112 protein-coding genes, 2 pseudogenes and 1 riboswitch (2 of these 115 cut by a window edge) are annotated in these 113,842 nt (G+C 59.3%); of the genes and pseudogenes, 33 read left to right on the forward strand and 81 right to left on the reverse strand.

The features are described 5' to 3' along the window. The 32 genes from gpJ to HB780_RS06085 form a co-directional block, all read right to left on the reverse strand. Nucleotides 1-1,053: the 5' portion of a TipJ family phage tail tip protein gene (gpJ, locus tag HB780_RS05930; protein ID WP_286202982.1), read on the reverse strand. Its footprint begins 2,283 nt before the window's first position; the window shows 1,053 of its 3,336 coding nt (coding positions 1-1,053); the start codon lies at nt 1,051-1,053; its stop codon lies beyond the left edge, outside the window. After that, entirely contained in the window at nt 1,050-1,472 is a 423-nt protein-coding gene (locus tag HB780_RS05935; protein WP_183689111.1) for a C40 family peptidase, read from the reverse strand. The genes gpJ and HB780_RS05935 overlap by 4 nt, the downstream gene beginning before the upstream one ends. After that, nucleotides 1,469-1,993, reverse strand: a complete 525-nt coding sequence (locus tag HB780_RS05940; RefSeq protein WP_183689112.1) for a hypothetical protein — start codon at nt 1,991-1,993, stop codon at nt 1,469-1,471. The genes HB780_RS05935 and HB780_RS05940 overlap by 4 nt, the downstream gene beginning before the upstream one ends. Further along, nucleotides 1,990-2,412, reverse strand: a complete 423-nt coding sequence (locus HB780_RS05945) for a hypothetical protein (protein ID WP_183689113.1) — start codon at nt 2,410-2,412, stop codon at nt 1,990-1,992. Before HB780_RS05945 ends, HB780_RS05940 begins: the two co-directional genes overlap by 4 nt. Nucleotides 2,413-2,641: 229 nt before the next feature. After that, nucleotides 2,642-3,982, reverse strand: coding sequence for a hypothetical protein (locus HB780_RS33345; RefSeq protein ID WP_183689114.1), 1,341 nt, complete (start codon nt 3,980-3,982; stop codon nt 2,642-2,644). Then, nucleotides 3,979-6,639, reverse strand: coding sequence for a phage tail length tape measure family protein (locus HB780_RS05955; RefSeq protein WP_183689115.1), 2,661 nt, complete (start codon nt 6,637-6,639; stop codon nt 3,979-3,981). The genes HB780_RS33345 and HB780_RS05955 overlap by 4 nt, the downstream gene beginning before the upstream one ends. Continuing rightward, the gene (locus HB780_RS05960) at nt 6,639-6,986 is read right to left on the reverse strand and encodes a DUF1799 domain-containing protein (protein WP_183689116.1); all 348 of its coding nucleotides are present in this window, start codon (nt 6,984-6,986) and stop codon (nt 6,639-6,641) included. The genes HB780_RS05955 and HB780_RS05960 overlap by 1 nt, the downstream gene beginning before the upstream one ends. A 14-nt stretch (nt 6,987-7,000) precedes the next feature. Then, nucleotides 7,001-7,447 (reverse strand): hypothetical protein, encoded by a 447-nt coding sequence (locus HB780_RS05965; protein ID WP_183689117.1) that lies wholly within the window; start codon nt 7,445-7,447, stop codon nt 7,001-7,003. Nucleotides 7,448-7,467: 20 nt separating this feature from the next. Then, the gene (locus tag HB780_RS05970; protein ID WP_183689118.1) at nt 7,468-8,400 is read right to left on the reverse strand and encodes a phage tail tube protein; all 933 of its coding nucleotides are present in this window, start codon (nt 8,398-8,400) and stop codon (nt 7,468-7,470) included. A 3-nt stretch (nt 8,401-8,403) separates the two neighbouring features. Next, nucleotides 8,404-8,598 carry a hypothetical protein gene (locus HB780_RS05975; RefSeq protein WP_183689119.1) on the reverse strand — a complete coding sequence of 65 codons (195 nt, stop codon included), beginning with the start codon at nt 8,596-8,598 and terminating at the stop codon, nt 8,404-8,406. Continuing rightward, the gene (locus tag HB780_RS05980) at nt 8,595-9,017 is read right to left on the reverse strand and encodes a phage tail terminator protein (RefSeq protein WP_183689120.1); all 423 of its coding nucleotides are present in this window, start codon (nt 9,015-9,017) and stop codon (nt 8,595-8,597) included. The genes HB780_RS05975 and HB780_RS05980 overlap by 4 nt, the downstream gene beginning before the upstream one ends. Next, the gene (locus HB780_RS05985; protein WP_183689121.1) at nt 9,014-9,427 is read right to left on the reverse strand and encodes a gp436 family protein; all 414 of its coding nucleotides are present in this window, start codon (nt 9,425-9,427) and stop codon (nt 9,014-9,016) included. The genes HB780_RS05980 and HB780_RS05985 overlap by 4 nt, the downstream gene beginning before the upstream one ends. A 2-nt stretch (nt 9,428-9,429) precedes the next feature. After that, nucleotides 9,430-9,630 carry a hypothetical protein gene (locus HB780_RS05990; protein ID WP_183689122.1) on the reverse strand — a complete coding sequence of 67 codons (201 nt, stop codon included), beginning with the start codon at nt 9,628-9,630 and terminating at the stop codon, nt 9,430-9,432. Nucleotides 9,631-9,745: 115 nt separating this feature from the next. Beyond that, complete coding sequence (locus HB780_RS05995) at nt 9,746-10,684, reverse strand: major capsid protein (RefSeq protein WP_183689123.1); 939 nt, start codon at nt 10,682-10,684, stop codon at nt 9,746-9,748. Between the two features lie 27 nt (nt 10,685-10,711). Next, nucleotides 10,712-11,083, reverse strand: a complete 372-nt coding sequence (locus tag HB780_RS06000; protein WP_183689124.1) for a hypothetical protein — start codon at nt 11,081-11,083, stop codon at nt 10,712-10,714. A gap of 18 nt (nt 11,084-11,101) precedes the next feature. Beyond that, nucleotides 11,102-12,223 carry a peptidase gene (locus HB780_RS06005; RefSeq protein WP_286202983.1) on the reverse strand — a complete coding sequence of 374 codons (1,122 nt, stop codon included), beginning with the start codon at nt 12,221-12,223 and terminating at the stop codon, nt 11,102-11,104. A gap of 191 nt (nt 12,224-12,414) precedes the next feature. Then, on the reverse strand, nt 12,415-12,927 hold the full coding sequence (locus HB780_RS06010; protein WP_183689125.1) for a phage virion morphogenesis protein: 513 nt from the start codon (nt 12,925-12,927) through the stop codon (nt 12,415-12,417). Nucleotides 12,928-13,044: 117 nt separating this feature from the next. Then, entirely contained in the window at nt 13,045-14,283 is a 1,239-nt protein-coding gene (locus HB780_RS06015) for a PBECR2 nuclease fold domain-containing protein (RefSeq protein ID WP_183689126.1), read from the reverse strand. Next, nucleotides 14,276-15,748 (reverse strand): DUF935 domain-containing protein, encoded by a 1,473-nt coding sequence (locus HB780_RS06020; RefSeq protein WP_183689127.1) that lies wholly within the window; start codon nt 15,746-15,748, stop codon nt 14,276-14,278. The genes HB780_RS06015 and HB780_RS06020 overlap by 8 nt, the downstream gene beginning before the upstream one ends. A 48-nt stretch (nt 15,749-15,796) precedes the next feature. Next, nucleotides 15,797-17,383: a terminase large subunit domain-containing protein gene (locus HB780_RS06025; protein ID WP_286202984.1), complete on the reverse strand. Its 1,587-nt coding sequence runs from the start codon at nt 17,381-17,383 to the stop codon at nt 15,797-15,799. Further along, nucleotides 17,380-17,964, reverse strand: a complete 585-nt coding sequence (locus HB780_RS06030; protein ID WP_183689128.1) for a DUF3486 family protein — start codon at nt 17,962-17,964, stop codon at nt 17,380-17,382. Before HB780_RS06030 ends, HB780_RS06025 begins: the two co-directional genes overlap by 4 nt. A 1-nt stretch (nt 17,965) precedes the next feature. Continuing rightward, on the reverse strand, nt 17,966-18,280 hold the full coding sequence (locus HB780_RS06035; protein WP_183689129.1) for a VpaChn25_0724 family phage protein: 315 nt from the start codon (nt 18,278-18,280) through the stop codon (nt 17,966-17,968). After that, nucleotides 18,277-18,660: a DUF2730 family protein gene (locus tag HB780_RS06040; protein ID WP_183689130.1), complete on the reverse strand. Its 384-nt coding sequence runs from the start codon at nt 18,658-18,660 to the stop codon at nt 18,277-18,279. Before HB780_RS06040 ends, HB780_RS06035 begins: the two co-directional genes overlap by 4 nt. Continuing rightward, complete coding sequence (locus HB780_RS06045) at nt 18,657-18,875, reverse strand: TraR/DksA C4-type zinc finger protein (RefSeq protein WP_183689131.1); 219 nt, start codon at nt 18,873-18,875, stop codon at nt 18,657-18,659. The genes HB780_RS06040 and HB780_RS06045 overlap by 4 nt, the downstream gene beginning before the upstream one ends. Nucleotides 18,876-19,066: 191 nt before the next feature. Next, on the reverse strand, nt 19,067-19,420 hold the full coding sequence (locus tag HB780_RS06050; protein WP_183689132.1) for a hypothetical protein: 354 nt from the start codon (nt 19,418-19,420) through the stop codon (nt 19,067-19,069). Further along, a complete protein-coding gene (locus HB780_RS06055; protein ID WP_183689133.1) occupies nt 19,417-19,674 on the reverse strand; it encodes an NAD(P)+ transhydrogenase beta chain in 258 nt (85 codons plus the stop codon). Before HB780_RS06055 ends, HB780_RS06050 begins: the two co-directional genes overlap by 4 nt. Further along, complete coding sequence (locus HB780_RS06060; protein ID WP_183689134.1) at nt 19,668-19,832, reverse strand: hypothetical protein; 165 nt, start codon at nt 19,830-19,832, stop codon at nt 19,668-19,670. Before HB780_RS06060 ends, HB780_RS06055 begins: the two co-directional genes overlap by 7 nt. A 1-nt stretch (nt 19,833) precedes the next feature. Next, complete coding sequence (locus tag HB780_RS06065; protein ID WP_183689135.1) at nt 19,834-20,340, reverse strand: M15 family metallopeptidase; 507 nt, start codon at nt 20,338-20,340, stop codon at nt 19,834-19,836. Between the two features lie 103 nt (nt 20,341-20,443). Further along, nucleotides 20,444-20,803, reverse strand: coding sequence for a hypothetical protein (locus tag HB780_RS06070; RefSeq protein WP_183689136.1), 360 nt, complete (start codon nt 20,801-20,803; stop codon nt 20,444-20,446). Then, a complete protein-coding gene (locus HB780_RS06075; protein ID WP_183689137.1) occupies nt 20,796-20,987 on the reverse strand; it encodes a hypothetical protein in 192 nt (63 codons plus the stop codon). Before HB780_RS06075 ends, HB780_RS06070 begins: the two co-directional genes overlap by 8 nt. A 2-nt stretch (nt 20,988-20,989) precedes the next feature. Then, the gene (locus HB780_RS06080; RefSeq protein ID WP_183689625.1) at nt 20,990-21,427 is read right to left on the reverse strand and encodes an ASCH domain-containing protein; all 438 of its coding nucleotides are present in this window, start codon (nt 21,425-21,427) and stop codon (nt 20,990-20,992) included. Then, a complete protein-coding gene (locus tag HB780_RS06085; protein WP_183689138.1) occupies nt 21,427-22,077 on the reverse strand; it encodes a regulatory protein GemA in 651 nt (216 codons plus the stop codon). The genes HB780_RS06080 and HB780_RS06085 overlap by 1 nt, the downstream gene beginning before the upstream one ends. Before the next feature lie 77 nt (nt 22,078-22,154). On the opposite strand from HB780_RS06085, the gene HB780_RS06090 reads away from it, so the two are divergent. Continuing rightward, the gene (locus HB780_RS06090; RefSeq protein ID WP_183689139.1) at nt 22,155-22,979 is read left to right on the forward strand and encodes a hypothetical protein; all 825 of its coding nucleotides are present in this window, start codon (nt 22,155-22,157) and stop codon (nt 22,977-22,979) included. Continuing rightward, nucleotides 22,940-23,713: a hypothetical protein gene (locus HB780_RS06095; protein ID WP_183689140.1), complete on the forward strand. Its 774-nt coding sequence runs from the start codon at nt 22,940-22,942 to the stop codon at nt 23,711-23,713. The genes HB780_RS06090 and HB780_RS06095 overlap by 40 nt, the downstream gene beginning before the upstream one ends. A gap of 30 nt (nt 23,714-23,743) precedes the next feature. On the opposite strand, the gene HB780_RS06100 is transcribed toward HB780_RS06095, so the two are convergent. Genes HB780_RS06100 through HB780_RS06155 form a run of 12 tightly spaced genes read right to left on the reverse strand, consistent with a single transcriptional unit; the run spans nt 23,744 to nt 31,589 of the window. Then, on the reverse strand, nt 23,744-24,397 hold the full coding sequence (locus HB780_RS06100) for a DUF3164 family protein (RefSeq protein WP_183689141.1): 654 nt from the start codon (nt 24,395-24,397) through the stop codon (nt 23,744-23,746). A gap of 2 nt (nt 24,398-24,399) precedes the next feature. Continuing rightward, nucleotides 24,400-25,146 carry a helix-turn-helix domain-containing protein gene (locus tag HB780_RS06105; protein WP_183689142.1) on the reverse strand — a complete coding sequence of 249 codons (747 nt, stop codon included), beginning with the start codon at nt 25,144-25,146 and terminating at the stop codon, nt 24,400-24,402. Next, on the reverse strand, nt 25,143-25,448 hold the full coding sequence (locus tag HB780_RS06110) for a hypothetical protein (protein WP_183689143.1): 306 nt from the start codon (nt 25,446-25,448) through the stop codon (nt 25,143-25,145). The genes HB780_RS06105 and HB780_RS06110 overlap by 4 nt, the downstream gene beginning before the upstream one ends. Further along, entirely contained in the window at nt 25,435-25,680 is a 246-nt protein-coding gene (locus HB780_RS06115; RefSeq protein WP_183689144.1) for a hypothetical protein, read from the reverse strand. Before HB780_RS06115 ends, HB780_RS06110 begins: the two co-directional genes overlap by 14 nt. Further along, entirely contained in the window at nt 25,670-25,882 is a 213-nt protein-coding gene (locus tag HB780_RS06120; protein ID WP_183689145.1) for a hypothetical protein, read from the reverse strand. The genes HB780_RS06115 and HB780_RS06120 overlap by 11 nt, the downstream gene beginning before the upstream one ends. Continuing rightward, complete coding sequence (locus HB780_RS06125) at nt 25,872-26,291, reverse strand: helix-turn-helix domain-containing protein (protein WP_183689146.1); 420 nt, start codon at nt 26,289-26,291, stop codon at nt 25,872-25,874. Before HB780_RS06125 ends, HB780_RS06120 begins: the two co-directional genes overlap by 11 nt. Next, nucleotides 26,288-26,899, reverse strand: coding sequence for a hypothetical protein (locus HB780_RS06130; RefSeq protein ID WP_183689147.1), 612 nt, complete (start codon nt 26,897-26,899; stop codon nt 26,288-26,290). Before HB780_RS06130 ends, HB780_RS06125 begins: the two co-directional genes overlap by 4 nt. Nucleotides 26,900-26,901: 2 nt before the next feature. Further along, a complete protein-coding gene (locus HB780_RS06135; RefSeq protein ID WP_183689148.1) occupies nt 26,902-27,651 on the reverse strand; it encodes an AAA family ATPase in 750 nt (249 codons plus the stop codon). Nucleotides 27,652-27,710: 59 nt separating this feature from the next. Continuing rightward, the gene (locus HB780_RS06140) at nt 27,711-29,906 is read right to left on the reverse strand and encodes a DDE-type integrase/transposase/recombinase (RefSeq protein WP_183689149.1); all 2,196 of its coding nucleotides are present in this window, start codon (nt 29,904-29,906) and stop codon (nt 27,711-27,713) included. Nucleotides 29,907-29,923: 17 nt separating this feature from the next. Further along, complete coding sequence (locus tag HB780_RS06145) at nt 29,924-30,379, reverse strand: phage regulatory CII family protein (protein ID WP_183689150.1); 456 nt, start codon at nt 30,377-30,379, stop codon at nt 29,924-29,926. Further along, nucleotides 30,379-31,287 (reverse strand): ParB/RepB/Spo0J family partition protein, encoded by a 909-nt coding sequence (locus HB780_RS06150; protein ID WP_183689151.1) that lies wholly within the window; start codon nt 31,285-31,287, stop codon nt 30,379-30,381. Before HB780_RS06150 ends, HB780_RS06145 begins: the two co-directional genes overlap by 1 nt. Further along, nucleotides 31,284-31,589: a helix-turn-helix domain-containing protein gene (locus HB780_RS06155; RefSeq protein WP_183689152.1), complete on the reverse strand. Its 306-nt coding sequence runs from the start codon at nt 31,587-31,589 to the stop codon at nt 31,284-31,286. The genes HB780_RS06150 and HB780_RS06155 overlap by 4 nt, the downstream gene beginning before the upstream one ends. 243 nt (nt 31,590-31,832) lie before the next feature. On the opposite strand from HB780_RS06155, the gene HB780_RS06160 reads away from it, so the two are divergent. Together HB780_RS06160 and HB780_RS06165 are read left to right on the forward strand one after the other, a co-directional pair. Continuing rightward, nucleotides 31,833-32,516, forward strand: coding sequence for a LexA family transcriptional regulator (locus HB780_RS06160; RefSeq protein WP_183689153.1), 684 nt, complete (start codon nt 31,833-31,835; stop codon nt 32,514-32,516). Between the two features lie 287 nt (nt 32,517-32,803). Continuing rightward, a complete protein-coding gene (locus HB780_RS06165; RefSeq protein ID WP_183689154.1) occupies nt 32,804-33,661 on the forward strand; it encodes a glycerophosphodiester phosphodiesterase in 858 nt (285 codons plus the stop codon). Between the two features lie 129 nt (nt 33,662-33,790). On the opposite strand, the gene HB780_RS06170 is transcribed toward HB780_RS06165, so the two are convergent. Beyond that, nucleotides 33,791-37,834 (reverse strand): Pls/PosA family non-ribosomal peptide synthetase, encoded by a 4,044-nt coding sequence (locus HB780_RS06170; RefSeq protein WP_183689155.1) that lies wholly within the window; start codon nt 37,832-37,834, stop codon nt 33,791-33,793. Nucleotides 37,835-38,005: 171 nt separating this feature from the next. Here HB780_RS06170 and HB780_RS06175 point away from each other — a divergent pair, with 171 nt between their 5' ends. From HB780_RS06175 to HB780_RS06185, 3 genes are read left to right on the forward strand one after another with little or no spacing between them, the layout of a single operon-like run. After that, complete coding sequence (locus tag HB780_RS06175) at nt 38,006-38,329, forward strand: PepSY domain-containing protein (RefSeq protein WP_183689156.1); 324 nt, start codon at nt 38,006-38,008, stop codon at nt 38,327-38,329. Nucleotides 38,330-38,331: 2 nt separating this feature from the next. Continuing rightward, nucleotides 38,332-39,003 (forward strand): response regulator transcription factor, encoded by a 672-nt coding sequence (locus HB780_RS06180; RefSeq protein ID WP_183689157.1) that lies wholly within the window; start codon nt 38,332-38,334, stop codon nt 39,001-39,003. Continuing rightward, a complete protein-coding gene (locus tag HB780_RS06185) occupies nt 39,000-40,397 on the forward strand; it encodes a sensor histidine kinase (RefSeq protein ID WP_183689158.1) in 1,398 nt (465 codons plus the stop codon). Before HB780_RS06180 ends, HB780_RS06185 begins: the two co-directional genes overlap by 4 nt. A gap of 14 nt (nt 40,398-40,411) precedes the next feature. On the opposite strand, the gene HB780_RS06190 is transcribed toward HB780_RS06185, so the two are convergent. Then, the gene (locus tag HB780_RS06190) at nt 40,412-40,834 is read right to left on the reverse strand and encodes a helix-turn-helix domain-containing protein (protein WP_183689159.1); all 423 of its coding nucleotides are present in this window, start codon (nt 40,832-40,834) and stop codon (nt 40,412-40,414) included. A gap of 370 nt (nt 40,835-41,204) precedes the next feature. Here HB780_RS06190 and HB780_RS06195 point away from each other — a divergent pair, with 370 nt between their 5' ends. Next, the gene (locus tag HB780_RS06195) at nt 41,205-41,744 is read left to right on the forward strand and encodes a hypothetical protein (protein WP_183689160.1); all 540 of its coding nucleotides are present in this window, start codon (nt 41,205-41,207) and stop codon (nt 41,742-41,744) included. A 430-nt stretch (nt 41,745-42,174) separates the two neighbouring features. Here the strand turns inward: HB780_RS06195 and HB780_RS06200 are convergent, their stop codons facing one another. Continuing rightward, complete coding sequence (locus HB780_RS06200; protein ID WP_183689161.1) at nt 42,175-42,483, reverse strand: hypothetical protein; 309 nt, start codon at nt 42,481-42,483, stop codon at nt 42,175-42,177. Between the two features lie 136 nt (nt 42,484-42,619). Next, on the reverse strand, nt 42,620-43,639 hold the full coding sequence (locus tag HB780_RS06205) for a sensor histidine kinase (RefSeq protein ID WP_183689162.1): 1,020 nt from the start codon (nt 43,637-43,639) through the stop codon (nt 42,620-42,622). A gap of 319 nt (nt 43,640-43,958) precedes the next feature. On the opposite strand from HB780_RS06205, the gene HB780_RS06210 reads away from it, so the two are divergent. After that, nucleotides 43,959-44,330, forward strand: coding sequence for a COG4315 family predicted lipoprotein (locus HB780_RS06210; protein WP_183689163.1), 372 nt, complete (start codon nt 43,959-43,961; stop codon nt 44,328-44,330). A gap of 245 nt (nt 44,331-44,575) precedes the next feature. On the opposite strand, the gene HB780_RS06215 is transcribed toward HB780_RS06210, so the two are convergent. The 4 genes and pseudogenes from HB780_RS06215 to HB780_RS06230 form a co-directional block, all read right to left on the reverse strand. Then, nucleotides 44,576-44,956: a hypothetical protein gene (locus HB780_RS06215; protein WP_183689164.1), complete on the reverse strand. Its 381-nt coding sequence runs from the start codon at nt 44,954-44,956 to the stop codon at nt 44,576-44,578. 288 nt (nt 44,957-45,244) lie between these two features. Continuing rightward, nucleotides 45,245-46,597, reverse strand: coding sequence for a polysaccharide biosynthesis/export family protein (locus HB780_RS06220; RefSeq protein ID WP_183689165.1), 1,353 nt, complete (start codon nt 46,595-46,597; stop codon nt 45,245-45,247). A gap of 36 nt (nt 46,598-46,633) precedes the next feature. Next, nucleotides 46,634-47,744, reverse strand: a pseudogene (locus HB780_RS06225) (glycosyltransferase). A gap of 89 nt (nt 47,745-47,833) precedes the next feature. Beyond that, nucleotides 47,834-48,946 (reverse strand): IS630 family transposase, encoded by a 1,113-nt coding sequence (locus HB780_RS06230; protein ID WP_183689626.1) that lies wholly within the window; start codon nt 48,944-48,946, stop codon nt 47,834-47,836. A gap of 284 nt (nt 48,947-49,230) precedes the next feature. Here HB780_RS06230 and HB780_RS06235 point away from each other — a divergent pair, with 284 nt between their 5' ends. The 6 genes from HB780_RS06235 to HB780_RS06260 all read left to right on the forward strand — a co-directional run bounded on the left by HB780_RS06235 (nt 49,231) and on the right by HB780_RS06260 (nt 57,112). Beyond that, on the forward strand, nt 49,231-49,956 hold the full coding sequence (locus tag HB780_RS06235) for a sugar transferase (protein ID WP_183689167.1): 726 nt from the start codon (nt 49,231-49,233) through the stop codon (nt 49,954-49,956). Between the two features lie 161 nt (nt 49,957-50,117). Further along, nucleotides 50,118-50,810 (forward strand): class I SAM-dependent methyltransferase, encoded by a 693-nt coding sequence (locus tag HB780_RS06240; RefSeq protein WP_183689168.1) that lies wholly within the window; start codon nt 50,118-50,120, stop codon nt 50,808-50,810. 125 nt (nt 50,811-50,935) lie between these two features. Continuing rightward, a complete protein-coding gene (locus HB780_RS06245) occupies nt 50,936-52,336 on the forward strand; it encodes a hypothetical protein (protein ID WP_183689169.1) in 1,401 nt (466 codons plus the stop codon). Further along, nucleotides 52,333-54,372, forward strand: a complete 2,040-nt coding sequence (locus HB780_RS06250) for a glycosyltransferase (protein WP_183689170.1) — start codon at nt 52,333-52,335, stop codon at nt 54,370-54,372. Before HB780_RS06245 ends, HB780_RS06250 begins: the two co-directional genes overlap by 4 nt. Further along, nucleotides 54,369-56,105: a Wzz/FepE/Etk N-terminal domain-containing protein gene (locus HB780_RS06255; RefSeq protein WP_183689171.1), complete on the forward strand. Its 1,737-nt coding sequence runs from the start codon at nt 54,369-54,371 to the stop codon at nt 56,103-56,105. Before HB780_RS06250 ends, HB780_RS06255 begins: the two co-directional genes overlap by 4 nt. Nucleotides 56,106-56,110: 5 nt before the next feature. After that, on the forward strand, nt 56,111-57,112 hold the full coding sequence (locus HB780_RS06260) for a glycosyltransferase family 2 protein (RefSeq protein ID WP_183689172.1): 1,002 nt from the start codon (nt 56,111-56,113) through the stop codon (nt 57,110-57,112). Nucleotides 57,113-57,149: 37 nt separating this feature from the next. On the opposite strand, the gene HB780_RS06265 is transcribed toward HB780_RS06260, so the two are convergent. Both HB780_RS06265 and HB780_RS06270 read right to left on the reverse strand, forming a co-directional pair. After that, the gene (locus HB780_RS06265; protein ID WP_183689173.1) at nt 57,150-58,592 is read right to left on the reverse strand and encodes a lipopolysaccharide biosynthesis protein; all 1,443 of its coding nucleotides are present in this window, start codon (nt 58,590-58,592) and stop codon (nt 57,150-57,152) included. Between the two features lie 136 nt (nt 58,593-58,728). Further along, nucleotides 58,729-60,696, reverse strand: a complete 1,968-nt coding sequence (locus HB780_RS06270; protein WP_183689174.1) for a hydrolase — start codon at nt 60,694-60,696, stop codon at nt 58,729-58,731. Between the two features lie 309 nt (nt 60,697-61,005). On the opposite strand from HB780_RS06270, the gene HB780_RS06275 reads away from it, so the two are divergent. The 3 genes from HB780_RS06275 (at nt 61,006) to HB780_RS06285 (ending at nt 64,585) form a co-directional block, all read left to right on the forward strand. After that, the gene (locus tag HB780_RS06275; protein WP_183689175.1) at nt 61,006-62,346 is read left to right on the forward strand and encodes an FAD-dependent oxidoreductase; all 1,341 of its coding nucleotides are present in this window, start codon (nt 61,006-61,008) and stop codon (nt 62,344-62,346) included. A 174-nt stretch (nt 62,347-62,520) separates the two neighbouring features. Beyond that, nucleotides 62,521-63,603: a glycosyltransferase family 4 protein gene (locus tag HB780_RS06280; protein ID WP_183689176.1), complete on the forward strand. Its 1,083-nt coding sequence runs from the start codon at nt 62,521-62,523 to the stop codon at nt 63,601-63,603. Nucleotides 63,604-63,652: 49 nt separating this feature from the next. Beyond that, nucleotides 63,653-64,585 carry a LamG domain-containing protein gene (locus tag HB780_RS06285; protein ID WP_183689177.1) on the forward strand — a complete coding sequence of 311 codons (933 nt, stop codon included), beginning with the start codon at nt 63,653-63,655 and terminating at the stop codon, nt 64,583-64,585. A 42-nt stretch (nt 64,586-64,627) separates the two neighbouring features. Here the strand turns inward: HB780_RS06285 and HB780_RS06290 are convergent, their stop codons facing one another. Further along, nucleotides 64,628-65,584 (reverse strand): threonine ammonia-lyase, encoded by a 957-nt coding sequence (locus HB780_RS06290; RefSeq protein WP_183689178.1) that lies wholly within the window; start codon nt 65,582-65,584, stop codon nt 64,628-64,630. A 22-nt stretch (nt 65,585-65,606) separates the two neighbouring features. Continuing rightward, a riboswitch (ZMP/ZTP riboswitch) is annotated at nt 65,607-65,687 on the reverse strand. A gap of 78 nt (nt 65,688-65,765) precedes the next feature. Continuing rightward, a complete protein-coding gene (locus HB780_RS06295; protein WP_183689179.1) occupies nt 65,766-66,950 on the reverse strand; it encodes a glycosyltransferase in 1,185 nt (394 codons plus the stop codon). 372 nt (nt 66,951-67,322) lie between these two features. Between HB780_RS06295 and HB780_RS06300 the strand changes: the two genes are divergently transcribed. Continuing rightward, nucleotides 67,323-68,399: an alpha/beta hydrolase gene (locus tag HB780_RS06300; protein WP_435693879.1), complete on the forward strand. Its 1,077-nt coding sequence runs from the start codon at nt 67,323-67,325 to the stop codon at nt 68,397-68,399. A gap of 67 nt (nt 68,400-68,466) precedes the next feature. Here the strand turns inward: HB780_RS06300 and katG are convergent, their stop codons facing one another. Next, entirely contained in the window at nt 68,467-70,665 is a 2,199-nt protein-coding gene (gene katG / locus HB780_RS06305) for a catalase/peroxidase HPI (protein WP_183689180.1), read from the reverse strand. 241 nt (nt 70,666-70,906) lie between these two features. Here katG and HB780_RS06310 point away from each other — a divergent pair, with 241 nt between their 5' ends. The 4 genes from HB780_RS06310 (at nt 70,907) to HB780_RS06325 (ending at nt 74,537) form a co-directional block, all read left to right on the forward strand. After that, nucleotides 70,907-71,884: a hydrogen peroxide-inducible genes activator gene (locus tag HB780_RS06310; RefSeq protein ID WP_183689181.1), complete on the forward strand. Its 978-nt coding sequence runs from the start codon at nt 70,907-70,909 to the stop codon at nt 71,882-71,884. Nucleotides 71,885-72,118: 234 nt separating this feature from the next. Then, nucleotides 72,119-73,435, forward strand: coding sequence for a TadE/TadG family type IV pilus assembly protein (locus tag HB780_RS06315; RefSeq protein WP_183689182.1), 1,317 nt, complete (start codon nt 72,119-72,121; stop codon nt 73,433-73,435). After that, nucleotides 73,432-73,962: a TadE/TadG family type IV pilus assembly protein gene (locus tag HB780_RS06320; RefSeq protein WP_183689183.1), complete on the forward strand. Its 531-nt coding sequence runs from the start codon at nt 73,432-73,434 to the stop codon at nt 73,960-73,962. The genes HB780_RS06315 and HB780_RS06320 overlap by 4 nt, the downstream gene beginning before the upstream one ends. Then, on the forward strand, nt 73,962-74,537 hold the full coding sequence (locus HB780_RS06325; protein WP_183689184.1) for a TadE/TadG family type IV pilus assembly protein: 576 nt from the start codon (nt 73,962-73,964) through the stop codon (nt 74,535-74,537). The genes HB780_RS06320 and HB780_RS06325 overlap by 1 nt, the downstream gene beginning before the upstream one ends. A 58-nt stretch (nt 74,538-74,595) precedes the next feature. On the opposite strand, the gene HB780_RS06330 is transcribed toward HB780_RS06325, so the two are convergent. Beyond that, the gene (locus tag HB780_RS06330) at nt 74,596-75,759 is read right to left on the reverse strand and encodes a M20 aminoacylase family protein (protein ID WP_183689185.1); all 1,164 of its coding nucleotides are present in this window, start codon (nt 75,757-75,759) and stop codon (nt 74,596-74,598) included. A gap of 614 nt (nt 75,760-76,373) precedes the next feature. Between HB780_RS06330 and HB780_RS06335 the strand changes: the two genes are divergently transcribed. From HB780_RS06335 to HB780_RS06345, 3 genes are all read left to right on the forward strand, one after another. Further along, the gene (locus HB780_RS06335; RefSeq protein ID WP_183689186.1) at nt 76,374-78,080 is read left to right on the forward strand and encodes a peptide ABC transporter substrate-binding protein; all 1,707 of its coding nucleotides are present in this window, start codon (nt 76,374-76,376) and stop codon (nt 78,078-78,080) included. 74 nt (nt 78,081-78,154) lie between these two features. After that, on the forward strand, nt 78,155-79,165 hold the full coding sequence (locus HB780_RS06340) for an ABC transporter permease (protein WP_183689187.1): 1,011 nt from the start codon (nt 78,155-78,157) through the stop codon (nt 79,163-79,165). Then, on the forward strand, nt 79,158-80,078 hold the full coding sequence (locus tag HB780_RS06345) for an ABC transporter permease (protein WP_183689188.1): 921 nt from the start codon (nt 79,158-79,160) through the stop codon (nt 80,076-80,078). Before HB780_RS06340 ends, HB780_RS06345 begins: the two co-directional genes overlap by 8 nt. Nucleotides 80,079-80,117: 39 nt before the next feature. Here HB780_RS06345 and HB780_RS06350 read toward each other — a convergent pair whose 3' ends face one another. The 15 genes and pseudogenes from HB780_RS06350 to ugpB form a co-directional block, all read right to left on the reverse strand. Further along, entirely contained in the window at nt 80,118-80,864 is a 747-nt protein-coding gene (locus HB780_RS06350; protein ID WP_183689189.1) for a GntR family transcriptional regulator, read from the reverse strand. A 57-nt stretch (nt 80,865-80,921) separates the two neighbouring features. Continuing rightward, entirely contained in the window at nt 80,922-82,271 is a 1,350-nt protein-coding gene (locus tag HB780_RS06355; protein ID WP_435693869.1) for an aspartate aminotransferase family protein, read from the reverse strand. Further along, the gene (locus tag HB780_RS06360; RefSeq protein ID WP_183689190.1) at nt 82,268-83,344 is read right to left on the reverse strand and encodes a phosphotransferase; all 1,077 of its coding nucleotides are present in this window, start codon (nt 83,342-83,344) and stop codon (nt 82,268-82,270) included. Before HB780_RS06360 ends, HB780_RS06355 begins: the two co-directional genes overlap by 4 nt. Before the next feature lie 113 nt (nt 83,345-83,457). After that, nucleotides 83,458-84,885, reverse strand: a complete 1,428-nt coding sequence (locus tag HB780_RS06365; RefSeq protein ID WP_183689191.1) for an amidase — start codon at nt 84,883-84,885, stop codon at nt 83,458-83,460. Nucleotides 84,886-84,901: 16 nt separating this feature from the next. Then, a complete protein-coding gene (locus HB780_RS06370; protein WP_183689192.1) occupies nt 84,902-86,254 on the reverse strand; it encodes an aspartate aminotransferase family protein in 1,353 nt (450 codons plus the stop codon). Between the two features lie 40 nt (nt 86,255-86,294). Then, complete coding sequence (locus tag HB780_RS06375; RefSeq protein ID WP_435693870.1) at nt 86,295-87,974, reverse strand: ABC transporter ATP-binding protein; 1,680 nt, start codon at nt 87,972-87,974, stop codon at nt 86,295-86,297. A gap of 6 nt (nt 87,975-87,980) precedes the next feature. After that, entirely contained in the window at nt 87,981-88,820 is an 840-nt protein-coding gene (locus HB780_RS06380; RefSeq protein WP_183689193.1) for an ABC transporter permease, read from the reverse strand. Beyond that, nucleotides 88,817-89,789: pseudogene (locus tag HB780_RS06385) on the reverse strand (ABC transporter permease). Before HB780_RS06385 ends, HB780_RS06380 begins: the two are co-directional and overlap by 4 nt. Nucleotides 89,790-89,856: 67 nt before the next feature. Further along, nucleotides 89,857-91,410: an ABC transporter substrate-binding protein gene (locus tag HB780_RS06390; protein ID WP_183689194.1), complete on the reverse strand. Its 1,554-nt coding sequence runs from the start codon at nt 91,408-91,410 to the stop codon at nt 89,857-89,859. A gap of 429 nt (nt 91,411-91,839) precedes the next feature. Further along, nucleotides 91,840-92,844, reverse strand: coding sequence for an inorganic phosphate transporter (locus HB780_RS06395; RefSeq protein WP_183689195.1), 1,005 nt, complete (start codon nt 92,842-92,844; stop codon nt 91,840-91,842). Beyond that, the gene (locus HB780_RS06400) at nt 92,844-93,461 is read right to left on the reverse strand and encodes a DUF47 family protein (RefSeq protein WP_286203026.1); all 618 of its coding nucleotides are present in this window, start codon (nt 93,459-93,461) and stop codon (nt 92,844-92,846) included. The genes HB780_RS06395 and HB780_RS06400 overlap by 1 nt, the downstream gene beginning before the upstream one ends. Before the next feature lie 142 nt (nt 93,462-93,603). Then, a complete protein-coding gene (locus HB780_RS06405; RefSeq protein ID WP_183689197.1) occupies nt 93,604-94,656 on the reverse strand; it encodes a sn-glycerol-3-phosphate import ATP-binding protein UgpC in 1,053 nt (350 codons plus the stop codon). Then, nucleotides 94,656-95,504 carry a sn-glycerol-3-phosphate ABC transporter permease UgpE gene (gene ugpE, locus HB780_RS06410; protein ID WP_183689198.1) on the reverse strand — a complete coding sequence of 283 codons (849 nt, stop codon included), beginning with the start codon at nt 95,502-95,504 and terminating at the stop codon, nt 94,656-94,658. The genes HB780_RS06405 and ugpE overlap by 1 nt, the downstream gene beginning before the upstream one ends. Nucleotides 95,505-95,513: 9 nt before the next feature. Continuing rightward, nucleotides 95,514-96,395 (reverse strand): sn-glycerol-3-phosphate ABC transporter permease UgpA, encoded by an 882-nt coding sequence (gene ugpA, locus HB780_RS06415; protein ID WP_183689199.1) that lies wholly within the window; start codon nt 96,393-96,395, stop codon nt 95,514-95,516. Between the two features lie 67 nt (nt 96,396-96,462). Further along, nucleotides 96,463-97,773 (reverse strand): sn-glycerol-3-phosphate ABC transporter substrate-binding protein UgpB, encoded by a 1,311-nt coding sequence (ugpB, locus tag HB780_RS06420; RefSeq protein WP_183689200.1) that lies wholly within the window; start codon nt 97,771-97,773, stop codon nt 96,463-96,465. A 513-nt stretch (nt 97,774-98,286) separates the two neighbouring features. Here ugpB and HB780_RS06425 point away from each other — a divergent pair. The 7 genes from HB780_RS06425 (at nt 98,287) to HB780_RS06455 (ending at nt 106,164) form a co-directional block, all read left to right on the forward strand. After that, nucleotides 98,287-98,877 carry a GNAT family N-acetyltransferase gene (locus HB780_RS06425; protein WP_183689201.1) on the forward strand — a complete coding sequence of 197 codons (591 nt, stop codon included), beginning with the start codon at nt 98,287-98,289 and terminating at the stop codon, nt 98,875-98,877. A gap of 93 nt (nt 98,878-98,970) precedes the next feature. Continuing rightward, the gene (locus HB780_RS06430; RefSeq protein WP_183689630.1) at nt 98,971-99,177 is read left to right on the forward strand and encodes a KTSC domain-containing protein; all 207 of its coding nucleotides are present in this window, start codon (nt 98,971-98,973) and stop codon (nt 99,175-99,177) included. 208 nt (nt 99,178-99,385) lie between these two features. Continuing rightward, on the forward strand, nt 99,386-101,011 hold the full coding sequence (locus HB780_RS06435) for an ABC transporter substrate-binding protein (RefSeq protein WP_183689202.1): 1,626 nt from the start codon (nt 99,386-99,388) through the stop codon (nt 101,009-101,011). After that, nucleotides 100,989-101,942, forward strand: a complete 954-nt coding sequence (locus HB780_RS06440; RefSeq protein WP_183689203.1) for an ABC transporter permease — start codon at nt 100,989-100,991, stop codon at nt 101,940-101,942. Before HB780_RS06435 ends, HB780_RS06440 begins: the two co-directional genes overlap by 23 nt. Then, nucleotides 101,939-102,814: an ABC transporter permease gene (locus tag HB780_RS06445; RefSeq protein WP_183689204.1), complete on the forward strand. Its 876-nt coding sequence runs from the start codon at nt 101,939-101,941 to the stop codon at nt 102,812-102,814. Before HB780_RS06440 ends, HB780_RS06445 begins: the two co-directional genes overlap by 4 nt. Then, nucleotides 102,811-104,508: a dipeptide ABC transporter ATP-binding protein gene (locus HB780_RS06450; protein WP_183689205.1), complete on the forward strand. Its 1,698-nt coding sequence runs from the start codon at nt 102,811-102,813 to the stop codon at nt 104,506-104,508. The genes HB780_RS06445 and HB780_RS06450 overlap by 4 nt, the downstream gene beginning before the upstream one ends. A 348-nt stretch (nt 104,509-104,856) precedes the next feature. Beyond that, nucleotides 104,857-106,164, forward strand: coding sequence for an MFS transporter (locus HB780_RS06455; protein ID WP_183689206.1), 1,308 nt, complete (start codon nt 104,857-104,859; stop codon nt 106,162-106,164). A 77-nt stretch (nt 106,165-106,241) separates the two neighbouring features. On the opposite strand, the gene HB780_RS06460 is transcribed toward HB780_RS06455, so the two are convergent. The 8 genes from HB780_RS06460 to HB780_RS06495 form a co-directional block, all read right to left on the reverse strand. After that, nucleotides 106,242-107,540, reverse strand: a complete 1,299-nt coding sequence (locus HB780_RS06460; RefSeq protein ID WP_183689207.1) for an LLM class flavin-dependent oxidoreductase — start codon at nt 107,538-107,540, stop codon at nt 106,242-106,244. Nucleotides 107,541-107,569: 29 nt separating this feature from the next. Beyond that, a complete protein-coding gene (locus HB780_RS06465; protein ID WP_183689208.1) occupies nt 107,570-108,910 on the reverse strand; it encodes an MmgE/PrpD family protein in 1,341 nt (446 codons plus the stop codon). 12 nt (nt 108,911-108,922) lie between these two features. Further along, nucleotides 108,923-109,711 (reverse strand): amino acid ABC transporter ATP-binding protein, encoded by a 789-nt coding sequence (locus HB780_RS06470; RefSeq protein ID WP_183689209.1) that lies wholly within the window; start codon nt 109,709-109,711, stop codon nt 108,923-108,925. Between the two features lie 10 nt (nt 109,712-109,721). Continuing rightward, nucleotides 109,722-110,495, reverse strand: a complete 774-nt coding sequence (locus tag HB780_RS06475) for an amino acid ABC transporter permease (protein ID WP_183689210.1) — start codon at nt 110,493-110,495, stop codon at nt 109,722-109,724. Further along, entirely contained in the window at nt 110,492-111,241 is a 750-nt protein-coding gene (locus HB780_RS06480) for an amino acid ABC transporter permease (protein WP_183689211.1), read from the reverse strand. Before HB780_RS06480 ends, HB780_RS06475 begins: the two co-directional genes overlap by 4 nt. A gap of 30 nt (nt 111,242-111,271) precedes the next feature. Continuing rightward, on the reverse strand, nt 111,272-112,114 hold the full coding sequence (locus HB780_RS06485) for a transporter substrate-binding domain-containing protein (RefSeq protein ID WP_183689212.1): 843 nt from the start codon (nt 112,112-112,114) through the stop codon (nt 111,272-111,274). A gap of 130 nt (nt 112,115-112,244) precedes the next feature. Beyond that, nucleotides 112,245-113,138, reverse strand: coding sequence for a MurR/RpiR family transcriptional regulator (locus HB780_RS06490; protein ID WP_183689213.1), 894 nt, complete (start codon nt 113,136-113,138; stop codon nt 112,245-112,247). Nucleotides 113,139-113,222: 84 nt separating this feature from the next. Next, nucleotides 113,223-113,842: the 3' portion of an ABC transporter substrate-binding protein gene (locus HB780_RS06495; protein WP_183689214.1), read on the reverse strand. The gene runs 349 nt beyond the window's last position; 620 of the gene's 969 nt are visible here — the last part of the coding sequence; the start codon falls outside the window, past its right edge; the stop codon is at nt 113,223-113,225.

Below are 113,842 nucleotides of genomic sequence, written 5' to 3' on the forward strand. Positions count from 1 at the left end.
CTGGCGATAAAAGCCCTCGAACTTCTTGGCGGTAAAATCGAGCGTTACGACATCGCTCCAGGTCTCGGTTCCGGCCGGGCGCTGGCGGATGCGGATTGAGACGGTGACCGACTTCTGCTTGCCCTTTTCATCGACCCTGCCGAGGCCGGCCGGGAAACCGGTGATGACCGACGCGCCGGATGCGTCGAAACCGGTCGTACGAATGATAGGGGTCTCGATGCCTGGGCCATCGATCTCGTCACCCTGGTCGTCGCGTTGCTCCGGCCGGGCCAGCTCGGCTCCAACGCTCTCTTCGTAGATCTGTGTCGGATAGAGCGTAACCGGCTCGTCCGTTGACAGACCTTCGCGGACCTCCTGCTCGATCTCGTCATAGTCGGAGAACGCCGTGTCGCCGATCCGGAATTCCGAGAGGGCAAGTCTCCCATAGCCGAAGCAGAAGAGCGCGCGGACATACTGCAGATCCCCGACGATCTCGGTATAGGAAGTCGCTGCGAATGGCGGCGCATAGCGGACCTTGCCCAGAATGAGCGGAACGACGCCATCCGGATCGAGCTTGTTGCGCCAGCCACTGATCTGGTAGCTCGTCTTCTTGTCGTTGTCGGTCGAGACTGGCGGGATCAAGGCATTGAGCAGCAGATTGCCAAGTACCGTCGCGCCGAGACCGATGATGCCAGCTGCAAACTGCGTGCTGATTCCGAGTGTGCTAGCAAGAGCCGGTGCCCAGACCTGACCGAGCGCTATTGCGGCTATCGAGACAACGACAGAGAGGATCGATCGCAGCGCATCGCGACCCGGCACGATCCGGATGACAACACGGACGCCAGCATGAGGATAGACACGAGACCAATATTCCCGCTCGATTACCGCGCTGCCTCGATCAGAAACAAGCACAACGCGCGCTTGGGAGAGTTCGTGCTCCGTCAGCCGAGGCAAGGCGACGGCAACAATCTCGGCGATCGACAGACCGGCATGCAGTTCCAGATCCACCCGGCCGGTTCCCGGATCAAAAAATGGAGCTGCGAGAACAGGTACAATGCCTTTTTGAACGGTCATTGAGCCGCCCTCAAAGGCATGCTGAAATGCCGATAAATGCCCGTGAGGCGATGTGCCCAACGGCCGGAGTTATAGTGCTCCAGGCGAGAATGATCGTCGGCCGATGTATGCAGCATCAGGCCGGGCGAAACCACAATACCGACATGTGCCTCCATATGACCGCGCCGGAAGACGACAATGTCGAAGCTTGCCGCCTGGACGGTTCTCGTCCACGTCTCACCCACGGCAACCGCGCTGATCAACGCGTCCAGCTCCCGGCGTTCTTCCGGCGAAGTGTATTGCTCGATATAGCTCGGCAGTTCGATGCCGAGAGCTTCCCCGTACACCAGCTTGGCAAGGCCCCAGCAATCGACGCCGGCGCGATCGCGACCGAACTCGACGTAAGGCAGGCCAATGTAATCGTTGGTCCAGTGGCTCATCGGTGCACCCCCGGAAACCTGTTCTTGGTCATCAGGCCGGAAGGAACCTTCTCGTCCTCGATACTTTCGCGGCTGATGGTGAGGGCGACTTCGCCGGCATTGATCTGAGCGCTCATCAGCTTCAGCCCGTGCCATTCCGCTTCAATCAGATCGGGGGAGCTGGCGAGAACGCAGGCGATGTTGACCGTCGCGAAATCGGTGAACGACCGCAGAAGCTTGGCGATATCGTTATCGACGTTCTCCAGGACGAGGCTGGTGTCTGTCGCGACGTCATCGATGTCGGAAGGAACGGTGGCAGAGGCCAGCACGAACAGGTAAGGATCGGTGACCGGATTGACGTCCATCCAGGTCGAGCGCGTGCAATACATCAACGGATCGTCCTGGAGCCTTTCCGTTGGGTCCGTGGACAGCAGGATCGGCTTATCGAGCGAGGAATGCTCGATGTAAAACAGCACGGCATAGATCTCGCTGGTGTTCTGGGCATCCTGCGCCAGGCGCGCGGTCAGGGACATACGCCTCATGGCATCACCCACACGGAGAAGGATTTTCGGAATTCAACGCCGACGATCGCTTCGGCCGGCATAGTGTCGCCGAACATGCAGAGCCACCGTGCCGATAGAAGGATCTGACGGCCAGCCGCCGTCAGAAGCGGCCGGCCATCGGCCGCGTAAAGCTTCCATCCGTCTGTCGTGGGGTCGGGCATATAGAACGGCTTCGAACCGCGCGAAGTCGTGCTGCGATGGAAGCGGTCAAAAATGGCTTTGCCGTTCCGGTCAACCAGGATGGACAGGCTGACCTGATCGGCGACCGAGGAAAAGCGTGAGCGATAGCTGGGAGGGCCGGCTTCGTTATTTCGTTTGAGACGGCTTTCCTGCGGCGAGCTTTGCCAACTCTCCCGCTCCGGCTTCGGCAATTCGATCGGCCAGGTCGCGACAGTCATAGGCGGCCATCCCGGCCGCGTCCGACCGATGGATAAGACTTGCCTGAATGTGCGTTGCGGAGTGCCATGACCAACCAAAGAAAAGGCCGGGAAGACCCGGCTGGATTGGCTCGATCATGGCCCGAGCTGGGCATGGCAAAACAGCCGCAAGGGCTTGTGGGTAAGGTGGCGAGGTGTCTGGAGGGTGAAAAACCCTTACACTTTTTCGGGGCGGTTCGCTAGCACCTGGTCAGCGGGAAATACCCCGTCGCTTGACGCCGAAGGTCCGATTGAGCGTCTTTGACGCGCCGCCGCCCTTGGTGCCCATGGCATCGCCGACCGTGTCGGAAATCACGAACTTCGTCTGGCGAGCGCCCCGTTCATCGGTCGTCTGCTCGGCCTGGACGTTTGCGCCGGAATAATTGTGGAACTCGATCTTGCCGAATGGATCGCCGCCCGACGGATTGACGACCGTCTGACCGCCGCCAACGACGCCACCGCGATCGTAGCCGCGATAGCCGAGGCGCATTCCTTCAACCACGGCAGCGCCGCCGGCACGTCGAACATCGTCCTGGCTCCAGATAACCTCGCCCTTGTGGGCGATGCCGGCCGGCTGCAACCTTCCGCCATCGCCGGTATAGCCGCCACCATCAAAACCCTTGGTCAGGAACGAAGAATACGTCGTATTCGGCTTCCAGAAGACGCTCGACGGATCGGAGACGCTACCCCCAAACAGCGAGGTGAAGAAGTTGGACGTGCCGCCGATCAGCGAACCGAACAGGCCACCTGTCGCCCCGGTTGCTCCATTGGTTCCAGCGCCAGTAACCATGCCGCCAAGGTTCTGACCGAACTGCCCGAGGCCGCTCCCAAAGACACCGAGGTTTTGCGTCGCCCCTTGCGAGCCAGCCGCCAATTTGGTGAGCGCCTGCGCTGCCTGGTTGCCAGACGATTGAATGTCTGGCCAAACGGCGGTTTGAGCTGAGGTCGAACCGCTCATCCCGCCCTTGTTTATGCCATCCCAGTTGCCGATGCCTGTCCTTGCCGCGCCGTACCACGACCCCCAACCGTTTCGTTTGGCATAATCGAGCGCGAAATCGACTCCGGCCGGCCCATTCGCGGCGAGCCGAGGATCAAGGCCGGTCTTGCTTTGGAAAGCGTTGCCGAGGCCGCCGCCCGTGTAGAGCTGAAACGGGCCGAAGGACGGCTCCTGCACGCCGTTCTTGAATACGCCGGATTGCATATTCCAGCTATTAAGGCCGCCTTCCGATTTCGCAACGTTAAGCGCGACGTTCGGATCGATGCCGCGCTTCAAGGCCGCCTGGGTAATGTAAGAGGCAATGGAGCCGTTTGCCGCTGCGCCGTTGTTGTTGGCGGCAGTCAAGGCGGAAGCCTGATTGGAACCGCCCGTCAGGAGATTGCCGACGCCGGCCGAGACGCCGCCATTGATCATGACGGTTCCCGCCGTCACGGCCATGGAGGCAACCGACTGCCCGCCGCCAACCATCTGCTTGAACGCACCGCTCAGTCCGCCAGCGTCAGCAATTGTGCCGTAGTTCGAGCCGGTCAACGCATTCTTCAGAGGGTTCGTCACGCCCAGCTGAAGGAGCGTCTTTTTGCATCGGTGGCAACGCTATCCAGAGCGCCTTTCACATCGCCCGAACTGAGCTTATCGACAGCGCCGTCTATGGCGTCTTCCTCGGCTTTTCGAATCGTGTTCCAGGCATCGGTCGTGCGAGAGAGCTGCTGGTTCCATTTCTCCGTTTCGACGGCGGCGGCGCGGATGCCCTTGGCAATGCCGCCGTTGGGATCGGTGCCCATCTGCTTGATCTTCGCTTCGGCGTCGTACTGCGCGAGAAGCATCGACTGATCGGTCGTTCCTCGGCCGGCGATCGACGTCTGAAACCGCAGGCGGTCGATGTTGCGCTGTTGATCGCTGAGATAGGACGCCGCATTGGCATTGCGCTGCGCCTCTGCCACGCCGTCATAGGCGGCGCGCAACTTCGTGATCGTATCGAGCAGCGCTGCTTTTTCCGCGCCCTCCAACTTCGCCGCAGCCAGGACCAGCGGCCGAAGTTGCAGCTCCGTCTGCAGAGCCGTAGCCGCCTGATCGGCCGTGATCGTACCGGCGGCAACCTGCGCAGTCAGCTTGGCCCGGATCTCGGTCTCGGTCTGCATGTCGGTCGCCTGCGTTTGCGCAGTCGCGATCGTCTCCTGAATGACCTTGTTGCGTTCACGGGCAACGCTCGCCTCAAGCTCGGTCGAGCCGATCTCCTGCGCTCCCAGCTGCAACCTTGCGCGCCGCGCTTCCAGTTCGGCCCGGATCGCCGGATTGCGCTCGTTCTGGATCTGGATATCGATCCGATCCAGCTCGCTCGCCCTGGCTTGCTTGTTGATCAACGCATCGAGCGCGCGGGTTTGGGCGTCGATCGCCGCCGTGATCCGCTCGCGCTGGGTATCGTCAATGCCTGTGACGTTCAGGCCGGACTGCATCGCTGCGATGCTGTTGCGATAGGATTCGATCCGCTGGGAATCGCTGTTGGCGGGCGACGCATCGGCGGCGCTGACCGCCGCCTGACTCAGCCTGATATCGTTCGCAGCTTTCTGGCGGGCGGCGGCTTCGTCGTCGCGCTTTTTTATCTGGGCATCAAGTCCGTCAACCTGCGCTTGAGCCGAACCGGTTCCCCAGCCGAAGGGCATGCTCTGCGCATTCTGAAGTCGAACCCGCGCCATGGCCCGCTGATCTTCCAGCGAGGGACCGTTGACGACATTGTCCGTGAATCGACCAACAGCATCCCACGAATTGCTTGCGTTCCTCGACACGAAATCCCATGCCCGGCCGAAAGCCGTCGTCGCTTCAGTGGCGCTGGCGAGCTTCCTCGGAAGCGCATCGAGAAGAACAGCTTGAGCCTCGGACTGCCGATTTGAGCGCGCAAGGTTCGTGGCCTGCCGCGCCGTGGCAGCGTCGATCAGGCCGTATTGCTGATAGAGTGCCTGCGCCGCTTTTTCCGGATCGGCGAACATCTGCGCCAACGCCTGGCCGGCTGCGTCGCTGTCCGTGCCGATAGTCGCGCCAAAATCCTTGCTGATCGAGATCAGCTTCTCGAAGTTCTCAGAACCGATCTTGCCGGTGCGCAGGAACGCCGCTTCCATCGAGCGAGCCGACGAAACCGAAATACCGGCATTGGAAGCACCGGCCTGGGCCGAGGCTTCCATGCTGGCTTGCGTGCCGGTCACTGCTCGGCCGAGGCCGGAAGCAGCGGTCTCGACTTCCTTGGTCGATGCCAGATAATCGCCCCACGCCTTGCCGCCGAGGGCGAGCGCCGCAGCGAGTGCACCGACGCCGACGGTAACAGGCGTAATGAACTTCGCCGCTCCGGACGCAAGCGTGCTGAAATCCTTCAGCGCGGCATTGACGCCACCCTGGCCAGCATAGAGCTGCAGGATCTGCGGACCCTGTTGAATGGCGACCATGCCGAGCGGCATGCCTCCGCCGATCCCCTGACCAACGTCGAACAGCTGATAGGTCAGGTTCTGACGACGAAACTGAGAGTTCCGGTCGCTGCCACCGTTGCTGCCATTGCCCTTGATCGCATCGATCGAACCCAACGCGGCCCGGCGCTGGCGGGTGAGCGCAGCCGTCATTTCGTCGGCCGAGATCGCGCCGACCTTGTGTGCCTCGCGGATATCGGCGACGGCGGATTTGTAGTTGGTAACGACAGCAAAGAGCGGATTGTATTTCGCGCGCAGCTGGTCGAGCTGCTGACCATAGGCGGTGATATCGGCTCCGCGATCGGGCGTGATCGTCACCCGATCGACAGCCGCCTGGGCAAAGGCCTTGTTGGCGGCAGCGGCGCTGGCGATCGACGAGGCAAGCGCATTGTAGGCGTTCGTCTCGCGGATCCTGAGATCGATCGCCTGCGACGCGGAGATAGCACCGACGCTCTGCGCCTGGTTGATCTGCTGAAGGGACGTCTGCAGTCTCTGTTGCGCGGCAATGAGCGGATCGAATTTCGCGGCGAGACGATCCAGTTCCTGACCGTAGGCGGCGATATCGGCGGCGCGGGAGTTCGTGTTCGCGGCCGGCTGCGCGATCCGCAGCTGGGCGTCGACCAGCTTCTGGATCTGGACGGCGGTGGTCTCAGCCGCCGTGCCAATACTGGAAAACGCCTGCTTGGTTGTCTGAACGCCAGCGCCGACCTGGCTGGTATCGAGCGTGACGACGGCGGCAAGTCTAAGAGGCGAAGCCATCAATCATCTCCACTATTGAGGACTGGCAGCGCCGCTTCCTCCATAACCCGTACGTCATCCCAAAGGTCGTCGGCGAAACGGCTCCTGCGGAAGACGATGTCACATGCCGTATAATCGAGACCAATCCAGACCAGACCCGCCATCCCGATGCCACTGACGCGCCATTGGGTATCGCAGGCAAGGAAGGCCATGAGGCTATCCCAATTGCAGTCCGCGACCGGATCGAAGTCTTCTTCCTCTGTGGTTCCCGGCGTGGGGATCTTCGCGCCCATCTGAGCAAACTCGCTGCGGAAGGTCGCGTTCATCGCGACAGGCCGGCTCCGGTCGATCCGGCCTGTTCTGTTCAATGCCCAGCTCTTGGCTAGGCTTTCGAGTTTCCCACGCGCGCCTTGTCGTTCGAGACGGCTTCCTCAAAGGCCTTGTTGAGGGCAGCGCGGATGCGATCATGATTGAGGGCCATATCGAGTGCAGCCGCCGTGAATGGGAGGGGATTCCCATGCTCGTCGAGGATACCGCGCCAGTTCTTGATGCTCAGATGATCCATCTTCCGATCATGAGCCTCGATCTTTGCGCCGATCTTTTCCCCTTTTGCTGTAGCGGCCGCATGGTCGCTCAGAAAATCATCGCCACTTGGCAGCTGTTTGACCAGGGCTTTGCGCTCGTCCTGGTTGACCTTCAGTTCATTGCGGCCACGAATGACGAACTCGACCTCGAAGGTCTCTTCCTTCAATGTCCCGGGATTGTCATTGTCCGGTTCAAGGACGGTTACCGGCCACCATGCGGTCAGGTTCGAAACGATTTTGAACATGTTTAAAAGCCCTTTGAAACTTACTTGATGGTGACGAAAAATTCGTCGTTGCCCACAGTCGGCAACGCCATCAGTGGAAGCTGGTTGTTGATGATCTTCTGGTTTTCCGTGTAGGTCGCGCGGCCGAGTTGGAAATTCGCGCCGTCGAAGCCGACGATATTGCCGGCCACGGTGCCGTGCTGCGCAGCCATCACACCAGTCTCATGCGCGCTGGCCATACCGAACCAGTCTATCGTTGCAAGCGAGGCCGCCGCCATGGTCGTCTGACCGGTCATCTGTCGATCAACCGACTCGATGCTTTCGGCGTTGATGAGCAGACGCGGCTGGATGTCCGCGCCAAGATCGAAGGAGAAAGCCTCGCACGCGCCGGCATAGCCGAAGAGCGAGAACGTGGTATTCGCCTTCGAAACCGGAACCGGCTTGATGAACTTCGTAAGATCCATGCCGACCGGCATCGTTGGCGAATCCGAGATGACGCCAAGCAGACCGGTGATAGTGAATGACCAGCGCGCAATCTGCGATGGCTGAAAGTCCAGCTTCCAGGTGCCACGGCAACCAAGCATGATGTGCTTGATGGCACCGTTGACAAAATAGATCGTGGCCGACTCGAAGTTGCTGGAGATCGGATTGTACTTGACGTCCGTATCGACGGTGATGACTTCGGCCATCTGGGAGGCGCGAAGCAAAGGTCCATAGGCGGGCGGCGTGCCCGGATCTCCTGAACCAGCCACTTCGACGTCGAAGGCGATCCGGGCATAGTTACCGGTCAGGATCACACCCTGGTGGCCCATATACGGCAGGATCAGATCACGGCTGACGTCCTGACCAACAGACGGCTCGAAGTTGAAGTTGGATGCCTGGATAGCGTTCAAGGCACCGGTTGGTGTCGGATCGGTGCCGTAAGCGGTCTCGATCTTTACCAGCAGGGCTTTGTTTCTTGCGTATATCGTCATGGATCAGGCCTTTCCCTTTTTGCCGCCGGTCTCTTCTTCGGCTGGGGTTTCAACGACGGCCGGCTGTCCGGCTTGGAGTTCTGTCGCGGTCGATGCCTCGGCCGACGTTTCGGGTGTAACGTCGGCCGGCGCGGCGATCGGCGTCAGGCTTCCGTTCTTTTCGCGGCGATAGGAGCCGCCAGTTTGCGGGTGCGTCATGTGCTCTCCAAAGTTCGAGTGGTTTTCCAGGTCTGGACGAACACGGTTGCTCCTTTGCCGAGCGCCGAACTCGACTGGCTGGCAACCAGCTCGAACAGTTCCTCGCTTTCGTCCCATGCCCAGCCGGCCAGCGCGCCTTCGATCTCGTCACGGATCTGCTCGTATTCGGTGAGCCGATCGCTGCCCTTGGCGTCGTCGTAGCGTCGGATGAAGAAGGCGATGATGATCCAGACTTCGATCGACTGACGAAAACCGCCGGACGAGAACTGATTGGGCTCGGCGTTCTCCCGGAAAGGCAGAACGAAGACAGTGCGGGTCCTTGGCATGACGCCATTCGAAAGCGCTTCCAGATCCTCGGCCGCCAGGACATCGGCCAGCGTCGTTTCCGCCTTAAGGCGCGCTATGACGGCCGAGATCATAGGAAGCCCTCATAATTGCAGTTCGGCTTCACCAGGATGACGCGACCAGCGCCGTCACTCGGCTTCTGGCTGGCATCGTCAAACGGTAGATTGATCTTTCCGGTCGCCACGTCTTTCAGCGCATCCATGGCAGCTTTCCAGTCGCGGACCACATGGTCCGGAGCGCCGTTCAGATGCAGATGGTAGCGGGCAATCGACACCGCCCAGGTGCGAACCAGTTCGGGAATAGCCGGAAGCGGGAGGCCATAGCGAGTACCGATATAGCCGTCGATCTCGCTGCCTGCCGTGGCGATCGCCTTGTCGATGACATCCGCGTCCGCAACGCCGTCACGATCGCGGTCGGCGACCTGGAGGATTTCGTCCTCGCCAGCACGCTCAATGAGATCGGACAGCGTCGCATAAACGGCCATGACTACACCTGCTGTTCGGATTCGGCAGCTTCTTTGGCGCGCGGCTCGACGGCCTCGGCATCTTCAAGCTGCTCAAGCACCGTGGCGGAGACATCGACAATCTCATCCGGCATGCGCTTGACACCGTCGATACGTGCAGGTTTCAGCAGTACGACGCTGAACTTCTCCACCTGATCGGCGGCATCGCCTTTTTTCGCGGCCATGGTCTTTCCTTTTCAAAGGTTGTTGATGAACTGCCGCTGTTGGCTGGCGCATGACGCCAGCCGGGCTAAGGACATTGTCCTCGCGACGCTCCCGCTCGAAATCCACCCGAAGGCGTCAGAGGACGTCTTCCAAAAGATATCCAAGCTCCGGAGCCGCCACGACTTCCTTGACGCTTTCGCCGGAGCGGACACGGACGGACCCCTTGAGACCGATCTTCGGTTCGTCCATCGATCCGGAGACGCGTTCGCCATGCTGTGCAGTCCAGGCAAAGGTCGGCGTCGCATCTATCGAGCTGGCGAGAGGTGCCTTGAAGAACAGCAACGCATTGCCGCTCCAGGCGCGCTGCATGCTGACGGCCTGCCCCTTCTTCGAGCTGTTGATCCAGCCTTCGCCGATGATGATGTCATCCAGCTCCAACAGATCAGCCACGGCGCGCTTGTTCGCCATGCCCTTGTCGGATCCGGATACTGTAAGCGCCTGAAGCACAGTCGGGTTGGTGCGTAAGCCGGTCCATTCGACGCGGCCCAGCACCATGTTGTTCGGGCGCATGACCATGGTGTCGGCGGCTTCGCTGATCAGCCGGATCGGATTGCTGGCGGCATCCGACCACTTGTCCGTGCCGGTCAGTGTTTCCTTGTTGCTGGCAGGATAGAGACTTCCGTCGAACGCCTTGTTGGCGACGCGGACTTCGCGATCCAGAAGCACCAGATCGATGAGCTTCTGCGCGGAGAACGCGCGCGGATCGTAGCCGGCCGGCGCATTGTTGATGTCATCGAGCGGAATGACGTCGTCGAGACCGTAATCGTCGGTCTTGTCTTCGTGCTCGTCACCCTGAAACTCGACTTCATTGGGCGAGGACTTACGGCCGACTTTCGTGTCCTGGACGGTGATGAACTGACCGAACGCGAACGACCACCAGGTGAACTTCTTCTTCGGCAGGTTCGGCGTCAGGCGCGGCATCACCAGGTCGGCGATCAGCGTATTGTTCTTGTAGGCGTTGATGATACCGGTCAGCACCGGATCGACGGGGAACGGCGTGCCGCTCGTGCTCATGTTGACTCCTTAGAAAGTTGAGGGCGATCAGCCCTGGATCTGGCCGGGGGTTACGAGGACACGGGCGATGTCACCAGAGACAGCGCCGATGGTGAGGATGCCGCCTGTTCGCGCGTTGGCGGCGGCGGCGGGAGCTGCGGCGACGGCCTTGCCGCCAGCACCGGCCGTGAAGAACGAGCCGAAGGTGACAGTGCCGCCAACCTGGACTTCGGTTTCGCCAAACAGAACGACATCGATGCGCTCGCCGGCCGCAGCACCGCCCGGATAATCGGTGACACCGATGATCTTGTCGGCGGGCGCGGTCGCAAGATCGACCTGACCGTCAGATGCGCCAGCCTTGACCAGCACCTGGTGACCGATGGCCGCGACAGCGACGAAAGACTTGATAAGCTTGCTCATGCTGGACCCTTTCTGGCCTTAGCGTTTGGTGAGGCGCATGGCCGCTTCAGCCGGCGAGATTGTCTCGCCACGCCCGCGCGCCGCTTCGATTTCGGTATTGATCGCGTCCTTGACATGGGCCGGATCGGAGAAGTCGGGACCGTCGCCGGCAGCGACCTCGCCCGTTGCCACGGGAACTGGCAGCTTGCCGAGCAACTGGCGGAAGCCCTCGCGAGCGGACAGCGACTTGCTTTCGCCATCTTCCGAGAACGAAAGAACGCCATTGTCCAGGTCAGCGAAGATCGCCGTCACCAACGGCTTCAGCCCGACAGGGAGACGGCCGGCCGAAACAACTCCGTTGACGAACACTTCGTCTTCGGCAGTGCGGGCGGCGCGCGCAGTCTCTTCGTTCTTGCGGGCCTTTTCCGCAAAGCTCGTTTCACGCTCCGCGATCTCACGCTCACGGCGTTCCAGTTCGGCAATTTTGGCTGCGTCCATGACATCCTCTTTTTCGGTGTAGGTGGTGAACGGTGCTGCGGGCTCCGGATCGCGGATCAGCTGTGCAGCCTCGGTGATGGTGTCGATGCGCCAGGACGGAACGACCGCGTCGGCCGCTTCGATGCCCTTGTCGGCGATGATCGATTCCCGGAAAGTACGAAACAGGCCGGCGATCGTGTCGAAGACCCACGCCGTCCGAACGATGGCCGCATCATCGAACTGGACAACATCGGCGTCGTCGGCGAACTCGATCGACTTCAATCCCTTCACGGCGGGCGCTGCCGCGCCCAGGAAGCCGACGTGCTTCAGGTAATATTTCCCTGGCGTCGGGTTGTTCGGATGATTGGGCGGATAGAAGCTCGAAGAGACCTTGCTGAACCGACGATCCTTCACCAGCTCGGCAAACTGCGGCTCGACGTTTTGCGGCTCGGCAACAAGATGACCGTCCCTGAACGAAACGGACTTGATCCAGCCATAGGCCGGTGCATCCTGTTTCGGATGCCCGACGACGATCGGCGCTTCATGCAGCGCCGTATCGTATTGCGTGGCGATCGCCTGCAGGTCGTCATCCGTGAAGGAAAACGGCCGGCCTTGGCTATCGGTGTGGTTGCCAGTGCGGAAAATATCGATCGGTTTCATGCCGGGCAGATTGGCCCAGGGCATTTCGGCAAAACAGCCGCAAGGGTTTGTGGGAAACCGGCGATCGGAAGCGATTAGCCTGTCAGAGACATATCACACCCGCCCCCAGGGGCAAGGCTTCGCCGTTAAAGTGGTTTCTAAGGCCGTAGACGGCGATTGAGGCGTCGCCTGCGGCAATCTCCCGTCCGGAGCCCCTGAGCGCGTTTCTGGGGCCGCTATTTCGATCCGGCCGTATTCTCGATCGCATCCAGGAAGTGATCCTCAATGATCTCCTGAATACGGACCTGGTCCTCGCTGCTGAAGCCGAGAAATTGACGCCGGGGGATTGTGACCTTTTTCACCATGAAGGTCTGCCCGCCCATGGAGAACATCAGCGCGGCGGCGTTCTTCGGAACGATGGTTGCGCCCTCGTTGTGGGCACGGGCGTAGATCACATTGGAGCCGATCTCCACCCCGCTCGATGCGAGCTGCCAGATGATGCTGGACAGATCGCGCGTCGCGCCGACAAGGATCGAAGCGCCCTTCTTCGTGAGGGCATAGAGATCGTTGAGCTTCTGCCAGGCATTGCCGTCCGGATCCTGCTGGGTGCGAAACCGCTCCTTGGTCGCCTCGGCCTCATACTCGCCGATGTTCTTGTAAACGGGCGTCAGGGTGCCGGCCGCAGCCAGCAGGCGATCGAGGGCGTCAATGATTTCCTTGTCGTCGATCGTCAGTGTTGCTGCGCTCATTTTGGCCTCCATTGTTTTGCGCGGCCACGCGTAGTATATTTGAGGCATGGCAGATCGAGGCTTTCCGGAGCCCTCCGTAGATCTGTCTGCCCGAGGCGCGCACCGGAATGCGCGCCTTTATTTTTTGCGGTAGAGCAACGCACCTTTCCTGAACCCCTGAATGTAGCTATCGGTGGTGTCGAAACCGGTGATGGCGGTCCAGCCGGCCTTCGTCCATTCGAAGCGAAGGAAGAGGCTCTTTCCGTCCGGCAACAGGACGCGTTTCAAATAGGCCCTTCGCAGCACGATGCCTGACTTGACGCTGGCCCAGTCAACCCAGATCTCGTCGGGCTCCCTGATGGCATCCGCCAGGAGAGCAGCATATTGACCGCGTCCGCGCTTGCCGCTCTTGAGACCAACGACAGTGCCGTCAGGCATGCGTTGCTCGAAGAGTGCCTTGCTGATGGCAATGATGCCGCCCGATGGGTCCCGGTAATAGCCTTTCTCGTCGCCTTGCAAGCCGAACCGCGACAGAAAGGCCGACGCATATTCGTCAGGCCCCCGATCGGCGGGAAGAACTTCTGTCGGATCCGCCTTCGTCTCTGGCGGCAATGGAGGCAGTGATCGCTGCTGCGGCACGGCATCTGCAGGGGCGAGCGGCTGGCGCAGCTCCGTGGGCACGATGCCAGAAAGCCATTCCTCGCCGACATTGTAGTCCCAGCCGCGATCGATGCCGGGATAACGCAGCTCCGGATAGCCGGTGCGTGGATCCACGCTCTCATATGGCGTCAGGTCCGGAGCCTCATCGGGACCGGATTTTCCAAGCCGCTTCAAATCCCGTTCAGAGAGGGCTTTGACATCGCAACCACAGCCCCAGCCGTTTGGCGGAAACATGTATCTCCAGGCAGGGTCGATCGTAGCGAGAACAAGGCCATCCCAATGTAGATGCAGCAAACGGGGATGCAGTGCACGTGAATGGACATACTGGAGATAGGGCCGGTATTTCAGAACGTCCGGATCGGTCAGCTGCTTCCAGCGCCCAGCCATATAGGATGTGCGCATGTTCGTCCTGTAGATGATCCCGGCGCGCCATTCGTGGCGCTCCTCGTCAGTGCCGCCCTTGGCATTAAACTTCCAGCCGGTGCGATCGACGATCTCGTCAAAGGTCTTTCGAAACTCGTTAAAGCCCGTGCCGGCAGTGCGAGCCGTCAGCAGTGCCGCCATGAAATCCGAGAGCATATCGTCGCGGGCGATGCCGGCCACGGTGAAGCCGCGCACCTGGCCCTGCCGCATGACATCGTCCCAGCGCTTGGTCGGCAGGTTGACCTTGTTGCGCAGAAAGTCGATCGCTTCCTGGAAAGGGAGTTGATCAGCCATTGCCGGATGCTTGCCCTTCCAGGTCCGCCGCCACAGTCGCCTGCGCCATTAGCTGTGCGAGATCGTCGATCGACATGTCGCCGGACAATCGCGCCAGGCGCTCGGCCAGATCGTCATAGGATGTCGCCTCGCTAAAGGCTGCCTCGATATCGGCGATCATGGTGTCGATCGCCGGCCGGCCGAGGGTGGCCAGTTGGTCCGAAAGATCCGCGACGGTTTTCTCGGACTGCGTTTCCGGACGCTCCGGATCGGCGAAGGCAAGACCTGCGGCGGCACTCGGCTGCTGGTCGGCTGGGTTTGGTTCGGCAATCTTCTGCTGCTCTACCCACTCGCCGCCATAGGTATCGTTGATGTAGTCCACCGAGGCTGGCTTATAGCCCATGCCGTAAATGGTCTCGTCGCGCTTGACCTTTTCGTCCAGATCTTCGGCCTCGGAGAAGTCGCGCCATACGTCCGGAACCGCTTCGCCCGGATAGTTTAGATCCACGTACCACTGAACCGCTGTTTCCTTGATGGTCTGGCAAGTCAAATCCGCATCGGCCTTCGCGATCGCGATACGGACTTCGTTGTGGATTTCGCCCAGGGACCGAGCACCGCGTTCACCGGAATTGGTGCTCAAGGTCTCACCCAATACCGCTTCGCTCATTAGCTCGTCGAGATAGCGCGAAAGTGTCGCGAATTGATCGCCCTGGGTCTTGGCTTCGAGCAGCTCGACCTTCACGTTCTCGGGAAAGATGAGGCTGTCGGATCCCTGCATGGACGCAAACACACCCGCCAGCTGATCTTGTTTCAGCTGATCGAAGCCACCCTGATACTGTCCAAGCGTCGTCGGCGACGCATGCTTGCGGGTGGCCTGTAGCCAGTTTGCCAAAACCTGGCGCTTGAACCAGGCGGGCCAGAACAGCACCGAACCGAGGCCGACGCCGTAGGGGTCGTCATCGTCGTCATCGACGGAATGGCGATGGATAACAAACTTACGATCTGGCACCGCAATGCCGTCGACCGGTGAAGATCGGGTCAGGACGCGCAGGTTTCCATCCATATCGAACCGGAAGCGCCGCTGTTTCTTGACCTTGATCGAAGAGGGCTTCCAGACACCTTCGTCGTTGATCCACATGATCTCGCCGACAGCAAAGCCCTTCAGCACAGCACCCAGCAGCCCTTTGGTCAGGCGGTCAAAATTGACCGCCTTCAGCCATAGTTCAACCTCGGCCGCGATCCGCTTGTCGATCCGGCGATCGGAAGCCTCGAACACCTTCCATTCCCGGCTGACCACTTCGAGCTTGCGCTTCTGCAGGATGGCAAAGGCATGTGGATCGCGTCGGATCTCGTCATAGACCTTGTAGGCCGACGCGCCGCCACGCGACACTAGTACCTCGTCCGTCGGCTGCATAACCGTCTGGAAGAACGGCACAAACGGGTCCGACTGTATGGTTGCGATTTCCGTGGTGACCGGATTTGCCATGTTACATCCTCAAGAAGTTGGTCAGGGTTGCAACCAGCGTATTGCCGCTTACGGCCTGCAGGAATTCAGCCATCTGGCTGCTCGTTTCCTTGTTCTCGCCCACGGCTCCCCGCCGATCGGGCCGCTGTCCTGGTTGGACGCGAAATATGCGAGCGCTCCGGCAATAGCGCTGTCGCCGTGCCGCTTGTGTCCATCGGCACCGATGGTGTGAACATTCTCCGGGATCTTGGCCACGCCGCGCGTCATCTGCAGGAGGCGATAATCGCCCATGGTGTCATCGTCGCGCGGGAGATCGATATAGCCGTTCTCGAAGGCATCCTTCAGTTTCGGCATATTCAGCATGTACCAGTCCTGGCTGAACTTGATCTCCGAGACGAGCGAAGGTCCCAACTTCTGACGCGTGGCTTCGGCCAGATATGCGCCGTTGCCACCGGCATCGAGGGCGGCATGAAAGAACCGCGGCAAACGGTCGATGATGTAGAAAAGGATCTGCTCTTGCGTCGTGAAAGGAACGTCACGCAACTCCAGAATGAACGGAGTGCGGCGCATCAGGTTGCCCGTCACCAGCATGGGGTGAATGACCGACAAGTCCTGCGATCGCGCGAAGTCCTGGCCAAGGCACGAACGCCAGGAGCGCTCGATCTTGTCGAGCAAGGGTTTCAGCTTCTCCTCGCAAAATGCCTTGGCCTCGGCCTCGCGGACATGCTTTTGCCAGTCGACGAAGCCCTTCGGCGGCGTCCAGCGGATGACCGGGATTTCCGGGTCCATCCGAGCGTCGATCAACGCACGCGACAGATAGGCACCGCCCGATTGCGAGGGAATGCAGAACAGCTCTTCGTCAGCGCCGGCCGCATAGAACTTGATGATCTTCTCGCGCCATTCGGCTTCCGCCTCGGGAGACCACTCCTTGCGGGTGACAAAGCAGATGCGCTCGTAAAGACCATCCTGCAGGGCGCTGTCGAGGTCGATCTTCACATGGGCGTAAGGCAGCTTGCCCGCATGGACATCCTGAATCTGCTGGTTGAAGACGTTTTCGAAACCGTTGTGCGTGGAGCAGACGATAACCTTGCCGCCCCACATGAGGAACGCCAACGCCGCCTTTAGAAGCTCGGCCAGGTTATCGACGAACGCGGCCTCGTCGATCATCACGATGCCCTGCTTACCGCGCAGCGTGCGCGGCGCTGACGAAAGGGCGATGATCTCGAAGCCAGAGGCAAAGCGGATCCGGAACGCCTGGATCGACTTATCGCCATCGGGCGACTTGTCGTCGAACAGGAATTCCTCGGCTTCCATGGCCGCAAGCGAATAGGCGCGTGCCCACATAGCGCAGGCGTCGATGAATTCGCGGGTCATGTCCTGGGCATAGGAGATGTACATTACATCCATGCCGCCAGCGGCTTTCTCGCGTGCGGCCTTCAGCGCTGCATAAGCGGCGAAGCCCCAGGTGAGACCGATACGGCGGGACTTCTCGACAAACAGAACTTCGACGGCTGTCGATTCCATGAGCGAGATGACGCGGCCTTGATAGGCCAGCAGCGCCTTTGGGAGACCGACTTTATCGACGACGTCCTGCATGGCGTCAGTTGATAGACGCCTGATCCTTGCCCATTCCTCTTTCGAAAGCGGTCCGCTCATTGCTTCTCCACTCCGAGGATCTGCGACAGGATATCCTGCGCGGTTTCGGCGCTAAGGCCCCTGGACTTGGTGACACTGTTGACGGCCTTCGCGGCCTTGTCGGCGAAGTCTGCCTCAACCTTCTGACGGCGGGCTGTGGAAACCGTCTGCGCCTGGGCGGCAGCGCGCAGCGCATTGGCAAGCGACATGGCACCCTTCGGATCAATGCCGCTTTCGCCCTTGCTGGTCAGCAGCTCAAATATCAGCGTCTTGATCGCCTCGGCCGCGATCAGCGTCAGGTCATCGCTCGCCTGGGCATCGAACTTGCCAGCGATCGCCGTAGCTATCTCACGGGTTTCGTCGAGCCGGCGCGTCATGGTGGCGAGCTTGAGGGAATAGCGGTTGAAGGCGCTGAAGCTGGGGACCTTGATCTCCAGCTCGCCACGATATTCCTTGTCGAGTGCTTGCAGCTTGGCTGCAAACTCCTCGTAGATTTCGGTCTGGGTGCGGTCACGGTCCTGCAGCTGCTCGACCGCCCACGCGACAACCGGAGCGCAGGGCTCCGGCAGCAGCTCAATCTGATTTAGCCGGCCGCGCCCCATCTTAGTCACCCCTTCGGCTGGGGCGCTTCACGCCTTCGATGATCGTATCGCGATCGAGGTGACGACGGCCGAGATTGGTGAGCGTGCCGATTTTGACGGAGCCGGCATCATGCAGGGTGATAGCGCCCATATCCCGCAAGTAGACCATCTGCTGGTGGATCCACGGCCGTTCCTGACGGATGGCGAACTGCGGCAGGATCTCTTCGATCATGCTGGAGGAAAGCGTTTCGTTGTCCTGCGCGCCCAATGCCTTCAGGATCGTCAGCCGAGCCTCTTCGCGGAGAATGCGTTGCAGGTCAGTGGATAGATCACTCATTTTCTCGCCTGCTCCATCAAAAGGTCGTGGAGCCGCTCGCCTGTCGCGGCGATCGGCCTAAGTTTTTCTTCCAGCGTGGCAAAGCGACCATTCAGTGTTGCCAGCTGCAATTCCATCCGATGTTGGGATTCACGATCGGGCAGATACTTGATCTCGCTCTCGGCCGCCTGGATCCTTCGATCATGCTCAATGAGCTTCTTCTCGTTAGCTTCCATTTCCTTGTTCAGCGCCACGACAAACTCGGTCAGCTTGTCGGTGAGCGCCATGACGTCTTCCGCGAGCTTCTTTTCTCCCGAGGAAAAATAGCCCTTCGCGTGGCCCAGGAGAGCAAGCCCGGACAGCACCAGATTGAGGTAGAGCAAGATCTCTGGAAGCGTCATCGGCAGTATACTTCCCGTTCAAAATCGGTCTGGCATTCGGCGCAGCGCGTGGCGGCTGGATAGACCTGGCGGCGGGCGAGCGAGATGGTGCAGCCGCAGTCGACGCATTCGAGCGTGCCGGCGCGGGTGAGTTTCGCGCGCACTTCACCGACTCGAGCATCGCGCTCCTGCTCGACGCGGGCTTCGCCGACTTCGCGATCGAAATCACTGTACATTCGTGCCTCCCGCGCCGGCAGCACGCCGGGTTTCGCAGGTGCGCAAGCTCGTGCGGTCGATACCCCAATAGGAGCCGGTCTCCTCATCGCTAAGCTTCCGATCCGGCAAAGGGACAGGCGGCGCGCACGGGATCTTCGCGGCGGGCGGAACTTCCCGTTCGACATAGACCGTCTTCACGACAGGCAGCGACTTATCGCTTGTTGAGCAGGCGGACGCGCTCGCGGCTAAGACCGCCAGTGCCATCATCTGGAAGCGCTGCATTTTCCTTCTCCAAGTTTGCGGCTCGTTGTTCGGCGGTTGCGATCTGATCGCGGGCCGCGTCCTGCACTGCCATGGTTTCCTTGAGCGCCTGGGCAATCTTGGCGTTTGCCTCGGCATTGGATTTCTCGATCTGGCCGGTCCAGTAGGCATCGCGCTCCTGACGGACAGAGGCCGTAGCCTTGTCGATCATGTCGTCGATCCTGGTGATGGTGAGAAGGCAGAGGCCGGCGATGATGGCGATCGCCGCAAGGCCGGCCAGGGCAATGATTAAATAGCGATTCATGGTCTCTCCTCGGGCGGATCTCGGTGCGATCCGCGCATTGCCAGGCGCATGTCGTAGGATCCGAAGCCGCGATGGACGCCGAGCAGTCCGACGATGATCATCACCATGGACGGCACGGCGATCGAGCCGAAGGCGACGGCCTGTTCCGAGCCGAGGCATGCGCCTACGGTCAGCGACAGGATCACGAGCCATGCCAGGGCCGAAGACAGCCAGAGCGCCTTCTTCGATGTTCGATAGGCGGGTTTCGCTACCATTCGAATACGATCCCTGCGATCAGCGAGGCGAGCGCCGCGACAACAACCATGGCAACCGCAATCACAAGGTCACGGTCGCCGAACAGGTGCGCCAGGAAGCAGAACAACAGGCCCACGGCGATCAGGATGGCGATGACGCTCCACTTCCCCAGCCACATGTCAGACGATCGCCGCCTGGAAGTGCATTCCATCCCGGCGCTGGACACTCCATCGACCGCCCCAGATCCAGCCCTCGGCTTCAAAGGCAGCAATGACGCGCGGATCCATGGCAGGCGTCGGATCGCCCAGGCCATTGTGATCCGGATCAAAATCGACGGCACAGCCCAGCGCGTGCATCGACAGGCGGGAGATGCCGCGCATCTGACGCCAGTTGTAGCCGCCGCCGATCAGGTAGAGGTTCGCGGCTTCGATGGCCTTCTGGCTGCAGCCGAAGTCCTGCCAGATCTTGTTGAGGATGCGGCCGAGGCTTTCAGCAACCTTGCGATGGACGCGGAAGGACTTGATGGTGAGTGACTTGTCCCAGGAGGCAACGGCCTTCCACGGGATCGGGACCAAGACAAGGTTCGCCTTTTCCCATGCTGGATCAGCGCCGGCGACACCCTTAACGATCTTGATGTTGTTGCCGTAAAAGGACGCGGCGGCGGATTGAGCAGGCCAATTGTTCACGGGAACCCCCAGCAGTTAAAGAAAAAGCCGGGCAAAAGCCGGCTTTGCTGAGGGGGAATTTGCTCGTTACGGCCGCACCAAAACAGCCGCAAGGGTTTGCGGGTTATGTGCCAAACAGGTCGAGCTGGGTGCTTTCGCCGGATTTCAGCCAGCTGCGGACGGTGACGTCCGTGGTGTGGAGCTGGCGAGCGATGGCGTTCGTCGTGAGGCCCTTATTATACTTTAAATGGGCGGCGATAAAGGGCTTTCCTGTCGGGCAGCGAAAGCCGCCGGCGCCGACCTGTTTTGCTAGCGCAATCGTTGCCTCGCGCCCCAGCGCCTCGGCCACGGGCGAACGGGCCTGCGGATTTTCCGACAGGTAGACATAAGACCCGCCGAAGGCCAGCAGGAAGGTAACGGCCTTTTCGATGCCGACCGCCGTCACATACGGCTGAAGGTGGGCGGGAACGCGGATATCAGCCACGGCGCACCTCCAGCTGTTTTTCGACGATCAGGATCTGATTGGTCACGGCTTTCAACTCTCCAAGCTTTTCGAACCGGCCGCGCTCATGCGGCCGCATGGTTTCCAGGCGCTTCATCAGCGCGTTGCGGCGATCTCGAAGCCCCTTCAAGTCATCGTTGAGAAAGAGAGGAAGAACCGCCGCCATGATCAGATCTCCGGGTTCCAGCGAATGATCACACCTTCGAACCGGCTCCCCTGGTGGCTTTCCCGCCAGAACCGGCCCATGGTTTCCCGCGCCGTCGAACCGATCAGCCTAGATGGCGCAAGGCCGGCGAGCCGGCCGGGATCGAAGCCATCCGAAATGGCGAAGGGCTCGATCTCGTCACGGTGCAGTGGCCGACCGTCGATCTCGATGTATGCGATGCCGGCGTCGATCAGGTCGCTGGACATGATGACGATCGGCAACACAGCGACGCAGGCAGGATCGGCGATGATCCTGCGGCAGTTCCGCGTCCGCAGACCGACGAAGAGCTGCAGCTGCTCGCCGACATGGGCGTGACGGCGGCGGTGCCCACGGATGGTGTGGGTTTTCGAGCAGTCCTCGATCTGCGGAGCGAAGTAGGATTTGAAGCCGTAGGCGACCATCACGCACCTGCCTTTCCTGCGCGGACGCGTTCGCCAAGGGCGTTCATGACCGCTTGCCAATGCGATTGTTTCAAGTCTGCCAGCCATACGATGCTGATCCCTGCCAGCCGCGCCGCCTCCTCGTCGAAGCCCTTGCGAACTAGGAGGTTCGCGTCGGGGTGCAGCATCTTCCACTGCGCCCAGGCGATCTTCGCGGCGTCGGTGGCGAGCCATTCATAACCATTGGTGTTTCCGAAGCCGACGCCCGCCTCCCGGGCGAGCCAGCCCTTGAGACCTTCGATAGCCTTGGCGGCATCGTCCTGATGGATTAGGAAGCGCGTGTGGTCGATTCCGGTCTGGCGCTTCACGAAGGCCAGCATGGCCTTGTCGTCGCGATCTCGGGCGATACCGAGGTTCCAGGCGGCGATCCACAGCGCCTGGAGCTTCTTCGCATACTTGCCCGTAAGCTTCTGCCGACCGTCCGGCCGGCGTGCCGGCGCTGGGCGGAAACCCTCATTTCGGAAAACAGTCAGCACCGACAGGCGCTCGGCCTCGGTCATGTCCTTGAGCGAAGCTTTGCCGGTGATACGGGAGAGCTTGGCTCGATAAGCATCGTCGTCTAGGCCGAGCTGTTTCTTGGCGACGTGAATGGCGGCAACGGACGATCCCATTACGCAACCTCGCGTATTGCTAATTCAACTGAGGCGTGATTGTCTTTGGGTCTCGCGACGGTAGGGGGCACCGGAAAATGCGGAATTGGGCGATTGGTTTGGTAAGTGCGTTTGCAGTGGTTGCGGCTGGCACCGTTTGGGCAACCGACTTCGGCAACGAGCCTTACCCTGCGACGCACGCCGTCGTGGAGAGTTGGGTCGAAACCGCCCTCTACAATTATCAAACGCTTATTACCGGCATTCTGGCTCTCGTCGCCGCCGGCCTCACAATCATGCAGATGCGGAAGAGCGACAAGGAAGCTAATGGTCGTCACGAGCGGGCTCGCGACGATGCCCTCGACAATGAAAAAGCTGCTCAGCGTCGGCACGTACAGCTTTTCGATCTTTCGTTGCGCCGTGACGCGCGCCTTGTCGATCGCGCTGTAAATCCTCAACTTGAAGATCTCAGAAAAGTTGCTCAGGAGGTCGGAACGATCTTCGCGGCGGTCACCAGTCTTTTTGATCAAGGGGGCTATTTCGCTGGGCACAAAGCGGAAATGGACAAGACGGTGGGGCTGGTGGTGGAGATTATCGAGAGGCCACAGGTGAAAGAGGCTGAGGCCCTTTTTGATGGCAAAATGATATTTGCGCGCGACCAGATTTTGGCTGCCAAAGCACGATATGACCGTAGCTCGGTCCCGCCCGATAATATGCCGATGACTGCTGATTGGGGGGTGTGCGTGATGCGATATCCGACCTCAACAAGTACCTTGGAAGTTTCTATTCCGGTTTGGATCGCTTGCAGCAGCTCTATAATCCCCAGCCGCTGGATAGTGGCTCGGCGGAGAGGTGATCTTGTTAAGAGTGTGGAGGACACCAGGTCATGCAGGAACATCACAAGCGTAGGTTTGGATGGCTGGTGAGCATCGTGGTTGTCGTAGCTTTGGTGATGCCGATTGTTTTTGGCGCTCCCCGCAAGCCAGACGGCACCGGTGGCGACCCTTGGCGCAACGAGATATTTGATTTTCAAACGCTCATAACCGGCATCCTGGCGATTTGTGCAGCTTGGCTCACAATCCGGCAGATGCGCAACGATGACGCGGCTGCACAACGGAGACATGAGGAGCTGACCGCACTTAGTCTTCGGCCCGATGCGCTGTGTGTAAGCAGAGCGTTTGAGCCTCAGCACCAAGAGCTGACTGTGATGCATGACATCTTCCGGAAGAACCTTTGGAAAATAGGCTTTCCGCACGAGGGGTTTTCTATGAACCGAGAGTACCTCGATGCCGCTCGTCCCGTTCTTGTCAAAGAATTCGACGGCATACACTTCGCTGTACACTGCTGCCTCGAAGCAATGGAACGACCCCAGTTCATTGAGGCTGCTCGGCTTTTCACCGGCCGGATGAGCAGGGATATTGACGTTACGAAGAAGCACATCGAGAGACAGGTCGAACGCTATGTATCGCTCAACGAGCCATTGGCAGAGGCTGCCGCGCGCAAGAGTGAAGATGACCGTCTTTTTCTCATTGAGCATTGGTTGGACAGAAACGAACAAGACCTGATGTTCTTCATGCTGGCCATGCTTGTGCAACTGCCCAAGATACTCAAAGGGCTCCATTTGCTCGAAGAGAGATACAAGCCCTATCTTCGCGGCTAGCCGAGGATACGTCTTTGTCATGGCGCGCCCCTATGCCTTCGCCAGATCAATGGTAACAGCTTGCCAGCCATCGCTGACCGAAGCGCGCTTGTAGAAGCGCACATATTCCTTGCTGCCGGTGACGCGCATGGCGTCGCGGATTGCACGCATGGCCTCCTGCCAACGCGGATCTTCGATATCGAGCCGCAGCAGCATGAAGATCTCGGAGCGGTTCACCTGACCTTCCTTGTCGGTGTTGAAGGCCTTGGTGATGACGGCGCGGATCTCCGGCCGGCTATCCGCCGCCCATTCGATCAGGCACTCGTCGAGCAGCTTCTTGGCGATCTGCAGCTCGGAGCTGAAGTCGACGAAATCGGCAATCTGCACCTGGACTTTCATGAGGCCGTCGAAGGTCTGATAGGTGCGGTTGCCCTTGGCGCCGCCGATCTTGGCGTTGTACTCCTGGGCGAGCAGTGCGTCGAATACGCCAAGGTCCGTCATCGTGTGACCACGGAAGCGAGCGATCTGCGCGGAGAGATCCTCGGCAAAGGCGATGATCTTCCGGACGGTCTCGTCCTCCAGCTTATGGGCCGGCTTGATTGTCTCGACGGGCACCAGGTTGCCCTTGGCGTCGGGCATGTAGTCCTTGCCGTTAAAGGTGACGACGCCGGTTTCCGGCTTCTCTTGGAGAATGATGGCATCCATGTTCAGATCCTTTCAAAGGTGGTTTGAAGAGTTTTCAGGGAGGCTTCGAGCGCCTTGCGGGCCGGACGCTCGTTGATGGTGGTTTCGGCGGCCAGCAGGGTCTTGAACCTCGCAACGACCGTGGAGGCGCCCCTCAACACGCTGTCAGCATTCGCCTTTTCAACGGCGAGTTCCCACACGCGCCCTTCGAGACCCGATCGTTCCCCCTGCCAGGCGGCGGCTTCGGCAGCCGAGGCCGATCGGGCTTGCTCCAGCTCTGTCTCGGCTTGTGCAAGCATCGCGTTGGCGTGATCCAGTTCGGTCACGTAATGCAGGACGCCCATGCACAATGCCCGGATGGCTTCCAGCGATGGAATGAAGTCCCGGAACTTCGCTTCCAGGAAGGCTTCGGCAGTTTCGAGCGGATCGATGTCGTGGAAGCGAACGGCGATACGGTCGGACTTATCCGATGCCTCGCCCAGAACTGTGACGACGTCGACGAGCTGCGCGTAGTTCGCAGCTATCTGCGGGTCGGTACTGATGGCTTTCTCGATCCGGCGCACACCATGAATGATCGAGGTGTGATCGCGGCCGCCCATGAAGCGACCGATCTCCGGATACGAACGCTCGGTGAGCCTCCTCGCCAGCGTCCAGGACATGTGGCGCGGCAAAATGATGCCGTCACCCTTGCGACGGGAATTCAGATCGCGCACCGTGACGCCATACGACTTCGCCACGGTCTCGCTGATGAGCCTGCAGGTGATCGTCATGCCGCGTTCCCCCCTGTCGGATCATGATCCGGGGAGCGGCCTGGAAAGGCGACGACGTTGCCGCCGATCGCAACGCCGCCGTCCTTGGAGATGTGACGATCGCGAGCGGCACGGTCATTCCACTCACGGCAGCTCACCTCGCTTTCGAGATTGCGGGCCATCTCGGTGAATTCGTCGAAGCGCTTGATGAAGCCCTCCAGCTCTTCGTCGTTGAGATAGACCCCGCCGTGGCGGTGATCCGCCAGACGGTTGCGGGTCTCGATCAGGTGGTCAGACAGGTAATCAAGTTTACGATTGGACATGGCTCTTCGCCTCCAGATAGGTTTTCAGGGAGATGACCTTGCCGTCTGCCAGCAGCTCCGGCGACACCGGGTCGACGGTAAGCTGACCCTCCATTTCGCGAGCGAAGCCGGCGCACAGATCCACAAGGTGGGACGCACGCTGGAACTGCTCGATGCCGAATGGAACGCCCTCGGCTCCGAGGTCGAGAATCTGTCGGATGGAATCGAGCACAATGGAAATTCTAGGCGTCATGGCGCACCTCGCTTCCGGGGCCTGAGATCAAGTTCCCGTCGAGCGCGACATGCGGCCGTCCCGTCAGCAATTCGATCCGCTCTTCCATGTTTCGCGCCTCCATCTCGAAGGCGCGGAACGTCAGCAGCAGGCCGGTCACACTGTCCGGTACGGCTCCAATCTTCACGCGTTCACGCAATTCACGAAGAGCATCAGAGAGCATCGTCATCCTCGTTTCGGCTGGTGGAAATTCGGCTATGCGGGCAGCCTGACCGGCACGCCCGATACATCTGGACGCGATGGGATGACGTGGCCGCGTAGGGCTTGGCCTGCCATGAAAGGCAGGTATTGCGGGCGAGGTCGCCAAGCGCTGGGCAAGCAATGGTCTCGGCCATCAGCGCGCCGCGCACCATCTGCTCGACGCGGGAGACATCGCCTCGATAGCTGTTCGACAGGATCTGGCTGATCGTGGCGGGGCTATAGTCGAGCCGCTTGGCGACGGCCGACTGGCTGCCTTTGTTGCACTCTTCGGCAAGCACCACGACCCAATCGGGAGGGCTGCCATGCCAGGCGAGCGTTGTCCTTGTGAGATGATCCACGGCGGCGCGGCCGGCGACGGGTCCACGGTTCACGAGAGCACCTCCTCGGCGACGACATCGCCGATGATCTGCTCGCGATTGGGATCGTAGATCACGGTCGCGGCCATTCGCCTTGGAGCCTTGGGGCCGGTATTGGCGCTTCCTTTCAGCACGTAATAGTTCTGGCCATCCTCATCCTTACGTAGCGCCAGGACGCCGCAGCGATGCAGAACCCTGCAATAGAGACCCGCCGTGTGGCGGTTCACGCCGATATCGTCAGTGCTCGCTGCGATCGCCAGATCCGCGACCGTGAAGCCTCCGCGCTCGCGGCGCATTACATTCCACATCTGCTGTTGGCACTTACCGTGCGAACTTTCCTTGCCGTCCCTGGTGAGCGAAGGGCAATCGCTTTGCCGGCGCAGGAGCCGAAAGTACCGATCCTTCTCGGATGGCACTTCCTCGGCGTATCCGGCCTTGGCCAACAACTGCAGGAAAACTATCAGCGTCTTGCGCTGATCCCGGTCGCACTTGTCCAGGATATCGCGGACGGCAAAGCGATCGTTGCCGTCCGCCGTTGCTTCCAGGATCACCTTCCAGAAGTATCGATTGCCGCGACGCTGAGGCTTCACGTTGACGACGGTGAGATCGAGAAACATCTGCATGGTCAACGCCCCCGACGCGGCGCTTGGCCGGTGAAGACTTCGCCATCGTAGTCGGCAAGGGCGATGGCATCCAACTGGCGAGCACGGGCGAAATCCGCCACCCGCGAGAGCGAGGCCACAATGCGCGAGGCGACACCATTCGTCTTTGTGACGATATGATCGAGAAGATCGTCCTGCACGCTCAGCTTCGGATGGTAGACGCGGGCGAGCGAGCGCGCATCTTCCACGTCGCTGGGGTTTGCCATGCCGAAAGCCGAAACCCGGTTTTCGCATCGCTCATAACGGGCGAGCTTCTCGGGCAGCAGCTCTTCGCCGACCAGGAGAACCGGGATGCGCGCTCCCTTGTAGAGGTCGCGGACCAGCTCGATCATGTGCTTGTCGATCAGCTTGTCGGCTTCGTCGATGATCAGCAGCCGGTTTGGATCGTCCTGCAGGCGGCGCAGCGCCTGCAGCATCATGTCTGAAATAGTGCCCTTCGGCTTGTCGACGTTCAGCTCAGCCAGCAGCGCTTCAACGAACGTCTTCCGGGTCCAAAAGTCGAACACTTCAAGATAGATTGCTCCGGTTTTGTTCTGGAGATACTGGCTGGCCTTGGATTTGCCGTAGCCGGAGCGGCCGTAGAACAGGCCGAGGCCATCGACGCCGGGAGGCCGGTTGATGATCTGCTGTGCAACCGAATAAGCCTCGGCTACGTTCCTGAGCGGGGCCACGGTCCCGAAGCCTGGATTGACATTGTGCATTCTGACGTTCATCCTTCAGTCCTTCTCTAAGTTTTCTCCGCCCGCTGGCTGCAACCGGCGGGCATTCCATTTCAGGTACGCAGTCCCGGTGCCTGATCACCGAAATCGTCAAACATCGCTTTTTGGGTCTTGAACTCGCTGCTGGTCTGGTAGCTACCGGCCCAATGTGCCTCTGCGGCTTCTACCGGCTGGCCGGCGCGCATCCGCGTTTCGATATCGAGCCAGCGACGGAACCGCTGAGCCGGCGTCGGCGAGGTGCGGATCGGCTGGACGTTGGCGCTCGCTGCCTGCGGTTTCAGGTCCGCCAGCACTTCCGCATGAAGATCGGCGACGCGGGCTGCCATCTTGGCTGGCTCCGACCGGGAAACGGCATCGAGTGCGGCTTCGAGCTGCGACGAGGTGTGAAGCTCCTCGCGCTTCGGCAGGGCGATGATGTTGGCACTTGCTTCGGCGCGCTCGGCGCTCTTGCGCTTTGCAAGCTCGATCGTACGGTCGATGCCGGATGGTCCCTTGAGCAGTTTGCGGACATCCTTGCGGATCTCGCGCTCGCGCTCGGAAACCATCTGGTTGAACTGCTGCTTCGTCGCTTTGACGAACGCAGCCGGATTGACATCCGAGAGCTTCGGGCAGATGGCCGTGTCGAGAAAGCTGCCGTCCTTGGCCGAGAAGGCGTAGACCTTGCCCATGTCGAGCGGATCGAGCCGAACAAAGACATCGGTGCCCGGCAGGATCGAACCGGTGAGATAGTAATTGTCTTGGATTTTGATGCCCTGCGGCGTCATGCGGCGCATGCCGTCTTTGCCGGCAACCGGCATCAGCAGAACGTCAAGGGCACGTTCGTTGACTCGGGCGATCGGCGCCATAGAGGAAGCAAGCACATCGGCGGGGCTGCGATCACAAAGGCCGGCATGCTCATGCTGGTGGTAGTAATACTCCAGCCAGTCATCGAGCTTCTCCTGCAGCTGCGCGGCGGTCAGCGAAACCGAGAACGTCTCGAGATCGCCTTCTCCGAGCCGTTGCGCGAAACTCTTCCGATCTTCGATCGCCTTGCGCTCAGCGACATTGTGGCCAATGTAGCCCGGAAGCTGGCTAAAGAAATTGTGCTGGACCGTCTTGATGGCGCGTTCGACGAAGGCCTTTTCCTCGGGCGTATATTTCTGTGACCGGACGGTTTCGATCTCAAGCGAGCGCAGCAGGCGCTGTGCCTCTTCAGCCACAAAATCGGAACCATTGTCGGTCTTAACCGCCTTGCAAACGCCGCATCTGAGCACGGCTTTGCGCATCATCATGTTGACGGCCGATGCGCGCGGCGTCTTGGAGACCGTCATCGTCAGCCAACGCGTTGCGACGTCGATGCACACATAGATCGAATGACGCCCATCCAGCAGGAGTGCGTCGCCTGGGGAGGCGTCGATCATCCAGAGCTGGTTCGGTTCGTTGACCCACGAATAGCTGCCGGTGCCGCGTAGCTTCAGGGTCGAACGGTACTTGTCCGGGTTGGTGATCTTGGTCAAAACGACCTTTTCAGCGGCCTTTAAAGCCTTAATGAAATGCTGGAACGTGCGAACGGGCGGCAGGGCCTTCATCTCGCCGTCGCGGTTCACCAGCTGCGCGCCAAACTCCAGCTCGACATATCCGCGGATTATCTCTGCAGAGAGAGCCGGATTGGCCGCGATCCATGCCAGGACGAATGCCTTCACGGCACCGTCGCTTGCGGTGTCAAGCAACCCCGATCCGGCGCGTGCTTTGCTGCGATCAAACGCGAGCGCATTGATATTGCCGACACGCTTCTCTGCCATCCAACGCAGCAACGTGCGCCGGCCAATCGTCGGGACCTTGGCCTTCACCCAGCCGTCGACAAGGATCGAGCCCATTTCATAGCGATCGCAGAAGATCTGAACGCAGGCCTGCTGATTGAGGCGCAGCCCGCGCGAGAACAGCGCGTATGCTGTCAAGATGGCGAGGCGGGCATCGCGTTCTGTCTCCGCGTTCCTCGTCAGCGGTTCATGCGGATTGGCCACCGTGGCAACTTCGACCGGCTCCGCGCCGATCGTCATGTGGCGCTGGACGTAGGCGACCTGGGCGAGCGTCGGCAGCAAACGGTAATGATATTCCATGCCGCCGCCGCGACCACGGCGCTTGCGAGCATAGGTGACATGGGTGTCCCAGATCTCGCGTTCGGCATAGCGGATCACGGCGCTTTCTGTCGTCGGCATATCAGGCAGGGTTTCCGCCGCGATCTCGCGGGCAGTGAGCCACTCCTTCATAGTTCGACTTTCATGGATCATCGGTTTGCCTTCCACTGAGCATCGGCGGCTTGCTCCTCGCGCTCCAGCTGCTGGCGCAACTCGCGGGCGCGTTCACGCTTGAGCAGCGCCTCGTATTTTTGGGGAACGACGATCAGCCCAGCCTCTTGAAGAAGGGCGTTGAGAGGGCGGGCATCGCCGGTAATGGCCACGAGCGCGGCAAGCCGCACGGCCGAAATCTGGTTCTGCTCCTTGGCCTGGCTGGAATAGGCATCCAGCAGGGTCCGGGAGACGTTCGACTTGGTGATTTCCGACATCTGTGCTGCGATGTCCTCGCGCGACATACCGGAATCCTGAATGCAGATCGCGATCGCCTTCGCCAGCCGACCACCGAGAGACCATGCCTTCACCTGTTCGCCGTCGAAGCGATCGACGACGGATGTCGGCTGGTAATCCCGGAAAAGGTCGATGGTGAAGGCGTCGCGCTTGCGCATCAGCGGCCTCGCTTCGCCTGCCACCGGGAGATGGCGGCTTCCTGCAGGTCGAAGAAGTGGTCCTGCTCGGGCTGCTTGAGACGGCCGAACGTATCCGAGATCCGCTCCCACCGAGCCTTGACGGTCTGCGGCACGTTATCGAGGATCGAAATTGCCTCTTCGACCGATCTGGCCTTTTCCGACAGAATCATGCTGATGACGGCGACCTGCCGCTCCGGGGCCCTGATCGCGCCCAAGAGATAAAGCTGACCCTCCAAATCGGCGATGCCATGAAGGGCGATCCGGTCTCTCTGCAGGGACGGGATCGATGCGATACGGATGGCGCGAAAGACGGCCGCGCGGGAGATCTTGAGAAACACCTGGGCCGCTTCGGAGAAGCTTGCGGAAAACTCCTCGCTGGCGACTATCAGATCAAAGTCGCTCGAATTCAGTCTAAAGTTTAGACTCAATTCTGGCTTGGCAGCATCGGCCGGCTTGCGGCCGGGTTTCATCGGCGGCTGCGCTGCCCGATAGATCGAACACCAGTCGGCGATCGCAACGCTGCGATCTAGCGCCGAAAGCGGGTTGCGCAGCATGTTTTCGGAGATCGAGACGAGGCGCATGGTCGCCTCGGATGTGAAGGCTCCCGGCTCCTTGACGATCGCATCGATCGTCGTACGGCCGAGCTGCTGCTGCGCCTGCAGGCGCAGCGCGCCGAAGATCAGGCGGAAGCCGCTGTCCTCGCGAACGATCTCGATCGGTTGGCGCTGGCCGTGGATTTCGATGTTCTCGGCAAAGGCCGCGATCGCATTAGGATGATGCTTGCGATGATCGGCCGGGACGCGGATTGCGGCAACGGGCACTTGCTCGACGAACGCGACCGGCGCGGCATTGTCCGTGGAAACGAGTTTCACTGACATCGCCGTCATGCCGCACCCCGAACTCTGTCAGCTGCAGCGTCGCGTTTTTGACTCGACCGCTGTTTGTTATTGCTGCTAGTTTCACCATCGTCATGACGGCCAAGCGTGTAGCTGTCGGGGAACATTTCGCGGAAAGGTACGCCCAGGGCTTTGGCAATCGCCTCTGCGCCGGGGCGGCTGGCACCGATCATGCCCGCCCGGCAAGCGCTGTCGTAAAGGCCAGCATCGCGGGCAATCCCGGTCAGAGTCTTATTCTGCCGTAAAAGCTCCTCTTTGATGGTCCGTCGATCCCACTTCTTTGTGGTCGTCATGGTTACTCCCTGTTTTCTGACCTTGTGCAAAAGGTCGGTTGGCGTGGGGTAGGTGTTGAAACAGTGTCGCAACTATATTCGCGAAATATCGCAAATTAGTCAACCGAAAACCGCGAAATGTCGCGGTCAGAGTTCGGGGTTTGCCGGATTTCGTGAAGTCAGAGATAAGGTGCTGAAATTGATAACGATTTTCTGGAGCTTTCATGCGTCTACAAACTCTGACGCACGGTCAGAGTTCGCGAAATGACGGGAACTATGTTTGGGGAGCGGCTGCTAGAAGCGATTGGCAGCGAATCGGTTCACGCGTTTTCGAAAAGGGCTGGCGTTAGTGACAGCACGCTGCGCGGCTATCTAAAAGGCAATATGCCGGCAGCGGATACTGCCCTGACGATCGCGGATGCAGCTAATGTAAACCTGGAGTGGCTAGTCTCAGGTCGTGGCCCGAAAGACAGAAAAATACCGGAAATCAGCGTCAACGGGCGATCTATTGATATTCGTGGTCGCGTAATGGATGATTTTGCCTTTATTCAACGCTTGGACGTGCACGCATCAGCCGGAAGCGGCGCTATAACAATCACTGAGGACGCTATTGAGCTTCTTGCCTTTCAATCTGACTGGCTAAAGTCGCGCCATATCAACCCGACTTCTGCGAGAGTGTTGACCGCCAAGGGCGATTCAATGGAGCCGACCATTCGTGACGGCGATATCCTTCTCGTCGATACGTCGATCACCAGCGTACGTGACAACGCCATCTACATCGTCGTCTACGGTGGCCATGTCCTTGTAAAACGGGTCAATTTGCGCCGGAACGGCTCTTTGGTGCTGATTTCTGACAACGATCGGCATGCGCCGGAAGAAGTACCAGAGAGCGAAGTGCTCGACCTCCACATTGCCGGGCGAGTAATGTGGTTTGGTCGGTCGATATAACTGCATCGCTGATCTGACGATGGGCGCGCTTTTGCCATTTGATCTTGCGCGCCCTCTGCGGGCAACTAATCCCGCTCGGTCCTCGGATCACCCTGTAAATAAAGGCTTATCCCGTTCCTTCTCGGTAAATCCCGCTTAATCCCGGTCTGTGCCATCTGTTATTGCGGGTTACAGCTCTATGGCATTTTCGGCACAGGCGACGTCGTCCTGTCACAATTTTCGTGATAGCAGGCTCGCGCGTCGAACGAATGCGGAGCCAGATCGAAATGACGAACAGCAGATCCACAATGCCTGATCGCCGCGGCCTCCACATTGAATTGGATGGCCATCGCTGTCTCCTCAAATGGCATCGCGGACGGCGCTTCGTTGGCGACATCGCATTCACGCAAGCACGAATCATCGAGGGAATGACGATCGGCGCCAGCATGGAGATCGATCTGCAACGCTATGGCGGCGACGGTTTCGTTGTGCTGCATGACGAGGATCTGCATCCAACGACCACAGGCAAGGGCGCGCTCATCACAGCCACGCGCGACGATTTTGCCCGTCTGCGTCTTCGTGATGGTGATGGAAACCAGACGGCTCACCCGATCCTGCTGATTGAAGACCTGGCGGCTCTCATCCGTGACGCCGGCTATTCGCCGGATGCGGTGCTGCAAATGGACCTGAAGGCGCCATCCTCCAGCATCGGCGGAGGTGATATTGCCGCCTTTGCGAAGGCGATCACTCCGGTCGCACGATCCGTCATCCTTTCCGCTGGCGATGCGGAAGCGGTCGAGCGACTGTCGGAAGCTGTCCCCGATATGCCGATCGGCTACGATCCCTGCCACAATGGCGCGAGCGAACGGTTGCGTGAAAGCCGGGATTTCGCAGGATTTGTTGCTGACGCCATCGCTGCATCTCCGCGCGCGGGGATGATATATCTCGCACACGAGCTGATATTGTTCGCCGATGCCGAAGGGTTCGACTTGATCGGGGCGTTTCATGCCCATGGCCTGGAGGTCGATGCCTACACCATTCGCGCGGCAACAAACGAAATACTGCCGAAAGTGATGCGACTTCTCGCGCTCCGGGTGGACCAGATCACCACCGACGATCCGGTCGGTCTGGAGGCGCTGGTAGCAGAGGAAAGCTCAGGTAAATAAACCGCGGCCGTTTTGGACGAGGCCAAAATGGCACGTCCCGCCCACCCGAAACCGGGTGGACAAGGATAGCGCGGTGGCGTCTGCCACGATCAGGGTGACCCGGCGAAGAGGCGTTGTCGCGACGGGCGCTTACGCTGCGGCGGAGGGCAGGATCTCGCTTTCGTTTGCAGGTACTGCGTCTTGCGTCGCATGAACCGCCTGTGCGGGGGTGCCGGCCCAGGATGTCCCCGCCGGAATGGTCTCGCCCTTCATCACGAAGGTCAGGAGACCAATTTCAGCGAAATCTCCGACGCTGGCATCATGCAGTACGGTACTGCCGGAGCCGATCGTTACCCCGGCGCCGATCTTGATCCGGCCCACTTTCATGATGCGGTCTTCGTAAAGATGGGTCTGGGGGCAGGAGCCCATGTTGAGGACGGCATGGTCGCCAATCTCCGTGCAATCGAACTCGCAGATATCGGTCGTGTTGATCCATGTGCCGCGACCGATCTTGGTGCCGAAGGGGCGTAGCAGCCATGGCAGGAAAGGCGTGCCGCGCAGATAGTCCAGAAGCGCCTTGCTGGCGAGCCCGCCATAGAAGACAGCGACGGCCTCGGTGCGCATCGCCCACCAGGACCACATCGGCTTGTTCATGGGCTTGTAGGTGCCGATCAAGGTCCATTTGAACGCGACAGCCATCAGGTACAGGATGGCGGAGGTCGCCAGTCCCGTTGCCATCAGCATGCAGAATAACCTGCCCCAAGCTGCGTCATTGATCGCGTCCGCCAGGAGATTGGCGGTTGCCAGTGCCATCACGATGAGGATGGCCGTCGGCAGCGAGGTGTGCATGGCCTCGAACACGATGCGCACGAGGCGCATGCGCATTGGCGGTGCATAGGTGCTGGCAGCGGCTGCTTCCAACCTCTGGCGGGTTGGCAATTGGAAAGCCGGGCTGCCGCACCAGGTTTCTCCCGCCTTCACATGCAGGCTATCAGGCAAGCGCGTCTTGATGCCCACCAGCGCATCGTCCTCGATTATCGCCCCCTGGGAGATGACGGAGGAGTTGCCGAAGAAGCAACGGTCCCCGGTCTTAAGGCGCTTGAGGGTCATCCAGCCATTCTGGATCTCCTCGTCGCCGAAAACGGTTTCGTCGCCGATGAAATTGTCGCGGCCCATCTCGATGAGGTCGTAGCGGCCTGCGAAACTTGCCGAGATTTCCGTGCCCTTGCCGATCTTGGCGCCCATCAGGCGATACCAGTTGCGCATGAAGACGGTGGCGTAGAGCGAGTTGAGGGTTTCGAGCATCGCCTCGGTGGTCAGGCCAACGACCCATTTGCGGAAATAGAGATTGCCGAAGATGGAATAGCGGCCGGGCACGACACGGGGCAGCAGCACCCAGCGCAGGGCGACGACGACGGCCATCGACACGACGATCAGCACAAGGGCTGCGGGCCAGGCGAGTGTAGTGACCATCCACCAGGAAAGAGGTTCGTCGCTGCCGGGCGACAGCCACTGTTGCGCGACGGTGAACAGGAAGAAGGCCGGGAAGATCGGCAGGAGCCCAATGACCATGCTCAGATTGTAGGCGATGAAATAGCTGACAAACTGGAACAGGCGCGACACGGCGCCCAGCTCGGGATGGTCGGGCTCCGCCGATGGCTCTACCATCGACGTCTGACGAGCTGGCGAGCCGTCCCAGCGCGTATGGGCCTCGACATTCGTTTCGGCTGCAATTGCGGTGAGATCGCCGATGACCGCGCCGTCGCCAATCTTGACGTTGTGGCCGATAACGCAGCCGTTTCCGATCTGCACGCCTTCGCCGATGTCGATGGTCCCGACATGCACCTGATTACCGATGACTTCGACGTTGGCAAGCTTGAGCCTGACGCCGAGGCTCGCCCGGGCCCCGATGCGCACTAGGTCGATTGCACCCTCTTCGAAATCGTCGATCATGGCATCGCGGCCGATATCGGCTCCCAGCGCCCGCAGATAGAAGCGCATCAGCGGCGAACCCTTGAGGAATTTCGGCGCCGTGAGCTGGACAATGCGTTCCATCAGCCAGATGCGGAAATAATAGGCGCCCCACAACGGATAAACGCCGGGGCGGGTGCGGCCGATGATCAACCATTTAAGACCGACAACCATCAGCTTCTCGCCGAGATTCAGGCCGATGTAGATCGCGCAGAGAATGAGCGCTTCATCCCACCAGGGGGAGCCATCCTGAACAAGTAGAATGGATGCCAGCAGCAAGCCGATCCATTGCAGCGTGGCAAGCGCGATGATGAAGGGTAGCACAACAGCCTGAGCCAGGCCGCAGAGAAAGCGTCGACGCCAGGGAACGGGCGTGAAATCGACGCGATCCGGCTCGGAAGAGTGATCGGCGCTTGCTTCCAGGATTGCGGCGATGCCCCGCAGAGTGCGGCCGGCATAGACGTCGCGCAGCGCGATGCCCGCGAGCGGCTTGATCTTACGGACCTCGGACACGAACCGGGCTGCCAGCATGGAGTGGCCGCCGAGCTCGGTGAAGAAATCCGCTTCGAAGTTGACCACGCGGAGGTGGAGCACTTCGGTTGCCGCCTTCAGGAGCTGCGCCTCGGTCCAGCTGCGCGGCGGCTCCTGGGTTTGGGTCGCCTGATCGTTTGCCAGCGGTATAGCGGCAAGCGTCTTCCTGTCGATCTTGCCGGAGGCCAGCCGTGGCAGCGACACATGGCTTTGCCAAGCGGCGGGAACCATATAGGGCGGCAGCTTGGTTGCCAAAGCGGCGCGTGCGCGCTCACGGTCGAAGGCATTGCCTGATGCCACGATATGCGCAACCAGCATGTCCTCGCCGTCAGCCGGCCGGTGGACGACGACCGAGGCCGTCTTTACATCCGCAAGCTCGCCGATGACGGTTTCGATTTCGCCGAGCTCGATGCGATATCCGCGTATTTTCACCTGATCGTCGATGCGCCCGAGAAAATGAAGTTGGCCTTCCTCGTCCATCAGTACGGCGTCGCCGCTGCGATAGAGTACCGGGTCGCCATGAGGGGCAAAAGGGTTGGCAACAAACTTGGAGGCAGTGAGCTGCGGCAGGTTTCTGTATCCGGCCGCGACGCCCGGCCCGCCGATGAGCAGTTCGCCAGCGTCGCCGCGCGGAACGAGGGCCAGGTTTTCATCGACGACGTAGGCCGTCATATTGGCGATCGGGCAGCCAATCGTTATCGACCGCGATGGGTCGAGCTCGGCATAGGTTGCCACCACCGTCGTCTCGGTCGGACCATACGTGTTGATCAGGCGGCGGCCGGGCCGCGAAAACCGGCTGACGATCGCGGGCGGACAGGTCTCGCCGCCGACGATGATGACACGCAGGCTTTCGACATCGCGCTCCAGCATGGTGAGCAGCGTCGGCACCGTGTCGATCACGGTGATCTTTTCCGCTTCGAGCACGTCGGCAAGCCGATCCAATTCGGCCATGACGGCAGCAGTCGCCACCTTGAGGGTCGCGCCAACGAGATAGGGTACGAATATTTCCTCTAGAGACAGGTCGAACGCAACTGACGCCTGCTGAAGGACGATGTCCGATCCGCTGATCCCGAGGATCTCGTTGCCTGCCCTTAGATAGTGGCAGATGTTTCGATGCGAAATGACGATCCCTTTTGGTTTGCCGGTGGAGCCGGATGTGTAGATCGCGTAGGCGGGGTCGTTATGGGTAGCAGCGCGCGGCACGATGTCCGCGTTATCATCGGCAAGCAGTGCATTAAGGAGAAGGGTCTCACCATCGAATGCAGGCGCTGAATCTGCCAGGTCGTCATGGGTCAACAGCCATCTGGCGCCGCAATCGGCAAGGCTCGTCGCCACGCGATCGGCGGGTGCGGCGGCGTCGAAGGGGATATAGGCAGCGCCCGCCTTGAGGATCGCGAGCAGAGCGATATGCAGTTCGAGAGAACGTTGGAACCACAGGCCGACGAAGTCACCAGGGCCAATACCACGACGGCAGAGGGCCCGGGCGGCTTGATCCGACAGCCTGTCGAGTTCGGCATAGCTCATCGCTTGATCGGTTCCGATCAAAGCAAGTGCCGTTCTATCAGGGATGCGGGCAACCGTAGCCTTGAATATGTCCACCAGCGTCTCGTCGCGAATGAACTCAGGTCGAATATTGCCGGAGAATGTGGACAGGCTGGTGTTTGAGGTAATCGACGACATCTGGATAGTCATGTAACTTCTACGACACTGGTGTTGACACGATCGGGACTCGATCCGTTGATGCTTATATACCTTTCAATTTGCAGCTCTCTTACTGGCGCTGTCAGCGAACTGTAAGGTTGGCGCAGCTATGCTAAGGCAGTCGCGGGCCTTGCCTGCGTGGCAGTGTCGAAAGAAGGATGAATGGCGTTGTGCATTTACGGGCAAAGAGCCGGCTGGCCCCGCTGGCTGGCTGTTCTTTTGGCGGTAACTTCGCTGTGCTTTGAAAGCACGGGTGCGTCGGCCAATCCGCACAACAATGTCTCGATTGAAGCTGCGGAGGCGCTGCGGCCATTGCGCGACATATACGCTGTTGTTGCCCGCGAAATGCCGGGCCGGGTGCTGCGCATCAAACGGATACGCCGCGCGGGGCATCAGGCTTATGCCGTGCGTGTGCTGAGAGCCGATGGCAAACGCGGCGACATCGTGCTGGATGGCTCGACGCTTGCTGTGATTGAGAGACACTGACGATGCGTATCCTGATCGCGGAGGATGAGCCCACCATCGTCTCCGACATGCGCCGTTGTCTGGAAGACCAGCATTATATCGTCTCGACCGTCACCGACGGCGAGGAGGCGTGGTATCGCGGCGATGTGGAGCATTTTGACCTGGTCATCCTCGATCTCGGCCTTCCGAAACTCGACGGCTTGACGGTGTTGCGGCGCTGGCGTGCTGGACGGCGCGGCATGCCGGTGATCATATTGACCGCCCGCGACGGTTGGCGCGACAAGGTGGACGGCATGGATGCCGGGGCGGACGATTACCTCACCAAGCCCTTTCGGATGGAAGAGCTTCTGGCGCGCGTGCGCGCCCTGATGCGCAGGGCGGCGGGGCAGTCTTCGCCCATTCTGTCAAACGGCGTATTGGAGCTCGATACCCGCCAGCGGACGGTTTCGTTTCGCGGCCAGCCGGTCCAGGTCACCGCGCTCGAATACCGCCTGCTTGCCTATCTCCTGCACAATGCCGGAACCGTACTCTCCCGGTCGCAGATCGCCGATAGCATCTATGACGAGGAGACGGAGCTTCTGTCGAACGCGCTCGAAGTCGTCGTCGCGCGTCTCCGGCGCAAATTCGATGGAACGGTGATCGAGACCCGCCGTGGCCAGGGTTATGTCATTCCAGGTGAGGTTCCGCCGGTATGACGCCATTCTCGCTGCGAGGGCGGTTGTTGCTGGGTTCGGCGGTGGCGATCGTCGTTGCGACCTTTCTTGCGGGCATCGGCATCAATGCCATTTCCGGGCTGGCCGTGCGGGCTCTGGCGCTTTCCGAAATAGACGAAGAATTGCGGGTCCTGCTGGCAGCTGTCGACATAAACGGCGCCAACCAGCTGGTTCTCGACGAGATGCCGACGGATCCTCGCTTTGGCGTGCCCAATGGCGGCTTCTATTGGCAGGTCGGTCGCAACGGCACGGTAGAGCTGCGCTCTCAATCGCTCTGGGAACAGGATCTGCCCTGGGTTCGCTCTCGTCCGCGAGATGCCGGTCGCGCAACGGATATGGCGGGGCCTAACGGCAGCCAGCTCCTGGCCGTCGAGAGGTCGGTCTCGATTACGTCGGCAACCGGCGACCAAACGGTCGAGATCGTGATGGCGCTCGATAACGGCGAGCTTGCGCCGGCGCGCTGGCGCTTCTTTTATGCCATGGCGCCTTCTCTCGGGGTGCTGTCGGTCGCCTTGATCGGGGCGGTCGTGGCGTTTCTTCGATATGGCTTACAGCCGCTGCAGGATCTTCGCATCGCGCTGATGGCCGTGCAGGAGCGATCCGCGCGGCAGATAACCGGCCAGTTCCCGCATGAGGTCCAGCCTCTCGTCGACGACCTCAACGGTCTGTTGATATCTCGCGAAACACAATTGGCTCAGGCGCGAGCCCGTGCCGGTGATCTGGCGCATGGTCTCAAGACCCCGCTGGCGGCTCTTGAGGCGACGGCGCGCGTGCTTGCGGAAGAGGGTATGCCGGCGCGGGCGGCGGCGATCCGCACCGAGATCGGCCGGATGGATGCACAGATCAAGCGGACGCTGGCGCAGACACGGGCGAGCCTGGCGGCCGCTCATACGGTCGGTGTTTTGGACGCAAGCGCCGATCTGAAGAAGATCATCTCCGTCATGCAACGCCTGACAGTTGACAGGCAGATTGAGTTCGAACTCTCCGAGCAGCCGGAGGTGTGGCTGGCGATAGACGAGACGGATTTTGCCGATATCACCGGCAACTTGATCGACAATGCCAGGAAATGGGCGAGGGGGAAGGTGAGGGTTCGTCTGTCAGTGCTGGAGGAGCACGGTGGTGTGGAGTTGATCATCGATGACGATGGACCCGGTTTGCCGGAGGGTGCGAAAGAGGCGTTCATTCGTCGCGGCAGAAGACTCGACGAAAGCATTACGGGAACCGGCTTTGGTCTCGCGATCGCCAAGGATCTTGTGGAAGCCTATGACGGCAAGCTCGTACTCGCTCGTTCGGACCTTGGCGGGTTGTCGGTCGCTGTCAGCCTGCCGGCACGACTAGTCAAGGACAAGCAGGCGGCGGCGGGTCTGCTGACTTAAGACGTTGCCTACAGCTACTCCATAGACTCCAGAAGCCCTACGACCGCTTTGCGAACGTGTGGCATCGCCGCGACGAACGCCCTCGCCAGACGCCGGCCCTCGGCGGTATGCTGGATGACCGTGACGCTTTCTCTTTCTACGTCCGTCGCGTCCCTCTCCGCCGCGTCGAGAAAGCCTTCAAAGAAATAGGAAACGGGCCTTTGAAGGGCCGTCGCTATTTCGAATAGCTTCGAGGCACTGACGCGATTGGCGCCGATTTCGTATTTCTGGATTTGTTGAAATGTCAGGCCGAGGTGTTTCGAAAGAGATTCTTGGGACATTCGCTGCTTCTTGCGCGCAAGGCGAATTTGCTGCCCAACATACATGTCCACGGGATGACGTCCCGATCCACCAGTAGATTCACTATAACGTTTTCTGCTCGTGACAATGTTGCTCATGTTGGCGCCCGATCTGGTTCATCATCCCTGTGCACTGACGGCGAAAAGCATCTTCATAGATGCATCCATGATTATTCTATCTTTTAAATATATTTCATTGGTGCAATTAAATATATATTCGTGTGATAATAATAGATTAAATATAATATACCACAAGTACATGCGTTGTTTCAAGAATAGCAACTAAAATATCTAAAAATTCGCCTTTTAAATGATAAGTATTGAGGTTGCTGCATCGCCAACGCCCTACTCAGGGCGGGACGAACCTGGGCGCCGGCACATGCTTTGGACCTGACCGGAACTATCCGGCCCACCCACTCGTTTCCTTCGATATCGCAACCATTGGCGATGCTGCACAAGGAGCATGCGGATGTCGAACAACGTCGTGACGGGCGGAAATGAACCGTTCAAAGGAACCAGTAGCAACGCTGTCGGGCAATCGGTCGAAAGCCAGGCTCAATTGCGCGATGCAGCCAGAGAGTCGTCGACATTTGTGGGGCGTGGCGAGACGCTCGGCGTTTACGAATTGGTGCCCATCGCAGCCTTCAATGATCCTAACTGGGACATTGCACCCTGGCGCGGCAAGATGTTGGTCGCGGCACGGACAACAGGCGATGCGCGCGTGGTGGCGGCCGCCTTTGAAGGCAATTTCATGAAAGTCAAATCCATACCAGGTCAAAGCATTGCGACAATGGGAGCAAGCGCTTTCCGAAACGAAAAACTCTATACGGTTATGGAAATCGATAGAAACCGTCGTGATTTGGATCGCGGGGTGATGGAGATCTCTGACACAGGATTAATCGCCAGCGAGGCCTTAAGGGCTGATTTCGATGCGCGCTCTCATGACGGCAGGTCGCCTAGTGCCGGATCGCTGGCACGGTGGGACAACGAAGGTGGCGCTAACCCTTGATTGGTGTGCAGCACGCCAAGGCGGCACCTTGCCAGATCCTCCCCCTGGAAAGTGCGCAGCGGACGGGCAATCACGCATCACTATGATGTATCCAATGGAGCTATAAGCCAATGTCCAAAAAAATGGTCGAAGCAACCGTCAAGAAACGCGGCAGGCGCGTAGCGGTCGGAATCATGAACACAAAGCAAGCGCTCGATATGCCTGAAACGGAGGGTATGGAATTTTCACATCCGGACGAGAGGCCGGGAGAGACTGAGGTTAGACTTACACAAAGCGAACTTGCCGAGGTCGTGAAACCCTGAACGAGTTTTTGATGCAGGTGTGCGAAATTCAGTACCCTTGGTAAGCAAGAATAGGCCGGTTCATTTGCATCGCATATTGCCTGGCGACGGGCGTATTCGCGGAAATGAGCCATCTTCAAGTCGAAGCACTACGGCGTTGAGATAATATCACTATGATCTATAGGGCTTTCGTCAGTCCGCACAAACGCCAGATCGATGCCCATTGCATTTTCGTATGAGGCTTGAACTGCTTCGATGGCCAATTGCGCCGATGCGGCATAGCCTTGGCGCAGGATCTCGAGGCCGGGATCGGATCCGGTCGCACTCGACCAATGCCAGAGACCGTTGAAACGCGGACGCGGTTCCAGGAAGACTCTACCGATCATCCTGTCACCCGAATATCCCACGAAGTCATTTTCCGGCGCCAGCTCGAGCGGGCACCAACGATAGGCAGACACTGCCTCACTCGCGATTGTCATGGATTGATCTTTCACTACAGGGAAATACCGATTATTTGAATGATGACCGTATATGGCCCATTTTAGTTTGCTGATTGTCAGAGTTTCGCTGGCGCTATTGGTGGACAGATGTTGATCACATGTGGACGATAGACACCTTCGTTCCCGGCTTGGCGTCGCTAATCGTGAACTCGGCATCGAGTTGCTTTGCCATCGCCTCGACGATTCCCGTTCCCAAGCCGGGCTTGGAGCCTGCCGGGTCTGCGCGAATACCAACACCGTCATCGCTCACCGACATCGACCATTGCGTGTCGTTCGAATGATAATCGACGATGATCTTGCCGCTGCGATGACCAGGGAAGGCGTGTTTAAGAGCATTGATCACCAATTCCGTGACGATAAGGCCGAGGCTGACCGAGACGTTGGCCTTGGTCTTGCTGTCATCGACATTGACTTCAATGGAAAGCGCCTTCGCATCCTGGATCATCGATGCGCCAAGGCTTTTGCAAAGTTGCTCAAAGTATGGACGGAGCAGAACGTCGCCAAGTCTTGAGGCAGCCAACTGCTGCTGGACGGCAGCGATGGACATCACCCGGCTGTGCGCCGACTGCAGATGCGTGCGGGTTTCCTCCGATTGCACTTGTCGCGCGCTTTGCATCAGGATGCTGGCAATGATCTGCAGGCTGTTTGCCACCCGGTGCTGGACTTCCTGCAGAAGGATCGCCTTCTCCCGCAAGAGATCATCCTTGAGTTTTTCGGCAAGGCGAGCGTCGGTGACATCGGAGACGGAAAGAAGAAGCCGGATATGCTCGGGGTCTCCGTAATCGAGCTTCTGCGCGTTCAACACCAGGCGCCGCGGTGTCTGGCCGTCACGATTGAGGTCCATTTCATAGGCATCGACATGGGCAGCTCCCGCGGCGGTGGCTTGCAGCAACGAAGACAATTGCCGCACATTCCATTCTCCATTGCCCAGGGTCGACAGCTGCCGATTTGTCATCTTGACCGGCTCGATCTGGAATTCGTGGTAGAACGATGCACTGGCAGCAATCACCATGAGATCGCCGTCGAGAAGCAACAGGGGCGCGCTCGATGAGGCAACTACCGCGAGTGCAAGGTTAAGCCCGCCTTCGGGCTGGAGGGTTGGGAGGATGGTCATGGTTTGGTGTCCTCAGGGGCCGGAGGCTCGCGGTGCGAAAGCCTTCCCCGGTATGGACGTTGGCGCTTAAGTCGGCGCCTGCTGTTATGCACGTTGCCGGACAATAGCATGGATTGATGAGGCAATGGGAATAATCGTTCGCACGTCTCGCGATAGTCCAGACCTTTCCAGCAATTTCATTCGTTTACCGATAGTGCCGCAGTTTCCGTCGTGCCCCTTGTTCAGCCGTTCAATGGAACTACGTCCGCGACCGGACGTTTAGGTATAGCTATATCGGGCACTACCGGCATTTCGCCGGTACTCCCGAATGGGAGGAAACATGAAAACGTTGCTGATCGCGATCGGCCTCTTGGCCTCGACAATATTGCCGGCTCTGGCAGCCGAGCCCGCCAAGATGGTCGACACCAAAATGGGTAAGGTCATGGCCACTGAGAAGGGCATGACCCTCTATACCTTCGATAAGGATACCGCGGGAAAATCAAACTGCGATAAGGATTGCCTCAAGAAGTGGCCAGCCTTCCGCGCTGCCGACAAGGCCAAGGCGGAGGGCGAGTGGTCGTTGGTCAAGGATGCGGATGGTCAGCAAATGTGGGCCTATGGCGGCAAACCGCTTTACACGTTTGTCGGAGACAAAAAGTCCGGCGATATGACCGGCGATGGCGTTGGCAAGATTTGGCACGTAGCCAAATAGCTGGACGGGCGCACAGTTAGAGTGGGCGGTCTTCGGATCGTCCACTGTCGCGCGGTCAGTTTCGGGTTTCGTGAGTAACGGCACGCCGCCGCATGTAAATCGGCTCGCCTGATATTATGGAGACCCAAGGCAACAGGTTCGCCAGTCATCGAAAGATGACGCGCCTCTTCGTGACCGTCGGATTCATTATTACATTGGATTAGAGGGCTGGCGTGCGGTTGCCATTCACTGGCTAACTTCGCCGCTCAATCTTGAATTCGCTGCCCAGCTTTCGTCTCCGCATTCGCACCTTCTGGTGCAGATGGAAGCATCTTGTCCTGGTGCCCGCTAAACGGGCTATAGTTAAAAAAACCAGATCCCAAATCCGGCGACCTCCGACGTTCACGTCCCAGCAATTTCACATAGACGACGTAAAACAGCAGGTGCGGGAAAATGTAACCGGCTTCAAGAATGACAGCCAAGAGCGCAGCCCATGAAATAATCTCGATCGCCGAACTTCCGGTGCCGATATTCATGACCGCGTAGCCCACCACGATAGCCAACACTATGATGGTGAAGTGAAGGATCGGTACTCTTAGGGCGCATAAAGCGCCGACTGCAAATGAAAGAACGAGGCCCCATGCCATCAAACGTTCAACTCCGAGCATCTGATCCAGAATCGAGATTAGTAATACAATCAGTATCAGTTATCTCCGCTCGTAGAACAAGCCGGAATCACTGCCTAGCTTAGTAATTCGGGGAAGTTACTGGACTTCCTTGCAATACCAATACAGCTTGAAACAAGTTTCGCTATCACAAGGCGAACTTATTGACTGTCGAATCACACGATAGACGTGAATCGCAGTGGCGGCATGGGATTTTTGCTCTCGCGCCGCCGACAAATATCCGCAATCTCCAAGCGAGAAAGTCAGTGTTCAGGGGGACGACGCGGGCTTGATGCTGTTGCTTGCGGCCTGTTCGGAAGGCGCCGATTTTTGGTCTTCGACGCGAATGACATCCCCCGGGACGACCGGATCATTATCGCCGACTACGATGGTCCGCAGGGTGCCGTTGACGATGCGATCGATGGTCGTGATCAGCGTGCGCTGGCTGTCATCCGCTGCCATGTTTGCTGCCGCCGCCGGAGCGCGAGCCTGGATATTCTCTAGCAACCCACGCGTCGTAGTCGTCTTCTCCCGATTGGCCGCAAGGCGATCACGCACTTCGGTGGCCTCGGTCAATGCCTGTACACGGTAGCGGTTGCTGGCATCGGCAATGTCGCCGTCTGCCTTTGCAATATCCTGCCGTGCCTTGAGATTGGCGAGCGCGACGTCGAGGTTCTGGCTTTGGAGCTGCGCCAGGTTCTGGTTGGCTCCGAGCTCACGGGATGACACGGTCAGCCCCTGGGAAATCAGTTTGCTGACCGTTCCCACATCCTTGTTGGCAAGGTCGATCTGCTTGGCAAGCGAGGTAGCCTTGGAATTCAGCGCCTCTATCTGATTGGTTGCAAGCAATTTGGCCTGATTGAGGGCGTCGATCTCGGTGCTCAACGACCGATGGCGGGTATCAAACAGATCCTGTTCCTCCCGCATCATGCGATCGACCGTCGTGTCATTCGCCCGCGTCGTCAAGTCCGCCGGAAAGGCGATCGAGGGCTGATCCTGCGTAACGGCATCCAGACGGGCCTGTCGGGCAAGAAGGCTGAGGCGCTCGACCTCCAGCGTCCGCAGGTCACCGCGAGCGACCAGCGCGTCGCGCTGCAGGCCGACAAGATTGGGGTCGATGAGGCCAAAGGTTCCTCCCGCCATGCTCAGGGCCTGAACGACGGTGAGGCCGGGGCTATAGCTATATTTCCCCGGCCTGGTCACAAGCCCGGTGAGGAAGAATGGACGATACTCAGCCACTTCGACAGATGCGTTCGGGCGCTTCTGCATGCCGACTTGCGTCTTCAGGCGCTCGCCGATTGAATCGGAGACTTGTTCCAGGGTCATGCCGGCCGCCGGCACCGTCCCGATGATGGGCATCGACAGATTGCCCGCCGTCGATACGACAAACTCCCCGGTGAGCGGTGCCCACTCGATCGTTGCCCCGGCCATCGGTCGCCATTCGAACACCCGGATCTTCAGCTTGTCCTGGGGGCCGAGAACATAATCGTCAGCAGAGGCACTGGAGATACTCAGTATTTGGAACAGGGCGATCGCGGCCAGAAAGGAGAGGCGGCAAGCCGAAAGACGACGGCGTGGCGCGGGGCTCCTTTGGCGATGGGTTAATGCAACATCTGATCGCATAACGTTTCACTCCTGTCCGGCGCCGGCCGCGATAGTCTATAGATGACCAACATTGGCGCGCTCAACGATTGATTTGTTGACGAAAGACTTGAATTTCTCGATGAAAACGTCCGTCCTGAACTCGGCGGCGCGAGCAACGGCATCAGCCGGATTGAAATCTATCCGCTCCAGGCGCTCGACAGCATCGATTATGGCTTCGGTCGCCTGTGTTTCGAAGAACACGCCCGTCTTGTCCGACACCACCGTTTCGGTTGCGCCGCCGCGACCATATGCGATGACCGGTCGGCCGCTCGCCATGGCCTCCACGGGCACGATCCCGAAATCCTCCTCGCCAGGAAAGATAAGCGCCTTGCAGCGCGAATACTGCTCTCTCAGGACATCGAACGGCTGCGGCCCCATGATCGTCACGGTAGGCCCGGCTATTTTTCGCATCCGGTCGAGCATTTCTCCACCGCCGATGACGACGAGCTTCGCCTTCATGAGATTGAAGGCCTCCACCGCAAGGTCGGGCCGCTTGTAGCTCACCAGTTCGCCTACCATCAGATAGTGGTCGCCGACCTCCGAAGACGGGATCGGGTGAAAGGCAGTGGTGTCTACCGGGGGATGAATGATCTCTGAGTCCCGCCGATAGTAACTCTTGATCCGCTGAGCAACCGTCGCCGAATTGGCGGCAAAATGATCGACCCGATTGGCGGTCGCAACGTCCCAGGTTCTCAAATAATGCGCGAGCGGCGGCATCATCATTCGGGTCATCAGGCCAGAACTATCGTAATATTTATTATACATATTCCATATGTATCGCATCGGCGAATGACAGTAACAAACATGTAAAGCCGATGGACTTGGTATTATACCCTTGGAAGGTCCGGACTCGCTGCTGATGACAAGATCGTATTCATTAAGGTCCATTTGCTCCAAGGCCATCGGCATCAAAGGCAGATATTTCTTGTAGAGCTTTTTCGCGCCGGGAAGCCGGTCGATGAACGTCGTATGGATCTTGTGCTTCTTGATGACGTCGGAAACAGCCGATGCATCATAGACATGTGTGAAGATGTCGGCGCACGGATACATTCGGCAAAGGGCCTCCAGAACTTTTTTCTCCTCCACGCATTCCAACCAGCCAATAATGTATGATTGCAACGCGCATGAAGTACTCCGGAAACAAAACAAAAAGATTACAGCTTACGCGCAGGTATATTTAGAGTTTTGATGTGCCAAGCGCCTATTGGCATCAATCTAAAGTTCGCGATATTGTGATTGATCGGATTTTTGTCGAAAGCGCTTGGCCGAGGAGTTGGTTTCATCGGTTGATTTCGTCCAACTGTAAGATTTGAAGCTTTCAGTGTGGCGTTCGATGAATGCACGGATATCGGCCTCCAGCTCGCTGGTTGAGGTGCGCACGTCCCGCTGCGATTGCTTGCGGCTTAATTCAGCAAGCCAGCTCTCGATCTGAGTGAACCATGAAGCTGATGTCGGGGCGAAATGGATATGATAGCGAGGGCGGCGCGCCAGCCAGGACCGGACCGCTGCAATTTTGCGGGTCGCGTGGTTATCCACGATGATGTGAACATCGAGATCAGGAGGGACGCTGGCATCAATCTGCCTGAGAAAGTCGAGAAGCTCTGTAGCCCCGTGACGCTTGTCGTCATTGTCGACCGCGAACCCGGAAATGACGTCAAGCGCTGCAAGCAAAGGGCGCGCGCCATCCCGAATAGGGTGACGCATCCGTTGCTCGGATTGGTCCGACTTTGTCGGCGGGCCAGATTGCTCGCGACTTTGCAGCCGTCTCGGTTTCTTCTCATTGACGCTGAGCGCCAACGCGCGGTTGGGGGGTGCCAAATGGAACCCGACGACATCGCAGACCTTGTCGATGAATAGCGGATCGCTCAACAGTCGAGATGTTTGCGAATGATGTGGCTGTAGCCCGAATGCGGCCCAGATCCGCCGGATCGTCGTATGTGAAAAGCCTGTTTCAGCCGCCATGGAGCGGATTGACCACTGGCTCCCGTCCTCGGGCGTCGACTGGAGCGTGCGCTCGATCACAGCGGCAATCTGGTCATCGTTGATGGTGCGCGGCCTGCCTGAACGGTCCGCGTCGAAGAGCCCCTCGACGCGATCTCGCAGGAAGCGCCGCCGCCACTTGCCGACGGTGTTTTCATGGATGCCCAATTCCGCAGCTACCATCTTGCTGGCTATGCCGTCGGCACAGCGCAGAACGATCTGGCACCGCTCGGACATGGACCGAGCTGACGCCTCTTCCTGGCGTGCCTGCTGCTTCAAATAAGCCCGTTCTTCCTCAGTCAGAACCAACGGCGCCGTCGGCCGCCCAGTCGTGCCCGCCATCGTTATGATCCCCTAAATTAAGTACAGAACAATGATGCGAACTTAAGTTCCAATTGAATATTACTATATTCAAATATATAAAGTGAGAAATCAAAAAACTAGACTTAATAACATCAACTTTCTGTCTGTATTATTCTAATTTTCAACATTTGATACACACATATTGCGTCGCAATAAAGACATTGTCAATTTATTTATTATTTGTTAACGTAACTCTACATTCCGATATCGGCAATGTCTGAGCATATCAGGCGGTATTTCTTTATATCTTTCGAGTATGGAGCAAGCAGATGAGGGAAATTGATCTGAGAAGCGAATTAGACTCACTGGATAGTCTGCGGATGCGACGACGAGCCGGTGTATCCGTCGGTCTGGCGACTTCAAAAAAGTCGAATTCCAATGTTGCTTCGGATTCCATCAAGTATTGCGTGGACGGCATTTTGGCCGGCATTGCTCTGATGGTATTGTTGCCGATGATCCTGATGGTGGCGGCAATCCTTCTGGTAACGCAGGGCCGGCCGATCTTCCTGTCCCATCGACGCATCGGCAAGAACGGGGTTTTGTTTTCCTGCCTGAAGTTCAGAACGATGGTCACAAACGGCGAGGAAGTGCTTGCGCAACATCTCGACGCTCATCCCGCAGCGAGGGCCGAATGGAGCGCCACGCGAAAGCTCAGGGATGATCCCCGTGTCACGCCGTTCGGCAAGCTTCTGCGCAAGAACAGCGTCGACGAGGTTCCTCAACTCCTGAATGTGCTTCGGGGCGAGATGAGCCTAGTTGGCCCGCGTCCGATCGTTCCGAGCGAGGCCGAGCTCTATGGCGCCTACTTTGCCGATTACATGAAGGTGCGTCCTGGCCTGACCGGTCTCTGGCAGGTGAGCGGACGCAGTGACACGAGCTATGATGCGCGTGTCGAACTCGACGCGCGTTACGTGGCCGAGCGGAGCTTGTGGGGCGATATGATGATTATGGCCAGGACCATTCCAGCGGTCCTGTCCTCGAGAGGCAGTTATTGAGCCGTCGCACCCGTTTAATCCGCGACGCCGGGGCAATCAAAATAGAGACTTAAAAACGGTACGCCTTTGACGACCGGGGGTGCTCGGCAGCTATTCGCGGCCGCGACGCTACTTGCCGTGACGGTCTGCCAGAACTGAACTCTGTATAAGGAATTATCAGTTTGCAGGACATTTATGTTTCCGATCAATATGCTGAACTGAACCCGACATGGCACGAAGAGGATTCTCCTTGGAAAGCGCGCCAGATCGAGGAGATTATCAGAAAAAACGGACTTCACTTCGACAGTCTTTGCGAGGTCGGATGCGGCACGGGCGAGATTCTTCTCAATCTGTCCCGCAGCTTTCCGAAGGTTCAGTTCACGGGCTATGAGGTTTCTCCCCATGCCTATCAGCGAGCCAAGACGAAGGAGAAAAGCAACGTCTCTTTTCATCTGAAGGACATCATCGAAGAAAAAGACACGCGATACGACGTTGTCGTTATTGCCGATGTGATAGAACATGTAGAAAACTATATTTCTTTCATCAAAGGCTTGCGACCCTGCGGCCGCTACAAGATCTTCCACATCCCGCTCGATCTTTCAGTACAGTCGGTGCTGCGTGCATGGCCCATTGAGAAGCTCCGCGCCAATGTCGGGCATCTGCATTACTTCTTCAAGGACACGGCAATTGCCACCCTCAAGGACTGCGGATACTCCGTCATCGACTATAAATACACGGCAAGTCGTCTGGAACTGCCCAATCAGGCCTTTAGCAGTACGTTGATGCGTTTGCCGCGAAAGCTGCTCTTTTCCATCAATCCGGATTTGGCCGTGAGGTTGCTTGGCGGCTACTCGCTTCTCGTTTTGGCAGAGTAGACGTTCATGCGGCTGCCCGGGACGAATGCTGCAGCTCGATACGCGATCGGTCGGAACCTCCGACCTGGCGATCGTTTATATTGCCTCTCCGTCAGTGCGCGATCCAATCGCGGCGAGGCGATGCCATGAGCATTGAGCCGATCGGCATTTTCGCCATCTTAAGCGGGCTGCTTTGTCTGTTTCTCGGCAACAGGGCGACGGTTGTGATGCTGGCGATGACGGCCGTACTCGGATCGGCAGCGGCGATGTTCATCGGTGCGGCGAACATCCAGCCGGGCCATGTTCTTCTCGGCTTCCTGGTGCTTGGCGTCATCACGCGAGAACGGGCGGCTGGGGCATTCGTGCATGCGCTACGTCTTGGCGAACCCGGATTTTGGTTTGCCCTTCTGGTCCTATATGGCGTGATGAGCGCCTATTTCGCGCCGCGCCTCCTGACTGGGATAACCCAGATCGTGCCGCTCGGAACCACGGTCTACGGCGATACCCGTTCCACCGTGCCGCTGGTGCCGGTGTCGAGCAACTTCACGCAAAGCGTCTACATGATCGGCAACCTCATCTGCTTCGCAATGACGGTGGCGGTCGCGTCAACCTATCGCGGCTTCCAAGCCGTTCTCGCCGGGCTGCTCGCCTACAGCGTCGCCAACACGGTCTTCGCGCTGCTCGACATCGGTACTTATACGACAGGCTCGCAGGGCATCCTCGCTTTCATGCGGAACGCTCAATACACGCTTCATACTGATGATCAGATTGCCGGTGTGAAGCGCATCGTCGGGTCCTTTACCGAGGCCTCCTCCTTTGCCCGCTCAACGCTCGGCGTCTTCGCTTTTACCGGAACACTCTGGCTTTGTGGCCGTCGACCCTACCTTAGCGGCTCACTTGCTGCCATATCTCTCGTTCTGGTTGTGATGTCGACGTCATCGACCGGGCTCGTTGGCACGCCGGTCATGTTGCTGATCCTATTTGCAACCGCCTTGTCGGTCAGCGGGCGGAAAAATACCAGCCGGACCGCCACGGCAGCGATCGTCTTTGTGCCGTTGGTGTCGTTGGCGGTTGCTCTCATGGTCGCAATCGACCCGTACATGTCGAAGCTTATCTACAATTACATTGATATCGTGGCCCTCGGCAAATCCACGTCCGATTCCGGGATTGAACGCAACTCCTGGAACGTGGCCGCGATCGGGAACGTCGTCGACAGTCTGGGGCTGGGAGTGGGTCTCGGAACTGCACGTACGTCCAGCTTCCTCCTGGCGCTGCTTGCGAATGTCGGCATTCCCGGAACGATCTTCTATCTGGCTTTCGCATTCGACGCGTTGATCAAAAAGCGTGGTGTCCAGGGAAGCTTCATGGCCGATGCGCGTCTTGCGGCGCGCAATGGCTGTTTGGGGCTGCTGGTCGGTGACATGCTGGTGAGCCCGGTCATCGACCAAGGCCTGTTCTTCTGCATGCTGGCCGCCATGGCCTCGGCCCAACCGGAGCGCGGTACACAGGTCGTGCGCGCGAGCCGCCCGATAGGAGCTACCATATGAGTGCTGCCGCCCTTTTCGCGGTCAATGGCCGCTTCTTCACGCAGAGCGCAACGGGGGTGCAGCGTTATGCGTCGAATGTCGTGCGCGCACTGGATGGTGTGCTCGCCGCAGCGGATGCGCGGGCGGCGATCATTGCTCCATCGGGGACGCCAAATCCGGGGCTCAGTCATATGCCTCTGATCCAGTCGGGACCTCTTTCGGGACATCCCTGGGAGCAGATCACTTTGCCCGCCCAATGGCACGGCCGGCTCCTCAACCTTTGCAACACCGCGCCTGCCTCCAAGGCCGATCAGATCGTCTGCATCCACGATGCCAACGTATTTTCGGCTCCCGAAAGCTATAACCGCACCTTTCGGATGGTCTATCAGACGCTGCAGCCGCTTCTCGTGCGCCGGTCCGCGCGGATTGCCACGGTCTCCCATGCCGCGGCACGCCAGATCGCCCGGCATCTGCCAATCCGGATCGAGGACATCGCCGTGCTTCCAAATGGCCATGAGCACGCCTTGAGCTGGGATCCAACGCTTGCACAAATGGCGCCGGGCTTTATCACCAAAACGTTCGGGCAAAGCGATCGCCGGTTCATTCTGGCTCTGGGTTCCAGGGCGCGTCACAAGAACCTCGCGCTGCTTGTCGATGCGGCTCCCGGGCTTGACGAGATCGGCGTGGATATTGTGATCGCCGGTGGAGGCGCCGAGATTTTTGTTCCCGGCGCACTCAAACAACGATCGAACGTTCATCTGATCGGCCGGGTGTCGGACCACGATCTGGCCTACCTGCTCGAAAGGGCGCTCTGCCTCACCTTTCCGTCGCTGACGGAAGGTTTTGGCCTTCCGATCGTCGAAGCCATGGCGCGGGGTTGCCCAGTCATCGCTTCGTACACCGCGAGCATGCCGGAAGTCTGCGGCGATGCTGCTTTGCTTGCCTCGCCGTCCGATCCTGCGGCTTGGATCCGGCATATCCGCGCGCTGAAGGATACGCCCGAACTCCGCAGCGAACTCGTCGGAAGGGGACATGATCAGGTCCTGCATTTTTCCTGGTCGCAGACGGCTTCCGGTTATATGGAGTTGCTCGAACGGCCCGCAGCAGAGCCGAAAACCTACAAGCCGGTCACTGCGAGTGTTCCGCGCACGGCAGTCGTCATCGCCACACGCGGGCGGCCCGGTGTCGTAAGCGCCACGGTCCGCCACCTGCTTGCCACGCAAACGTTGAAGCCTGAAGCCGTTATCGTTTCCTGCATTGATATTGCGGATGCGGGCGATCTGGTCGGGCATGCGGGGGTGACGGTGGTGGCTGGCCTGCCGGGCCTGACCACGCAGCGCAATACTGCGCTCTTGAGCCTGCCGGAAGACACCGAGATCGTCGCCTTCTTCGACGATGACTTCGTTGCGGACAGGAATTGGCTTGCCGCCGCCGCAAGGTCGTTTCGTGACGATAGCCAGATCGTCGGCTTTACAGGACGTGTCCTTGCGGACGGTGTCAACGGCCCAGGTATCGGTTTCGAAGAGGCGTTGCGCCTTGTGGAGGCCGCTCCGCCAAGCGACTGGAGCTGGATCGAGCCCTACAGTCCCTATGGCTGCAATATGGCATTCCGGGCGGAAGCCATTGGCGATACCCGTTTCGACGAGCGGCTCGTTCTCTATGGTTGGCTGGAAGATCGAGATTTTGCCGCAGCACTTGGCAAGCGCGGCGGTCGTTTCGTCAAATGCGCGGAAGCTTTCGGCGTGCATATGGGCGTCAAGAACGGCCGGATAAGCGGCGAGCGCTTTGGTTATTCGCAGATCCTAAACCCCATCTACATGCTGCGAAAAGGCACGATGACGGGCGCAAAGGTCGCCAACCACATCTTTTGCAACATGGCCATGAACTTCGCGCGAGCGGCATGGTCCGAACCTTTCGTCGACAGGCGCGGACGGGCCAGGGGCAATCTGATCGCAATCGCCGATCTTCTTCGTGGCCGCCTGGAACCAGAACGCGCGGCAAGGCTGACAGCGAAAAACAATACAGGGCAACTTAAGTCGGAGGTGACGACCAGATGACGCAAAACAATCCGTCTCTTTTGGAACGCTCGTCCCGGCTTTGGCGGCTCGACGACGCTCCGGCGGAGAACGCCAATGAAGGGCCGGTCGCGCTCCTGCGATCGATGAGCGCGCTTGCGCTGCAACACAAGGTAAAACTCATTCTATGCACGGCCATCGGTATCGGCCTGGCGGGATTTTACGCCCATTCCCTACCTCGGATCTATACAGCGACCGCGACCCTGCTGCTTGAGCCGCGCCGCTCGACATCCAGCTCGGGCCAAGACGCGAGCGCCGCGCAAAATCTCGACTTGAACAGAGCGGACAGCGAACTCCAGATCATCCGTTCAGAGCGCTTGCTCTCGGCGGTTTTTGACAGCCTGAATCTGGAAACTAGTCCGGAGCTTGGCCCACAACCACCTCGGATGCTCGATCTTGTCGTCAGCAATGTGCGGCGCATCTTGAACGAGCCCGAGACAGGGGGCAGTGCCGTGACATCGGAGACTGGCAAAACAGCCCGCTCCGATGGGGTGGCTGCGACAAGCAATAGCGCGGCCCCGGCCACCGATGCGCGTCAAGCGGCATTCCAGAGCTTCGCGAAGCGCCTCGACGTCCGCCGGGTTGGTCAATCCTATGTCATGGAAATCAGTTACTCATCTTCCGATCCGGTGCTCGCCGCGCGTGTCGCCAATGCGGCCGTGTCCGGCTATATCCTGCAAGCGGTCTCTTTCAAGGCGGAGATGGCCCAGGCCGGGACGGAGGTGCTTCAGTGGCGCCTCGATGCCTTGGCCTCGCAGGTCGATGCCGCGACGGATGCCATGGAACAGGGAAAACTGCCGGCTATTCCGACGCCGGACGGCGATGCCCGGATTATCGGCGCGGCGCTACCGCCACTCAGCCCATCCGCGCCGCGCCCATCGTTGATCACTGCGCTTGGAGGCGTTCTCGGGTTGCTTGCCGGCTTCTCCATGATTGCGCTCAATCTTGCGCTCGATCGGAAGGTTCGCAACGCCAAGGACCTGATGCGGGATACCGGGATACCATGTCTCGGAACCTTGCCGGACGCGGTAAGTCGGGTTGACCTCAGGCGGGGCTCGCATAACAGAAGAACCTCCGTGGTCGTCAACCTGCCTGGCAGTGCTTATGCCGTGGCGATCCGTGATCTCAGGACATCCATCGAGATCGCCTGCTCGGCAATTCGCAATGAGCGAGGCATCGTGATCGCAGTCGCGGGCTGGGAGGCAGGCAATGGAGTATCGACGCTATGCTTGAGTCTGGCGCAATTTATTAGCCGGAGCGGTCGGCATACGACGCTTTTCAACGCGGAGATGGGGCAGATCGACCTCAGCGACGATGGTCCCGACGCTTTGCCGACAACGTCGCTGGCCGATGCGCTCGTTGCCGACATGCGGCCGGAACAGGTGATTTTCGGGAACGGACGCGGAGACGGGGATGGCATTGCCGTGCTCCCCATACATTCTGCAAACGCCTTGACAAATCTCTACGTCGATTTCCGTGATCGTCGTGTCGCACGGATCGTGGACGCAGCCCGTGCCAGAGGCGACGTGCTTCTCGGCTTGCCGTCGGTCGGCGGCTCGACGGATGCGCAGGCACTGGCAATTCACGCCGACGCGGTCTTGATCGTTGCCAACGCCGGGCGGACGACGACCGAGCAGGTCAACGACACACTACAGCAATTGCGACGCTCCGGCGCCAATGTGATTGGCACTGTGATCAACCGGGCAAAGGCATGACAAGAATGGAAGCTCCGAAAATAGCCGTAGTCATCACCTGCTGGAATTACGAAACCTATGTGGCGAGTGCGATCCGCAGCGTCGTTTCACAGGGCCGCGATGATTGTGAGCTTGTCGTCATCGACGACGGCTCGACGGATTCTTCCTGGGACATCATCCAGGGTGAAGGTGTGACCGCCTATCGCATTGAAAACAGTGGACAACGGGCGGCGGGGTTTTACGGGCTTGAGCGGACACAGGCGCCGTTCGTTCTGTTTCTTGATGCGGACGACGAACTGGCTCCAGGTTCACTCGCAACTATCATTGCGAGACTGGATAGCGACGTCGCCAAGCTTCAATTTTCGCTGACCCGCATCAATGACCAGGGGGCCGTCACCAGTGCCGCGACACCTCTAAAAGAGTTTCGCGAACGCGAAACACTTGCGGATCTCGTATTGCGTACGGGCGTTTACACCACCCCACCGACATCCGGAAACGTGTTCAGGCGCGACCTGTGCGAACACCTTCGGGAAATGACCTACGATCGCGCGGTGGACGGGGTGATCCTGTTTGCCGCGCCATTCATGGGCGATGTCGTGAGCCTGTCTGAGGAACTAGGACGCTACCGCGTCCATGGCCGTAATATTTCCGGACTGGGTCGTGCCGTCGACCCGGCTTCGTTGCGTGGGGAATTGAACCGCTTTGTCCGGCGGATGAGCCACCTGCGCCGAATTCTGGTGCAGTATGGTCGGTCGGACGAACTGGTTCAGCCCGAGCGGGCCTATTTCTATCTCGAGCGCAGCTTCTATCTGGCGATAGCCGAAGGGCGGCGCCCACCAATCGGACGTCTCTTTGAACTGCTCCGCCAGCTTCGGCGGGAAGCCTATCCCATGAAGACCAAGGCGACCGTGGCAGCATTCTGGTTGCTGACGATGGTGCTCCCAAACCGACGGGCGCGGGGCGGACTTGCCTATCGGTTGAATGGAGGCAAGCGCTCGACCCTCGGGCTGATTCAGTCGCTACTGTAACAGCTACGAGCCCAACGTCGGATCGGGCAGACCGCGATCACCGACGACGGTCAGCCAGTTCGAGCCGTCCACGTCCAGCGATCAGTCGCACGCCGAGGGCAAAGAGCGTACCGACATAGGCCACAGCGCCCGTCGCCACGACGAGCGCAAGCTCCAGGACATGATTCCAGGACCGTCCCGCGAGCTCTTCCCGCAGAATGAGAACCGACATCACCATGACGATCGCAGCAAGAGCGATCTTCCATATGTTGTTCAACTGCGCCCCGATTCCAAGTTCCAATAGCCGGCGGGCGTCGTTCAAGTAGAATATGAACATGATGGCCGAGAGGACAATGCGGGCCATACCGGCACCCTCGGTCGAAAAGAAATAGAAGCCGATCGAGATCAAAACGATCCTGAAACAGAGGTCGATGGCGTTCAGCCTGAAGAGAATATGAGGACGGTCAAGAGCGAGGCTGGCCGAATACAGGGTCTGAAAATAGGGGATCGGGATCACCGCCAATGAAAGCATGCAGAGCAGAGGAGCCGCATCCTTCCATTTTTCTCCGAGCAGCAGATCGGTGACAAGGTCCGATGTCAGCGATATCCCGATGCAGGCCGGCACTGAAATCAGCATTGCAAAACGGGCGGCCTTGAGGAAGGCCAGTCTCATTCGCTGAGGATCCGAGTTGATCTGCGAGAAGGCGGCCATCACCGGCTGCAGCGCCGGACCGATCAGGCTTTGCGTCGGAACCACAGACACGTCGCTCGCCACGGCATAGCGGCCGAGCGTGGTGCTGTCGGTGCCGGCGCCGATCAGAAAGCGGTCGAATTGCCAGTTCAGCGCCGAGACCAGTTGTGCGGAGCTGAACCAGCCGACGAAGCCGGCGAAGTTCGATAGACGCGCCAGCGATAGCGCCGGCCGGTAAGGAGCAAGCACATAGGACATCGTCACGGCTGCTATCGAATTGGTGACGAAGTTGGCCGCGATGGCCCAGTAGGCCCCTCCGGAAAAAACGACGATGATGGAGACGACGAAGGCGCATAGTTTTCCGCAAAATTCCATCATGAAGGTTTGCTGGAAGCCCATATTCCGGGCAAAATGCACCATTGACGGACTGTAGAACCCTTTCACGATCGGGCCTAAGGCCAACATGGCAATCAGCGGGATCAGTTGAGGGTTATGATTGAACATCGAAAAGGGCCACGCGGCGGCCATGACGATGAGCGCGATCAATCCGCTCCTCATGACGCTCAGTGTAAAACCGGTGTCCAGATGGCTCTTGTCGATGACGTTCAGCCGGACCAGCGCTTGCGTGACCGGCACCTCGAGGACGGTGTCGACGACGACAACAAGCGACATGGCCAGCGCCGCCAGACCGAAATCGGCAGGGGTCAGGATACGAGCGAGAAACAAAAGCGTGAAGAAGTCGATGATGCGCCCGAGGAAGCGCGACACGATGAGCCAGCCGGCTCCTTTGAAGGCTTTGAACGCGAGCATCCTGAACCTAAGACCTCGCCCATCGCCATGGCAATCCAACATTGGCTCCATGCTGTTCCATTGCGGGCGGAAGCTCTTCGACGGAACCATGCTTGAGACGCGTTACAATAGTCATGGAAATGTCCTTGGCATAAACTCAACGATATAGGCGGGCAGAGACCCCTCGCAGCACATGCGCCATTTCGAGCGCGGCAAGCAGGGGCGGTTTGAGCAGAGGGAAGTCACGCGCAATTGCGCCCTCGCGCCACAGATGCGATTTGACCGACATCAGCTTCTTGGAGAGATCTGTGTTTTGCGGGCGATTGAGCACATGCACCACCTCGGAGCGGCCGAAATCGACTGAGCGAGCGCCAACGCCGAGCGCCATAATATCGATCTTGCTTGGGTTCGTGATGGCTTGCTTGAGACGCAACCATGCGCAGTCGGCGTCGTCTAAAACCTGCGCCCCACTTTTAATGCGATCGATGTATTGCAAGGCTCCGGACAGAAGCAGATTTCCGGCCGCCGGATCGAGCTTTCCATAGCGAACATCGCCGGAGTTGGCGACGACAACGCCGTCGTCACCCTCGCTGAACTGACGAACGGATGGCAAGGCAGGCTCGAACAGGCTCTCGATGATCTGCCAATAGCGCAGGATCACGGTTTCCACCTTTAAGGGATTGTACAGGTTCTGCTCGACGACGAGGCCTGAGACCATCGGAAAATGGTCCTCGCTCAGCCCCTTGTAATTGCAGCGCGCAAACTGGATGGTCTCGAACCGGCGATCGGGAAAGCCGGCAGCCAGTAGCCGCTGAGTGCTGCCGTAAAGGCCCGTATCGCAAAGAACGATGCGCTTCGCTCCACCCGAAATTTGCTCGAGGTGGCGTGTGAAGAGGTCATTCTGCTGGCGAATGTCATCCAGCACCGCTTGGCCGGCGCTCGTATCAAGCCGTGCGAAAAACCGCGTTGGATCGAAAACCTGCCGCCAGGAATCCGGCAATTCGTAGCTCTGTCCACCCAAGGCGTGGGCAACGTCGGAAAATCTCTTGTTCTGGAACTCCCGACCAAGTTCGTCCAGCACTGCCGGGCTCCTGGTCATAACCGCCGAACGTGCGGCGACAAGCCTTGAAATCAGGACGTTGTCGCGCTTGAGGTCAAGTGGCAGGCCGAGGGCCTGCAAAACCCGTTCGAAAGCCTCCCTGATGCCGATGCCGCCTCTTGCGCAGAACAACAGCGCGGTATCGCCGTTGGCTTTGGCCTGCGTGGCATACAGCCAGATGAACAGGCAGAATTCCGCCACGATCGGCCCGAAAACCTCTCGGCCGAAGGAGATTTTGTCGTCTGGCGCGGGAATATCCCGGCCGTGGTGCACCAGACGCTGGCGGATCTGTCTGAACGCTTCGGTGGCTGCGCCGTCTGCGCGCGAAGCGTAACGATCAAAACGGCTCCTCGGAAGGTGAACTGTCTTGATCCCCATCGCGCCGGGCACCCGGACGTCGGCCGTCATATCATCACCGATGTGCAGGATTTGCGACGGGGAAACGGCCTCGGTTTCGAGCACGACAGAAAACAGCCCGCCATAGCGTTTGCTCGCCTGGGCATCTGCGCTCGAATAGATCCCGTCGATAAGGCCGGGACCGTGGAAATGGTTGATCAATTCCCCAAGCCGGTCGGCGGAAAGCCCCGTGTCGCTCACAGCGACAATTCGGACGCCTGCCTGTCGATATCGCCTCAATAACGTGGCCAGTGCCGCGTTTGCTAGGAGAGCTGTCTTTTCGACGGCCAGTTCTATGGCGAGACGCTCCTCTACCAGATCCTCGGGCAAACTGAGCACCGCCAGTTGGCTGCGGATAATATCGGTTAGCCGCACTTCGCCCGCACCACCGCCTGCATTGAGTGCGCGGTAAGCAAATTTCTGAGCAAGGAGGCGAGCCCTGACAAGCTCGCTCTTCCCGATGGTCAGACCTCGTTCCTTGAGGAGATGCGCGAAACGCGCTTCACCCACGGCAATCCGGGAGCGCTGCGACTTTCCATGGCGCAACAGTAGCGTGTCGAACACGTCGGTAGAAATCAGCTCGATTTCGTCGGCATGCTGATAAAAATCGTCGAGGCTTCGCCGTAGCACTAAACACCCCCTCGGCGTGCACCGATTTAGTCAATTTTCTCATGCGAGATATAGTTCCCAATATCGAACTGATTATAATCACGGCTCGACATCAATAATAAGTACAGGTTAACAGCATAGAGCGAAATATATCAAGTACTATTCGAATTATATAGGGTAAATCACTTGAATTTTTGTTCCAGTATCCTACTCGTAAAGATTAGTATGCGCTATAGTACCAAATTATTTGCGAGATATGTTCTAATTCAACTTCCAATATCTAGAAATATAATCTAGGCTCACACAACTGTTGGAGGTAAGGGTGACTCCATGAACGATGCAGGCCATCAGACCATCATCGACCCCGTCACCGAGGCGGAACGGTTTGATGCCGTCGTCCTTGGGGCTGGTATTTCCGGTCTGGTGTCCGCGTCGGTTCTTCTAAGGCAGGGCTACGCGCGTGTTCTCATCGTCGATGAATATGACCATATCGGCGGAAACCATATCGATTGGTCCTCCGGAGGCTACACGTTCGATATCGGCAGCCTGATTTTCCAGGACGACTCTCCTCTGCTCGATCACTTTCCCGAGTTGCTGCCATTATATGTGCCGATCAGTCCGCAATGGGCGCGGCTGAACCCTCAAAGGATGATCACCACTTATCCGATCTCCGTTCGGGACGACATTTTCGGTGCCGGTTTCATAGAGACCATTCGGATTTTCGCTTCGGTGATATATGCCCGGCTGTTCCAGCGGAAAATGCGCAATGCAAAAGAGTTCGCACGCTATTGGATTGGCGGACGCCTGCTTCATCGCTCCGGACTGGAATCCTACATGAAGCGCTTCTATGGAGTTGCGACGGATGGGATCGATATCGAGCTTGCGCGGAAGCGAATGCTCTGGATCAGCGAGCACGCGTCTATTCAAAACCTCATTTCGCGAGTGCTAAAACCGAAACAGGCAGGTCCGACCAATCGGCAGATGGCGCGTCCCAAGGAGGGGTTTCGATTTCTCTATAAGGCCGCGGCCGATCGACTGGAAAGAGGCGGGGCCGAGTTTCATTTGGCTGCCGAAATGCTGAGGGTCTCCAAGGTTCAAGACCAGTTTCATTTGCAGCTTAAAGACAGAATTGTCGCATGTGACCGGATTATTTCGACCATTCCCATTCACAGGGCGGAAGAATTGTGCGGGCTCGATTCAGGGCGAAAACTCGAAACAATCACGCTCATCGGCCTCTATTTCAGCTTTTCCGGGGATCGCGGTTTTCAGCAGTCGATCATCTATAATTTCTCCCATGAGGGCGCCTGGAAGCGTCTGACGATGTATTCCGATTTTTACGGCCGCGCGGAGGGTCGTGAATATTTCACAGCGGAAGTCATCGGCAACCACGCCGGCGGCTCGGTAGAGCAAGCCGAACGTGATTTCAGGGAACATGTCCGCGCCAATGGCCTGTTCCAAGGCGACCTCAGGCTGGAAGGTAGCTGCGTCCTGGAAGAGGCATACCCAATCTATAGCCGGGGTGCTGCTCAACACGCAGCCGAAGCGATCCGGCAACTTCAGGCGTTCGGTCTCGAATCCCTCGGACGCCAGGGCGGATTCAACTATCAACCGACCGCACGCGCTTCCACCGTGGAGGCTGAGGCCTCGCTGCGCGATAAGCAAGTTGTCTAGGCAGTCTTCCGAAGGGTCGGGGAGGTGAACAATAGGTATATGCCGGAGATGATCAAAACTCGATGATGGCCGATATTTTGATGGAATATAGCCTGGGAAGACCAAGTAATACCCGGGTTTCATTCCGCTATCGGAGCATTTCTATTTGTTGACAGTGATATTGGGTGCGATTTCATGCGAATTCTGCATATTCTCAATCACACGAACAGGCTGAACGGGCATGTTCATGCGGCGGTCGATCTAGCCTGTGCACAAGCCAAGCTTGGCCACGATGTCTGCCTCGCGAGCGGCGGCGGCGATTTCGATCAGCTGCTGCACAGGCACAACGTCACGACAGTGATGGTGGACCATCGGAGAAAGCCGCTCAACCTGCTTAAATCTTCGTACGCACTCCGCAAACATGTTCGCGCATGGCAGGCGGAGATCGTTCACGCCCATATGATGACAAGCGCCGTGTTGGCCTGGCCGATCTGCAAAGTCGCTGGCATCCCCCTCGTCACCACGGTGCACAACGAGTTCGAGAAAAGCGCGATCCTGATGGGTCTCGGGACGCGGGTGATCGCGGTAAGCGAGGCCGTCGGCGCGTCGATGAGGAAACGCGGAATACCGGCATCGAAACTTCGTGTCGTCCTTAATGGCACTATCGGTTCAGCACGCATTGAAAACCGCAGTCCGTTGCCCGTTGTTCTCGGGTCTCCGAGCATCCTTTTTGTCGGTGGTCTGCATCCGCGAAAAGGGCTCCCCGATCTTTTTGAAGCCTTTGGTATCGCACATGAGAAGTACCCCAAAGCCAGACTTTATATCGTGGGTGAAGGACCTTTCCATGCCAATTATCAGGAGACGGTCGCCAAGATGGATTGCGCGGCCGCCGTCACGTTCCTGGGCGCCAAGGAGGATCCTTTCCCGTGGATGGTAGGCGCTGACATTTTCGTATTGCCGTCGCATGCCGACCCGGCCCCTTTGGTTCTTTCCGAGGCGCGCGAGGCGCGCTGCGCGGTTATCGGAACCAATGTGGATGGCATTCCGCAATTACTGGAATACGGTGCGGCCGGAATTCTCGTGCCGCCGCGCGATCCGCCGGCGTTGGCGACAGCGCTCTGCAACCTGCTTGAAGACACCAAACGTATCGGCGAATGGCAGGACAAGAGCCAGACGCGGATTGAACGCATGACGATTGACCGCGTCGCCCGCGAGACCATGGACGTCTATGGGGGAGCTCTTGCACCTGGCTCGAAAACCACGCAAGCCGCCGCCTGAATGATGATGTGACATCGAGATCCATGGCAGAGCGAACAGAGGACGGGAAATGACGACCGCAACATCTCGACGCAACGTCCTGATAGGGGCCGCCTCACTTGCCGCCGCTGGTGGTTTGTTGTTGACGAATAATCGGCCTTCCGCCGAAGAGGCTCCCGATCCGACTGAAGGTCGCAAGCTGGTCTTCGATGAGGGGTTTACGACGCTGGACACGGCGATCTGGCATGCGGGTCCCAAGGCAACGACTTTCGATACCGGCTTTTACGGGCGGTCCGCCTTCAGCCGGATCGACGGCGAAGAAGGCTTCAATCCTTATGCGATCGTCGATGATCCCTCAGCGAACAATGGCAAGGCGCTTCAAATTTCGGCCCAGTACATTGGACACCAGATGAATGTGCCGAGCTACTACGGCAACAACCTGCCTGAATACCAATGGATTTCCGGCAATATCCAGACGGCCAAGCCCGACGGTACAATCCTCAAAGGTTGGCGGCAGGGCTATTTCGAGGCGCGGATGCAGTTTCCTGCCCATCCGTTGAGCTTTCCCGCTTTCTGGCTGATGAACGGCAGGAGCATTCTTTTTCCCCAGACGAGCGTCGAACTCGATGTCGTCGAACAGAAAGGGTGGGAACACGACCTCTATGGCGCATACCTGCACGAATGGGGCAAGCCGGGCGAGCATCACAAAGGGATCGGCGTTCCGACCAGCGTCGATATCACCAAGGGCTATTTCCGCTATGGTCTGCTCATCGAGGGTGCCCGCTGCCGCTTCTACTTCGAGCGCAAACAGATCCTCGATCCGAAAACCCAGCAGCCTATCGACTGGACTTTGGGGCGCGCAGCGGAGATGGATGCGGGAGGAGATGTATTCTGGCCGCTGCTCACGCTTGCCTTGCGGTCGGATGTCCCGTTCCCCAATCCGCTGAAGCCGGAAGACCGGCTAACCCATATGCGGGTCGACTACATGCAGGTTTACGCGTGACGTCGGTCAAATTATCGCGCTAGGCGATCAACGGCTTTGTCACTACGGCCTAATCCACTCTTCGAACGCCTTGGGTTCGACATTGCCGCCACAAAGAACGGTTGCCACGGTCTTGCCGGCGAAACGCTGTGGATTCTCAAGAATGGCTGCGACGCCAAGTGCGGCGGCGGGTTCGACTATAAGCCCAGAATGCAGGTATAGAAGCCGCATTCCCTCCTTGATGCTTTCCTCGCTGACCAAAAGGGCGTCATCGGCGACGGCCAATAAATCATCGAGAACTTCCGGGATTACATAGCGCCCAGCCACCCCATCGGCGATGGTGTTCGGGGCGCCGGCGTCCACAATCCGCCTGGCCTTGAAGGAAAGGGTCATAGCCGGTGCATTTCGGGGCTGGACTGTGATTATCTCCACGCTTGGCCGCCGGCACTTCAGGGCATAACCGATGCCCGTCGCCATTGCCCCGGCTCCCAGAGAAACCAGGACGGCGTCCAGCGCTTCAGGAAGTTGTGAAAGCTCGAGCCCGATTGTCGCGGCACCTTCACACGTGTCGAGATTCTTGCTGTCCTCCACGAGGAAGGCGCCCGTTTCTTCGGCATGATCCGAGGCCGCTTGAAGTGCTGCTTCGATCTCCCCTTCGACCAACACCACATTTGCCCCTAGTAGCCGCATCTTTTCCACCTTGAAGGCATTGGCGGCGGCGGATGCCGTCACCGTGACATCAAAGTTTCTCAGTTGGCCACCATAGGCGAGTGCTTGACCCAGATTGCCCGCGCTGGCGCAGACGACCGATTTTTTATCACCTTGCGACTGTAGCCGTGCCAAAACCATCTCGGTGCCACGCCCTTTGAAGCAGCGCACGGGATTCATCGTTTCTACTTTGAGAATGACTCGGCAACCCAGAGCCCGGCTCAGAGTTTCACAGACGTATTGCGGTGTATGAAGAAAGACCTTGTGTATGGTCGTGGCAGCGGTTTCGATTCGATCGATGTCCAAGCGCATATGAGCCCCCCATTGCGATTCTCAGTAGGGCCCAGGCGGTCGGCGTATATCGCTGCGTTCCACGATGGTTTTCCATCATAATCCGCCAGTCGCGCAGCTGCTAAACACTCATTCACTGGCCAGGCAATGTCAAGGATGTGAGTAGCCGCGACTTTAATCCCGTCGAATGCTTTTTCAAAACTCAAAGCATGCCTGCGGACCAGGGCAAAGCATATTGTCGATGCCGTGCAGCGACCCGCAAGGCATCCGCATGGACATCGACAACCCGTTCGGTGTCGAAGCTGTCTATGAAGCTCTGTCGGTATTCCGCATGGGACAATTCATCCTGCAGGTTGTCGCAGTAATAAATCATCGCCTTGACCAGTTCATCGCCGCCGCTCACTGGAACGAGAAGGCCTAGACGCCTGTCCACGAGAATGTCGCTCGGACCGAATTCGCAGTCGGTCGATATGACCGGAAGACCAAACCTCAGGGCCTCGCATATCGCCAACGACCAGCCTTCCCAACGCGATGTCGATATGTAGACATCGCTGGTGGACAAGGCCGATTGCGGATTGTCCGGGTGGTGCTCGATGCTTACCACGTCCTCGAGTTCCAGCCGTCTGATTTGCTCACGCAGCTCAGCCTCTCCAGCGCCGTAACCCACAACCTTGAGTTTGACGTTCTTGCGGGCCTTATAAAGTTCGGCGAATGCATCCAGCAGGATATCCTGCCCCTTTTGATAGGAAAATCGGCCGACATTCACAAAGGTAACGCAGTTTGCCTCATCGACAGGTTTACTTTTTGGGAAATCAAACTTTCTGACCGGATTTGGCAGCCAGTATTGCGGCGTTTTGCTGGCGAACATGGCCTTGAAAGATTCAAGCTGCTTGGGCGATGTGCCGAAGACGTAGGAGAGGCGCTTGATGAAATAGATCCTCATCAGAAAGAACAGGATCTTGGCTTTGAGGTGGCTCGGTTCCAGCCGTGGATTGCCATGCAGATGCATGGCGAAATTCCGTCGGATTCCCAGGCAAGCCATCATGCAAATGACCGTCGGCTCGATCTGCGGGACGACGATAAGGCCATAGTCCTTGCTCTTGAACACGCTCCTTAAGATAGACACCAATTCTCGCCGGTTGTGCGCAATTCTATCGATCGTATTGTAGCTTTGCTTTCCAGCCGGCCGGTTTTTGTGGGTAGACGTGTAGAGGACGTCAATCTCAAAGTCGGCCGCGTATTTTTCGGACAGGGCAGAGCATATCGTATCGACCACGCGCTCGATGCCTGCGAAGGAACTCGTGCCGGGTTGAATATAAAGGATTTTTATGCGGCCGTGAGTTGGCACTTGTTCTTCCCCGCTCGGCAATTCAGCTTTCATTTGCATGCGTGCGTCCTATTCGAGCTGGCGGATCTTTATAGTGCGGCACAGAGTACAATATTAATAATGAATGGCGATAGTCTGTAGTGTTATTTTGAAAAGAAATAGTAATATTCGCAATCTGAAATTCGCTAAGTATTTCGGTCTTTCGAGCGCCCAGCAAATTTGATTTTGCCGCAGCTTGCGAAATGACGGGAGCCTTGCCGGCATCTTGCATCGAGCGTGGGTAGAGGGGTCGCCATCTCGATGGCCGCTTCCAATTCGTTGACGTATGAGTCAATGAATCATTTGAATGGCAGCGATGTGCGTGATAATGCCGTAGCGTTGGCAATCGGGCACAAAGGCCAGAGAATGAAAAGATTTAGCCTGTTCCTGATAATGGCTATGCTCACGTCGTGTGCGAGCCGCCCAGGACCTGATGTATTGGAAACAGTTTCGAAAGCCCCCGCAACGACGAATACGATCACGGTCTATTCGGCAACGACCAGGCCAAGAAAAGATCCGGCGCAGAATATTTTCACGAGTGGACGGTCGATTTCGACGAATTACGCTCAGTTCACCATCTCAATTCCACCGACGCATAAGAGCGGTCAGATAGAATGGCCGCATCCGAAGCCTGACCCACAGAAGACATTCGCGGTCACAGGGCAGGCGGTTCTTAACCGTGAGAGTTTTTTGAAGGCTATTCCGGAGAAAGACCAACAGCGCCGGGTTGTCGTCTTTGTCCATGGCTATAATTACAACTTTCAGGAAGCCTTGTTTCGCCTTGCTCAGTTGAGAGCCGATTCAAATCTCCCTGCCGTGCCGATCTTGTTCGCATGGCCGTCACAAGCCGCACTGTCGGGCTATATAGCCGATAAGGATTCGGCGACATTTTCACGGGATAATCTGACGCAGCTTCTCATCGACCTCACGAAGGATCGCAAGCGCGGCGAAGTTATGGTGTTCGCTCATAGTATGGGCGGCTGGTTGACCACGGAAGCTCTCAGGCAATTGAAGCTGGAAGGCCGGCAGGACGTCCTGGACAAGCTTACAGTGGTGCTGGCGGCCCCGGATATCGATGCGGATGTGTTTATCTCGCAGCTGAATCTCATCGGTAAAATGTCTCCGCCTCTAACGGTCCTCGTCTCGCGGGACGATCGCGCGCTGGAAGCATCGACATTTTTGGGAGGCGGTGTGCCCCGCGTTGGCGCGCTTGATGTCAGAGATGAGGTTGTCCGGGAGGCGGCAGTCAAGGCCGGTGTCCGGCTGATCGACATCTCAGCGCTTAAGTCGTCCGATCCAGGCAATCATGACCGCTTCATCGCCCTGGCGTCGATGAACCCGAATTTCGATGCCAACACAAATGGAAAAACGAACATGGTCGGAAAGACCGGCGCCTTCGTGTTCGACGCCATCGGCGCTACGCTGTCGAGCCCATTCCGCCTGGCTAGCAAAGTGGTCAATCCGCAGTAAGCTTCATCAGCATATGGAAACGGGCGCGGCTGGAATACAGCCGCGCCCGAATGTATTTCCCTCCGGATCAGACCAGATCGAAGCGATCTGCGTTCATCACCTTCGTCCAGGCCGCCACGAAGTCGTGCACGAACTTCTCCTGCGTATCGCCCTGGCCATAGACCTCGGCAAGCGCCCTCAGCTGCGAGTTCGAGCCGAAAACGAGATCGACACGGGTGCCGGTCCACTTGATGTCATTCGTATTGCGGTCGCGTCCCTCGAACACATATTTCGAGTCCGGGGAGGCTTTCCACGCCGTGCCCATGTCGAGCAGGTTGACGAAGAAATCGTTGGTGAGCGTTTCAGGGCGCGTGGTGAAGACACCATGCTGCGACTGTCCGGCATTTGCGTTCAACACGCGCAGGCCGCCGACCAGAACCGTCAACTCCGGCCCCGTCAACGTCAGCAGCTGTGCCTTGTCGATCAGCAACTCCTCCGGCGAAATGGTGTATTCGCCCTTCTGATAGTTGCGGAAGCCATCGGCGATCGGCTCCAGAACGGCAAAGGACTCGACATCCGTCTGTTCCTGCGTCGCGTCGGTACGGCCGGGCGCGAAGGGAACCTCGATGTCGTGGCCGGCATTCTTCGCAGCCTTTTCGACAGCGGCAGAACCGGCAAGCACGATCAGGTCTGCAAGCGACACCTTCTTGCCACCAGACTGAGCGTCGTTGAACGCCTTCTGGATGCCTTCGAGCGTTGCGAGGACGGTTGCGAGCTGCGCCGGCTGGTTGACTTCCCAATCCTTCTGCGGCGCAAGACGGATGCGCGCACCGTTCGCGCCACCGCGCTTGTCGGAGCCACGGAAGGTTGATGCCGAAGCCCAGGCGGTCGAGACCAGCTGGGAAATCGGCAGTCCCGATGCGAGGATCTTGTCCTTGAGATCGGCGATGTCCTTGGCGTCGATCAAAGGATGATCGACCGCCGGGAGCGGATCCTGCCAGATCAGTTCCTCTGTCGGAACTTCCGGGCCAAGATAGAGAACGCGCGGACCCATGTCGCGGTGGGTCAGCTTGAACCAGGCGCGGGCAAAGGCGTCGGCGAACTGATCCGGATTTTCGAAGAAGCGCCTGGAGATCTTCTCATAGGCAGGGTCGATGCGCAGCGAAAGGTCGGTGGTCAGCATGGACGGTGCGTGACGCTTGGACGGGTCGTGCGCGTCCGGCACGATACCGGCGCCGCCGCCATTCTTCGGCGTCCACTGATGGGCGCCAGCCGGGCTCTTCGTCAGTTCCCAGTCGAAGCCGAACAGGTTTTCAAAGAAGTTGTTGCTCCACTTTGTGGGCGTTGTGGTCCAGATGACTTCCAGGCCGCTGCTGATCGTGTCGCCGCCCTTGCCTGTTCCATAGCTGCTCTTCCAGCCGAAGCCCTGTTCCTCGATGCCGCCTGCCTCGGGATCGGCGCCGACATGTGCTGCATCGCCCGCGCCATGGGTCTTGCCGAAGGTATGTCCGCCGGCAATGAGGGCGACGGTTTCCTCGTCGTTCATGGCCATGCGGGCGAAGGTCTCGCGGATGTCGCGGGCAGCGGCTAGCGGATCCGGGTTGCCGTTGGGGCCTTCCGGATTGACGTAGATCAGGCCCATCTGCACGGCGGAGAGCGGCTTTTCGAGCTCGCGGTCGCCGGAATAACGCTTGTCGCCAAGCCAGGTGTCTTCAGCGCCCCAATAGACGTCTTCCGCCGGCTCCCAGACATCGGCGCGGCCGCCGGCAAAGCCGAAAGTTTTGAAGCCCATCGATTCCAGGGCAACGTTGCCGGTGAGGACCAGCAGGTCGGCCCAGGAGATCTGGTTGCCGTATTTCTGCTTGATTGGCCAGAGCAGGCGGCGTGCCTTGTCGAGGTTGACGTTATCCGGCCAGCTGTTGAGCGGCGCGAAACGCTGTTGGCCGGCTCCCGCACCACCGCGGCCGTCGCCGGTGCGGTATGTGCCGGCGCTATGCCAGGCCATGCGGATGAAAAGCGGGCCGTAGTGACCGAAGTCGGCCGGCCACCATTCCTGCGAATCGGTCATCAACGCGAAGAGGTCCTGTTTCAGGGCCTCCAGGTCGAGCTTCTTGAACTCCTCGGCATAGTTGAACGCCGTGCCAAAGGGGTTGGACAGGGAGGAGTTCTGGTGGAGAATCTTGAGGTTCAGCTGGTTCGGCCACCAGTCCCGGTTCGACCTGCCGCCATGGGCCGTGTGCGTATGCACAACGGGACATTTGCCCGCGTTGTCGACTTTCGTATCCATAATTCTCTCCCTTGAGATTCTTTGAATTGAGCTGGTCTGAGAAAGACCGTCCTGAGGCGAACGTGCTTGGGGCGTCAGCATTCTGGATAGTCCGAACTTCGATAAGCTGCGCTCCATCTGCGGCTACTACCGTATGGGCCGCATGTGACAATGACGCATCTCATCTCTGCTTCGGGGACTATATCTAAGTCGCGCCATTAATTTAAGTTGGATTTTCTGATCGCGGCGATAAGGTGAGGTTATGACCAACTTGACACTCAAGCAGTTTCGCTATTTCGAAGCTTTGGCACGACAGGGCCATTTCGGACGTGCGGCCGATGTCTGCGCGATCTCCCAGCCCGCTCTGTCGATGCAGATCAAGGAGCTGGAGGAAACATTGGGTACGGAGCTCTTCGAAAGAGGTGCGCGCCAGGTCCGGCTGACCAGCTTCGGAGAGGCGTTTGCATTGCGTGTGCGCGAAATCCTGCGCTCGGTCGACGAGTTGGGAGATCTGGCGCGCGCCTCGCAGGACAGGCTGGTGGGGCGGTTGCGGATAGGCATTATCCCGACTGTCGCACCCTATCTGCTGCCTGCGATCATCGGCAATCTCACCCGCCTGCATGACGGGCTTGAGATTCATGTGCGCGAGACGCTGACCTCGAAGCTGGTGCAGGAATTGGCGGAGGGCCGGCTCGACACGGCGATTGTTGCCCTGCCGATCTCCGAGCCTTCGCTGACCGAGGTTTCGCTATTCTCGGAAAATTTCGTGCTGGTCCGGCCGGGCGAGGACGAGGGCAAGCCAGTGCCCAATCGTGAAGCGCTACGTGAAATGAGGCTTCTTTTGCTCGAGGAGGGGCATTGCTTTCGCGACCAGGCCTTGTCGTTCTGCAATATACATTCGGCGCTGCCGCGGGAGTTGATGGACGGTAGCTCTTTGTCCACGCTGGTCCAGATGGTCAGCGCCGGTATTGGTGTCACCTTGATCCCGGAAATGGCCGTTGGGGTGGAGACGCGCTCGGCCTCGGTGTCCGTGGCTCGCTTCCAGAATGCCCAGCCCTCGCGAACAATCGGGATGATCTGGCGCAAGACAAATCCTCTGGCCAAACAGTTTCTGCAGATTTCCGAAGTCGTCCGGCAGTCGGCCGATGCCATGCGCGCGCACTACAGCCCGGCATTGTCGACCCGGGAGATTGGTGCCGATGGCCGTGAGATAGGGATGACGGAGGGTGGGGCGGATTGAGCGGTCTTGCTGATAGGGCAGTCAGGGGTAATATTTTCGATTTAACTAACTCTACTGCTAGGAGATAAATATACATAATTACTAAGATACAAAATACGAAAAAATATCCAAATTACGCAGAAAATGTACGAAAACGCTGAGATTTTGTTCAGTAGTCGTAATAGTCCACGAAAGATTAACTTTCATATGTCCGTGATATCCGTCACTTTTTCTTAAATTAAGTGATGGTGACTTTTGAAGCTCGACGATTTAAACAACCGATTCTTCGCTATATTTCGTGAACTGGCAAGGAGCCGGGGCGGCAATGTTGCGATCGTTGTTGCCCTCACCATGGTGCCAATGCTCCTCGCGGTCGGTGCCAGCTTCGACTATATCCGCGCCTACAATGTCCGGCAGAGCATGCAGAGCGATCTTGACGCTGCCCTGATTGCCGCGGTCAAGAATGTCGACGCCGGTGATACGACTGCCCTCAAGCAAAAGGTCGCCGATTGGTTTCATGCGCAGACGGACAGCAGCTATTCTCTCGGTGATATCGAAATCGATACGACCAACCATCGCATAACAGCGACGGCGAGCGGGACAGTCCCCACGACCCTGATGAAGATCGCCAATATCAATACCGTCCCCGTCAGCGTCGCCAGCGCCGTCAAGGGACCAGCATCATCCTACCTCAACGTCTACATCGTTATCGACAAATCTCCGTCAATGCTCCTGGCGGCAACGACTGCGGGCCAGCAGGCCATGTATAAGGCCATCGGATGTCAGTTCGCCTGCCATGACGGCGATAAGCAAACTGTCGCAGGTGCGCAATACGCCAACAATTATGCTTATAGTTCTGAAAAGAAAATCAAGCTGCGCGCTGATGTCGCCGTGGATGCTGTTCATGAAGTGATCAACATGATTGATAGCTCTGATGCCAACAATGAGCGGATCAGAGTTGGTCTCTATAGCCTGGGCGACACGATCAAAGAGGTTCTGCCGCCGACTCTGGACACGGCAACCGCCGCCAAACGTGTAGACTCGGACCTCTCAAGCGCAACGTCGACGACCTATACCTATTTTGATGTCTCTCTGGCTGCCTTGAAGAATAAAGTCGGAACAGGCGGAGACGGCTCCTCCTCGGCGTCGCCACTCAAATTGGTGCTCCTGTTGACCGATGGCGTCCAATCACAGCGCGAATGGGTAACCACTGGCGCGAAAACGCAGCCGAAGGTGGCGCCGCTCAATCCGGCCTGGTGCGATTACATCAAAAAACAGTCCGCCACCATGGCGGTTCTCTATACTGAATATCTGCCGATCACGACGGATTGGGGCTACAATGCAACCGTCGGCTCGACCATGGCCAGCGCCAACTGGAAAAGCACCTGGGGCGGCACGATGGAAAGCGGCGTGCCAACCAGCATCTCGCGACGCGACTATATCCCCTATGCGCTGTCCGACTGTGCGTCCTCAAAGAGCCTGTTCATGTCCGCGTCCTCGGCCACGGATATCACGAACGGCTTGTCGGCACTCTTCACGCAATATCTTGCCTCCGTTCGGCTGACTCAATGATGCGAGTAAGGCCGTTTGCATTGTTCCGTCGCCTTCTTGCCGATCGGAAAGGCGTGGCTGCGATCGAGTTTGCGCTTCTGGCCCTGCCGCTGTTTATGCTGATATTCGCGATCATCGAGATATCGCTGATGTTTTTCGTGAATTCAGCAATGGACGCATCGGTTCAAAAGATTTCCCGGATGATCCGCACCGGCGAGGTTGCTTCGTCCAAGATCACGCAAGCCGCTTTCAAGGCCAAAATCTGCGACGATATGATTTTGTCGTTCAGCTGTTCCGCCAATCTTTTGATCAAGGTCGACGTACTCTCCAACCTATCGTCTGCCACCGGTGCCAATCCCATCAATGCCAGCGGCAATCTGGCCGTCACCGAAACCTATAATATCGGCAAGGGCAGCGATTATGTTCTGGTTCAGGCATTTTTGCCCTGGGATGCCGTCGTCAACTTCTTCACGTTTTCGAGCAACAAGATGGCCGACGGCCGCTATCTGCTCGGGTCCTCCGTTCTGTTCCGCAACGAGCCCTTCTGATGATGAAAAGGAACTCCTACCGGTTCGCTCAATTCTATCTTCGCCGTCTTGTGCGTGACCGATCCGGAACGTCCGGAGTGGAATTCGCGATCGTTCTGCCGATCCTACTGCTGCTGCTTGTAGGAACCGTCGATCTCGGCCATGCGCTCACGGTTAGCCGGAAGATCGATGAGATTGCCTCCACCACGGGGGACATGATTTCCCAGCAAGGCACCTGGACGAAATCCGATGTCGCCAATATTCTTTCCGGTGCCAGCTTCATCCTGCAGCCCTATGACACCACAGGGCTCTCGATCACGGTCGCAGTGGATGACATCAGCAAAAGCGGCAACGCCACGGTCAACTGGTCCGCCGCGCTCAATACGTCTGCCCTGACCTATGGAGCGGCAACGCCGATCGACGTGCCCTCGCAGATCAAGGAAGCAGGCGTGCAGGTCGTGATAACCCGAGTGCAATACAAGTTGACGACGCCGGTCTCGGCGCTGTTTGCAAGCTTTACCGGAACGAACGGTTATAGTTTCGATCGCCATTTCTTCAATCGGCCGAGGGCCGGGGACACGATCACCTACAAATAGCTCCGGGTCTCTTCCTCGCGGGCTGGTGCAATCGTGGTCGGATGCCTCACCTAGGATATTATGCCGCGAGGGCTTTCTCGGCCATCGTTACCCAATAGCTGATGCCATAGGGCAGCACGTCGTCGTTGAAATCGTAAGCTGGATGATGAAGGCCGGCGGTGTCGCCATTGCCGATGAAGATGAAGGCGCCGGGGCGCGATTCCAGCATATAGGAGAAGTCCTCCGCTCCCATGCGCGGCGCCGTGTTGGCATCGACGCCGGAAACACCCGCAACCGAGCCTGCGACGCCGATCGCGAATTCCGTTTCACTGTCATGATTGACCGTGACCGGATAACCACGATGGTAGTTGACCTCCGCCGTAGCGCCATAGGCCGTCGCGGTCGCCTCCGCCACTTCTTTCAGGCGCTTTTCGGCGAAGTCCCGTGTTTCGGGCAGAAGCGTGCGCACCGTTCCCGTCAAGGTGACGAAGCTCGGAATGACGTTGTGGGCCGTGCCGCCATGGGTCGTAGTCACCGAGATGACCAGCGATTTAAGCGGGTCCGTTCCGCGCGAAACAATCGACTGCAGCGCAATCACCACATGGGCGGATGCCAGTACCGGATCGATCGAGAGATGCGGCGCGGCGGCATGGCTGCCGTTACCGTTGATGGTGATCTCGAAACTGTCGGCGGCCGCCATGAGCGATCCCTTGCGGATCGCGAAATTGCCGACAGGCATGCCGGGCGCATTGTGCATGCCGTAGACTTCGCTGATGCCGAACTTGTCCATCATGCCATCGTCCAGCATCGCCAGGGCGCCGGCGCCGCCTTCTTCGGCTGGCTGGAAGATCACGGCGACCGAAACTTTGAAATTGCGGGTTTCGGCCAGATATTGCGCGGCGCCGAGAAGCATGGCGGTGTGGCCGTCATGGCCGCAGGAATGCGCCTTGCCTGGCACCTTCGACGCCCATGGTTTGCCGCTGGTTTCGGTGATTGGCAGCGCATCCATGTCCGCGCGGAAGCCGATTGTCGGCCCGTCGCCATGCCTGCCCTTGATGATGGCGACCACGCCGGTCTTGCCGAGGCCGGTTTCCACGATGTCGCAGCCAAACGCTTTCAATTTCTCCGCGACGAAGCTCGATGTCTCGAAGACGTCATAGAGTAGCTCCGGCGTCTCATGCAAATGGCGCCGCCAGCCGGCGACCTCTTCTTGCATTTCGGCAGCACGGTTCAATATCGGCATTGTCCATCCTCATTCGTGCGAGGTCCAGGGGGATATGGCAGTATATTGCGCTACTGAAATCTGATTTTGCAAGCTTCAACTTTCATTCTTGAACGAAAAATAGGCCTGTGCTTAGATGGCTCAAAATTTGAGCATCGCCTTTGACGCGAGTGCCGATAAACGGGAACAATGATAGCGGGCGGCGGCCAAAAGGAATTTCAGCGCACATGAATGGTCACGTTCTGATTGAAAAATAATCTAGCAATTTCAGGAGGTTAGTATTCTGTCGATTTGCGAAGATCCGGTGACCGCTGCGGGGAACCGGCGCTTGAATTATTCGGGGCGACCAAGGGGTGCGAAACCCCACGAGGTAGCCAAACCGATCGCTCGGGTAGTGTCCGAGCCTCCGCTCTCGCAAGACTTTCCGTCCTATTTTATCCCGCAATGCGACATTGATGCATGGCGCGAGATCGGCCTGTGGCGGGCCAAAATCAGCATCTCGATCGCACGAATTCGTATCCCGACAACCCGCTTTTCTCTAGACGGGCACGCTCGGAAATAAGCCTTTCCGCCGCGTCGTATGGGATACGCCGCGTCGATCATTCAACACACAAAAACACATTGGGGAAATCAAGATGAAGAGACGCAATATCCTTCTTGCCAGCGTGGTTGCGGCATTCGCCATGGCAGGCTCCGCCGCCCATGCGGAACGCGGCGGCGATGGCGAGCTGAAGATCCTGTTCTGGCAGGCTGTTTCGACGCTCAACCCATATCTCTCGGGCGGTACAAAGGAAGTCTACAGTTCGTCCATGGTCATCGAACCGCTGGCCCGCTACGACGAAACGGGCAAGCTCGTGCCGACCCTGGTGACCGAGATCCCCACCTTGGAAAACGGCGGCATCGCGCCGGATATGACAAGCATGGTCTGGAAGCTGAAGCCGGATCTCAAATGGTCTGACGGCACGGATTTCACGGCCGACGATGTGGTCTTCACCTGGAAGTATTGCACGGCGCCAGATGGCGGCTGCGCACAAAAAGCGCAATATGAGGGTATCAAGTCGGTGGAGGCCGTGGATCCCCACACCGTCAAGATGACCTTCACCGAGCCGAAATATTACCCCTATGGCGCTTTCGTCGGTGGCCAGTCGCCTATCATCCAGAAAGCCCAGTTCAAGGATTGCGTCGGCGCCGCAGCACCAGGCTGCACATCCGCCAATTTCGGCCCGATCGGCACCGGCCCCTTCGTCGTCAAAGAATTCAAGCCGAACGACGTCATCACCTTCACAGCCAACAAGAATTACCGCGATCCGGCCAAGCCCGCTTTCGCCACGGTAACGCTCAAGGGCGGCGGCGACGCGGTATCCGCCGCCCGCGCGGTGCTTGAAACCGGCGAATATGACTATGCCTGGAACATGCAGGTCGAGCCGGAAATCCTCGCAACCATGGTGGCAGCCGGCAAGGGCGAGCTTGTAACCGCCTTCGGATCACAGGTCGAACGTATCAACCTCAACCACTACGCCGTCGATCCGTCGCTTGGTGAAAAGCGCTCGACCAAGGAAGCCGGCCCGCATCCGGCCTTGTCGGACCCGGCTGTCCGCCGTGCATTGTCGATGGCGATCGATCGCGACGTCATCAACGAGGCCGGCTACGGCGCAGCCGGCAAGCCGACCTGCAACATCGTGCCTGGCCCCGAGGTCTATGCCTCGACGGCGAACGACTGGTGCCTGAAGCCGGATGTCGATGGCGCCAACAAGCTCCTGGACGAGGCCGGCTGGGTCAAGGGTTCGGACGGCATCCGCGCGAAGAACGGCGTGAAGCTCTCCTTCCTCTATCAGACGTCGACCAACTCGGTGCGTCAGGCCACCCAGGCGCTCGTCAAGGATATGTGGGCACAGATCGGCGTTGCTGCGGAACTGCGCAACATCAGCGCCTCGGTCTTCTTCGGCGGCGATCCCGCCAGCCCGGATACCTTCCAGAAATTCTATGCCGACGTCGAGATGTACACCAACAACTTCGACGGCACGGACCCGGAAAAATATCTGGCGGAATGGCTGTGCAACCAAATTCCCGCCCCCTCGAACGGCTGGCAGGGGCAGAACATGCCGCGCTACTGCAATCCGGAATATGAGAAGCTCGTCACTGAATTGTCGAAGACGGCCGATCTCGCCAAGCGCGCGGAAATTGCCAAGAAAGCCAATGACATGCTGACGGAGGAGGGCGCTCATATCCCGCTCATCTACCGCGGCCAAGTCTCGGCGCGCTCCGCGACCCTCGAAGGCGTCAAGATAAACGGCTGGGATTCCGAACTTTGGAACGTCGCTGACTGGTCCCGCAAGAAGTAAGATGCAGCGATCGCCGGCTCCGTCCTCAGATGGAGCCGGCATTTTGCGTCGCCTGAAGGTCTGGAGACTTTCCGATGTTTAAGTTTACCCTGCGGCGGCTGTTTTTTGCCGTGCCGACATTGCTCGTCATCAGCTTTGTCATTTTTGCTCTTCTCGACCTCGCGCCCAATAACCCCACAGGCGACCTGCCGTTGACGATCCCGCCGGAGGTCCGCGAACAAATCCGGGCAGCGCTCGGTCTCGATCAGCCCTTCCTGATCCGTTATCTTAGGTGGCTGCATCAATTCTTCATCAATGAACCGCTGAATATTCTCGAGCAGATCACCGGCTGGCAGTTCGGCGATGGCCATAGACTGCGCGTGCTCTCATGGGCAACACGCAGTCCCGTGGTCGATCTTGTCGTCCAGCGCATGCCGCAAACGCTGTGGGTTGTGGGCCTCTCCTACCTTTTTGGCGTGTTGCTGGCGATCCCGATCGGCGTTCTCTCCGCCTACAAGCAATATTCGATCTTCGATCAGATCGGCACATTCATCTCCATGGTCGGTTATTCCGTGCCGACCTTCTTCACCGGCGTGCTACTGATCGTCGTCTTCAGCTCCTATCTGCACTGGTTCCCATCGGTCTACGACACCAATCTGCGCGTGACGGACTGGTCCAGCCTCATGGCGCAGATCAAGCAGATGTTCCTGCCGGTCATGGTGCTGACGCTCTACAATGTATCGCATATCAGCCGCTTCGTGCGTGCCTCCATGCTCGACAACCTGCATCAGGATTATGTCCGAACCGCGCGTGCCAAGGGCGTCAAGGAAAAGACCGTGCTTCTGGTCCATGTGCTGCGCAACAGCCTGATACCGGTCGTCACCGTCATCGCGCTTGGGGTGCCGACGATCTTTTCCGGCGCCATCATCACCGAGCAGGTGTTTCGGGTGAACGGCCTCGGCCAGCTTTTGATCGTGGCCGTGCAGGGCGGGGATATCCCAATGGTTCAGACCCTGACCTTCATCTTTGCGGTGCTGATCGTTCTCTTCAATCTGATTGCCGACGTGCTCTACGGCATTCTTGACCCGAGGATCCGTTATGACTGACGTTGCAGCAATCCCGTCGACGGTTTCAACGACGCCACCAAGGTCGCTCATGGCTGCCACATGGCGGCAATTCCGGGCTCATAGAGGCGGCTTTGCGGGCCTGATCGTTTTCGTAGCGATCCTGCTGATCGTCTTTATCGGCCCGCTCATCCACAGCGTCGATCCGAACAAGATCGACATCCGCGCCAAGAACCAGGGGCCTTCCCTGCTTCACCCCTTCGGCACGGACAATCTTGGCCATGACATGCTGGCGCAGGTGATGGCAGGCGGGCGCATCTCGCTGGCGGTCGGCATCACCGCCATGCTGCTGGCGCTTTTTCTCGGGACATTGGTCGGCGTGACATCAGGCTATTTTCGACGTCTCGACGGACCTCTCATGAGGCTGACGGACCTGTTTCTGGCGCTGCCGCTCCTGCCTCTGCTGCTGGTTATCATCATGTTGTTCCGCGACACGCTCCGCTCCTATTTCGGTCCGGAAACCGGAATTTTCATCCTGATCGTCTTCGTGATCGGCGTCACGAGTTGGATGCATACTGCCCGCATCGTGCGTGGCGATGTCCTTGCGGTGAAACGCCTGGAGTTCGTCATGGCGGCCAAAAGCAGCGGCATGCGGGAATACCGGATCATCCTGAAGCATATCCTGCCCAACGTCATGAGCTCGATCATGGTGTCGGCGACGCTCGGCATTGCATCCGCGATCATCACCGAATCCGCGCTGAGCTTTCTGGGCCTCGGCTTCCCATCGGACTTTCCGACATGGGGACGTCTGCTCTTCGACGGCGCAAGCTTCCTGCAGATCACGCCGTCACGCGTGCTGTGGCCTGGTCTTGCCATTTCGCTGACGGTCCTCAGCGTCAATTATCTCGGCGATGCGGTGCGCGATGCGCTTGATCCGCGCATGCTGAAGAGTTGATGGGGTGAAGACCTTGTAGAGGCTGCACGGCAGCAGCCTCTACCCTCTCGGCGTCAACAGCGCTTCGAGGATGCCGGCGTTTTCCTCCTGCACGACGATGCCCGGATCTTCCGCCACGACGAAGGCCAGGACCTGTTCGATATCGTCGAGATGCTGGCGCAATAGCCTGTAGGCCTCGTCCTCGTTATGTGTGCGGACGGCCTCGTAGATGGCACGATGCTCTTCCACCACCTCGTCGAAATAGCCCGACTTCGGGTATGCGCGGCGGCGGACGCGGTCGAGTTGGCCAGTGGCGTTGCGGATCGTGTGCCAGACATTGGGAAAGCCCGCAGCCCTACTGATCAGCTGATGAAAAGCATTATCGACGGAAAAGGCTTCGTCGTAGTCCTGCCGCTTGGCCGCATCTCCCTGCAGGAACATCAGGAGATCGAAATCCTTATCGAAGACTGGATCATAGGTCCGGGCGGCGAGGCGGACCATTCGCAATTCCAGGCTGGAGCGGACGATCTGCCCTTCGATGACGCCGCGAACGGAGATCTTGCTGATGAAGGTGCCGCCGCTCGGCACGACATTGACGAGGCCCTCCTGAGCAAGCCGCAGCACGGCTTCGCGCATGGGGGTTCGGGAGATACCAAGCTTGGCGCAGGTCTCCTTCTCGCTCAGCATGGTTCCCGGCTCGAGCGCCATGGTGATGATGGCGTCACGTATGACGTTGTAGGCCCATTGTGCTTTCGGCTGACCGTTGCCGTCAGGCCGCGGCTCGGGCCGTTTGATGCGCGCATTCACCCGGAATGATCTCCTCTCCCTGGCATTTTATCCCCCGGTTGGTCCCGGTATGGTCTTTCATACAATGTCTGTCAGCACGCTCTCCAGCGTTTCCAGAAAGATATCGGCGTGTTTGCGCGAAAATGGCAAGGGTGGGCGGATTTTCAGGACGTTTCCGTGGATTCCGGCGGCGCTGATCAGCACGCGGCGATCGCGCAGTCCGTTGACGACCGCGAGCGCCAAAGCGCCATCCGGCGCGCGGCTCTCGCGGTCCTTGATGAATTCCAGCCCCAGGAACAGGCCGGCGCCTCTGACATCGCCAATGCAGGCGAACCTTCCTTGCAGCGTCCGCATGCCCGTGAGCATATATTCGCCGGTGGCGGCGGCGTTCTCCATCAGCTTCTCGTCGCGGATGACATCCAGCACTGCGCTTGCCGCGGCAATCGAGACATGATTGGCGCCGAAGGTGTTGAAATAGCGGACATCCTTGCCGAACCGGTCCTGGATCTCGGCCTTCATCACTGCGGCGGCGATCGGCATGCCATTGCCCATCGGCTTGCCCATAACGGCGATATCCGGCACGATCCCATGGCGCATGAAGCCCCACATGTGAGAGCCGGTGCGGCCAAAGCCCGGCTGGACCTCGTCGGCGATATAAAGCGCGCCGGCCTCATGGACCACGGCAAGCGTCTTCTGCAGGAAGCCCGCCGGATCCGGCAAGATGCCGTCCGTCGAAAAGATGCTTTCGGCGATGAAGGCGGCGGGGCGAATGCCGTGACGGCGCATGAAGGCGATTGCCTTGCTCACATTCTCGGCAAGCGCGTCCGCCACATCCCGGCCTTGGGCGCGATAGGCGTCGGGCGCGGGAACGGTGATGACATACGGACCGAGGGGAACGCCCGAGCCCAGCGACGGTGAAATCTCGACGGCGGCAGTGGTGACGCCGTGATAGGCGTTCTCGGTGATGATGATGCCCGTTCCGCCGGTATAGTGGCGGGCTATGCGCAGCGCCAGATCGACCGCCTCGCTGCCGGTGCAGGTATACATTACCCGCTCGATCTCGTCGGGGAAAGTGGCGAGCAACCGTTCGGAATAATCGAGGATAGTGTCGTCCAGATAGCGCGTGTGCGTGTTGAGAATGGCGGCTTGCCGGGCGATTGCTTCCACGACGCGCGGATGGCAATGACCGACCGAGGGCACGTTATTATAGACGTCGAGATGCGCCTCGCCGTCGGCGTCATAGAGCCATACGCCCTCGGCGCGCACCACATGCAGCGGATTGTCGTAGAACAACCGGTAGGACGGCCCGAGCAGAGCCTGCCGCCGCTCCACCATCCGGCGTTCGCGTTCGGGCAGGGCGGCCAGTTTTGATGCGTCGAAACCGTTGATCATGACGGGCGCTGTTTTTGCGGTTTCGGGGGTCATCATGACTGTCTGTTTCCTTGCTGGCAGGCAGCGGCAAGCCGCGCGACGATTGTTTCGGTCGGAATGGCATCGAGGCGGGCGAGCTGCGCCCAGACCGTCGGGCTGTTTCGGACATAGAAATCCCGGTTTTCAGGGAAGAGCCCGGCCCGCCATTGCGGAATGGCAACGCGCATGACCATGCGGGTGAGAATGGCCGGATAGAGTACGGCAATCTCCTGTTCGGTCAGGCTGACAAGCGTTGAATATTCCGCGAGGAAATCGCAGATCGCCTCAACCGGATCCGGAGCGTCGCCCATCTGGTAGGCAGCGCCGACAGCGACATCAAACACCCTGGGCGTATGCACCATGTCGCCGAAATCGATGATGCCGCTGACCGTGTCCGGTGTCTTGGGATCGACGAGAATGTTCTCCATGTTGAAATCATTATGCACCACCTGCGCGGGGAGCGAGGCCATGAGGGGCATGATCTGTTTTTCGAAATTGTCCATTGCTGCTTCCAGCCGGCGGCGTTGCGCCGGATCGGTGAAGATCGGCAGCAAATCGCGCACGCCGATGGCGTGCTGCATATCCCATGTGATGCGGTGACCGGCTGCCGGATGGGTGAAGCTGGAAAGTGCTATCTGCATGCGCGCCAACAGCGCGCCGACATTGCGGCGTTGTCTTGGCGAATGCGGTGCGGCCTTCTGGGCGATGCCCGGCAGGAACGTCACCATTCGCACGCCCCGAGTGCCGCCGTCCGCGTCGGTCATGCGGAAATCCGCCTCGCCATCCAGCGTGCGGATAATGCGCTGCACGGGGATGCCGGGATCGACGGCCTCGACATGCAGCAATGCCTGGCTGTGCATGGCGGTCATGCCGGGATCTTCGGCCGGATTGAGAACCTTGAAGAGATATTCCCGCCCGTCCGGCAGCGACAGCCGATAGTTTGAATCCTTTTCTCCCCACAGCCATTCGACACGGCCGTCCAGCCCATACTTGTCGCGGGCGATGGCTTCGGCTTGATCGGCGGGCACGGCTGCCGCGCCCGTTTTCAGTTCGGCACCGATCCCGTCATCGCGGGTGGAACTGTGCAACATGGGTTTCCTCTGTTTTCTTGTGTGTTCTGGGTCAGGCGCGGATGCCCCACATCCGCGCCCGACCGGCCTTCCTCTCCACGATTGTAAAGGGAAGTTTGTCTGCTGAAATACCACTATAGCGCGCGAGGCGCCGAAGGGAATTTTTCCGGAAAGGCTGCCTGATAGGCGGCGGCAAGTTTCAGCACGATGTCGTCGCGATAGCGCGGGCCGACGAATTGCAGCCCGATCGGCAGACCGCCGGCGTCGAAGCCGCAGGGAACCGAAACGGCCGGCTGTCCCGTCATGTTGAAGGGATAGGTGAAGGGTGACCAGTCCGACCAATCCTTGCCTTCGATTCCGCCAGGAAAATCGACGCCGGCCTCGATGGCTGTCGTCGGCATGGTCGGCAGCATCAGCGCATCATATGTCTCGTGGAACTGCGCCATTCTCACCTTGAGATCGGCCCGCACCTGTTCCGCGATCACAAAGTCGATGGCGGTCAAGGCGCTGCCCTTGGCGTGGATGCCCAGAAGGCCGGGGTCCATCAGCTTCTTCTGTTCCTCGGTCGGATTGGCAAGGTCCACCGTCCGCGCTTCCGCCGCATACCAAAGGGCCAGCAGCGCGTCCTGCGGATTGGAGAATCCGGGATCGATTTCTTCGACGATAGCGCCCATCTCGACGAGACGGGATGCCGCCCGTTCGATGGCGGCGGCCACGTCCGGCTGGACTTGGGCATAGCCGAGCTTGCGGCTGTAGCCGATTTTCAGCCCCTTGAGGTCGGCGCCTGTGATGGCCTGCCGCCAGTCGGGAACCGGCGTGGGGCAGTAGCCATACATGGCGTCCGGCGTTGGTCCGGTGGTGGCGTTGAGGAACAGCGTGGCGTCTTCCACGGTGCGTGTCAGCGGGCCGCGATGGGCGAGCTCGAACAGCGGCGAGGGCGTGTCGGACGGTATCCAGCCATAGGTTGGCTTGATGCCGAAAACGCCGCAGAAGGATGCGGGAATGCGGATCGATCCGGCGCCGTCGGAGCCCTCATGCAGTACGCCCATGTTGAGTGCGGCCGCTACCGCCGCGCCGCCCGATGACCCGCCGGAGGCGCGGTCGGTACGCCATGGATTGAGCGTGTTGCCGAATGCCGGGCCGTGGGTGACGCCCTTCCAGCCGAACTCCGGCGAGGTGGTAGTGCCGAGGATGGTGACGCCGGCGCTACGCAGGCGCTTCATGATCAGGAATTCCTTGTCGGAAGGCTCCTTCGAGCCAAGTGCAGAGCCGCGTCGCCACGGAATGCCTTTGACGGGGGTCAGCTCCTTTATGGTCGTCGGGGCGCCATCGATGGGGCTGAGCTGTTCGCCTTTCTGCCAGCGAGCTTCTGATTCTCTTGCTGCCACTAGCGCCATCTCCGGCACGACATAGGCAAAGGCATTGACCGTCGGATTGAAACGCTCGATGCGCTCGAGCGAAGCCTTGGCGGCTTCCACCGGGGAAGCCCGTCCGGATGCGAAAAGCGCGGAGAGTTCCACCGCACTCATCTCGCCGAGATCTGTTTTGACCGATGTATCCATGGTTACCAAATCCCCATCAGGCTCGAGTTTTTTCGACTTTGTCGAGCGCGCGGCCGACCGCATCGAACATGTCGTCGATCTGTTCGGCGGTGATGATCAGCGGCGGGCAGAAGCAAAGCGCTTCGCCGATATTGCGCGAGATCACACCCTCTTCCTCAAGAGCCGCCGAAACGGCCGCCGCCGCATCGCCGGGCTTGGCGTCGCCCCATGGTTTGATTTCAAGGGCGCCGATTAGCCCTACGCCGCGTGACGAGTGCGCCAATGGGTGTTTTGCAAGCTCGGCGAGGCGGCCGAGGAATTTCTCTTCGAGGCGCGCGGCATTGCCGACCAGATCGCGCTCCTGAATGATCTTCAGGTTTTCAAGGCCGACCGCCGTTGCAACCGGATGACCCGAAGCTGTGAAGCCATGGCCGAACACGCCGATTCGGTCAGATTCGTCGGCGATCGGCTGATAAAAGGCATCGTTCATGATGAGCGCCGAAAGCGGCATGTAAGAGGATGAGATCTGCTTCGAGACGATCAGCACGTCCGGCTTGATATTGTAAGTCTCGCAGGCAAACATCTTGCCGGTACGGCCGAAACCGCAGATCACCTCGTCGGCGACCAGCAGGATATCGTATTTCTTCAGGATCGCCTGAACGCCCTCCCAGTAACCGGCCGGGGGAACCAGAACGCCGCCGGCGCCCATGACGGGTTCGCCCCAGAAGGCGGCGATAGTTTCCGGGCCTTCCTTGAGGATCAGCTCTTCCAGATCGTTCAGGATGCGGGCGGTGAAATCTGCTTCGCTTTCGCCGTCCTTGCCGAAATGCACGTATGACGGGCAGGATGTATGGAACATCCGGTCGAGCGGCAGGTCGAAGCTTTCGTGGTTACGCGGCAGGCCGGTGATCGAGGCCGCGGCGATCGTAACGCCATGATAGCCCTTGATACGGCCGATGATCTTCTTCTTGTCTTTGTTGCCGAGCGCGTTGGAGCGATACCAGACCATCTTGCAGGCGAGGTCGTTGGCCTCGGAGCCGGAGGAGGTGAAGTGAACCTTCGACATCGGCACCGGCGCGATGGAGATGAGCAGTTCGGCAAGATCGATCGAGGGGCCATGGGTCTTGTAGGAGAAGGTATGGTAGTAGGGCAGCTTCTCCATCTGGGCCTTGGCGACTTCCGCCAGACGTTTCTCGCCAAAGCCAAGCGCCACTGACCATAGGCCGGCCATGCCCTCGATATAGCGCTTGCCATTGTTGTCGGTGACATAGATGCCGTCGCCGGATTCGATCACCAGACCGCCGGTTTTTTCATATTTGCGCAGGTTGACGTTGGGATGCATCTGATAGGCGATGTCCCGGCCTTCGATGGAATTGGACACGATACGCATGTGCAGTGGCTCCTTGGGCTCTTCAGCCGTCCGTTCAAATTCAAGCACGTTTTGACATCATCTGCGATTCCCGATCCCGGCCGGGGATCGCCTCGATCAGGCTCCGGGTGTAGGCGTGTTTCGGCGTCGAGAAAATTTCCGCGCCGGTGCCAAGCTCGACCACCTCACCCTTTTGCATCACCATGACACGATCGCAGATCTGCGCGGCGACGCGCAAGTCGTGGGTGATGAAGACGAGCGACAGGTCGAGCTCCTTCTTGAGCTTGCCCAGAAGCTCCAGCACCTGAGCCTGGATGGAAACGTCGAGCGCGGACACCGCTTCGTCGGCGATGATGATTTCCGGCTCAAGCGCCAGCGCCCGTGCAATGCCGATCCGCTGGCGCTGACCGCCGGAGAATTCATGCGGAAAGCGGTTCGCGCTCTTGGGATCGAGGCCGACCATCTCCATCAGTTCGGCGGCGCGTGTCAGCGCCTTTTTCTCGTTTTCACCATAGGCGATCGGGCCGTCGGCGATGATGCGCCCGACCTTTTCGCGCGGATTGAGCGACGAGAAGGGATCCTGGAAGATCATCTGCATGCGCCGGCGCATGGCGCGAAGCTCCGCGCCCTTCAGATGCGCCATGTCCTTGCCGCCGAGCAGAACGCGGCCGCCATCCGGGTCTTGAAGGCGCACGAGACAGCGCCCGACCGATGATTTTCCAGAACCGCTTTCCCCGACAATGCCGAGCGTCTCGCCGCGCCCCAACGTGAAGGTCACGCCCTTGACCGCATCGACGGATTTCGGCTTCGAGAATAGCCCGCCGCCCATGCGGTAGGTCTTGGTGAGATTTTCGACCGACAGCACCGTTTCGCGTTGCGGCTGCGACACGCTGCCGCCGCTCGGCTTCGGGATCGCGGCGATCAGCTTTCTCGTATAGGGATGCCGGGGCGAATAGAGCACATCCTCCGCCGGGCCTTGCTCGACGATGCGGCCGAGTTGCATGACGGTGACATAGTCGGCGATCTCCGCCACCACGCCGAAATCATGGGTAATGAACATCACCGCCATGTTGCGCTCGGTCTGCAGGCGGCGGATCAGTTGCAGTATCTGCGCTTGGGTGGTGACGTCGAGTGCGGTCGTGGGCTCGTCCGCGATCAGCACCTGCGGCTCGAGCGCCAGCGCCATGGCGATCATGACACGTTGCCGCTGGCCGCCGGAAAGCTGGAATGGGTAGGAGCCCGCTGCGCGTAAGGGATCCGGCAGGCCGACCTCGGTGAGCAGATCCAGCGCCTTCGCCTTGCGCTCTTTGGGGGTTAGCAGGCCATGCGCCTCAAACACTTCCTCGATTTGCGCCGACACTTTCATCAGCGGGTTCAGCGCCGACATCGGCTCCTGGAAGATCATTGCCACGCGGCGGCCACGGATGCCGTAGAGCTGTTCGGGCGGCAGTTGTAAGAGGTCGATACCGTCAAGCAGAATGCGTCCTTGAGCGACGCGAACCGTTTCCGGCAGAAGCCCCATCAGCGCATTGGCCGACATCGATTTGCCCGAACCGCTTTCGCCGACGACGCACAGCATTTCTCCCGGATGCAGCCGGAAGCTGACGCGATCCACCGCATAAGGCCGGTCCGCGCCTTCCGGCAGCGCGATGCTCAGCCGGTCGATATGCACCACCGGCTCGCCGCGCTCGATACGGTCCGGGTGTATGTCGATCTCGAGAGATATCTCTTCGGTCATCATGCCTCCTCACTTTCCACGGCGCGCAAGGCGCGGATTGAGGGCATCGTTCAGTCCCTCACCAACGAGGTTGAGGGCGAGCACGGTGAGCAGGATGGCGAGACCCGGAAAGAAGCTGACCCACCAGGCCTGCCGGATCACGGTGCGACCCGCGCCGATGATATAACCCCAGGACATGATGTTACGGTCGCCAAGTCCGAGGAAGGAGAGCGAGCTTTCGATGAGGATGGCGGCCGCCACCATCATCGAGGCAAGCACGATGATTGGAGACAGCGTGTTGGGCAGGATCTGCCGCCAGATGATGGTTGCGTGCGTCTGGCCAGACAGCACCGCCGCCTCGACGAATTCCCGCGATCTGAGTGCCATCACCTCGCCACGCAGCAGCCGGGCGACCGGCGGCCACGACACCACGGCGATCGCCACCACGATCGATGCGATGGACGGCTGGAATATGGCGACCAGCACGACGGCAAGCGCGAAGCTCGGCACGCTCTGGAAGAATTCGGTGAAGCGCATCAGACAATCGTCCACCCAGCCGCCGAAGTAGCCGGCAATCGCCCCGATCGGGATGCCGATCAGCAGCGAGACGACGGTCGAGACTAGTCCCACCAGCAGCGAAACGCGCGCGCCATAGGCAAGCCCGGCGGCAAGGTCTCGGCCCATCGGATCGGTTCCAAGCAGGAAGCGTTCCGTCGTGAAGGGCGGAAGGAACGGACGCTGCACCATCGCCCATGGCGACTTGGTGTAGAGAAAGGGCGCGGCAATCGACAGGATCACCACGGCGGCAAGGATTACCAGGCCGATGACGGCGCCGCGGTTTCGGGAGAAACGTTTCCAGAAATCCTTCATGACGCCACCCGGATGCGCGGATCGACGATGCGGTAAAGCACATCGGTGATCAGGTTGAACAACAGCACCATGGCGGCGGAGACGATGAAGACGCCGAGCAGCAGGTTATAGTCGCGCTGCGACAGGGCATCGAACATCAGCCGGCCGATACCCGGCCAGGCAAAGACCGTTTCGATGAGTACCGCGCCGCCCACCAGTTGCCCGGCCTGGAGACCGGCCAGCGTGACGACCGGGAGGATGGCGTTGCGCAGGACATGCCGACGCTGGATGACGGCCGGGCGCAGCCCTTTGGCCTTGGCGGTCTTGACGAAATCAAGCTGGTTCACCTCGAGCATCGAGGCTCGCGTCATCCTGACATAGACGGCCATGAAGAATAGGCCGAGCGTCATTGCGGGCAAAACGAGATGCTGGAGAATGTCGAGCATGCGAGCAAAGCCGGTATAATCCGCCCCCCACGGTCTCGTAACCGAAGCCCGGCAGCCAGCCGAGTTGCACGGAAAATAGCAGCACGGCCATCAGCGCCAGCCAGAAGAGCGGCGTTGCATAGAAGATCAGCGTCACCAGCGAGATCAGCGTATCGGACCAGCGGCCCTGGCGGGCCGAGGACACCGCGCCGGCCAGAATGCCGAGACCGAGCGAAATGACGAAGGCCGAGACGGAGAGGAGCAGCGTTGCCGGCAGGCGATCGAGGATCAATTGCAGAACCGGCAATTGCTGGCGATAGGAATAGCCGAGATCGAGCCGCACGATCGAGGAGATGTAGATCCACAGCTGCATATACAAAGGCTTGTCGAGACCGAAGCGCTCCTGCAGTTGCTGGAGAAACACGGCATCCGTTTCACCGGCTTCGCCCGCCATCACCGCGGCCGGATCGCCGGGCGCTGCGTGAATGAGGAAGAAATTCAGTATGGCTATGCAGATGAGGATAACGACTGCCTTGAGCAGCCTTCCTGCAATGAATCGCGTCATGAGAGCCTCCTGCTGCGATTTCTCCGTGGGATGAGAAGAGCGGGGAGAGTCTCTCCCCGCAGTTCCGTCACTTCTGGATCCATGTATCGCGCAGGGATTCCGCCAATCCGTTGGCGGTGGTCACGATGTCCTGGAATTTACAGTTGTAGATCGTCGGGAAACCCAGCTCGAGCAGCCATGCGACCGGAACGTCGTCCTGAAGCTTGGCCTGAACCTGATCGTAGATCTTCTGGCGCTCGGCTGCCGGATAGGCGACGGCGGCGGTATCGAACAGCTTGTCGACTTCAGGGTTGGAATATCCCTCGACATTGTTCCACGGTGATCCCTTGGAAATCTGCGTGGTCTTGTAATTGCGCTCCACGCCGATTGCGGGATCACCGTTCTGGTAGAGATAGGTGAAAGCCAGGTCGTAGTCCCAGCTGGCGACATGCTGGTTCCAGCCGGCAACGTCGGTCGCCTCGATCTCGACGGGAATGCCGACATCGGCAAGGTTCTGCTTCACGGCCTCGGCCCAGCGTTGCCAGGTTTCGCCATAGGGCAGGGGCAGGAGCCGGAGCGGCTTGCCGTTGCCGTTGTAACCTATTTCCTTCAGCAGCTCCTTCGCCTTGTCCGGGTTGAATTCATATTGCTGCCCGCCGGCCTTATAGAAGGGAAGCTTGGACGAGAACGGGCCGGTGGCAACCTTGCCCATCCCGTTCCACAACGCATCCTTGGCAAACTCGCGATCCAGCGCATACATGATCGCCTGGCGGAATTTCGGATTGTCCATCGGGGGAACTCGGTTGTTCAGCCACAGCCAGGAAAGCGGCGAGAAATATTCCCAGCCCTTTTCCGTGACGCAGGTGTTCGGCAGTGCCGAGAGGCGCGGAACGTCGAAATTCTCGACTGAGCCGCCCGGCAGTACATCCACCTTGCCCGTCTCATAGGCGACGGCGCGCGCGGCGCCATCCGGGATGATCTGGTAGTAGATCTCGTCGAGATAGGGCTTGCCCTTGAGGTAATAGTCCTTGTTCTTCTCCAGCTTGATATAGCTGCCTTTTTTCCATTCCACGAATTTGAAGGGGCCGGTCCCGACCGGTTTTTCGTTGTTCGGATTGGTGGCGTATTCCGTGCCTTCGTAAAGGTGCTTCGGCACGATCGGCATGGCGCTAAAATTGAAGGCGCGGATGAAGGGTTCGAAAGGCTGTTTCAGCTTGAAGACGACCGTCTTGTCGTCGGGCGCCGTGACGCTCTCCACATGGTCCATCAGGTTGCGGTGGCGCGGCTGCGTCTTCATCAGGAAGTCGTTGACGGTGAACAGCACGTCGGCCGAGGTCATCGGCTTGCCGTCATGGAAGACCACGTTGTCCTGCAGGGTGAAGGTATAGGTCAGGCCGTCGTCGGAAACTGTCCAGGATTTCGCCAGCGATGGCATGGGCTGCAACTTCTCGTCATAGCGCAGCAGGCTCTCGAAGATATTGCCGCCGACGGCAAGGCTCGGGCCGTTGGTGGTGATGGCGATCATCAGGCTGGGCGGTTCCGGCTGGACGATGAGATTGATCTTGCCGCCTTCGAGGGGCGCGGCATAGGCGGCGCTTGCGGTGAGGACTAAGGCAAAGGACATGGAAAGCAGGCGTCGCATGAAGTTCCCCTTATGGATTTTCGTTTGGCGTGCGGACGTTACTTTGCATTGCGGCATCGCTCCGAAAGCCGGTTTGGGGCTTTCGAAAGTCGCGGTGCGTATTCAACGGATCGGAGCTTTTTTGCGTGTCAGCTAGAGCGAACGACACTCCGATGATCAACCGATATACTGGTATATATTTGCATCAGTGACCGCATTAAGAGCCTCCCAAGCCTGACCTGTCAAGCGGCTCTCTTGGAAATTTCGCATAAGTTTTGAGCGCACTCTTGGAGTGCGTATTAATTGCGCATGTTGAGTGTGGGTAGTCGGGGAAGAGGCTTGAATTGCCGAAAAAAGCACCGCTCTCGGGGCTGGCGCTGAAGCAAACATCCGAGATGAGCGCGCGAGAGCCGCTGTCAGGGAAAAGGCAATGAGCCTTCAAGTGGGCGTTCAGCCCACCCAGTTCATGACCCAATAGACCAGCGCGGAGATCACAGCAGCGGCAGGCAGTGTCACGACCCATGCGATGACGATGTTACCTGCGAGCCCCCAGCGCACGGCGGAAAGGCGCCGGGAAGCGCCGACGCCTATGATGGCTCCGGTGATCGTGTGGGTCGTCGAGACTGGAATGCCAAGCCATGTCGCCGCAAACAATGTGATCGCGCCGCCGGTCTCCGCGCAGAAGCCCTGCATCGGATTGAGCCGGGTGATCTTGGAACCCATGGTATGCACGATCCTCCAGCCGCCGAACAAGGTTCCGAGCGCCATGGCGGACTGGCAGGACAACACCACCCAGAGCGGCACATGGAACTCCCCGCCGCCATAGCCCTGGGAATAGAGCAGCACGGCGATGATCCCCATCGTCTTCTGGGCATCATTGCCGCCATGACCGAGCGAATAGAGCGACGCGGAGATGAATTGCAGCACGCGGAATGTGCTGTCGACGGCAAACGGCGTTTGCCGGACGAAGATCCAGGTCACGCACAAGATGAGGAGAAGCGCGAGCACGAAGCCCAGCATCGGCGAAAGCACGATGGCGCCGGCTGTCTTCAGCAGGCCCGACCAGACGATCGCGCTCGTGCCGGTCTTGGCCAGTCCGGCGCCCACCAGTCCGCCGACCAGCGCATGCGACGAACTCGACGGAATGCCGAATATCCAGGTGACGATATTCCAGACGATGGCGCCCATCAGCGCGGCGAAGATGACCTGCGGCGTGACGATGCCCGGATCGATGATGCCGGTGCCGAGGGTTTCTGCCACATGCAGCCCGAAAAACAGGAAGGCGATGAAATTGAAGAAGGCAGCCCACATCACCGCATATTGTGGCCGCAGCACGCGGGTAGAGACGATGGTGGCAATCGAATTGGCCGCATCGTGCAGCCCGTTGAGAAAGTCGAAGAATAGCGCGACGGCAATCAGGCCCGCCAAAAGCGGAAGGGCGAGGGTGGCCTCCATCAGACGTTCTCGATCACGATGCCGCTGATCTCGTTGGCGACGTCTTCGAAGCGGTCGACCACCTTCTCCAGCTCGCCATAGATCTCGCTGCCGATGATATAGGCCATGGGGTTCGACCCGCCGTGACGACGGAAGAGATCCTTGAGACCCTGCTCATGCAATTCGTCGGAACGGCCCTCGACTTTCACCACTTCTTCGGTGAGTACGCTGAGGCGGGCCGAATTGGCGCCCATGCGATCGAGCAGCGGGATTGCCTCGGCCACCAGCTTGGCGGCCTGGACGATTACCCCGCCCATTTCCTGCATTCTGGGATCGAAGCTGGTCTGTTCGAACAGCCGGATGGTCTTGACCGTCTTGTGCATCATGTCGATGGCATCATCCATCGACATGATCAGGTCCTTGATATCCCCGCGATCGAAGGGTGTAATAAAGCTGCGTCGAACGGCGAGCAGGACCTCACGGGTGATTTCGTCCGCTTCGTTCTCCAGCTCGACGATGCGCTGGCAATGTTGCTCCGTGTCCTTGCCGGCCAGCAATTCGTTCAAAGCTTCGGCCGCGCCGACGACGGTGCGGGAATGCCGCTCGAAGAGATCAAAGAAACGATCTTCCCGCGGCATCAATTTACGAAACCAGTTCACTGTCGGCGCTCCAAACATGCGTTGTCATAAATCCGTCATAAATGACGGAGCGTGACATGAAAAGCCGATACGCCTGCGAAACGACCCTCTCCAACAGCGTCGTCCCAAGGTTTGAACCCGTTTATGTGGACTCTATTCTGTTTCCCGCGCCGTCGAAGAAATGCAAGGCGTTGGCGGAAGCGGCAACCACAAGCTCGGCATCGATCGCGATCTGAGACCGCCCGGAGACGCGAAAGACGATGGTCTGACCATCCGGAAGGATGCCGTAAACATAGCTTTCCGCACCCACCAGCTCCACCGCCTGGACGCGCACCTTTGCGCTAAAGGCGGCGGCATTTCCATCTTCGGCCAGATGAAGGTCCTCGGGCCGGATGCCGATGGTCGTGTCGCCGCTGACGGGGCCGGCGCCGGCCGAAAGAGCAAGGCCGCTTTTCTCCGTGAGCTTCAGGAGGTTCATCGACGGCGAGCCGATGAAGGTTGCGACGAAGGTCGTGGCCGGACGCTCGTAGAGCTCGATGGGCGTGCCGACCTGCTCGATCCGGCCGCCATTCAACACCACCAGCCGGTCGGCCAGCGTCATTGCCTCCATCTGGTCATGCGTGACATAGACGCTGGTGGTTGCCAGCGATCGCTGCAGCCGCTTGATCTCGACGCGCATCTGCACGCGCAGCTTGGCATCGAGATTGGAGAGCGGCTCGTCAAACAGGAAGGCGGCCGGCTCGCGCACGATGGCGCGGCCCATGGCGACGCGCTGGCGCTGGCCGCCGGACAGTTGGCGCGGCTTGCGTTCCAGAAATTGTTCGATCTCCAGCGAGCGGGCCGTCTTGTCAATCCGCCGCTCGATCTCGTCCTTCGGCGTGTTGCGATTCTTCAACCCGTAGGCCAGGTTCTGGCGCACCGTCATATGCGGATAGAGCGCATAGTTCTGAAAGACCATGGCGATGTCGCGGTCCGACGGTTCCAGCTCGTTTACCACGCGACTATTGATCGACACCGTGCCCGATGTGATGCTTTCCAGTCCGGCAATCATGCGCAGAAGCGTGGACTTGCCGCAGCCGGAAGGCCCAACCAGCACGACGAGCTCGCCGTCGGCAATATCAAGCGACACGCCTTTGATGACGTCGATGCCGCCGCCGTAGGTTTTGCGGACATCCTTGAGGGTGATCCCAGCCATTATTTCTCCGTCTCCACAAGACCTTTGACGAACCAGCGCTGCATCAGCACCACGACGACGATGGGCGGAATGATCGCCAGGATCGCCGTCACCATCACGAAATTCCACGGCGTCGCCGCATCGGCGAAATCCACCATTTTCCTGAGCCCGATGATGATCGTCGACATCTTGGCGTCGTTGGTGACGAGCAGCGGCCACAGATATTGCGTCCAGCCATAGATGAAGAGGATCACGAACAGGGCGGCGATATTGGTCTTCGACAACGGCAGCAGGATATCGCGCATGAAACGGAAAGGTCCGGCATTGTCGATGCGGGCGGCTTCCAGCAGTTCGCCCGGAACAGTTAGGAAGAATTGCCGGAACAGGAAGGTGGCCGTTGCCGATGCCATCAGCGGCAGGGTCAGGCCGGCATAGGTGTCGATCATGCCGAGATCGACGATGACCTTGTATGTCGGCAGGATGCGGACCTCGACCGGCAGCATCAGCGTCACGAAGATCATCCAGAAGAACACCATGCGCAATGGGAAGCGGAAGAAGACGATAGCGAAGGCTGACAGGAAGGAGATCGCGATCTTGCCGACGGCGATGACGACGGCCACGACAAACGTGTTCCATAGCATGCGCGGCAGGCTGACGCCGACCACGCGCTCGACGCCGCCGGAGAGCGCCTCCCCATAATTCTCGACAAAATGACCGCCGGGCAGCAGCGAGATCGGCGGCCGCAGAATTTCGGCTGACGTCATCGTCGAGGCGACGAACGTATAATAGATCGGGAAGGCGACGATGATGATGCCGATGATCAGCATCAGATGGCCGACGAGATTGGCAACGGGACGTTTTTCGATCATCGGTTCACCTCACGCATAGTGCACACGCTTCTCGACGAAGCGGAACTGGAACGCGGTGAGCGCGATGACGATCACCATCAGGATCACCGACTGTGCCGCCGACGAACCGAGGTTGAGATTGACGAAACCGTCATTGTAGACCTTGTAGACGAGGGTCTCCGTCGCCTTGGCCGGTCCGCCGCCGGTGACGGCATGGATGATGCCGAAGGTGTCGAAGAAGGCGTAGACCGTGTTGACCACCAGCAGGAAAAAGGTCGTCGGCGCCAGCAGAGGAAAGACGATGGTCCAGAAGCGCCTGCTGCCGCGCGCGCCATCAATGGAGGCGGCTTCGAGCAGCGATTTCGGGATTGCCTGCAGACCGGCAACGAAGAACAGGAAGTTGTAGCTGATCTGCTTCCAGGCGGCGGCAACGATCACCAGCACCATCGCCTGATCGCCGTTCAAAAGCGGATCCCAGGCAAAGCCGTTGCGGCGGAGAATATAGGCGAGGGTACCCATCGCCGGATTGAACATGAAGAGCCAGAGCATGCCGGCCACGGCGGGCGCGACCGCATAGGGCCAGATCAGCAGCGTGCGATACAGGGTCTGGCCGCGCACCACCTTGTCGGCGGCCGTCGCAAGTGCGAGCGCGACGATCATCGATAGTAGCGCCGTCGATACACTGAAGATCACCGTCACCTGTAGGGAATGCAGATAGGTCTCGTCGGACAGTACAGCGCGGAAATTGGCGAGCCCCACAAAGCTGCTCTTCAGCCCGAAGGGGTCTTCGCGCTGCATCGACTGGTATAGCGCCTGGCTCGCCGGCCAGAAAAAGAAGACCACCGTCAGGATGATCTGCGGAGCGACAAGGAGATAGGGAAGGATCTTGTTGGGAAAGACAACGCGCTGCACAGCGATCTCCTAGGGCAGGGAAATTGCCCGCAGCCATAACAGCTGCGGGCCGGACCGCATCAATGCGTCAATTGCCAATGGCCTGCTGGATGGCGGCGTTGCCGCGCTCGACGGCTTTATCGAGCGCCGTTTTCGCGTCCTGCTTGCCGGCCAGCATCGCCTCGAACTCCTCGTTCATGATGTCGCGTACCTGCGGCAGGTTGACGAGGCGCACGCCCTTGGAGTTGGCGGTCGGCGCCTTGCCCAGCATCTGCAGGATCGGCGTTTCGCGACCAGGATTCTTGTCATAGAAGCCGGACTTCTTCGTCTCTTCATAGGCAGCCATCGTCACCGGCAAGTAGCCGGAGACCTGATGCAGGCGCGCCTGGATCTTGGTCTGCGAGAGGAAGTGGAAGAATTCGGCAATGCCCTTGTATTCGGTATCGCTCTTGCCCCCGAAAACCCAAAGGCTGGCCCCGCCAGGGATGGTATTCTGCGGCCGGCCTTCGCCTTCGTCGTAGGGGAGCTGTCCGATGCCGTAATTCATGCCGCTCTTGACGATGTCACCGAGACCGCCGGAGGATTCCGTCAGGATGCCGCATTCGCCCGAGGTGAAGAGCTGCTTGGCCTCTGATGTGCGGCCGCCATAGCGGAAGGTGCCGTCCTTGGCGAGATCGGCAATCGCCTGGAAATGCTTCACGAAAAGTGGCGAATTGAATTCGAGTTTGACGTCTGTGCCGCCGAGTCCGTTTTCATTGCTGCCATAGGCGACATTGTTCCAGGCGGCAAAGTTCTCGGTCTGGATCCAGGTGAGCCAGGTGGAGGTGAAACCGCAGGCCGATGCACCGCTCGACTTGATCTTTTTGGCGGCGTCGAAGACATCGGACCAGGTCTTCGGCGGGCTTTCCGGGTCGAGCCCAGCCTTCTTGAAGGTGTCCTTGTTATAATAAAGGATCGGCGAGGAGGAGTTGTAGGGAAACGACAGCATCGTGCCGTCAGGCCTGGAATAGTAGGAGACGATACCAGGCAGATACAGCGACTTGTCGAACGTATAGCCGCCCTTCTTCAGCACGTCGGCTGCCGGCATGATCGCGCCTTCGGCCCCCATCATCACGCCGCTGCCGGCATCAAAGACCTGGAGGATCGCCGGAGCCTGCTTGGCTCGGAACGCGGCGATGCCGGCATTCAACGCTTCCGGATAGGTGCCCTTGAAAACAGGCACGATCTTGTAATTCGTCTGGCTCTCGTTGAACTCCTTGGCGAGTTGCTCGACGACCTCGTTGTTGGCGCCCGACATGGCGTGCCACCATTGCAGCTCGGTCAGCGCAAATGCGTTCGATGTCATGGAAAGCGAGATGGCGATCGCCGCAGCTGAGGCGCAAATAAAACGTACGGACATGTTTCCTCCCAAGTGTCCCGACAGGCGCAGACCACGCCCGGCCCTAATTTCCGGCGGGGATCCTCCTCGATCCCCATGCCGGACATTCCATTCGAAAGCCACGACTTGAAACGAATTCCTCGCGGCAAGACCGACTGGCCCTTCGTCAATTCTTGCCTCTCGCTGGAAAGAGGCGACGACGACTGAATCAACCGATCCATCTATGTATGCTGAGAAATGAGAATATACGACAGTTTTGTGACAGTGCGGCGCGCAAAGATTTAAGATCGCCGGAGTCTGAGCGCCACGGCAAGAGTTTCATTCGGTTTTTTCCCCAACTGCTGCCTGCGCGCGGTCGAGTGGCTCGACATGTTCAAACGACCGTCCGACAAGGTTTCGGTGCGATACTGGGTTAGTGGATAGGCAAAGTTTTCCTTATGCGAAGCATAATCGACAAAAGCTTCATCTATGGTCCGTCATTCTCCATGATGCGGCGTCGTTAAAGACAACGGCTTGCTGAGAAGAGATGGCGCAATGGAAAGCGGGCAGACTTTGAAAGACCGAGACATGTCCATTCAGCGGGATCGGCCCGTCATTCGCGATGCCAGTGATGAGGATATGGGGGCTATACGCGATATCTATACCCACCATGTTCTCTATGGATTGGCGACATTTGAGGAGGTGCCGCCGTCGGTCGACGAACTTCGTTTGCGTCGCGCCGCCGTGCTCGGCACGGGGTTGCCCTATCTCGTTGCCGAATTGAATGGCGAGATCGTCGGCTACAGCTATGCGACCGCCTATCGGCCTCGTCCTGCCTATCGTTTCTCAATCGAGGATTCGGTCTATGTCGCGGATGGTCTCGGCGGCCGGGGCGTCGGCAGCGCGCTTCTTCAGGAACTCATTGTCCGCTGTGAAAAGGGACCATGGCGACAGATGCTGGCCGTCATCGGCAACAGCGGCAATGCAGGCTCGCTCGCACTCCATCGCCGCATGGGGTTCCAGCCCATAGGAACGTTCAAATCCGCCGGTTTCAAGCTTGGCCGATGGGTCGATACTGTGCTGATGCAACGGGCCTTGGGGGAGGGTGATACAACGTCGCCGGAGATCGCTTCCGCCATTCGATAAAAACTGATGGTTGCAGACTACTCTTCTTTAACTAGGTCACTTCACTCGATGTTGGGGTTTTCGTGGGATAACCGCTTCAAAGAAGAGGTCACCATGAAAGAGTTTCCAGTTTCATCGAAAATCATTAAATCCGTCGCTTTCCACCCCGAGGACGGACGTCTCTATATTCGCTTCAAAAATGGCGAGGAGCGCCTGTTTGCCGGCGTTCCTGAAAAGGCCGCTCTCGCCATGGTCAAGGCGGCTTCGCCCGGCCAGCATTACATCGAACATATCCGCACCCGCTTCGAGCGCGTTGCCTAAAGCTCGATGCCGGATGGCCCTCGGCGGAGGGATGACCGGTATAAGTTTGAAACGGTATTTTTCGAACGTCGCGTCAAACGAACCAGAATACCTTTAGTCCACTAATTTTATAGACAATATTCTAAGCACGGGATTGCCGATGCGTCGCAACTTTGCACGCTGGCAGGGCCGGTCAATTTCGATCGTTTCCAGTATCGGGGCTTAGAATATGGGGCGTGCAGTCTTTGGAGTTTCGCTAAGAAGCAGCGTCCGCGCGGTCGTTGCCTTGTCTTTCCTTTCGCTCGCCGGTGCACATGCCTGGGCGGCGTCCGAGGGCGCCAAGCCGGTTGATGGCGGTATCCTCAAGGTTGGTCTTGGGACGGACACAGCCATTATCGACCCGTCGATCACCGGCAGCTCGATTACCGCGGTCATCACCCGCAATATCGTCGACTCGCTGGTCGGTCAGGCCGAGGACAACAGCTTCACGCCCTGGCTGGCCGAGCGTTGGGAAATCAATGGCGACAACACGGTCTATACATTTCATCTGAGGCCGGGTGTGACCTTCAGCGATGGCACGCCGCTCGATGCGGCGGCGGTGAAGTATAATTTCGATCGTATCCTCGATCCGAAGACGACCTCTAGCTACGCTAAGTCGTTGCTCGGTCCGATCGACAAGATCGAGGCGCCGAACGCAAATACTGTCGTGATCAGCTATCGTCAGTCTTTCGCGCCGCTGCTGCAGGGCCTTAGCCTGCCCTATCTCGGGATCCAGTCTCCGACCTATCTGCAAAAGGCGACAAGCACGACCAATACCGTTATCGGCTCCGGTGCCTATGTCCTCGATAGTTTCGTGAAGGGCAACGGCAGCAAGCTGACCCGGCGTGCCGATTACAACTGGGGCCCCGGCTATGCCGCCCACAAGGGGCCGGCTCATTTCAATGAGATCGATTTCAAATACTTGCCGGAAGCCTCGGTTCGTCTCGGCGCCCTGGCGAGCGGGCAGGTGGACGCCATCGACGCGGTTCCGCCCGCTAATTTCCGCTCGGTGCAGAGCAATGGAAAATTGCAGGTCGTGACGAAGGAGAACCCGGGCGTTACAAGCGCCTTTCTCCTGAATATCTCGAAGGGACCTTTCCAGGACATCAAGGTTCGCCAGGCGTTCCAGAGCGCGGTGAATGTCGCCGCAGCCGTGAAAGCAGCTTACTTCGGCACGTTGAAGCCGGCTGACAATATCCTCGCGCCTTCGACGCTCTATTACGAATCCCGCCTTGGCGGCAAATGGGGCTTTGATCTCGCCAAGGCGAACCGCCTGCTTGATGAAGCCGGCTGGAAAGAGAAGGATGCCGACGGAATTCGCAAGAAGGACGGCCAGCGCCTGACGCTTCATTACGTCTACGACAGCGCCCAGGTTGGTGACTCCGATATTACGCTCGCGCAGGCGGCTCAATATCAGGTGCGCCAGGCCGGTTTTGATTTGCAGCTTGATCCTACCGATGCCGGTGGTTTTATCGCCCGTGCCAATGCCAATGATTACGATCTGGTCTCGCTCTATTACGTGCGTGCCGAACCGGACATTCTGCGCACGGTGTTTCACTCGGCTTATGCGCCGCCAAACGGCGCGAATTATGCGCGCATCAACAGTCTCGACGAAAAGCTGAGCAAGGCGATCGGCGCGAGCGATGCCGAGCGCAAGCGGCTTTACGCCGAGATCCAGACTGAGATCATCGACCAGGCCTATGCGGTGCCGCGCTATGTCGCCGCCTACCAGCTTGGCGCCTCCAAGAAGCTTCTCGGCATTAGCTGGGCCACCAACGCCAAACCAAATTTTTATGATGCCTGGCTCAACCCGTAACCTGATCCATGCCGTCGCAAGGCGGCTGGGTGTGATCGTCGCTGTGTTGTGGGGCGCAGCGACGATCGCCTTCATCGCAGTCAAGCTCATTCCCGGCGATCCGGTCTCGATCCTCTCCGGCGGCGAGAATGTCGTCGACGAGGCCGAGCGGGCAGCTCTGGTCCATCAATATGGGCTGGATCAGCCGCTGGTGCTGCAATATGCGCGCTATATCGGCAACGCGCTGTTCGGCAATTTCGGTGAGAGCTATCAGTACCGGCAGCCCGTCATCGACGTCATAGCGGAGGCGGCCGGCCCGACGCTGCAACTGGCGGGCAGCGCCATCATCGTTGCGCTCAGCCTGGCGATAACCATCGCCCTGGCGACGGCGGGCCGCCGGCGAGGGCTGGCGGTGACGCTTTCCGGTCTCGAACTGATCTTGCTGAGCACGCCCGTCTACTGGATTGGCATCGTGCTGCTGTCGCTCTTCAGCTTTCAACTGCAATGGTTCCCGGTGACCGGTAATGATGGGTTTGCCTCTCTCGTGCTGCCGGCGATTGCGCTCAGCCTGCCCTTGACCGCGCTGTTGAGCCAGGTTCTGCGGGATGGTCTGGAAGAGGCTCTGTCGCAACCCTTTGCGCTGACGGTCCGGGCTCGCGGTGTCGGAGAAACCCTCCTGCGGTTTCGCCACGGTCTGCGCCATGCAGCACTCGCCGCGTCCACCCTGACCGGTACCCTGTTTGCCAGCACGCTCGGCGGCTCCATCCTCACAGAAACGGTGTTCGGCCGATCCGGCATCGGCCAGATCACGCTGCAGGCAATCAAGACCCGCGACATGCCGTTGGTGCTTGGGCTGGTGATGCTGTCGGCCTGCGTCTTCGTCATCATCAACCTGCTGGTCGATGCCCTCTATCTGCTGATCGATCCTCGCCTACGGAGAGTGCCACAATGAGCAGCGCGGAATTATTCGATGCGGCGCTACGCCGGCGTCAAGATGGCGGTGCTGGCGCCAATCCTTGGCTTGCACCCGGCCTGCTCATCCCGCTCGTCATTGTGGTGGTTCTTGCTGTTGCTATCAGGGAGCCGCAATGGTTCACCGCTTTCGATCCGGAAGCGGTGGATACGGATGCGATATTGATGCCGCCGGATTTGCGGCATTGGTTTGGAACCGACGAACTCGGGCGCGACCTGTTTTCGCGCGTCGTGCACGGAACATCGCTATCGCTTGCGATCGGCATCGGCGCCACATTGATCGCCACCCTGGGCGGTATTCTACTTGGCACGGCAGCAGCACTTGCGCCGAAGGCCGTCAGCCGCATTCTGGTGCGCCTGATCGATATTCTCCTCGCCTTTCCCGAAATACTGTTGGCGCTGCTGGTGATCGCCGTGCTTGGGCGCGGGCCTTTGAACACGCTGCTTGCCGTCGGTTTTTCCAGTGTCGCATCCTATGCGCGGCTGGTCCGCTCGCAGGTACTACAGGTGAAGCTTTCAGGCTATGTCGAGCACGCCGTCACGCTCGGTGAACATCCCTGGACGATCGTCACCCGGCATATCATCCCGAATACTATCCGTCCGCTGCTGATCCTGGCGACAATCGGGGTCGGGAGCTCCGTCCTCTCCGCATCGGCTCTGAGCTTTCTCGGCCTCGGCGTCGTGCCGCCGGCAGCGGAATGGGGCGCGTTGCTGGCAAACGGCCGCAATTTTCTCGACATTGCCCCGTGGACCAGCCTGCTGCCGGCCACCGTGGTAGCCATCTCCGTGATCTCGATCACCCTTCTCGGCCGCCGGCTGCAAAACCTCTTGTCCAAGGGGGAAGCCCGTTGAACCTGGATAATACCATCCTGCGGAGCCACTTCGCGGCCGTTCCCTCAAGTCCTACGCTGTTGGAGGTAAAGGGGCTCAGCGTAACCTTTCCGACGCCGCGTGGCCGGGTGCAAGCGGTGAGGGACGTTTCCTTTCAAATCGCAGCCGGGGAAATCCTCGCGCTCGTCGGTGAATCCGGGTCGGGAAAATCGGTGACGGCTCGTGCACTCGTGGGCCTTGCCGGCGCGCGGGCTGATGTCCGGGCAGAAGCGATGACACTTGTCGGCCATGATGGACAGGTGCTGGATCTTCAGGGTCTTTCCGAGCGGTCGTGGCGTCAGCTTCGCGGGCGGGAGGTTGGCTTCGTGCTGCAGGATGCCTTGGTCTCGCTTGATCCCTTGCGCACGGTCGGTCGCGAGGTTGCCGAACCGATCCTGGCGCACCGTTTGCTGCCCCGATCGCAAGTGGCTGAGCGTGTCGAGGAACTGCTCAGCCGCGCCGGCATCCCCGATCCTGACGTTCGCGCCGCCCAATATCCGCACGAGCTGTCCGGCGGGCTGCGGCAAAGAGCGCTGATCGCCTCGGCGCTGGCAGCGCAACCGCGCCTGTTGATCGCCGACGAGCCGACCACGGCGCTGGATGTCACGGTACAGCGGCAGGTCCTCGCGGTTTTCAAGGAGCTGGCGCGGGCCGGTCACGCGGTTCTCATCATCACGCATGACCTCGCGGTGGCAGCACAGCTCGCCGACCGCGTGGTGGTGATGCAGAATGGCCAATTGGTGGAAGCTGGCCCGGCACGCGAAGTATTGTCCACGCCGCTACACGACTATACGCGTCGCCTACTGGCAGCCGTGCCGACGGCCGCGACCCGTGGCCGCTGGTTGAGCGCAACCGACGGCGCGCCGATCCGCCGGCAGGTCGTGGAGGCCGAAACGCCGCTCTTGGAGATCCGCAATGTCTCGGTGAGTTTCAAGCGACCCGACGGCAGCAGGCTCGAAGCGGTCCGGCAGGTTTCGCTCGAGGTTGGCCGGGGTGAAACGCTCGGCATCGTCGGCGAGTCCGGTTCCGGCAAGACAACGCTCGGCAAGGTGGCGCTGGGGCTGCGACACGCGGCCAGCGGCGACGTACTCTTCGAAGGCAAACCATGGAGTGCGCTTGCCGAAGCTGAGCGGCGGCCCTTGCGTAGCCGCATCCAGACCATCAGTCAGGACCCCCTCGGCTCGTTCGACCCCCGCTTCACCGTGGAGCGCATCATCGACCAGCCTCTGCGGCTGCGAGGCGATCTCGACCGGGCGGCGCGGCGGCGGAGAATAGCGGAACTGATCGAATTGGTTGGCCTATCGCCGGAGCTTCTTGCACGACGGCCGAACACCTTGTCCGGCGGCCAGCGGCAGCGCGTATCCATCGCCCAGGCGCTTGCGGCCGAACCAAAGCTGCTGATCTGCGACGAGCCGGTTTCTGCACTGGATGTCACGACACAGGCGCAGGTGCTGGACCTGCTGGTCGATCTTCAGGGACGGCTGGGACTGTCGATGGTCTTCATCTCCCACGATCTCGGCGTGGTGCAACATATGAGCCATCGCATCGCCGTCATGAAGGACGGCGTGGTTGTCGAGACCGGAGCGGTGGAGGAGCTCTTCGATCAGCCGCAACATCCTTACACGCGCGATCTGATCGCCTCCGTGCCCATGCTTTCGGCCTGGAAGAAGGAATAGCATTTCACATACCGGCGGAAGCACTCGAGATGCCTGGGCGAGAAACAAAAGGGCTAATAGATTCTTTGTCGCATGGTCTTATCGCGATCTATTCCCTCGAGGGTTCAGCGTGATTTTCACTCGATCATGCGATGCTGTAATTTCAACCTGCTTATTACATCGATGAAAAACCGCAGGCTGGTGCTGGCCATGGTGCGTTTCGCTGCTTGCTAGCCCTCTTTTCTCTATTGCCAGTGGACGGCGACTTGGAACTCGCGCGGGCCGGCTTGTTTTTCAATCGCTTTTAGATTGAAAAACGCCGGGCCGCGCTATCTACATGATCCAGCTTTGCCCCAGGGAGGAAATGACGTGGTTGATGAAAAACAGCTTGTCTCCAAGATCACTTGGAGACTTATGCCTTTTCTAGGTATTCTCTATCTTATCGCCTATATCGATCGTCAGAATGTCAGCTACGCGAAACTGCAAATGGTTGATGCTCTGGGCATGAGCGAATATGCCTACGGCCTGGGCGCGTCTCTGTTTTTTATCGGCTATTTCCTGTTTGAAGTCCCGAGTAACCTGCTGCTCGACAGGTTCGGGGCGAGCAAGTGGTTTGCGCGCATTCTGGTGTCGTGGGGGATTGTCACGGTCGCACTGGCCTATACCCAGAGCCCGACCATGTTCTACATTCTGCGCTTTCTGCTCGGCGCCTGCGAAGCGGGGTTCTTTCCGGGTGTCCTCTACCTTCTGACCCTCTGGTATCCCTCGGCCTATCGCGGCAGGATGGTCGGGTTGTTCATGATTTTCAGCGCGCTGGCCAACGCAATCGGAGCGCCCATCGGTGGCGTTCTGCTGGACATGGACGGCCTCTATGCTCACGCCGGATGGCAGTGGGTGTTCATCGTCACCGGTATTCCCGCCATTATCGCCGGTTTCGTGACCTTCTTCTATCTGTCCGACCTGCCGGAAAAGGCAGGCTTTCTCAGTGCCGAGGAAAAGAAGTGGCTCAAGGATCGGCTTGCCGCTGAAAATGCAGGCATGGAGCTGAATGCATCCGACGGCTTCAAGGCTCTGATCAATCCGCGCGTTCTGCTGATGGCGATTTGCTATGTCGGTTTTCCGCTGGCAGCCTACGGCCTCAGCTACTGGCTTCCGACCATCGTCAAGGGTTTTGGGGTCAGCAACACCACCAACGGGTTCCTGAACATCATTCCCTGGATTCTCGTCGCGATCGCTCTCTATGTCGTTCCGTCAATGGCGGACAAGGCTGAATCCAAGACGCCCTACATCGTGATCTCCGCGCTGACGGGGGCTGTGTGCCTGGTGCTCTCGGCGGTCATTCCGAACCATACGCTACAGTTCGCATTCCTCTGCGTTGCCGCCGCCGGCATCTTCGCCGGACAGCCGGTTTTCTGGAGCTTGCCGTCGCGCTTCCTCAAGGGGGCTGGTGCCGCCGCCGGTCTTGCGGCGATCAACTCCATCGGCAATCTCGGAGGCTTCGTCGCGCAGAATGTCGTGCCGTGGATCAAGGACGCCACTGGAAGCACGATCGCGCCGATGTTCTTCCTTGCCGCCTGCCTCGTGGTGGCTGCTATATTGGTTCTGTTTGTCGGGCGAATGATGACGCACGCGTCTACGCTGCGCGACGGGACAGGGTCCGGCACAACGCGCCCCTGATGAGACGTAAAAGGCCCGCCTTCCAATCTGGAGGCGGGCCTTTTGATCCGTCACATGTTTATACGCTTTTCGAAACGTCAGCCAAGCGCCGGCCGTGGAATGCCGAGATGATCGCGTAGGGTCGTGCCTTCGTATTCCGTGCGGAAAAGACCTTTTTCCTGTAGGATCGGCACCACTTCGCGGGTGAAATCTTCAAGCCCGTCGGGGAAGAAGGGCGGCATGACGTTGAAGCCGTCTGCGGCGCCGTTCTTGAACCATTGCTCCATGCGCTCGGCGATCTCAACGGGCGTTCCGAGCACGATATGATGGCCGCGGCCTGCGGCAACGCGCAAGGCAAGCTCGCGGATCGTCAATTTTTCCCGTCGCGCCAACTCCGTCAGCAATTCGGCACGGCTGCGCAACTGGTCCGAAATCGGCAGGTCGGGCAATGGACCGTCGAGATCGTAATCGGCAAGGCTATGGCCGATCCGCTCTTCAAGAAGCGGCATGGCGCTCTTGATCTCCGTCCAGCGGTTCAGGACATCGAGCTTCTCACGCGCTTCCGCCGCCGACCTGCCGATCACCGGCAGGAAGCCCGGCATGACCGCCACGCTATCGGGATCGCGCCCGAAGCCCGCAACCTTGCCCTTGAGGCTCTTGTAGAAGGCCTGGGCCTCATCGAGGCTCTGTTGCGCGGTAAAGACGATGTCGGCGGTTCGGGCGGCCAGATCCTGGCCTGGACCGGAGGAGCCGGCCTGGATCAGGATCGGATGACCCTGCGGCGAGCGCGGAATATTGAGCGGCCCCTTGACGGTGTAATACTTGCCCTTGTGGTCGAGCACGCGCACCTTGGACGGGTCTGCATAGACGCCGCTTTGCTTGTCCTTCGGGAAGGCGTCGTCGTCCCAGCTATCCCAGAGCCCGCGCACCACATCGACGAATTCCTCGGCTACGGCATAGCGCTCATCGTGTTCCGGATGGCTCTTTGAGAAGTTGGCGGCCGTGCGCGCATAGGCCGTCGTGACGATGTTCCAGGCGGCGCGGCCGTGGCTCAGATGATCGATCGAGGCAAAGGCGCGGGCGATATGATAGGGCTCGCCGTAGGTGGTCGATGCCGTCGCGGCAAGGCCGATCTTGTCGGTGACCATGGCAAGCGAGGCAAGTAGCGTCAACGGTTCGAAGCGCGCGATCATCGATGGGTGCGCGTCGATGGCGCTCGTCAGGCCGTCGGCCAGGAAGAGCATGTCGAACTTCGCCGCCTCCGCCATCTGCGCCACGCGGCGCAGCAGGTCGAAATTCTCACTGCCGGCCTCAGCATCCGGATGGCGCCAGCCGGAGACGTGATGACCAGCTCCCTGCAGGAAAAGGCCGAGATGGATCTTGCGGGTCTTGCTCATGGTTTCATGCCTTGGAATTACGGAAAAGATCAGGTCAGCCGCTGGCCGAGCACGTCGAGGAACCGATAGAGATCATCCTCGCTCCGCATCGTCCTTGCAAGTTCTGGAACGGCTGAGACAGCGGAATGGTTGCCGGTAGCGCCGCGGAATTTGTCGGTGGGATCGGTGACGCCCGGCAGGCCCTTGAACTCACGGGTCAGTCGTTCGCCATTGGTGAGGCTCACATCGGCGATCACAAAACGCGTCTTCGGGTCGCTGGACAGGCGAGGGGCTGCCTCGTCATGGCGGCGCCGCACGCGGAGGGCAACCGCCATCAGGTCCTCGCGCACCGGCGTCTCGCCGAAATGATCGATCCGGAGCGCTCCGTCGATGAGCGCGGTCGCAAAGACATATTCGGCGCTGAAGCGCGCATCGATCCCGTTGACCGGGTTCGTCACCACCAGCGCGGCATCGCCGCCCGGCGGGAAGGTTATGGTGACGGACTCGATCGTGTCCGCGCGCAAGCCTTCCTGATGCAGTTGAATGCCGATCACGCCGACCGGATGGCTTGCCGTGCAGCAGGGAAAGGCCTTCAACGTCAGTCCGGGCGAGACGATCTGCCAGGGCGAGCCCCAGTTTTCCACCGTGGCCTGTGGCCGCTCTTCGCCAAAGGCAAAGGCGGAGAAGAAGCCGATGGGATTGTCGAGGAAGTCCCTGGCGCCGCCTAGGCCGGCCTTGGCGAGCCTGGCGGACAAGAGGCCGGAGCGCGCGGCCATGCCAGCGTGGTAGGGCTTCGCATCATAGCCGAACTGCAGGCGCAATCCGCTCGAATGGGTGGCGGCGAGCCCCAGCGCTACGGCGGTTTCCTCGACAGAGTAGTCGAGCACATGGGCGACGGCCGCCGCGGCGCCGATCGTGCCGAGCGTCGCCGTCGCATGGAAGCCGTTCTCGTAATGCCTGGTGCCGAGCGAAAGCCCGAGGCGGGCCATGGCTTCGAGCCCGACGATATAGCCTGCGATCAACTGCTCGGCGGAAAATCGGACTTCCGAGGCAAGCGCCAGAAGGGCCGGTACGATCACCGTCGTTGGATGACCACGGACGCTTGAGTGCACGTCGTCATAGTCAAGCACATGTCCGGCATGGGCATTGACCAGCGCGGCCGTCAGGGCATCCGTCCGGCGCTTTTGTCCGACAATCACCGCATTGCCGTTGCCGGGCGATAGCTGGTCGAGCAAGATTAGCGTCGTGCGATCGAGCGCGCCGCCAAAGGCGCAGGCAAGCCAGTCGATCATTGCCGTGCGAGCCGCCTGGACGGCGGCGGCATCCTTCAGAGGTTCGGACGAAACGATGGCCTCGGCAAAGGCCGTGGTAAGCGGAAAGACCTTGTCCATAATCGATCCCTTTCAGATGCCTTCGCCGTCTTCCAGCGCGCCACGCGCGCCCGCTAGTCCGTTGACAAAGCGGCGGATGCGCGGATTTGCGGACTTCTGGAAGATGTGCTCGGGCGGTCCCTTGTCGACGATGAGGCCGTTTTCGGTGAAGACGACGACGTCGCTGATTTCCTCGGCAAACCGCATCTCGTGCGTGACGAGAATGCTGGTCATGCCCTCCTTGACGAGATCGCGAATAACGGCGAGCACTTCGCCGACGGTTTCCGGATCGAGCGCGGAGGTCACTTCGTCAAACAAGACGAGATCCGGTTTCATGGCAAGCGCGCGGGCGATCGCAACGCGCTGCTGCTGGCCGCCGGAAAGCTGTCCCGGATACATCTGTGCCTTCTCAGACAGACGCACGCGCGCAAGGAGATCCTTCGCGTGACGCTCGGCCTCGGACCGATCGACGCCGAGAATGCGGATCGGGGCGAGGGTGATGTTGTCGATGACCGTCAGATGCGGGAACAGATTATACTGCTGGAAGACGATGCCGATCTTCTGGCGCAGCTTGATCCTGTCCGTTTCGCTGGTCATCTGATCGACGCGCGCGCCATTGACGGTGATGCGGCCGGATTGCGGCGTTACCAGCGCGTTGATGCAGCGCAGGATCGTCGATTTGCCGGAGCCGGAGGGGCCAATGATCGAGACAGTCTCGCCCCGCGCCACCTGCAAGTCGATCCCTTTCAGCACCTCTGTGGGTCCGAAAGACAGGTGCACGTCCGCCAGTTCGACGATCGGATTGGTCGCGGCTTGGCTCATGCCCAGCTCCTCATACTTTCAGGCGACGCTCGAGGCGGCGCGTCAGGCTGGAAATAGGATAGCAAAGAACGAAGAACGCCGTCATCACCACGATATAGGCAAGCACGGTGAAATCCAGCCGGCGAACGGCGGTGCTAGCATCGGTCGCGGCATGGAGGAGTTCATGCACGCCGACGAGCGAGGCAAGCGCAGTCCCCATGGTGATGGAGGCAAAAAGGTTCATCCAGGGCGGTAGCGAGCGGCGGGCGCATTGCGGCAGGATAATCCAGCGCAGCGCTTGCAGCCTGGAAAAACCAAGCCCCTTGGCCGCCTCCCATTGTGTCGTCGCGATCGATTGTATGGCGCCGCGCGTGATCTCGGCGACATAGGCGCTGGCAGGGATGGCAAGCCCGATCACCGCCTTCAGCCAGTCGGGGAAGGGCAGGTAGTGGCCGGCCACCACGATCTCGAAGGGAAAAATGTAGGTGGTGGCGAAGATCAGCACGAGATGCGGCGCGTTGCGGAACACCTGAACGTAGAAGACGACCGGATAGCGGACGATCTTCAAGGGCGCGAGTTGCAAAATGCCGAGGATCACGCCCACCAACGTGCCGCCTGTCATGGCGAGCAGGCTGATCAGGATATTCATGAGGAAGCCGCTGCCGAGATAAGGCAGCCATTCGATAAGGGTCGACAGCAGCGACAGATCGGCAAGCAACCAGATGGCGGCAATAACAATCAGCGCGCCAAACAACCATGGAAGCCGGTTGTGTGCCGACGCGGACAGGATCTTGGCGTTGGTCATGATCCCACTCCGAATCCCGGCACGGCCAGGCGCTTTTCAACCCAATGGCCAATTCGCGCGACCGCCAGATTGATGGCGCTGAAGAACAGCAGGATGACGATCATCAGCTCGACGACGTTGTCGCGCTGCGTCCAGACCATGATCGAGGCGTAGGTGATCTCGCTCACCGCGATCGCATTGCCGACGGTCGTGAGCTTCACCAGATTGATCAGATTATTGACGAGGGCCGGCAGAGAGGCGCGGATCGCCAAAGGAGCCTCCACGAACCTCAGGATCTGCAGGCGGGTGAAGCCGATGGCGCGGGCCGCCTCCACGGTCTGCTCCGGCACGGCCTCGATGCCGGCGCGAATGGCATCGGCATGCAGGGCGGCCACATGCAGGCCGACGACGGCCACGACCCAGAAAAACGGCGAGAGCGGATTGTTCTGCGCCCCGCCGAGGACATTGGAGACAAGCGTGTTCAGCACCAGGAAGCTGAACATCAGCTGCACCAGCGTCGGCGTATTGCGGGTGATTTCGATAAATGCCCTGACGGGCGCGGATACCAGTTTGCGGCTGGATGTCAGCATGGCCGCAAAGAGGAGGCCGAAAGCGAGGCTGACCGGAATCAGGAGCACAATGAGATAAAGCGTGGTGATAAAACCACCACGCCAAATCTGTGCCTCATAACCGCCGGCGAGGAACTCGTAGTTGAGCCCGATCTTGCCCGTCCAGTCTATGAAGGCCTGAAGAAGGGAATTCCCCATAAGCAGCCTTGCTTCAAGCGACCTAAAGCGTCACTTGCCTTCGCTCTCGAGCTTCTTGTGCTCTTCCTCGAGATAGGAGGTGTTGAGCAGTCGGTTGGCCTTCGCGTATTCGAGCAGCTTGCCGTTCGCATGCAGCTCACGGATGACCTTGTCGAGCGCATTGCTCGTATCGGTCTCGCCCTTGCGCAGCCAGATCACGGAATCGGACGGGACGAGTTCGGTGGGGAAGAGGATGGTGTAGTCCTTCCATTCTTCCGGGCGGTCCTGAAGCAGAAGGCCGACGGTGGCGCCGACATGGACGGCAGCGACGCAATTGCCACCCTGTAGTGCCAGTAGCGATTCCGGCTGGCTGGGCAGAGCCTTCACTTCGGCGCCATACTGCTCGATGAGCGGCTGTGTGTAGTTCGACCCCTGCGAAACGCAGACCGCCTTGCCCTTCAGGTCGCTCCAGTCCTTCAAGCCACTGTCCTTGCGACCGACGGCCGCACCACCGCTGCGATCATAAGGGGTCGGAACGTAGTCGAGAATCTTGGCGCGCTCTTCGGTATACTGCATGTTGGCGATGAGGATATCCACCTTGCCTTGCTGCAGGAACTGCACCCGGTTCGGCGGCGTCACCGTCACCGTTTCCAGCTTGACGCCGAGCTTGTCGGCCAACGCCTTGGCGATGTCGATATTATAGCCCTTCTGCTCCTGGCCGGCCGGATCGATATAACCGAATGGCGCGCCGGACAGGATGACGCCGACCGTCAGCGAGCCGCGTCCCTTGATGCGGTCGAGCGTAGCGTCGGCATGGGCGAGCGTGCTGAAAAGTGCGCCGATGGAAAGGGCCGCAGCAAAAAGCGTCGTCGAAGTTCGCTTGGCAAAGTTCATGGGTTCTAAACTCCTTCGTTGGCGCGGAAACTAGAGAGCCCGGCCAAGGCGGGCAAGGAATTGCATGCTATTTCTCTTGAATTCTTGGAATGAATTACCCGCTTATTTTCAGATTGATAAGACCGTTTCCTCAACGTTTGCTGGGGCGGATGGAGCTACGCAGGGTAATCAGGCGGTCGAGGGATTGCAGAGTCGTTTCCTGGGCGGCGGTGGCGAGCGCGAGCATCATCGATTCAAGGCAGACGAGGGTCGGGCCGTGGAGTGCGACGTGCTCGATCTTGGCACGGGGAATGATGATCGATGCATCGGCATGCTTGCGCAGCACCGTGTCTTCCTGTCCGAGCAGCATGACGATCGGGATGCCGAGGCGCTGCGCCTCGGTGATGGTCGTCATACCTTCGCGGTGTGCCCGGCCATAGGCCATCATGATCAACGCATCGCCTTCTTCCATGGTCAGAAGCTGTTCGGCGAGCGCGATCCCGGTGAGGTTCAGTGCATAGGAAGGATAGCCGTTGCGGGAAAAGAGACGGGCGGCATACGTCGCGAGCACCCCGGAGGCGCCGATGCCGAAAACGCCGATGCGCTTTGCCCCGAGAATGACCGCGATGGCATCCGCCATGCCTTGGCGATTGGATGGCGCGGAGAGCGCCTCCATGGCATTGCGGTGATCGTTGATGACAAAATCGATGGCGGAATCGACATTGCTGTTCAACTCCCGCGCGGTCGTCGCCATCTTCTCGGACGGAGAATCCGTCTCGCCGATGTGGGCCTCCAGCGTGTCCTTGAGGTCGAGCAGCCCTTCGAAACCCAGCGCCTGGATCGCGCGGATGACCGTGGCATCGGAGGTGCCGGTTTCGTTGGCGATTTCGAGCGCGGATTTGCCGAGGATGGCGTGGCGATGCTGGTCGATAAAATCGGCGACGCTAAGCAGGCTCGGCGACAAGGATGCGCGGCGGTTCTTCAGTCTTTCGCCGAAGCGGTCGATCCGGCGCGTCTTCTTCTGGTTTCTGGAGGCGGCGTCCATGGCCGGTGAGATACCTTCCTTAGATAATCATATTAAGGAAGGCACATTGTCTTATTCTTACCGATTTTGAAAGTCTTAGGCGCATCACTGTTGCGGTTGCTTTAAGCCCGGACGCCCCGCAACATGAGACTGCACCATCGAAACCATCAGATTGAGCGCCGCATAGGAATTGGAGATCGCCTCCTCGCGCGGCAACAGGATGTAGCGACCCTCGCGGCAGGCGGCGAGGAACTGGCAATAATCCGGGAGCACCTTGTTCATCGCGGCGATTTCTTCGGCCGGCGTGCCGCCGGTGTCCGAGCGGTAGGTGTCGAAGATGAAATCGGCGTCGAGCTCCTGTAGCCGTTCGGCGCTGACCTCGATCCGCCCGCCTTCCGGGATCTTTTCGATAATATCGGGAAAGTGGAAACCGGCATCGCGCAGCACGCGGCCGAGCGCGCGATAGGTATGATAGATGCTGATCTTGCCGTTCTGCGCCTGCAATACCGAAACGGTGATCTTGGACGGATCCACCACCTGTTTCAGCTCCTCGATCTGTGCGCGGTAGCGCCGATCGAGAATGGCGAGCCGGTCCTGCGTGCTGGTGAGATCGGCGAGGCGTTCGTAGATATGCGGCGCGCTGCCGACGGTGTTGTCGATAACGACGGTCGGTGCGATCTTCTCCAGCTGTTCGACCGGCGTCGTACGGCCGGGTTCGGTGATGA

The organism is Rhizobium lusitanum (genome assembly GCF_014189535.1).
In the GTDB taxonomy this organism is placed as follows: Bacteria; Pseudomonadota; Alphaproteobacteria; order Rhizobiales; family Rhizobiaceae; genus Rhizobium; species Rhizobium lusitanum_C.

Bases quoted from the DNA above. Each gene is read 5' to 3' on its own strand.
- HB780_RS06055 (WP_183689133.1), bottom strand. From the start codon at position 19,674: ATGGTAGCGAAACCCGCCTATCGAACATCGAAGAAGGCGCTCTGGCTG.
- HB780_RS06335 (WP_183689186.1), top strand. From the start codon at position 76,374: ATGAAGAGACGCAATATCCTTCTTGCCAGCGTGGTTGCGGCATTCGCC.
- HB780_RS06050 (WP_183689132.1), bottom strand. From the start codon at position 19,420: ATGAATCGCTATTTAATCATTGCCCTGGCCGGCCTTGCGGCGATCGCC.
- HB780_RS06080 (WP_183689625.1), bottom strand. From the start codon at position 21,427: ATGGTCGCCTACGGCTTCAAATCCTACTTCGCTCCGCAGATCGAGGAC.
- HB780_RS06025 (WP_286202984.1), bottom strand. From the start codon at position 17,383: ATGAGCGGACCGCTTTCGAAAGAGGAATGGGCAAGGATCAGGCGTCTA.
- HB780_RS06145 (WP_183689150.1), bottom strand. From the start codon at position 30,379: ATGCGCAAGCGCGACGCCTTCACCATCGACCTTTTCCGGGATTACCAG.
- HB780_RS05935 (WP_183689111.1), bottom strand. From the start codon at position 1,472: ATGAGCCACTGGACCAACGATTACATTGGCCTGCCTTACGTCGAGTTC.
- HB780_RS06220 (WP_183689165.1), bottom strand. From the start codon at position 46,597: ATGCGATCAGATGTTGCATTAACCCATCGCCAAAGGAGCCCCGCGCCA.
- HB780_RS06165 (WP_183689154.1), top strand. From the start codon at position 32,804: ATGCCTGATCGCCGCGGCCTCCACATTGAATTGGATGGCCATCGCTGT.
- HB780_RS06045 (WP_183689131.1), bottom strand. From the start codon at position 18,875: ATGTACAGTGATTTCGATCGCGAAGTCGGCGAAGCCCGCGTCGAGCAG.
- HB780_RS06040 (WP_183689130.1), bottom strand. From the start codon at position 18,660: ATGACGCTTCCAGAGATCTTGCTCTACCTCAATCTGGTGCTGTCCGGG.
- HB780_RS06180 (WP_183689157.1), top strand. From the start codon at position 38,332: ATGCGTATCCTGATCGCGGAGGATGAGCCCACCATCGTCTCCGACATG.
- HB780_RS06085 (WP_183689138.1), bottom strand. From the start codon at position 22,077: ATGGGATCGTCCGTTGCCGCCATTCACGTCGCCAAGAAACAGCTCGGC.
- HB780_RS05970 (WP_183689118.1), bottom strand. From the start codon at position 8,400: ATGACGATATACGCAAGAAACAAAGCCCTGCTGGTAAAGATCGAGACC.
- HB780_RS06340 (WP_183689187.1), top strand. From the start codon at position 78,155: ATGTTTAAGTTTACCCTGCGGCGGCTGTTTTTTGCCGTGCCGACATTG.
- HB780_RS06140 (WP_183689149.1), bottom strand. From the start codon at position 29,906: ATGAAGGAGTGGCTCACTGCCCGCGAGATCGCGGCGGAAACCCTGCCT.
- HB780_RS06090 (WP_183689139.1), top strand. From the start codon at position 22,155: ATGCGGAATTGGGCGATTGGTTTGGTAAGTGCGTTTGCAGTGGTTGCG.
- HB780_RS06320 (WP_183689183.1), top strand. From the start codon at position 73,432: ATGATGCGAGTAAGGCCGTTTGCATTGTTCCGTCGCCTTCTTGCCGAT.
- HB780_RS06330 (WP_183689185.1), bottom strand. From the start codon at position 75,759: ATGCCGATATTGAACCGTGCTGCCGAAATGCAAGAAGAGGTCGCCGGC.
- HB780_RS06280 (WP_183689176.1), top strand. From the start codon at position 62,521: ATGCGAATTCTGCATATTCTCAATCACACGAACAGGCTGAACGGGCAT.
- HB780_RS06265 (WP_183689173.1), bottom strand. From the start codon at position 58,592: ATGCTCGCGTTCAAAGCCTTCAAAGGAGCCGGCTGGCTCATCGTGTCG.
- HB780_RS06380 (WP_183689193.1), bottom strand. From the start codon at position 88,820: ATGAAGGATTTCTGGAAACGTTTCTCCCGAAACCGCGGCGCCGTCATC.
- HB780_RS06375 (WP_435693870.1), bottom strand. From the start codon at position 87,974: ATGATGACCGAAGAGATATCTCTCGAGATCGACATACACCCGGACCGT.
- HB780_RS06035 (WP_183689129.1), bottom strand. From the start codon at position 18,280: ATGAGTGATCTATCCACTGACCTGCAACGCATTCTCCGCGAAGAGGCT.
- HB780_RS06005 (WP_286202983.1), bottom strand. From the start codon at position 12,223: ATGCCCTGGGCCAATCTGCCCGGCATGAAACCGATCGATATTTTCCGC.
- HB780_RS06250 (WP_183689170.1), top strand. From the start codon at position 52,333: ATGAGTGCTGCCGCCCTTTTCGCGGTCAATGGCCGCTTCTTCACGCAG.
- HB780_RS06480 (WP_183689211.1), bottom strand. From the start codon at position 111,241: ATGGGGAATTCCCTTCTTCAGGCCTTCATAGACTGGACGGGCAAGATC.
- ugpE (WP_183689198.1), bottom strand. From the start codon at position 95,504: ATGATCGAAAAACGTCCCGTTGCCAATCTCGTCGGCCATCTGATGCTG.
- HB780_RS06160 (WP_183689153.1), top strand. From the start codon at position 31,833: ATGACGGGAACTATGTTTGGGGAGCGGCTGCTAGAAGCGATTGGCAGC.
- HB780_RS06075 (WP_183689137.1), bottom strand. From the start codon at position 20,987: ATGGCGGCGGTTCTTCCTCTCTTTCTCAACGATGACTTGAAGGGGCTT.
- HB780_RS06365 (WP_183689191.1), bottom strand. From the start codon at position 84,885: ATGGATACATCGGTCAAAACAGATCTCGGCGAGATGAGTGCGGTGGAA.
- ugpB (WP_183689200.1), bottom strand. From the start codon at position 97,773: ATGTCCGTACGTTTTATTTGCGCCTCAGCTGCGGCGATCGCCATCTCG.
- HB780_RS06460 (WP_183689207.1), bottom strand. From the start codon at position 107,540: ATGAGCAAGACCCGCAAGATCCATCTCGGCCTTTTCCTGCAGGGAGCT.
- HB780_RS06430 (WP_183689630.1), top strand. From the start codon at position 98,971: ATGAAAGAGTTTCCAGTTTCATCGAAAATCATTAAATCCGTCGCTTTC.
- HB780_RS06490 (WP_183689213.1), bottom strand. From the start codon at position 113,138: ATGGACGCCGCCTCCAGAAACCAGAAGAAGACGCGCCGGATCGACCGC.
- HB780_RS06485 (WP_183689212.1), bottom strand. From the start codon at position 112,114: ATGAACTTTGCCAAGCGAACTTCGACGACGCTTTTTGCTGCGGCCCTT.
- HB780_RS06260 (WP_183689172.1), top strand. From the start codon at position 56,111: ATGGAAGCTCCGAAAATAGCCGTAGTCATCACCTGCTGGAATTACGAA.
- katG (WP_183689180.1), bottom strand. From the start codon at position 70,665: ATGGATACGAAAGTCGACAACGCGGGCAAATGTCCCGTTGTGCATACG.
- HB780_RS06120 (WP_183689145.1), bottom strand. From the start codon at position 25,882: ATGCTCTCTGATGCTCTTCGTGAATTGCGTGAACGCGTGAAGATTGGA.
- HB780_RS06290 (WP_183689178.1), bottom strand. From the start codon at position 65,584: ATGCGCTTGGACATCGATCGAATCGAAACCGCTGCCACGACCATACAC.
- HB780_RS06295 (WP_183689179.1), bottom strand. From the start codon at position 66,950: ATGCAAATGAAAGCTGAATTGCCGAGCGGGGAAGAACAAGTGCCAACT.
- HB780_RS06275 (WP_183689175.1), top strand. From the start codon at position 61,006: ATGAACGATGCAGGCCATCAGACCATCATCGACCCCGTCACCGAGGCG.
- HB780_RS06205 (WP_183689162.1), bottom strand. From the start codon at position 43,639: ATGACCATCCTCCCAACCCTCCAGCCCGAAGGCGGGCTTAACCTTGCA.
- HB780_RS06115 (WP_183689144.1), bottom strand. From the start codon at position 25,680: ATGACGCCTAGAATTTCCATTGTGCTCGATTCCATCCGACAGATTCTC.
- HB780_RS06210 (WP_183689163.1), top strand. From the start codon at position 43,959: ATGAAAACGTTGCTGATCGCGATCGGCCTCTTGGCCTCGACAATATTG.
- HB780_RS06440 (WP_183689203.1), top strand. From the start codon at position 100,989: ATGATGCCTGGCTCAACCCGTAACCTGATCCATGCCGTCGCAAGGCGG.
- HB780_RS05980 (WP_183689120.1), bottom strand. From the start codon at position 9,017: ATGATCTCGGCCGTCATAGCGCGCCTTAAGGCGGAAACGACGCTGGCC.
- HB780_RS05975 (WP_183689119.1), bottom strand. From the start codon at position 8,598: ATGACGCACCCGCAAACTGGCGGCTCCTATCGCCGCGAAAAGAACGGA.
- HB780_RS06170 (WP_183689155.1), bottom strand. From the start codon at position 37,834: ATGACTATCCAGATGTCGTCGATTACCTCAAACACCAGCCTGTCCACA.
- HB780_RS06110 (WP_183689143.1), bottom strand. From the start codon at position 25,448: ATGTCCAATCGTAAACTTGATTACCTGTCTGACCACCTGATCGAGACC.
- HB780_RS06395 (WP_183689195.1), bottom strand. From the start codon at position 92,844: ATGGAGGCCACCCTCGCCCTTCCGCTTTTGGCGGGCCTGATTGCCGTC.
- HB780_RS06400 (WP_286203026.1), bottom strand. From the start codon at position 93,461: ATGCCGCGGGAAGATCGTTTCTTTGATCTCTTCGAGCGGCATTCCCGC.
- HB780_RS06030 (WP_183689128.1), bottom strand. From the start codon at position 17,964: ATGGGGCGCGGCCGGCTAAATCAGATTGAGCTGCTGCCGGAGCCCTGC.
- HB780_RS06325 (WP_183689184.1), top strand. From the start codon at position 73,962: ATGATGAAAAGGAACTCCTACCGGTTCGCTCAATTCTATCTTCGCCGT.
- HB780_RS06155 (WP_183689152.1), bottom strand. From the start codon at position 31,589: ATGACGACCACAAAGAAGTGGGATCGACGGACCATCAAAGAGGAGCTT.
- HB780_RS05965 (WP_183689117.1), bottom strand. From the start codon at position 7,447: ATGTTCAAAATCGTTTCGAACCTGACCGCATGGTGGCCGGTAACCGTC.
- HB780_RS06060 (WP_183689134.1), bottom strand. From the start codon at position 19,832: ATGTGGCTGGGGAAGTGGAGCGTCATCGCCATCCTGATCGCCGTGGGC.
- HB780_RS06345 (WP_183689188.1), top strand. From the start codon at position 79,158: ATGACTGACGTTGCAGCAATCCCGTCGACGGTTTCAACGACGCCACCA.
- HB780_RS05985 (WP_183689121.1), bottom strand. From the start codon at position 9,427: ATGGCCGTTTATGCGACGCTGTCCGATCTCATTGAGCGTGCTGGCGAG.
- HB780_RS06105 (WP_183689142.1), bottom strand. From the start codon at position 25,146: ATGACGATCACCTGCAGGCTCATCAGCGAGACCGTGGCGAAGTCGTAT.
- HB780_RS06285 (WP_183689177.1), top strand. From the start codon at position 63,653: ATGACGACCGCAACATCTCGACGCAACGTCCTGATAGGGGCCGCCTCA.
- HB780_RS06100 (WP_183689141.1), bottom strand. From the start codon at position 24,397: ATGGATGCCATCATTCTCCAAGAGAAGCCGGAAACCGGCGTCGTCACC.
- HB780_RS06435 (WP_183689202.1), top strand. From the start codon at position 99,386: ATGGGGCGTGCAGTCTTTGGAGTTTCGCTAAGAAGCAGCGTCCGCGCG.
- HB780_RS06000 (WP_183689124.1), bottom strand. From the start codon at position 11,083: ATGAGCAAGCTTATCAAGTCTTTCGTCGCTGTCGCGGCCATCGGTCAC.
- HB780_RS06135 (WP_183689148.1), bottom strand. From the start codon at position 27,651: ATGAACGTCAGAATGCACAATGTCAATCCAGGCTTCGGGACCGTGGCC.
- HB780_RS06095 (WP_183689140.1), top strand. From the start codon at position 22,940: ATGCAGGAACATCACAAGCGTAGGTTTGGATGGCTGGTGAGCATCGTG.
- HB780_RS06425 (WP_183689201.1), top strand. From the start codon at position 98,287: ATGGAAAGCGGGCAGACTTTGAAAGACCGAGACATGTCCATTCAGCGG.
- HB780_RS06310 (WP_183689181.1), top strand. From the start codon at position 70,907: ATGACCAACTTGACACTCAAGCAGTTTCGCTATTTCGAAGCTTTGGCA.
- HB780_RS06355 (WP_435693869.1), bottom strand. From the start codon at position 82,271: ATGATGACCCCCGAAACCGCAAAAACAGCGCCCGTCATGATCAACGGT.
- HB780_RS06255 (WP_183689171.1), top strand. From the start codon at position 54,369: ATGACGCAAAACAATCCGTCTCTTTTGGAACGCTCGTCCCGGCTTTGG.
- HB780_RS05945 (WP_183689113.1), bottom strand. From the start codon at position 2,412: ATGACTGTCGCGACCTGGCCGATCGAATTGCCGAAGCCGGAGCGGGAG.
- HB780_RS05990 (WP_183689122.1), bottom strand. From the start codon at position 9,630: ATGGCCGCGAAAAAAGGCGATGCCGCCGATCAGGTGGAGAAGTTCAGC.
- HB780_RS06175 (WP_183689156.1), top strand. From the start codon at position 38,006: ATGGCGTTGTGCATTTACGGGCAAAGAGCCGGCTGGCCCCGCTGGCTG.
- HB780_RS06190 (WP_183689159.1), bottom strand. From the start codon at position 40,834: ATGAGCAACATTGTCACGAGCAGAAAACGTTATAGTGAATCTACTGGT.
- HB780_RS05940 (WP_183689112.1), bottom strand. From the start codon at position 1,993: ATGAGGCGTATGTCCCTGACCGCGCGCCTGGCGCAGGATGCCCAGAAC.
- HB780_RS06405 (WP_183689197.1), bottom strand. From the start codon at position 94,656: ATGGCTGGGATCACCCTCAAGGATGTCCGCAAAACCTACGGCGGCGGC.
- HB780_RS06215 (WP_183689164.1), bottom strand. From the start codon at position 44,956: ATGGCATGGGGCCTCGTTCTTTCATTTGCAGTCGGCGCTTTATGCGCC.
- HB780_RS06445 (WP_183689204.1), top strand. From the start codon at position 101,939: ATGAGCAGCGCGGAATTATTCGATGCGGCGCTACGCCGGCGTCAAGAT.
- HB780_RS06020 (WP_183689127.1), bottom strand. From the start codon at position 15,748: ATGGCAAATCCGGTCACCACGGAAATCGCAACCATACAGTCGGACCCG.
- HB780_RS06370 (WP_183689192.1), bottom strand. From the start codon at position 86,254: ATGCGTATCGTGTCCAATTCCATCGAAGGCCGGGACATCGCCTATCAG.
- HB780_RS06185 (WP_183689158.1), top strand. From the start codon at position 39,000: ATGACGCCATTCTCGCTGCGAGGGCGGTTGTTGCTGGGTTCGGCGGTG.
- HB780_RS06195 (WP_183689160.1), top strand. From the start codon at position 41,205: ATGTCGAACAACGTCGTGACGGGCGGAAATGAACCGTTCAAAGGAACC.
- HB780_RS06465 (WP_183689208.1), bottom strand. From the start codon at position 108,910: ATGGACAAGGTCTTTCCGCTTACCACGGCCTTTGCCGAGGCCATCGTT.
- HB780_RS06390 (WP_183689194.1), bottom strand. From the start codon at position 91,410: ATGCGACGCCTGCTTTCCATGTCCTTTGCCTTAGTCCTCACCGCAAGC.
- HB780_RS05955 (WP_183689115.1), bottom strand. From the start codon at position 6,639: ATGGCTTCGCCTCTTAGACTTGCCGCCGTCGTCACGCTCGATACCAGC.
- HB780_RS06010 (WP_183689125.1), bottom strand. From the start codon at position 12,927: ATGAGCGCAGCAACACTGACGATCGACGACAAGGAAATCATTGACGCC.
- HB780_RS06150 (WP_183689151.1), bottom strand. From the start codon at position 31,287: ATGACGGCGATGTCAGTGAAACTCGTTTCCACGGACAATGCCGCGCCG.
- HB780_RS06300 (WP_435693879.1), top strand. From the start codon at position 67,323: ATGGCTATGCTCACGTCGTGTGCGAGCCGCCCAGGACCTGATGTATTG.
- HB780_RS06235 (WP_183689167.1), top strand. From the start codon at position 49,231: ATGAGGGAAATTGATCTGAGAAGCGAATTAGACTCACTGGATAGTCTG.
- HB780_RS06475 (WP_183689210.1), bottom strand. From the start codon at position 110,495: ATGACCAACGCCAAGATCCTGTCCGCGTCGGCACACAACCGGCTTCCA.
- HB780_RS06245 (WP_183689169.1), top strand. From the start codon at position 50,936: ATGAGCATTGAGCCGATCGGCATTTTCGCCATCTTAAGCGGGCTGCTT.
- HB780_RS06015 (WP_183689126.1), bottom strand. From the start codon at position 14,283: ATGGCTGATCAACTCCCTTTCCAGGAAGCGATCGACTTTCTGCGCAAC.
- HB780_RS06470 (WP_183689209.1), bottom strand. From the start codon at position 109,711: ATGAGCCAAGCCGCGACCAATCCGATCGTCGAACTGGCGGACGTGCAC.
- HB780_RS06360 (WP_183689190.1), bottom strand. From the start codon at position 83,344: ATGTTGCACAGTTCCACCCGCGATGACGGGATCGGTGCCGAACTGAAA.
- HB780_RS06130 (WP_183689147.1), bottom strand. From the start codon at position 26,899: ATGCAGATGTTTCTCGATCTCACCGTCGTCAACGTGAAGCCTCAGCGT.
- HB780_RS05995 (WP_183689123.1), bottom strand. From the start codon at position 10,684: ATGAGCACGAGCGGCACGCCGTTCCCCGTCGATCCGGTGCTGACCGGT.